This window comes from Paraperlucidibaca baekdonensis (assembly GCF_003387535.1).
GTDB classification, from domain to species: Bacteria; Pseudomonadota; Gammaproteobacteria; order Pseudomonadales; family Moraxellaceae; genus Perlucidibaca; species Perlucidibaca baekdonensis.
This window is the reverse complement of record NZ_QUNR01000002.1, coordinates 116,296-229,216: the sequence shown is the minus strand read 5'-3', so window position 1 is coordinate 229,216 and position 112,921 is coordinate 116,296. Positions and strand designations below refer to the sequence as shown.

The 112,921-nt window shown below is 55.1% G+C and carries 116 protein-coding genes, 2 tRNA genes and 1 other RNA gene (2 of these 119 running past the window's edge); 25 read left to right on the top strand and 94 right to left on the bottom strand.

The genetic code is table 11. The features are described 5' to 3' along the window. The 25 genes from DFR26_RS05075 to DFR26_RS04955 form a co-directional block, all read right to left on the bottom strand. On the bottom strand, nt 1–290 hold the beginning of the coding sequence (locus tag DFR26_RS05075; RefSeq protein ID WP_116207889.1) for an NYN domain-containing protein. The gene continues 397 nt to the left of window position 1, outside the view; 290 of the gene's 687 nt are visible here — the first part of the coding sequence; it begins with the start codon at nt 288–290; the stop codon falls past the left edge of the window. A 127-nt stretch (nt 291–417) separates the two neighbouring features. Beyond that, nucleotides 418–1,071 carry an acetyltransferase gene (locus DFR26_RS05070; protein WP_116207888.1) on the bottom strand — a complete coding sequence of 218 codons (654 nt, stop codon included), beginning with the start codon at nt 1,069–1,071 and terminating at the stop codon, nt 418–420. Next, complete coding sequence (locus DFR26_RS05065) at nt 1,071–1,673, bottom strand: sugar transferase (protein ID WP_116207887.1); 603 nt, start codon at nt 1,671–1,673, stop codon at nt 1,071–1,073. Before DFR26_RS05065 ends, DFR26_RS05070 begins: the two co-directional genes overlap by 1 nt. A 13-nt stretch (nt 1,674–1,686) precedes the next feature. After that, the gene (locus tag DFR26_RS05060) at nt 1,687–2,841 is read right to left on the bottom strand and encodes a glycosyltransferase (protein WP_220375704.1); all 1,155 of its coding nucleotides are present in this window, start codon (nt 2,839–2,841) and stop codon (nt 1,687–1,689) included. Continuing rightward, a complete protein-coding gene (wecB, locus tag DFR26_RS05055; protein WP_116207885.1) occupies nt 2,826–3,956 on the bottom strand; it encodes a non-hydrolyzing UDP-N-acetylglucosamine 2-epimerase in 1,131 nt (376 codons plus the stop codon). Before wecB ends, DFR26_RS05060 begins: the two co-directional genes overlap by 16 nt. A gap of 15 nt (nt 3,957–3,971) precedes the next feature. Then, nucleotides 3,972–5,090, bottom strand: a complete 1,119-nt coding sequence (gene wbjC / locus DFR26_RS05050; RefSeq protein ID WP_116207884.1) for a UDP-2-acetamido-2,6-beta-L-arabino-hexul-4-ose reductase — start codon at nt 5,088–5,090, stop codon at nt 3,972–3,974. 3 nt (nt 5,091–5,093) lie between these two features. Further along, nucleotides 5,094–6,128 carry a polysaccharide biosynthesis protein gene (locus tag DFR26_RS05045; protein ID WP_116207883.1) on the bottom strand — a complete coding sequence of 345 codons (1,035 nt, stop codon included), beginning with the start codon at nt 6,126–6,128 and terminating at the stop codon, nt 5,094–5,096. Nucleotides 6,129–6,130: 2 nt separating this feature from the next. Beyond that, nucleotides 6,131–7,366, bottom strand: coding sequence for a hypothetical protein (locus tag DFR26_RS05040; protein WP_116207882.1), 1,236 nt, complete (start codon nt 7,364–7,366; stop codon nt 6,131–6,133). 20 nt (nt 7,367–7,386) lie between these two features. Next, nucleotides 7,387–8,640 carry a glycosyltransferase family protein gene (locus DFR26_RS05035; protein WP_116207881.1) on the bottom strand — a complete coding sequence of 418 codons (1,254 nt, stop codon included), beginning with the start codon at nt 8,638–8,640 and terminating at the stop codon, nt 7,387–7,389. 23 nt (nt 8,641–8,663) lie between these two features. Next, the gene (locus tag DFR26_RS05030) at nt 8,664–9,560 is read right to left on the bottom strand and encodes a glycosyltransferase (protein WP_116207880.1); all 897 of its coding nucleotides are present in this window, start codon (nt 9,558–9,560) and stop codon (nt 8,664–8,666) included. A 15-nt stretch (nt 9,561–9,575) separates the two neighbouring features. Continuing rightward, nucleotides 9,576–10,457 (bottom strand): hypothetical protein, encoded by an 882-nt coding sequence (locus tag DFR26_RS05025; RefSeq protein WP_116207879.1) that lies wholly within the window; start codon nt 10,455–10,457, stop codon nt 9,576–9,578. An 18-nt stretch (nt 10,458–10,475) separates the two neighbouring features. Beyond that, nucleotides 10,476–11,735 carry an O-antigen translocase gene (locus DFR26_RS05020; RefSeq protein ID WP_116207878.1) on the bottom strand — a complete coding sequence of 420 codons (1,260 nt, stop codon included), beginning with the start codon at nt 11,733–11,735 and terminating at the stop codon, nt 10,476–10,478. 24 nt (nt 11,736–11,759) lie between these two features. Beyond that, a complete protein-coding gene (locus DFR26_RS05015; RefSeq protein WP_116207877.1) occupies nt 11,760–12,878 on the bottom strand; it encodes a DegT/DnrJ/EryC1/StrS family aminotransferase in 1,119 nt (372 codons plus the stop codon). After that, complete coding sequence (locus DFR26_RS05010; RefSeq protein WP_116207876.1) at nt 12,878–14,044, bottom strand: ankyrin repeat domain-containing protein; 1,167 nt, start codon at nt 14,042–14,044, stop codon at nt 12,878–12,880. The genes DFR26_RS05015 and DFR26_RS05010 overlap by 1 nt, the downstream gene beginning before the upstream one ends. After that, nucleotides 14,044–14,442, bottom strand: a complete 399-nt coding sequence (locus tag DFR26_RS05005) for a sugar 3,4-ketoisomerase (protein WP_116207875.1) — start codon at nt 14,440–14,442, stop codon at nt 14,044–14,046. The genes DFR26_RS05010 and DFR26_RS05005 overlap by 1 nt, the downstream gene beginning before the upstream one ends. After that, on the bottom strand, nt 14,439–15,323 hold the full coding sequence (gene rfbA, locus DFR26_RS05000; RefSeq protein ID WP_116207874.1) for a glucose-1-phosphate thymidylyltransferase RfbA: 885 nt from the start codon (nt 15,321–15,323) through the stop codon (nt 14,439–14,441). The genes DFR26_RS05005 and rfbA overlap by 4 nt, the downstream gene beginning before the upstream one ends. Then, entirely contained in the window at nt 15,320–16,432 is a 1,113-nt protein-coding gene (gene rfbB, locus DFR26_RS04995; RefSeq protein ID WP_116207873.1) for a dTDP-glucose 4,6-dehydratase, read from the bottom strand. Before rfbB ends, rfbA begins: the two co-directional genes overlap by 4 nt. 119 nt (nt 16,433–16,551) lie before the next feature. Further along, nucleotides 16,552–17,376, bottom strand: a complete 825-nt coding sequence (locus tag DFR26_RS04990) for a polysaccharide biosynthesis tyrosine autokinase (RefSeq protein ID WP_181898988.1) — start codon at nt 17,374–17,376, stop codon at nt 16,552–16,554. 217 nt (nt 17,377–17,593) lie between these two features. Continuing rightward, complete coding sequence (locus DFR26_RS04985) at nt 17,594–19,762, bottom strand: polysaccharide biosynthesis tyrosine autokinase (RefSeq protein WP_116207871.1); 2,169 nt, start codon at nt 19,760–19,762, stop codon at nt 17,594–17,596. Between the two features lie 52 nt (nt 19,763–19,814). Beyond that, complete coding sequence (locus tag DFR26_RS04980) at nt 19,815–20,243, bottom strand: low molecular weight protein-tyrosine-phosphatase (RefSeq protein ID WP_116207870.1); 429 nt, start codon at nt 20,241–20,243, stop codon at nt 19,815–19,817. Between the two features lie 3 nt (nt 20,244–20,246). Next, nucleotides 20,247–21,371: a polysaccharide biosynthesis/export family protein gene (locus DFR26_RS04975; protein WP_116207869.1), complete on the bottom strand. Its 1,125-nt coding sequence runs from the start codon at nt 21,369–21,371 to the stop codon at nt 20,247–20,249. A 154-nt stretch (nt 21,372–21,525) separates the two neighbouring features. Continuing rightward, a complete protein-coding gene (locus DFR26_RS04970; RefSeq protein ID WP_116207868.1) occupies nt 21,526–23,652 on the bottom strand; it encodes a YjbH domain-containing protein in 2,127 nt (708 codons plus the stop codon). Next, nucleotides 23,642–25,093: a YjbF family lipoprotein gene (locus tag DFR26_RS04965; protein WP_116207867.1), complete on the bottom strand. Its 1,452-nt coding sequence runs from the start codon at nt 25,091–25,093 to the stop codon at nt 23,642–23,644. Before DFR26_RS04965 ends, DFR26_RS04970 begins: the two co-directional genes overlap by 11 nt. A 78-nt stretch (nt 25,094–25,171) precedes the next feature. After that, entirely contained in the window at nt 25,172–25,414 is a 243-nt protein-coding gene (locus DFR26_RS04960) for a hypothetical protein (RefSeq protein WP_116207866.1), read from the bottom strand. A 165-nt stretch (nt 25,415–25,579) separates the two neighbouring features. Further along, the gene (locus tag DFR26_RS04955) at nt 25,580–26,179 is read right to left on the bottom strand and encodes a nucleoside deaminase (protein WP_245953009.1); all 600 of its coding nucleotides are present in this window, start codon (nt 26,177–26,179) and stop codon (nt 25,580–25,582) included. A 119-nt stretch (nt 26,180–26,298) separates the two neighbouring features. On the opposite strand from DFR26_RS04955, the gene DFR26_RS04950 reads away from it, so the two are divergent. Both DFR26_RS04950 and DFR26_RS04945 read left to right on the top strand, forming a co-directional pair. Further along, nucleotides 26,299–26,544 carry a type II toxin-antitoxin system Phd/YefM family antitoxin gene (locus DFR26_RS04950; protein WP_116207865.1) on the top strand — a complete coding sequence of 82 codons (246 nt, stop codon included), beginning with the start codon at nt 26,299–26,301 and terminating at the stop codon, nt 26,542–26,544. Nucleotides 26,545–26,547: 3 nt separating this feature from the next. Continuing rightward, nucleotides 26,548–26,934, top strand: a complete 387-nt coding sequence (locus tag DFR26_RS04945; RefSeq protein WP_116207864.1) for a type II toxin-antitoxin system VapC family toxin — start codon at nt 26,548–26,550, stop codon at nt 26,932–26,934. Between the two features lie 11 nt (nt 26,935–26,945). Here DFR26_RS04945 and DFR26_RS04940 read toward each other — a convergent pair whose 3' ends face one another. After that, nucleotides 26,946–27,368, bottom strand: coding sequence for a helix-turn-helix domain-containing protein (locus DFR26_RS04940; RefSeq protein WP_116207863.1), 423 nt, complete (start codon nt 27,366–27,368; stop codon nt 26,946–26,948). A gap of 575 nt (nt 27,369–27,943) precedes the next feature. Between DFR26_RS04940 and DFR26_RS04935 the strand changes: the two genes are divergently transcribed. Further along, a complete protein-coding gene (locus DFR26_RS04935; protein WP_116207862.1) occupies nt 27,944–28,201 on the top strand; it encodes a type II toxin-antitoxin system ParD family antitoxin in 258 nt (85 codons plus the stop codon). Between the two features lie 14 nt (nt 28,202–28,215). Then, nucleotides 28,216–28,362 (top strand): type II toxin-antitoxin system RelE/ParE family toxin, encoded by a 147-nt coding sequence (locus DFR26_RS11320; protein WP_116207861.1) that lies wholly within the window; start codon nt 28,216–28,218, stop codon nt 28,360–28,362. A gap of 14 nt (nt 28,363–28,376) precedes the next feature. Here DFR26_RS11320 and guaA read toward each other — a convergent pair whose 3' ends face one another. From guaA to guaB, 4 genes are read right to left on the bottom strand one after another with little or no spacing between them, the layout of a single operon-like run. Next, complete coding sequence (gene guaA / locus DFR26_RS04925; RefSeq protein WP_116207860.1) at nt 28,377–30,008, bottom strand: glutamine-hydrolyzing GMP synthase; 1,632 nt, start codon at nt 30,006–30,008, stop codon at nt 28,377–28,379. A 17-nt stretch (nt 30,009–30,025) separates the two neighbouring features. Then, nucleotides 30,026–30,484: a type II toxin-antitoxin system VapC family toxin gene (locus DFR26_RS04920; RefSeq protein WP_116207859.1), complete on the bottom strand. Its 459-nt coding sequence runs from the start codon at nt 30,482–30,484 to the stop codon at nt 30,026–30,028. Continuing rightward, entirely contained in the window at nt 30,481–30,726 is a 246-nt protein-coding gene (locus DFR26_RS04915; RefSeq protein WP_116207858.1) for a type II toxin-antitoxin system Phd/YefM family antitoxin, read from the bottom strand. The genes DFR26_RS04920 and DFR26_RS04915 overlap by 4 nt, the downstream gene beginning before the upstream one ends. A gap of 60 nt (nt 30,727–30,786) precedes the next feature. Next, nucleotides 30,787–32,253: an IMP dehydrogenase gene (gene guaB, locus DFR26_RS04910; RefSeq protein WP_116207857.1), complete on the bottom strand. Its 1,467-nt coding sequence runs from the start codon at nt 32,251–32,253 to the stop codon at nt 30,787–30,789. A gap of 158 nt (nt 32,254–32,411) precedes the next feature. On the opposite strand from guaB, the gene xseA reads away from it, so the two are divergent. Further along, entirely contained in the window at nt 32,412–33,776 is a 1,365-nt protein-coding gene (gene xseA, locus DFR26_RS04905) for an exodeoxyribonuclease VII large subunit (RefSeq protein ID WP_116207856.1), read from the top strand. Next, nucleotides 33,773–34,747, top strand: a complete 975-nt coding sequence (locus DFR26_RS04900; protein WP_116207855.1) for a M23 family metallopeptidase — start codon at nt 33,773–33,775, stop codon at nt 34,745–34,747. The genes xseA and DFR26_RS04900 overlap by 4 nt, the downstream gene beginning before the upstream one ends. A gap of 46 nt (nt 34,748–34,793) precedes the next feature. Here the strand turns inward: DFR26_RS04900 and der are convergent, their stop codons facing one another. The 18 genes from der to DFR26_RS04810 form a co-directional block, all read right to left on the bottom strand. Continuing rightward, the gene (gene der, locus DFR26_RS04895; RefSeq protein ID WP_116207854.1) at nt 34,794–36,197 is read right to left on the bottom strand and encodes a ribosome biogenesis GTPase Der; all 1,404 of its coding nucleotides are present in this window, start codon (nt 36,195–36,197) and stop codon (nt 34,794–34,796) included. A 33-nt stretch (nt 36,198–36,230) separates the two neighbouring features. Continuing rightward, the gene (gene bamB, locus DFR26_RS04890; protein ID WP_116207853.1) at nt 36,231–37,379 is read right to left on the bottom strand and encodes an outer membrane protein assembly factor BamB; all 1,149 of its coding nucleotides are present in this window, start codon (nt 37,377–37,379) and stop codon (nt 36,231–36,233) included. A 1-nt stretch (nt 37,380) separates the two neighbouring features. Then, nucleotides 37,381–38,064 (bottom strand): YfgM family protein, encoded by a 684-nt coding sequence (locus tag DFR26_RS04885; protein ID WP_116207852.1) that lies wholly within the window; start codon nt 38,062–38,064, stop codon nt 37,381–37,383. Nucleotides 38,065–38,078: 14 nt separating this feature from the next. Then, nucleotides 38,079–39,362, bottom strand: a complete 1,284-nt coding sequence (gene hisS / locus DFR26_RS04880; protein ID WP_116207851.1) for a histidine--tRNA ligase — start codon at nt 39,360–39,362, stop codon at nt 38,079–38,081. 57 nt (nt 39,363–39,419) lie between these two features. Beyond that, a complete protein-coding gene (gene ispG / locus DFR26_RS04875) occupies nt 39,420–40,538 on the bottom strand; it encodes a flavodoxin-dependent (E)-4-hydroxy-3-methylbut-2-enyl-diphosphate synthase (protein ID WP_116207850.1) in 1,119 nt (372 codons plus the stop codon). A gap of 28 nt (nt 40,539–40,566) precedes the next feature. Further along, complete coding sequence (locus tag DFR26_RS04870; RefSeq protein WP_116207849.1) at nt 40,567–41,673, bottom strand: helix-turn-helix domain-containing protein; 1,107 nt, start codon at nt 41,671–41,673, stop codon at nt 40,567–40,569. A 10-nt stretch (nt 41,674–41,683) separates the two neighbouring features. Beyond that, the gene (gene rlmN / locus DFR26_RS04865) at nt 41,684–42,862 is read right to left on the bottom strand and encodes a dual-specificity RNA methyltransferase RlmN (RefSeq protein WP_116207848.1); all 1,179 of its coding nucleotides are present in this window, start codon (nt 42,860–42,862) and stop codon (nt 41,684–41,686) included. A 170-nt stretch (nt 42,863–43,032) separates the two neighbouring features. Further along, entirely contained in the window at nt 43,033–43,464 is a 432-nt protein-coding gene (gene ndk / locus DFR26_RS04860) for a nucleoside-diphosphate kinase (protein ID WP_116207847.1), read from the bottom strand. 63 nt (nt 43,465–43,527) lie between these two features. Then, complete coding sequence (iscX, locus tag DFR26_RS04855; protein WP_116207846.1) at nt 43,528–43,719, bottom strand: Fe-S cluster assembly protein IscX; 192 nt, start codon at nt 43,717–43,719, stop codon at nt 43,528–43,530. Continuing rightward, complete coding sequence (gene fdx, locus DFR26_RS04850) at nt 43,719–44,057, bottom strand: ISC system 2Fe-2S type ferredoxin (protein ID WP_116207845.1); 339 nt, start codon at nt 44,055–44,057, stop codon at nt 43,719–43,721. Before fdx ends, iscX begins: the two co-directional genes overlap by 1 nt. Before the next feature lies 1 nt (nt 44,058). After that, nucleotides 44,059–45,936, bottom strand: coding sequence for a Fe-S protein assembly chaperone HscA (gene hscA / locus DFR26_RS04845; protein ID WP_116207844.1), 1,878 nt, complete (start codon nt 45,934–45,936; stop codon nt 44,059–44,061). 2 nt (nt 45,937–45,938) lie between these two features. Continuing rightward, nucleotides 45,939–46,463: a Fe-S protein assembly co-chaperone HscB gene (hscB, locus tag DFR26_RS04840; protein WP_220375703.1), complete on the bottom strand. Its 525-nt coding sequence runs from the start codon at nt 46,461–46,463 to the stop codon at nt 45,939–45,941. 30 nt (nt 46,464–46,493) lie between these two features. Continuing rightward, nucleotides 46,494–46,817 (bottom strand): iron-sulfur cluster assembly protein IscA, encoded by a 324-nt coding sequence (gene iscA, locus DFR26_RS04835; protein ID WP_116207842.1) that lies wholly within the window; start codon nt 46,815–46,817, stop codon nt 46,494–46,496. Between the two features lies 1 nt (nt 46,818). After that, entirely contained in the window at nt 46,819–47,202 is a 384-nt protein-coding gene (gene iscU, locus DFR26_RS04830) for a Fe-S cluster assembly scaffold IscU (protein ID WP_116207841.1), read from the bottom strand. Nucleotides 47,203–47,230: 28 nt separating this feature from the next. Then, nucleotides 47,231–48,448: an IscS subfamily cysteine desulfurase gene (locus tag DFR26_RS04825; protein WP_116207840.1), complete on the bottom strand. Its 1,218-nt coding sequence runs from the start codon at nt 48,446–48,448 to the stop codon at nt 47,231–47,233. Nucleotides 48,449–48,475: 27 nt separating this feature from the next. Continuing rightward, entirely contained in the window at nt 48,476–48,964 is a 489-nt protein-coding gene (gene iscR, locus DFR26_RS04820; RefSeq protein WP_116207839.1) for a Fe-S cluster assembly transcriptional regulator IscR, read from the bottom strand. A 142-nt stretch (nt 48,965–49,106) separates the two neighbouring features. Further along, nucleotides 49,107–49,910 (bottom strand): serine O-acetyltransferase, encoded by an 804-nt coding sequence (gene cysE, locus DFR26_RS04815; RefSeq protein ID WP_116208150.1) that lies wholly within the window; start codon nt 49,908–49,910, stop codon nt 49,107–49,109. 8 nt (nt 49,911–49,918) lie between these two features. Next, on the bottom strand, nt 49,919–50,755 hold the full coding sequence (locus tag DFR26_RS04810) for an RNA methyltransferase (RefSeq protein ID WP_116207838.1): 837 nt from the start codon (nt 50,753–50,755) through the stop codon (nt 49,919–49,921). 56 nt (nt 50,756–50,811) lie between these two features. Here DFR26_RS04810 and DFR26_RS04805 point away from each other — a divergent pair, with 56 nt between their 5' ends. Continuing rightward, a complete protein-coding gene (locus DFR26_RS04805; RefSeq protein WP_116207837.1) occupies nt 50,812–51,627 on the top strand; it encodes an inositol monophosphatase family protein in 816 nt (271 codons plus the stop codon). Nucleotides 51,628–51,676: 49 nt separating this feature from the next. Here DFR26_RS04805 and DFR26_RS04800 read toward each other — a convergent pair whose 3' ends face one another. The 8 genes from DFR26_RS04800 to queA form a co-directional block, all read right to left on the bottom strand. Then, the gene (locus DFR26_RS04800; protein WP_116207836.1) at nt 51,677–52,330 is read right to left on the bottom strand and encodes a hypothetical protein; all 654 of its coding nucleotides are present in this window, start codon (nt 52,328–52,330) and stop codon (nt 51,677–51,679) included. 155 nt (nt 52,331–52,485) lie between these two features. Then, nucleotides 52,486–52,776, bottom strand: a complete 291-nt coding sequence (locus DFR26_RS04795) for a hypothetical protein (RefSeq protein WP_220375702.1) — start codon at nt 52,774–52,776, stop codon at nt 52,486–52,488. Between the two features lie 48 nt (nt 52,777–52,824). Further along, the gene (locus tag DFR26_RS04790; protein ID WP_116207834.1) at nt 52,825–53,496 is read right to left on the bottom strand and encodes a glutathione S-transferase family protein; all 672 of its coding nucleotides are present in this window, start codon (nt 53,494–53,496) and stop codon (nt 52,825–52,827) included. Between the two features lie 19 nt (nt 53,497–53,515). Next, on the bottom strand, nt 53,516–54,433 hold the full coding sequence (gene secF, locus DFR26_RS04785) for a protein translocase subunit SecF (RefSeq protein WP_116207833.1): 918 nt from the start codon (nt 54,431–54,433) through the stop codon (nt 53,516–53,518). A gap of 9 nt (nt 54,434–54,442) precedes the next feature. Further along, nucleotides 54,443–56,299 (bottom strand): protein translocase subunit SecD, encoded by a 1,857-nt coding sequence (gene secD / locus DFR26_RS04780; protein ID WP_116207832.1) that lies wholly within the window; start codon nt 56,297–56,299, stop codon nt 54,443–54,445. Nucleotides 56,300–56,350: 51 nt separating this feature from the next. Then, nucleotides 56,351–56,686, bottom strand: coding sequence for a preprotein translocase subunit YajC (gene yajC / locus DFR26_RS04775; protein ID WP_116207831.1), 336 nt, complete (start codon nt 56,684–56,686; stop codon nt 56,351–56,353). Between the two features lie 5 nt (nt 56,687–56,691). Next, entirely contained in the window at nt 56,692–57,822 is a 1,131-nt protein-coding gene (gene tgt / locus DFR26_RS04770; protein ID WP_116207830.1) for a tRNA guanosine(34) transglycosylase Tgt, read from the bottom strand. Beyond that, a complete protein-coding gene (gene queA, locus DFR26_RS04765) occupies nt 57,819–59,015 on the bottom strand; it encodes a tRNA preQ1(34) S-adenosylmethionine ribosyltransferase-isomerase QueA (protein ID WP_116207829.1) in 1,197 nt (398 codons plus the stop codon). The genes tgt and queA overlap by 4 nt, the downstream gene beginning before the upstream one ends. A 99-nt stretch (nt 59,016–59,114) precedes the next feature. Between queA and DFR26_RS04760 the strand changes: the two genes are divergently transcribed. Together DFR26_RS04760 and DFR26_RS04755 are read left to right on the top strand one after the other, a co-directional pair. Next, nucleotides 59,115–59,201, top strand: a tRNA-Leu gene (locus DFR26_RS04760). A gap of 70 nt (nt 59,202–59,271) precedes the next feature. Beyond that, the gene (locus tag DFR26_RS04755) at nt 59,272–59,889 is read left to right on the top strand and encodes an RDD family protein (RefSeq protein ID WP_116207828.1); all 618 of its coding nucleotides are present in this window, start codon (nt 59,272–59,274) and stop codon (nt 59,887–59,889) included. Nucleotides 59,890–59,891: 2 nt separating this feature from the next. Here DFR26_RS04755 and DFR26_RS04750 read toward each other — a convergent pair whose 3' ends face one another. From DFR26_RS04750 to lptF, 4 genes are read right to left on the bottom strand one after another with little or no spacing between them, the layout of a single operon-like run. Then, on the bottom strand, nt 59,892–60,239 hold the full coding sequence (locus DFR26_RS04750) for a hypothetical protein (RefSeq protein WP_116207827.1): 348 nt from the start codon (nt 60,237–60,239) through the stop codon (nt 59,892–59,894). Next, on the bottom strand, nt 60,226–60,894 hold the full coding sequence (locus tag DFR26_RS04745) for a PP2C family protein-serine/threonine phosphatase (protein ID WP_116207826.1): 669 nt from the start codon (nt 60,892–60,894) through the stop codon (nt 60,226–60,228). Before DFR26_RS04745 ends, DFR26_RS04750 begins: the two co-directional genes overlap by 14 nt. Further along, entirely contained in the window at nt 60,894–61,958 is a 1,065-nt protein-coding gene (gene lptG, locus DFR26_RS04740; protein ID WP_116207825.1) for an LPS export ABC transporter permease LptG, read from the bottom strand. The genes DFR26_RS04745 and lptG overlap by 1 nt, the downstream gene beginning before the upstream one ends. After that, nucleotides 61,955–63,052, bottom strand: coding sequence for an LPS export ABC transporter permease LptF (gene lptF, locus DFR26_RS04735; RefSeq protein WP_181898987.1), 1,098 nt, complete (start codon nt 63,050–63,052; stop codon nt 61,955–61,957). The genes lptG and lptF overlap by 4 nt, the downstream gene beginning before the upstream one ends. A gap of 180 nt (nt 63,053–63,232) precedes the next feature. On the opposite strand from lptF, the gene DFR26_RS04730 reads away from it, so the two are divergent. The 3 genes from DFR26_RS04730 (at nt 63,233) to DFR26_RS04720 (ending at nt 68,101) form a co-directional block, all read left to right on the top strand. Next, nucleotides 63,233–64,714: a leucyl aminopeptidase gene (locus DFR26_RS04730; RefSeq protein WP_116207823.1), complete on the top strand. Its 1,482-nt coding sequence runs from the start codon at nt 63,233–63,235 to the stop codon at nt 64,712–64,714. Between the two features lie 3 nt (nt 64,715–64,717). Then, nucleotides 64,718–65,149 carry a DNA polymerase III subunit chi gene (locus DFR26_RS04725; protein ID WP_116207822.1) on the top strand — a complete coding sequence of 144 codons (432 nt, stop codon included), beginning with the start codon at nt 64,718–64,720 and terminating at the stop codon, nt 65,147–65,149. Nucleotides 65,150–65,233: 84 nt separating this feature from the next. Then, on the top strand, nt 65,234–68,101 hold the full coding sequence (locus DFR26_RS04720) for a valine--tRNA ligase (protein ID WP_116207821.1): 2,868 nt from the start codon (nt 65,234–65,236) through the stop codon (nt 68,099–68,101). Nucleotides 68,102–68,276: 175 nt separating this feature from the next. Here DFR26_RS04720 and DFR26_RS04715 read toward each other — a convergent pair. Then, nucleotides 68,277–68,352: transfer RNA gene (locus DFR26_RS04715), tRNA-Thr, on the bottom strand. A gap of 187 nt (nt 68,353–68,539) precedes the next feature. Here DFR26_RS04715 and DFR26_RS04710 point away from each other — a divergent pair. From DFR26_RS04710 to DFR26_RS04685, 6 genes are read left to right on the top strand one after another with little or no spacing between them, the layout of a single operon-like run. After that, the gene (locus tag DFR26_RS04710; protein ID WP_116207820.1) at nt 68,540–68,983 is read left to right on the top strand and encodes a pilin; all 444 of its coding nucleotides are present in this window, start codon (nt 68,540–68,542) and stop codon (nt 68,981–68,983) included. A gap of 6 nt (nt 68,984–68,989) precedes the next feature. Further along, complete coding sequence (locus tag DFR26_RS04705; RefSeq protein ID WP_116207819.1) at nt 68,990–70,126, top strand: GspE/PulE family protein; 1,137 nt, start codon at nt 68,990–68,992, stop codon at nt 70,124–70,126. Further along, complete coding sequence (locus tag DFR26_RS04700) at nt 70,120–71,205, top strand: type II secretion system F family protein (protein WP_116207818.1); 1,086 nt, start codon at nt 70,120–70,122, stop codon at nt 71,203–71,205. Before DFR26_RS04705 ends, DFR26_RS04700 begins: the two co-directional genes overlap by 7 nt. Next, the gene (locus DFR26_RS04695; protein WP_116207817.1) at nt 71,205–72,080 is read left to right on the top strand and encodes a prepilin peptidase; all 876 of its coding nucleotides are present in this window, start codon (nt 71,205–71,207) and stop codon (nt 72,078–72,080) included. Before DFR26_RS04700 ends, DFR26_RS04695 begins: the two co-directional genes overlap by 1 nt. Then, the gene (gene coaE, locus DFR26_RS04690; RefSeq protein ID WP_116207816.1) at nt 72,062–72,661 is read left to right on the top strand and encodes a dephospho-CoA kinase; all 600 of its coding nucleotides are present in this window, start codon (nt 72,062–72,064) and stop codon (nt 72,659–72,661) included. The genes DFR26_RS04695 and coaE overlap by 19 nt, the downstream gene beginning before the upstream one ends. Then, nucleotides 72,658–72,867: a DNA gyrase inhibitor YacG gene (locus DFR26_RS04685; protein WP_116207815.1), complete on the top strand. Its 210-nt coding sequence runs from the start codon at nt 72,658–72,660 to the stop codon at nt 72,865–72,867. The genes coaE and DFR26_RS04685 overlap by 4 nt, the downstream gene beginning before the upstream one ends. A gap of 9 nt (nt 72,868–72,876) precedes the next feature. Here the strand turns inward: DFR26_RS04685 and DFR26_RS04680 are convergent, their stop codons facing one another. From DFR26_RS04680 to DFR26_RS04665, 4 genes are all read right to left on the bottom strand, one after another. After that, entirely contained in the window at nt 72,877–73,824 is a 948-nt protein-coding gene (locus DFR26_RS04680) for a Nudix family hydrolase (RefSeq protein ID WP_116207814.1), read from the bottom strand. Further along, nucleotides 73,824–75,044 carry a bifunctional glutamate N-acetyltransferase/amino-acid acetyltransferase ArgJ gene (argJ, locus tag DFR26_RS04675; RefSeq protein ID WP_116207813.1) on the bottom strand — a complete coding sequence of 407 codons (1,221 nt, stop codon included), beginning with the start codon at nt 75,042–75,044 and terminating at the stop codon, nt 73,824–73,826. The genes DFR26_RS04680 and argJ overlap by 1 nt, the downstream gene beginning before the upstream one ends. Before the next feature lie 15 nt (nt 75,045–75,059). Beyond that, a complete protein-coding gene (gene secA / locus DFR26_RS04670) occupies nt 75,060–77,819 on the bottom strand; it encodes a preprotein translocase subunit SecA (RefSeq protein WP_116207812.1) in 2,760 nt (919 codons plus the stop codon). A gap of 152 nt (nt 77,820–77,971) precedes the next feature. Beyond that, a complete protein-coding gene (locus tag DFR26_RS04665) occupies nt 77,972–78,871 on the bottom strand; it encodes a M23 family metallopeptidase (RefSeq protein ID WP_116207811.1) in 900 nt (299 codons plus the stop codon). 53 nt (nt 78,872–78,924) lie between these two features. Between DFR26_RS04665 and DFR26_RS04660 the strand changes: the two genes are divergently transcribed. Next, on the top strand, nt 78,925–79,389 hold the full coding sequence (locus DFR26_RS04660; protein WP_181898986.1) for a DciA family protein: 465 nt from the start codon (nt 78,925–78,927) through the stop codon (nt 79,387–79,389). Nucleotides 79,390–79,394: 5 nt separating this feature from the next. Here DFR26_RS04660 and lpxC read toward each other — a convergent pair whose 3' ends face one another. The 18 genes from lpxC to rsmI all read right to left on the bottom strand — a co-directional run bounded on the left by lpxC (nt 79,395) and on the right by rsmI (nt 98,808). Beyond that, complete coding sequence (gene lpxC / locus DFR26_RS04655) at nt 79,395–80,309, bottom strand: UDP-3-O-acyl-N-acetylglucosamine deacetylase (protein WP_116207809.1); 915 nt, start codon at nt 80,307–80,309, stop codon at nt 79,395–79,397. Between the two features lie 54 nt (nt 80,310–80,363). After that, complete coding sequence (gene ftsZ / locus DFR26_RS04650) at nt 80,364–81,605, bottom strand: cell division protein FtsZ (protein WP_116207808.1); 1,242 nt, start codon at nt 81,603–81,605, stop codon at nt 80,364–80,366. Nucleotides 81,606–81,726: 121 nt separating this feature from the next. Then, on the bottom strand, nt 81,727–82,986 hold the full coding sequence (gene ftsA, locus DFR26_RS04645) for a cell division protein FtsA (RefSeq protein WP_116207807.1): 1,260 nt from the start codon (nt 82,984–82,986) through the stop codon (nt 81,727–81,729). A gap of 64 nt (nt 82,987–83,050) precedes the next feature. Beyond that, nucleotides 83,051–83,857: a cell division protein FtsQ/DivIB gene (locus DFR26_RS04640; RefSeq protein ID WP_116207806.1), complete on the bottom strand. Its 807-nt coding sequence runs from the start codon at nt 83,855–83,857 to the stop codon at nt 83,051–83,053. Further along, nucleotides 83,854–84,777: a D-alanine--D-alanine ligase gene (locus tag DFR26_RS04635; protein WP_116207805.1), complete on the bottom strand. Its 924-nt coding sequence runs from the start codon at nt 84,775–84,777 to the stop codon at nt 83,854–83,856. Before DFR26_RS04635 ends, DFR26_RS04640 begins: the two co-directional genes overlap by 4 nt. After that, nucleotides 84,774–86,207: a UDP-N-acetylmuramate--L-alanine ligase gene (gene murC, locus DFR26_RS04630; RefSeq protein ID WP_116207804.1), complete on the bottom strand. Its 1,434-nt coding sequence runs from the start codon at nt 86,205–86,207 to the stop codon at nt 84,774–84,776. The genes DFR26_RS04635 and murC overlap by 4 nt, the downstream gene beginning before the upstream one ends. Next, the gene (gene murG / locus DFR26_RS04625; RefSeq protein ID WP_116207803.1) at nt 86,204–87,283 is read right to left on the bottom strand and encodes an undecaprenyldiphospho-muramoylpentapeptide beta-N-acetylglucosaminyltransferase; all 1,080 of its coding nucleotides are present in this window, start codon (nt 87,281–87,283) and stop codon (nt 86,204–86,206) included. Before murG ends, murC begins: the two co-directional genes overlap by 4 nt. Beyond that, complete coding sequence (gene ftsW / locus DFR26_RS04620) at nt 87,270–88,466, bottom strand: putative lipid II flippase FtsW (RefSeq protein ID WP_220375701.1); 1,197 nt, start codon at nt 88,464–88,466, stop codon at nt 87,270–87,272. The genes murG and ftsW overlap by 14 nt, the downstream gene beginning before the upstream one ends. After that, on the bottom strand, nt 88,463–89,833 hold the full coding sequence (gene murD, locus DFR26_RS04615) for a UDP-N-acetylmuramoyl-L-alanine--D-glutamate ligase (RefSeq protein ID WP_116207802.1): 1,371 nt from the start codon (nt 89,831–89,833) through the stop codon (nt 88,463–88,465). The genes ftsW and murD overlap by 4 nt, the downstream gene beginning before the upstream one ends. A gap of 9 nt (nt 89,834–89,842) precedes the next feature. Next, nucleotides 89,843–90,925, bottom strand: coding sequence for a phospho-N-acetylmuramoyl-pentapeptide-transferase (mraY, locus tag DFR26_RS04610; protein WP_116207801.1), 1,083 nt, complete (start codon nt 90,923–90,925; stop codon nt 89,843–89,845). Next, nucleotides 90,925–92,277 (bottom strand): UDP-N-acetylmuramoyl-tripeptide--D-alanyl-D-alanine ligase, encoded by a 1,353-nt coding sequence (locus DFR26_RS04605; protein ID WP_116207800.1) that lies wholly within the window; start codon nt 92,275–92,277, stop codon nt 90,925–90,927. Before DFR26_RS04605 ends, mraY begins: the two co-directional genes overlap by 1 nt. Then, complete coding sequence (locus DFR26_RS04600; protein WP_116207799.1) at nt 92,274–93,749, bottom strand: UDP-N-acetylmuramoyl-L-alanyl-D-glutamate--2,6-diaminopimelate ligase; 1,476 nt, start codon at nt 93,747–93,749, stop codon at nt 92,274–92,276. The genes DFR26_RS04605 and DFR26_RS04600 overlap by 4 nt, the downstream gene beginning before the upstream one ends. A 1-nt stretch (nt 93,750) precedes the next feature. Beyond that, the gene (locus tag DFR26_RS04595; protein ID WP_116207798.1) at nt 93,751–95,487 is read right to left on the bottom strand and encodes a peptidoglycan D,D-transpeptidase FtsI family protein; all 1,737 of its coding nucleotides are present in this window, start codon (nt 95,485–95,487) and stop codon (nt 93,751–93,753) included. Next, entirely contained in the window at nt 95,484–95,795 is a 312-nt protein-coding gene (gene ftsL / locus DFR26_RS04590) for a cell division protein FtsL (protein WP_116207797.1), read from the bottom strand. Before ftsL ends, DFR26_RS04595 begins: the two co-directional genes overlap by 4 nt. Next, on the bottom strand, nt 95,792–96,760 hold the full coding sequence (gene rsmH / locus DFR26_RS04585; protein WP_116207796.1) for a 16S rRNA (cytosine(1402)-N(4))-methyltransferase RsmH: 969 nt from the start codon (nt 96,758–96,760) through the stop codon (nt 95,792–95,794). The genes ftsL and rsmH overlap by 4 nt, the downstream gene beginning before the upstream one ends. A gap of 2 nt (nt 96,761–96,762) precedes the next feature. Next, the gene (gene mraZ / locus DFR26_RS04580) at nt 96,763–97,218 is read right to left on the bottom strand and encodes a division/cell wall cluster transcriptional repressor MraZ (RefSeq protein ID WP_116207795.1); all 456 of its coding nucleotides are present in this window, start codon (nt 97,216–97,218) and stop codon (nt 96,763–96,765) included. 307 nt (nt 97,219–97,525) lie between these two features. Further along, nucleotides 97,526–97,875: RNase P RNA component class A (gene rnpB / locus DFR26_RS04575), an RNA gene on the bottom strand. Nucleotides 97,876–97,941: 66 nt separating this feature from the next. Further along, entirely contained in the window at nt 97,942–98,808 is an 867-nt protein-coding gene (rsmI, locus tag DFR26_RS04570; protein ID WP_116207794.1) for a 16S rRNA (cytidine(1402)-2'-O)-methyltransferase, read from the bottom strand. Between the two features lie 97 nt (nt 98,809–98,905). Between rsmI and DFR26_RS04565 the strand changes: the two genes are divergently transcribed. The 3 genes from DFR26_RS04565 to DFR26_RS04555 are packed head-to-tail and all read left to right on the top strand — an operon-like array spanning nt 98,906 to nt 100,501. Next, nucleotides 98,906–99,304, top strand: a complete 399-nt coding sequence (locus DFR26_RS04565; RefSeq protein WP_116207793.1) for a YraN family protein — start codon at nt 98,906–98,908, stop codon at nt 99,302–99,304. 14 nt (nt 99,305–99,318) lie between these two features. Beyond that, on the top strand, nt 99,319–99,915 hold the full coding sequence (locus DFR26_RS04560; protein ID WP_116207792.1) for a D-sedoheptulose-7-phosphate isomerase: 597 nt from the start codon (nt 99,319–99,321) through the stop codon (nt 99,913–99,915). Then, the gene (locus DFR26_RS04555) at nt 99,905–100,501 is read left to right on the top strand and encodes a BON domain-containing protein (protein ID WP_147300263.1); all 597 of its coding nucleotides are present in this window, start codon (nt 99,905–99,907) and stop codon (nt 100,499–100,501) included. Before DFR26_RS04560 ends, DFR26_RS04555 begins: the two co-directional genes overlap by 11 nt. Nucleotide 100,502: 1 nt before the next feature. Here DFR26_RS04555 and DFR26_RS04550 read toward each other — a convergent pair whose 3' ends face one another. The 10 genes from DFR26_RS04550 to DFR26_RS04505 all read right to left on the bottom strand — a co-directional run bounded on the left by DFR26_RS04550 (nt 100,503) and on the right by DFR26_RS04505 (nt 108,331). Next, nucleotides 100,503–100,922: a ClpXP protease specificity-enhancing factor gene (locus tag DFR26_RS04550; RefSeq protein WP_116207790.1), complete on the bottom strand. Its 420-nt coding sequence runs from the start codon at nt 100,920–100,922 to the stop codon at nt 100,503–100,505. 3 nt (nt 100,923–100,925) lie between these two features. Then, nucleotides 100,926–101,561, bottom strand: coding sequence for a glutathione S-transferase N-terminal domain-containing protein (locus DFR26_RS04545; RefSeq protein ID WP_116207789.1), 636 nt, complete (start codon nt 101,559–101,561; stop codon nt 100,926–100,928). A gap of 110 nt (nt 101,562–101,671) precedes the next feature. Then, nucleotides 101,672–102,340 (bottom strand): cytochrome c1, encoded by a 669-nt coding sequence (locus tag DFR26_RS04540; protein WP_116207788.1) that lies wholly within the window; start codon nt 102,338–102,340, stop codon nt 101,672–101,674. Then, the gene (locus DFR26_RS04535) at nt 102,340–103,548 is read right to left on the bottom strand and encodes a cytochrome b (RefSeq protein ID WP_116208148.1); all 1,209 of its coding nucleotides are present in this window, start codon (nt 103,546–103,548) and stop codon (nt 102,340–102,342) included. Before DFR26_RS04535 ends, DFR26_RS04540 begins: the two co-directional genes overlap by 1 nt. Nucleotides 103,549–103,571: 23 nt before the next feature. Then, nucleotides 103,572–104,162, bottom strand: coding sequence for a ubiquinol-cytochrome c reductase iron-sulfur subunit (gene petA, locus DFR26_RS04530; protein ID WP_116207787.1), 591 nt, complete (start codon nt 104,160–104,162; stop codon nt 103,572–103,574). A gap of 233 nt (nt 104,163–104,395) precedes the next feature. Further along, nucleotides 104,396–104,782 (bottom strand): 30S ribosomal protein S9, encoded by a 387-nt coding sequence (gene rpsI, locus DFR26_RS04525; protein WP_116207786.1) that lies wholly within the window; start codon nt 104,780–104,782, stop codon nt 104,396–104,398. A 10-nt stretch (nt 104,783–104,792) separates the two neighbouring features. After that, entirely contained in the window at nt 104,793–105,221 is a 429-nt protein-coding gene (gene rplM, locus DFR26_RS04520) for a 50S ribosomal protein L13 (protein WP_116207785.1), read from the bottom strand. A gap of 144 nt (nt 105,222–105,365) precedes the next feature. Next, entirely contained in the window at nt 105,366–106,505 is a 1,140-nt protein-coding gene (locus DFR26_RS04515) for an acyl-CoA dehydrogenase family protein (protein WP_116207784.1), read from the bottom strand. 31 nt (nt 106,506–106,536) lie between these two features. Continuing rightward, the gene (zapE, locus tag DFR26_RS04510; RefSeq protein ID WP_116207783.1) at nt 106,537–107,652 is read right to left on the bottom strand and encodes a cell division protein ZapE; all 1,116 of its coding nucleotides are present in this window, start codon (nt 107,650–107,652) and stop codon (nt 106,537–106,539) included. Continuing rightward, on the bottom strand, nt 107,645–108,331 hold the full coding sequence (locus DFR26_RS04505; protein WP_116207782.1) for an alpha/beta hydrolase: 687 nt from the start codon (nt 108,329–108,331) through the stop codon (nt 107,645–107,647). The genes zapE and DFR26_RS04505 overlap by 8 nt, the downstream gene beginning before the upstream one ends. A gap of 140 nt (nt 108,332–108,471) precedes the next feature. Between DFR26_RS04505 and DFR26_RS04500 the strand changes: the two genes are divergently transcribed. Both DFR26_RS04500 and acnB read left to right on the top strand, forming a co-directional pair. Then, nucleotides 108,472–108,924, top strand: a complete 453-nt coding sequence (locus tag DFR26_RS04500) for a Z-ring associated ZapG family protein (RefSeq protein ID WP_116207781.1) — start codon at nt 108,472–108,474, stop codon at nt 108,922–108,924. 154 nt (nt 108,925–109,078) lie between these two features. Next, nucleotides 109,079–111,688 carry a bifunctional aconitate hydratase 2/2-methylisocitrate dehydratase gene (acnB, locus tag DFR26_RS04495; RefSeq protein WP_116207780.1) on the top strand — a complete coding sequence of 870 codons (2,610 nt, stop codon included), beginning with the start codon at nt 109,079–109,081 and terminating at the stop codon, nt 111,686–111,688. 134 nt (nt 111,689–111,822) lie between these two features. Here the strand turns inward: acnB and DFR26_RS04490 are convergent, their stop codons facing one another. Next, nucleotides 111,823–112,611: a nitroreductase family protein gene (locus DFR26_RS04490; RefSeq protein ID WP_116207779.1), complete on the bottom strand. Its 789-nt coding sequence runs from the start codon at nt 112,609–112,611 to the stop codon at nt 111,823–111,825. Nucleotides 112,612–112,755: 144 nt separating this feature from the next. Between DFR26_RS04490 and DFR26_RS04485 the strand changes: the two genes are divergently transcribed. Next, nucleotides 112,756–112,921, top strand: partial view of a flavin-containing monooxygenase gene (locus tag DFR26_RS04485; protein WP_116207778.1) — the start only. 1,295 nt of this gene lie beyond the right edge of the window; only the first 166 of its 1,461 coding nucleotides appear in the window; its start codon is at nt 112,756–112,758; its stop codon lies off the right edge, out of view.

Below are 112,921 nucleotides of genomic sequence, written 5' to 3'. Positions count from 1 at the left end.
AGCAGCCGCTCATGAAGCTCACGCCTAAATCGCGCCTCCGGCGTCTTTGAGAAATCAACTGCTCTTTTGGATAGAGGATGATGCATACGTTTCTCAAGGGGAGGACAGTCATAAAAGAAAATACGGTAGAGCTCATGTCTTTTGGGTTTCTGCACTCTTTCAGTCAAATGCATAAGCGCCCAACGAAAAGCACAGTCCGCTGCGCGTTCAGCATTATGCTTATTGTGGGGCTCCAGCTGCTGGAATCTTTTCACAAAATATCCACCATCAATCAAGACTGCTGTGCGCATTGTTGTTCTTCCTTAAACAAAAACGCCTTTGATTCGGCAAACCACAGATTGGTGTGGTCGCGTACTAGCAAAGGCGGGATATCCAAAGTATAGGCAACAACAGCCTAATTGCAAGCTATCGAATAGCCTACTTCACCAACGGCCGAGCAGGATTACCGACTACCGTGACGCCCGCTGGAACACTTTTTGTCACCACAGCGCCCATGCCTACTACGGCACCGCGCCCAATGACCAATGGCTTAGCTGGTGTGCCCTGCTTTATAACGGCGCCAGTGCCTATATAGGCATGATCTTCGATGTGCACATTGCCATTGCACTTAACGCCGGGAGCAAAGGTAACGAAGTCGCCAATGATACAGTCGTGCTCAACATAACTGTAGAGATTGGCGTGAAAGCAGCGGCCAATACGAATATTGCTAGTGAGTGTGACAAACGGGCTGAGCAATGCGCCCTCACCTAGCGTGATATCGTCCATCTGCACCACATTGGCGGCTTGTACAGCAAGCAAGCTAACGCCTGCTTCTTGGCAGCGCTGCGCTAAGGCCTCGCGAATGCTGGAGTTAGCAATGGCCAGAGCGACACTACGCTCACTAGCAGGTCGTGCCAAAAACTCAGCCCAAGTAAGCACGGCATGACCATTGAGCTGCGAAGCAGGCGGGGCATCATCGATAAAGACTATTTGGTCGGCATTTGCCTTGCCATGTAACTGCGCTCGTAACAACGGCATGATGCCGCGGCCGCAGCCACTAGCGCCAAATACGCCATAGAGAGGAATGGGCATTATTTGTCCTGAGTCGTGCCTGGGAATTTACTCATAGTAGCCTCGCCTGCTGCGGAGATGCCTTCTCGAACAAAGACTTTTTTTACTGTGAGAAAAAGGATTTTGATGTCTAGCCATAGCGATTGGTTCTCGACATACCAAACATCGAGCGCGAATTTCTCTTCCCAGCTGATGGCATTGCGGCCATTGACTTGAGCCCAACCGGTAATGCCGGGGCGTACTTCATGGCGGCGTGCTTGTTCTGGCGTGTAGAGCGGCAAGTACTCCATGAGCAATGGCCGTGGGCCGACTAAGCTCATGTCGCCTTTGAGTACTGCCCATAGGCCGGGCAGTTCATCTAGGCTGGTGGAACGAAGGCGCTGGCCGAAAGGCGTTAGACGCTGATCGTCAGGTAATAAGTTGCCGCTGGCATCACAGGCCGAGGTCATGGAGCGAAACTTGAACATGCGGAAGGGTTTGCCGTGCAGGCCTGGGCGGGTTTGAGTGAAGAGGACGGGGCGACCAAGGCGTAGAGCTATTAAAATAGCTAGCACCAAGAGAACTGGTGACAACACCAAAAGCCCCAAGCCTGAACAAACTACATCTAAGACTCGCTTCAAAATTACTTCCTGTTTATTACGTGCTAATAGCTAATGACAGCTCATTAACAAAGTAGCTCATGTCTAAGCGACTTAAATCTGGGCACTCGTTACTCGGCACATCAAGCGACTGCTCAATGGCAAAAAACTCTGACACAAGCGCTGCAATACTTGGCTCGCAGGCGCGGCCAATACCCAAGCTAAGCACCCATTTAGCAACACTCGTGTGCTGCCCGCAAACGGCGAGCACTTTAGCACCTGCGGCAGCGTAAGTTGAGCTTTTACTAGGAAAGGCAAAACGCGTCACGTCATCATCAATGGATAAAATTGCCCACTGGTAAGCAGCAACACGCTCAGCAGCTTTAGCTGCAGATACATGCCCAAGATACGAAACACCCATCTCTTTCACTGCCAGTTCAGCTAGCTGAGCACTAAATACGCCACCGCCAACGAACTCAAAAGGTAAAAGCCCACCCTGCAATCTATAGGCACTAATGGCCTCTATGAGCAGAGGGATGCGCTGTAGGCGGCCAGCATTACCGCAATAAATGAATCCACGTGTGCGCTCTACACCAATAACTGGAGCAATAACAGCAGGATTATCTAGAAGCTGTATTGGTGCTTTTGATTGCGATCGATCACGGATGACGTTAGCCATATCTACACTAAGTGTGATCAGTCCTGCAGCTCGTCGCATACTCCACGAGTCAATGCCCTGAAGTAAACGCATGACAAACGGGTGTAGTGGAACAATGATATTCGCAGCTTCAGGATGAATATCTTGAAGGTGATAAATAACCTTCGCTCGCCCAAACAACGCGTACACCGAAACCACAAATGGCACGACCACGGGCGGGTCAGTAGAAACATAGATTTTTTTAGGGCGCTGCCAGCACAACATGGCAAAAACCCACATCATAAAGACCAAAGCATCTAGCGCTCGTAATACCAAATGAGTGCTAGAGTCTGAGCGAGCTTTGCAAGCACGAACCGCAATGCCTTGCCCTCGCCTTTGCTGCTTCAGCTCTGCTTTTAAATCAATTGGGCTTTGCGTAATTAAGCTGACTTGATGATTCTCCGCTAAGCGCTCAGCAACTTGAAGCAAGGCTTCACCAATGACTTGGCTGGCCGGCCAAAAGCTTCGATTAACGATTGCTATACGCGTTGCTGCTGGCATCAATACTTTTTCCACACCACACGATTTACATAGTCTGTATAGCTATGAATGATGCGCACTATTTTTTCACTAACATTCGGCATGCTGTAGTCAGCAACCAAACGCAATGAGCGCTCTTCGCCACGGGATTGATGCTCAAGCACTTGTAATGCCTGCAGTACACGCTCAGCGCCAAGGCCCGTCATCATCACTGCGGCCTCCTCCATACCTTCGGGGCGCTCATGCGCTTCACGCAGGTTAAGCGCAGGGAAATTTAAAATTGATGACTCTTCATTGATGGTGCCGCTATCTGAAAGCACCGCTTTAGCTGACAGCTGCAGCTTATTGTAGTCGGTAAACCCGAGCGGTTTAAGCAACTGAACTTGCGGGTGAAACACTACCTTAAGAGCATCAACACGCTTTTGAGTACGTGGGTGCGTTGAAACAATGACAGGGTAGTCATAGGTTTCAGCCACAGTATTGAGCGTTTCCACTAAACGTAGAAAGTTTTTGTCTGAATCCACGTTTTCTTCGCGATGTGCGCTAACGACGAAATACTTACCCACCTCCAAACCAAGGCGCACCAAAACATCTGACTGCTCTATCTTTGCAAGGTAGTGTTTCAGTACTTCATACATCGGGCTTCCGGTTTTGATCACTTGGTCTGGAGATAAGCCTTCACGCAATAGGTAATCTCGAGCAATGGTGCTGTAAGTCAGGTTGATATCAGCTGTGTGATCAACAATACGGCGGTTGATTTCCTCTGGCACACGCATATCAAAGCAACGATTACCTGCCTCCATGTGGAAGGTCGGAATCTTACGGCGCTTAGCAGGAATTACCGCCATACAACTATTGGTATCACCCAACACAAGCAACGCCTCAGGCTGAACTTCAGCCAGCACACGGTCTACCGCAATAATCACATTGCCGATGGTTTCAGCACCAGTGGCACCTGCGGCATTGAGAAAGTGGTCGGGTTTGCGAATGCCTAAGTCATCAAAAAAGATCTGATTGAGTTCGTAGTCGTAGTTTTGGCCAGTGTGAATAAGCACATGATCGCAATACTTATCTAGCGCAGCCATGACTCGTGCTAAACGAATAATCTCTGGACGAGTACCTACAACGGTTGCAACACGCATCTTTTTCATTAATCAAAATCTCAATCAGGGAGCTGTGCCGACTGGGCAGGCATAGGTATCTGGGTTTTCGCGGTCGAAAATTTCGTTGGCCCAGAGCATCACAATCATTTCGACATCTCCAACATTGGTGATGTCGTGAGTCCAACCGGTAACGGTTTCGACAATCTCAGGTTGTTCGCCACTTGTGCGCAGCTCATAAAACTCACCTGTCATCATGTGCCTGAAACGGAAACAGGCTTGGCCTTTAATGACCAAAAACTTTTCAGTTTTAGAATGGTGGTAATGGCCGCCACGAGTAATGCCAGGATGCGCAGTGAAGAATGAAAACTGCCCTGCATCTTTAGTTTTTAGCATTTCGGAAAACACGCCGCGCTCATCGCCGTATTTAGGCACTTGGTAGCTGAACTGCTCTGGCCGCAAGTAGCTAACATAGGTTGAGTACAGCGCACGAATCAAGCCATTGCCAACATTTTCAGTGACTAAGCTGTCGCGGCTGTCTTTAAAAGCTTGAAGCTGCTCAGCCAAGTCGCCAACGCTCATTTGATACTGCGGAGAAATTTCTACAAAGCCAGTTTGCGATAGTTGGCCATCCATCACTTGCAAGAAAGACTTTACAACGTCGTCGATGTACACCAAGTTGATTAGCGCACTTGGGTCATTAATCTGAATTGGCAGACCTTGTGAGATGTTATGGCAGAAGGTGGCAACAGCAGAGTTATAGTTGGGGCGCGCCCACTTACCAAAGACGTTGGCCAAACGGTAAATAAATACGGGTGCGCCAGTCTCTTTAGAGAAAGCTAATAAGGTATCCTCAGCAGCACGTTTGCTGGCACCGTAGGGGTTATCTGCTACTACTTGAATCGAGGAGCTGTAAACCACGGGAATGGCTTTATTTAGTTGTTTCAATGTGTCACACAAGGCTTTAGTTAAGTCCGCATTGCCCTGCATAAACTCAGCGGGATCTTGCGGACGGTTAACGCCAGCCAAATGAAACACAAGGTCAGCATCTGCGACCATCTGCAACAAATCAACCTGTGTATGCTCACGAGTAAAGCACAGCACTTCGACATCGCCACGCTCGGCTAAATGAAGCTGCAAGTTTTTACCCACAAAACCATTCGCACCAGTAATTAAAACCCGCATGCCTTACTCCTCAGCTGCAATATTTTCGCCACGCTGGATAGCAGGCATAAAGGTGAGTTTCATTAACAGCTTCTGCATGCCAGCAACATCTAGGCGTTCAGTATTATGCGAGTTGTAGTCTTCAACCTTGGACAAATCTTTTTGTCCTTCATCGACATATTTCGCATAATTCAGGTCACGCAAATCAGGCGGCACACGGTAATAATCACCCATATCTTGCGCACAGAGCATTTCTTCACGGCTCAATAAAGCTTCATAGAGTTTTTCACCATGACGCGTACCGATAATGTTAATCGGATGCTCGGGCTTACCAACAATCTCAGTTAACGCGCGGGCTAAGGTTTCAACCGTTGCGGCGGGTGCTTTTTGTACGAACATATCGCCGTTGTTGCCATGCTCAAAGGCATACAACACCAAATCAACCGCATCAGCCAAGGTCATCATAAAGCGTGTCATATTAGGATCAGTAATAGTCAGCGCCTGACCCGCACGGATTTGCTCAACAAACAACGGAATTACCGAGCCGCGTGAGGCCATCACGTTGCCGTAGCGCGTGCCGCAAATAACCGTTTTGGTTTCATCAACATTACGCGACTTGGCCACCATGACTTTTTCCATCATGGCTTTAGAAATACCCATCGCATTAATGGGGTAAACGGCCTTATCAGTACTCAAGCACACCACACGCTTGACTTCGTTCTGGATCGCCGCCTCAAGCACGTTTTCAGTGCCGAGCACGTTGGTTTTCACCGCTTCCATCGGGTGAAACTCGCAAGACGGCACTTGCTTTAATGCAGCGGCATGGAAGATGTAATCCACACCACGGGTAGCATTCAGTACGCTCATATAATCGCGTACATCACCGATATAGAACTTCAGCTTAGGACTAGAAAAGCGCTTGCGCATGTCATCTTGTTTTTTCTCGTCACGACTGAAAATACGGATTTCAGCGATGTCGGACTCGAGAAAGCGTTTGAGCACGGCGTTGCCGAAGGAGCCGGTGCCGCCGGTGATGAGTAGGGTTTTGTTTTTAAACATATTTAACCTCTTAAAATGATTTTTTTACTTTTCCTTGATAGATATCTAAAAACGAAAAGAGTTAAAAATAAAATCAACATCAACTGATTGGCTGATGAAACAAATAAAAAATTTCCGACTGGCAAAGCGTACAATTGGAGTATAATAAGATAAAAACCCAGGAAGTCAATAAAATTTAATCCAGCTGCAATTTTTAAATACTTCTGAAAAAAAGCTAAAAATATTATTAGAAGAGCAACTAAAGGAAGTCCTAAAAAATAAGTGAAAACCTCAAAGTCTGGTGCCCAAGTTGGGCCACATGAAAATTCTTCGCCACATAACCATTTTCCAGTATACTCATAAAAGACACCATTACCTGGAACAAAAACAGTCAAAAACAAGTTGTTATCTAAATAATAAATAAACCATCTTGCCATATAATCAGGTGCAAAATAAAAATATGCACTTAACTTATAAAAAGCCGATGATATCACTGGTAGCAATTGATGAAAAACTGATTCATAATCATAGCAATATGCATTATTACAACTTATACTATATTCAAAACTATAGCGAAACATTATTTGTATAACATAAATAAAAACAAGAAAAGAAGCTAGCGCAAAAACCTTAAAAAATGGAAATTTATAGTTACTATTAAATATACTCCTTATATAAAAAGAACAAACCAGCGCTACAAGAATCTCAAAAAACTCAAAATTAGTCCCTCTAAAAACAGCAAGAACAACTATAGAAAAAGCCGAAAACAACACCACTAAAAAATCATACCTCCCATCTTTTTTAACTACAAAAAAATACAACATAAAAATAAAAATAAATTTAACATAAAACACTGAAAAAATAGCTGGCAGCTTATTTATACTAAACGAGCCCAAGCTTTCACTATCAAAGTAAGCTTGATATATTGCATAGTTAGAATCCCCTAGAAAAAGGTTCTGAAAAGCGTTAGAGAAATTAAGACCAGTATAATACTTCCCTGCATATATCGATAAAACCAGCTGACTAGAAATTAAAAAAACCACAACAAACAAACTTCTTGGCTTGCTTATAAAAACATTATAGTTAATTAATTTACGTTTACATTGTAATGAACTGCCTATAAAATACCCCACCCATAACAGGAATACATATATAGAAGAAATTAATTTTATTATAAATCCGGAATCAACAGGCACAATAAATATGAAAACAATAAGAAAAAAATAAAACAAACCCACAGGACTTTTAAGACCATTCATATATATCTGCCCCGATGCAGTCAAGAAACAACATTTAATTTAAAATTATTTTTATTTTTTAACATTTTATTTTTCAAAACATCTAGATCTTGTTTTAAAAAAAAACCATCATCTAACAATTCTTTAACTTTAAAATCAATAGTATTAAAATCATTTATACAAACTGCATTCGACGCTAAAAACTTCATAGAAGCCAGGCTAGAAGGCCCTACAGCTAATATCTTACTACCGATACTAATATACTCAGCTATTTTAGTGGATATTGATAAGCGCGTAGACTCAATGCATTTCTTTTCAAAAGATTCTGCATGTACAAGTATATCTGCATTATTTAAGGCGTACTGCACACCACGCTCATCTAGTGAGCCACAAAATCTCGATACCCCTTGAATCTCAATCTCCCTTAAAATATCACTATCGACATTTTGATGAGAATATATTTCAAGAGTTACTTTTCTATTGTTTTCGTTATTAAAGCGTTTTAACGCTCTAGCCAGCACAGCTAAAGTACCCCACCTTTTAAAGTGTAATCCACCAGCGTAAACTAATAAAAAGTCTGAACGAGTTGTTTTTTTAAAATTATCAATTTTAAGATTCGCGCTCATGTTGAACGCTAAAATACTATCTTTGTTAAATAACTTTTTATATTCGATACGCATTTCTTCTGAAATAGTTACAAATACATTAGCCTCAACAACAGCCTTTTTCATTTTCGAATAAGTCAAACGCCTACGCAACAGCCAGAACAAATTCAATGTTTCTCTAGGCAAAATATAATCATCGGTTATGTAAACAACTTTTTTTATATTTGGAAAATAGCTACACACTGTCTGATAAATATCATATGCAAACAAAGAGTCCCCAGCACAAAAAAAGATAACGTCCGGGTTAAAGCCAGACACCCACTTAAACAAACTATCATGATCTACACTAGATATCTTCCAAACAATCTCTCTTAACAAGCGTGCCATATTAGAACTTTTAAAGCTTTCAGCTTTTATTTTAGAAGGCTCTTTTTTTAATATTCCACCAGAGTTCTTTATATAATCTAACTCATTACCAGCTTTAAATTTATATGAAAAAACAGATTTCAAAACATCTTCATCAGATATTCGATAAGATGTCGAAACGTAATTTCCATCTAGCTTTTCACTGCTAAAATACAACTGAGCCAGGCTGCTTTTAGGATGATCCTTAAAGAAAGAAAGTAAAGTTTTGCCGTTATTATTTTGAGATGATAATACGTTATTGCTGATAATTAATATTTTTTTCATAAAAGTTCAACTTATATTTTATCTTAAAAAATTCTCTTTAGAGAAGATAACTTTGAGCGACAATACAGATAAGGATAACTTAGTAGCTTGAATGAAAAAAAATAACTTTTACGATGACTCCTTTTAAGCCCTTTATTTAAAGTATTTATTAATGAAGGATCTGTTATTTTTGATGAATTAGAATCCTTAATCCAGTTATCCCAAAGAAGATGTTCTTTTCGCATGAAATCAACTCTTTTTTTCAAGCTTAGCCCTTGAGAGACATTGTTATCATGATGCCTATAACCCACAGTTACATCATTTAAATAACCAATACCTTTTTCAAGTATTGCTCTAAAAGCTAACACGCCATCTTCTTGAATAGTACCTGATACAAACCCACCATACTTATCATATAGATCACGATGAATTACCAAAGACGCACCTACCGTCCATACAGGCACACCACTCTTAAAATCTCGAATATTTCTAGAAAAAACCGGCTCTGAAAGAAATAATTTTCTTTTTTCATTAGACTCAGCATCTAAAACCATTAGATTACTAAAAACAGCGCTATATTTAAAATCATCTTTCTTAATAAACTCAAAGAATTTACTAACTCTATCAAAATATGAAATATCATCGCCCGCAGCTAGAACAAAATACTCACCTTTAGCAATGGAGAAAACCTCTTCCACATGTTTACCAAGACCCAAATTTTTATGTGACTGCCTGAGGATAATATTATGGATGCCATCATAATCATCCACAACTTTACTTGCTAACTCATATGTTTTATCAGTTGAAAAATCATCTGATATTATGATCTGCAGGTTAGGGTAGCTCTGATTAAGTACAGATAAAACAGCTTCTTCAATAAAGTTTTCTTGATTATATGAAAAAAAAACAATTGAAATTAAGGGAAAAACTTCAGTACACATTAAAACCTCAGTAATTTATACACTAAAAGAGCATTTATTTTTCTCAACACCCGCAGGCGGAGCCTTTACTTTAATATCCGATACCGTGCCACGGCCTACCGCATCTCTTCTAAAGTCGAAAATATTCATCTCGAAGGTGTTTATAGTCACTTGATTTTTACCGCTCGTGTGAGCGATTAAGCGCTCATGGCGCTCTTGATAAGGTGCCATCGCGTAAGAGCCACCGTACTCACCTGTATTAACTAACACTATGTGCTGATACATATGAAAATGCAGCGCATCCACCATTGAGTTAAACGTATTTACGTCTTTATTCAGTGCGGGGATGAGCAGGGCATTACTTTTGGCGGTGAGGTCAGCACTGAGCTTTATGTCGGTGGCGTCATAACAAATCGCACCTGTCAGCATGAACCCCTTGTGATCTGGGTATTTGGGGTGGCGCAACTCTAACATAAGTTGATAAGGCCGCCATGGCTGTACATTAAGTTTTCGTTCACTTGCCGTCAGATGTTGCTTGCCTTGAAAGCGACAGATTTCGTTTTGATTGCCATTGTGCTTTCTGGGCACAATCCAAATCGCATTGTTATTTGGTCCACTAATATTGGGCTGATCCATAAACCCAAGACCAGCAAAAATAATAGCGCGTGTTTTGCGTGAAAGCTGAACCAGTATATTTAAGTCATCTTCGTGTACAGCCAACTCTGGAAAAACAATTAAATCAATATCCTGTTCACGCTCACCATCTTTAGACTCTTCCGTGCTTTGTGTACTGATATGCTTGAGCACGAGTTCAGCAACGCGAGCTATATTCCGACGGTGCTTGGTACGGTATCGCAGATTATTTAAGTAAAGATCTGCAGCAAAATCAGCCTGTTTGGGGAGCTTAGACTGCACCATGGTAACGGTTAAAAGTCATTATGACTCCAAATTACGTAGCACTGTCTTTCCAATAAACACACCCATCACCACCCAATAAATCGCATAGTTTATTGCATGCGCAATGGTGACACCTTCTAAGCCGTACATACCTGTTAAAAAATAGGTCCAAGCATAAAATCCTGCTGCAAACACAATCTCACTGGCAATAAATAACTTCATCATGGCTTTACCTAGCATCAGGTAAGCAAGTATCCAACTGCCAATTTTTAACGTATCACCCACCATCTGCCATGCAAATAAATCACGCATCGGAATAAAGTCAGATGTAAACAAAACTCCAATAATAAAGTCACGTAGCAAGTAGATAACTAAACCACAGGCAGCAGCTACAGGGAGGATAATCTTGTAGCCTTGGAGGATTTCCGCCTTTATTTCTTTTGGATCTTTCAGTTCTGATAGCTTAGGCAGGTAGTACAGGCTTAGCGTTGTTGTTACGAGCATTAAATAGGCAGCACTTAAGCGCCACATGGCTTCCCAGTAACCCGCTGCATCCATCCCTAGAGTATCGGCAAGGTGCGTACGAATTAAGATATGACTTACCGGCACACAGGCGGCACTGGTGAGCGCCATGGCGGTGTATTTGCTTAGGTTTAAAACAACTTGCTTATCTAAGCGGCCAAACAAATAACTGAATTTAAACCAATCAGCTTTATAGCAAAGGTACAGCGTGATAACAAAAGCAAAGGATGGATGAATAGCCAGTGCAGTCAGCGCACCATGTAGACCAAACTGGACGGCTAAGACGCTGGTGACTGCTAATGCAAAAAGGCTGCCTGCAATGTTAGCAATAATATAACGGTGAATTTCTTTTTTACCGTTTAATATCGCCAGTAACAGCGTATTAAAAATAAAGAAAACCAGCGTGACTGAAAACCAGATAAAAACCGTGTTGTAACTTTCGTCCTGCAAAAACCATTGGGCGATTTGCTTGCTGAATACAGCTACACCTAATCCGGTAAAGACTGAGCCCAGCACAGCAATTGTGCCCGCAGTGCGCCACACTTGCCGTTGCTTTTCTTCAGCATCATGGTATTCAGCGGTGTATTTCACTACACCGGTATTAATCGCACCGCTGGCAAAGGTAGTGATCATTTGTGCAGCGTTTTGAAAGTTACCAATCGCCGCATAGCCTGCCGGGCCAACGTAGATAGCCAGTATCTTGTTGAGCCCAAGCATGGTGAGCATTTTTATCACTACCGCAATGCCGTTAAGCAGGCTGGTTTTTATCAGTGTCACAGGATTAATTCTTAATGAGTAATTTTAAATTTTGAATGTGTTTATGGCTGCAATCACTTGCGCAACTTGCTCATCGGTAACAGTCGGCCCCATTGGCAAGCTCATGACCTGCTGGTGAATAAGCTCCGACACTGGATAACTGTGCATATTCCACTCTTTATAAGCTTGCTGCTGGTGCGGTGGGATTGGGTAGTGGATTAAGGTTTGAATGCCGTGTTCTAGCAAGTGCTTTTGCAGGGCTTCGCGTTGCTCGCAGCGGATGACGAACACATGCCAGACGTGATTCTCACGAGTTAGGGGTGAAGAGTTAAGTGTGAGGGGCAAAGTGACGGCTGGGTTGTTGATGCCTTGTATGTATGCGTCCGCTACTTTTCTTCTGTGTGCTATTTCTGTATCGAGGTGTTTTAGCTTGACGCTGAGCATCGCTGCTTGTATTTCGTCAAGGCGGCTGTTGGTGCCTTGGAACAGGTTTTTATATTTTTCGTGTGAGCCGTAGTTGCGCAGTGCGCGTAAAGTTTCGGCGAGTTGGTCATCATTGGTCGTGACTGCACCGGCATCGCCTAGTGCACCAAGGTTTTTACCTGGGTAAAAGCTAAATCCGCTGGCATCGCCCCAGTTACCCGCTTTTTTGCCGTTTAGTTCTGCTCCATGGGCTTGGGCAGAATCTTCTAGCACAAGTAAGTTATGACGCTGGGCGATAGCCATAATGGTGGGCATATCGGCTAACTGGCCGTATAAATGCACAGGGAGAATGGCGCGTGTTTTAGCGGTAATCGCCGCTTCGGTTTGTTTCGGGCATAGATTGTAAGTGGCTACATCTGGCTCAACGAGCACCGGCACAAGGTCATTGGCGCTGATGGCTAAAATGCTGGCAATGTAGGTGTTGGACGGCACAATCACTTCGTCGCCGTCTTTGAGCTTGCCCAACTCTTTCCACGCGCGCAGGGTGAGAATCAGTGCATCAAGGCCATTGGCCACGCCAATCGCGTGCTTAGTGCCGCAGTAGCTGGCGAACGCCTGTTCAAATTGTGTGAGTTCATTACCAGCGATGTACCAGCCAGAGTCGATAACACGGGTACAGGCTTCTATAAGCTCATCACGGTATTGGGCGTTGATGGCTTTTAAATCTAGAAAAGGGATCATTATTTTACACTCAAGAATTTTTTTTCTTTTTCAGACAAATAATCTATTAGCTGCTTACCTGAAAAATCCTTATGCGACAAGTCAGCGCCATTTGAGACTAGAAATTCAAATAGTTCTTTATTACCGGATTGAATGCTGAAGTCTTTTGCATACATCAACACCGATGTGCCATTATTGTTGCAATCATTGATATTAGCTCCTCTATCCAAGAGAAACTTAACCACATCAATATTCCCGTGATAAGCAGCGATAATAATAGGTGACCAACCATTTTTGTTTCGGTCGTTAACACCACATAAACCTTTCAAAAGCCTACTAGCCTGATCAGCTGTACATGTGGAAAACTCGTTAATTCTATCTATACGATCGAAATAAAGTCTTATATCAAAATCAATTGTTGCCAAGTCATAAAAATCTGCTTGCTTATCTAATATCGTACCTGGCTTAACTGTACTGCGAGCATCGAGTATCTCAGCTTCGACAATAGTTTCACCTTTAATTAGCGGCAGTTGGTACTCTCTAAAACTAAAAGAATAGATTTGTTTGGCTATAAAAAAAGCGGTTTGATTTAAATCAACTTCTAGCTTACTAAAATCTAAGCTTTGCTTTGAGTAATATGTGGAATAATCTTTAGCTTGTGTTGTGACACTAAGATTACCTGTAATTATGTCATTGAGTCGCTCTTTAATCAGCTCAAAAGAGGTCGTCAAATATTTTTCATACAAGTCTCTTGCTCGATCATGTTTAGTTATGGAAAACTCACGTTGTTCTATAATTGGACCAGTATCTATTCCACTATCAATTTCATGCAAAGTTACACCAGAAGAAATCTCGCTGTTTAACAAAGGCCATATAGAGGTATACATGCCTTTATACTTTGGCAATAAAGAAAAATGAATGTTATATGCGCGAGCTTTTTTGAATTTTTCAGGGCGCACTATTTTATCAAATTCAAGACTAAGAAAAACAGATGCTTGCTCATATGCTTCTTCAAGAGATATTTCTCTTACCCCTTTGTCTAGTGCTGTTTTCTTTAATGATCTTTGCCAACCATGATGACCACCATCTGTTTGATTACACACAACCACGAAATTGTCATTGTAATTCTCAAGAAGGTAATCAAGTACGTTAACTGCAATATTGTTCTTACCAGCCAAAACAAGCATTATTTTACCAGCCTTATAAACTCTTCATAATCACGAATATAGTCAGCTTCATCATAATGTTCGCTGGCTAGCACTAGCAGTACACAGTCTTCGCTGAAGTCGTGCATTTCTCGCCAGATTAAATCACCGATCAATAAGCCTTTAGTAGGCGAGTCGAGCCAGGCTTCTTCACGATTTTTGCCATCGTCTAAAATCATTCGGCATTTGCCTGTTACGCAGACGGCCACTTGCTTTAGGTTGTGGTGGGCATGAAAACCGCGAGCTACGCCCTGCTGTGTGCCAAAAATGTAGTACACACGCTTGATTTCAAAGGGAACGGTTTTTTCGGCTTCTAAGGCGACCAACGAACCACGATCGTCGCCGAGAGGCGGGAAGTGAGCCCATTGGATTAAGCTCATAATTTACCTTCCATTAAAGCAAGCAAATACTGCCCATAACTATTTTTACTCAGCTGCTGACCTATACGCTGTAAGTCTTCTTTGCTGAGCCAGCCGTTGTTAAAGGCTATCTCTTCTAGGCAAGCAATTTTATAGCCTTGGCGTTTCTCAATGGTTTCGACAAACATACCGGCCTCAAGCAAACTTTCATGTGTGCCGGTATCCAGCCAAGCGAAGCCACGGCCAAGCAACTCAACATCCAAGTCGCCGCGCTCTAGATAGGCTTGGTTGATGCTGGTGATTTCTAACTCGCCACGCTCGGAGGGCTGCACTTGTTTGGCGATTTTCACCACATCGTTATCGTAAAAATACAGGCCGGTTACAGCATAGTGTGATTTTGGTTTCAGTGGCTTTTCTTCAAGGGAAATAGCGCGCTGGTTTTCATCAAACTCAACCACACCAAAGCGCTCTGGGTCTTTCACTTGATAACCAAACACCGTTGCGCCACTGGGCTTGGCTGCCGCTTTACGCAGCATGGGACCAAAGCCTTGGCCATAAAAAATATTATCGCCCAACACTAAGCACACGTTGCTGTCGCCAATAAAGTCTTCACCAATAATAAAAGCTTGGGCTAAACCATCGGGGCTGGGCTGTTCGGCGTAGGTCAGATTAATCCCAAACTCTCTGCCATCACCCAGCAGGCGTTGATAACCGCTGATATCTTCTGGTGTGCTGATGAGTAATATATCGCGAATGCCAGCCAGCATTAGCACTGACAGCGGATAGTAAATCATCGGCTTGTCGTAGATCGGCAGCAGTTGCTTGGAGACACCTTTAGTGATGGGGTACAGGCGCGTGCCTGAGCCGCCAGCGAGCACGATTCCTTTGGTGGTGTTACTCATGATGTAACTCCTAAGCGTTCGCGCTGATAGCTGCCGTCTTGGACGTTTTGGCACCATTGTTGGTTGTCTAAGTACCATTGCACGGTTTTACGTATGCCTGACTCAAAGGTCTCGATCGGTTGCCAGTTGAGTTCTTTGGCGACTTTACTGGCGTCGATGGCGTAACGGCGGTCGTGGCCGGGGCGGTCGGTGACGTAGGTGATTAGGGACTTGTATGTTTTTGCAGCAGCGCCATTATTCATGGGGCGTAGTTCGTCGAGGATCTCGCAGATGGTTTCGACGACTTCGATGTTTTGCTTTTCGTTGTGGCCGCCAATATTATAGGTTTCGCCGATTTTGCCTTCGGTGACAACTTTATATAAAGCGCGGGCGTGGTCTTCTACGTAGAGCCAGTCGCGGATTTGGTCGCCTTTGCCGTAAATCGGTAATGGTTTGCCTTCCAGCGCATTCAGAATAACTAATGGGATGAGTTTTTCTGGGAAGTGATAGGGGCCGTAGTTGTTTGAGCAGTTGGTGATTAAAACAGGGAAGCCATAAGTGCGTAGCCATGCTCTTGCTAAGTGATCAGAGCTGGCTTTGCTTGCGCTGTAGGGCGAACTTGGCGCGTAAGATGTTTGTTCGGTGAAGAGTGGCAAGCCGCTATCGCAGGCGTGGCCAGCTCCTACAAAATCCGTATCGTTTGGATGTGGCAGGTCGCCGTAGACTTCGTCGGTGCTAATGTGATGGAAGCGGAACGCTTGTTTACATTCGCTATCGAGAGCATTCCAATAGGCGCGGGCTGCTTCTAATAAGGTGTAGGTGCCAACGATATTGGTTTGAATAAACTCTGCAGGACCATCAATCGAGCGGTCTACATGCGACTCTGCCGCCAGGTGCATCACTGCGTCAGGTTGATGCTCAGCAAACACACGCTTGAGCGCATCTGCATTACAGATATCCACTTGCTCAAAAGCATAACGTTCATTACTGCTTACATCTAAAAGCGACTCAAGGTTACCGGCGTAAGTCAACTTATCTAAGTTAACAACGCTATCTTGAGTTTTATTAATAATATGTCGAATAACTGCAGAACCAATAAAGCCTGCACCGCCAGTGACTAAAATCTTCATTTAATAATTAACCTAAAAATAAAGGATTGCTTCTGCAATTTCCTCTTTAATTACAAACGTTGGCGCATACCCCAGCAATGTGCAGTAGTTAGTAATAACTGCCTGCGGGCTGGTCATGTTTATTTGCGCTGGTCATATTTATACGCATAACCATATTTATAGCCGTAACCATAACCACCAGCTGCCGCAGCCACCGCATTGAGCAATACACCTTTAACGCTCACACCAGCCTGCCCCAATCGCTTCAACGACAACTCAATCTCATGCATCTGCGTTTGATTAAAGCGTGCAACAAACAGCGTAGCGCCTGCATGCCGCCCAACAATGGCCGCGTCCGTTACCGCCATCACTGGCGGGCTATCGATGATGACACGGTCATATTTCGCTTCCATGTCTTTCAAAAACTGCTCAAAGCGTGGGTGCAGTAGTAGTTCCGTGGGGTTTGGCGGTAGCTCACCGGTAGATACGTAGTCGAAGTTCTCTAAGCCAGTCGCTCGAATTACCGTGCTGGCTTCTAAGCCTTGGGCAATTAGCTCAGACAACCCGTGTTTGCGCTCTGCACCAAAATACTCATTCAAATAGCCACGGCGCATGTCGGCATCAATCAGCAATACACGCTCACCCGTGCTCGCCAGTAGCGCTGCCATGTTTACACTCAAAAATGATTTACCCACTCCAGGGCCTGGGCCGGTGATCATCAGTAGATTATTGGGAGCATCCACCAAAGCAAAATGCAAACTGGTGCGTAAACTACGCAATGACTCAATGGCTAAGTCAGTTGGCTCGTAATGCGCCAACACTGCCAAGCTGCCGCCTTTCTTCTGCAGTTTCTTCACTAATTTGTCTTGTGCATCGCTCGCGGGAATAGTCGCCAGCACCACGATCAACGATTTCTTCGGCTCTATCGGCCGCAATGTAAGCTGCGCAAACACGAAAATGTTCACATTTCCCGCGATACTGGCTAGCCATTGGCTTGGGTGGCTTACATACGCTCGGTAGAGCGGGTTGTCTAAGTTAAGTAATACTTCTTGCAGAGCAACCAATAGGCTGTCGCTGGTAGCTTTGATCTACGCAACCGACCCCGTTTAACCACTGGGCTTATGGTACGCGTATTGCGCGTGGGAATGCTTTGTTCAGTTTTGCTAAAGAGATAGGCTCATCTCAGTCTTTTCGAGCCGCATATTTATACGCATACGCATAGCTATACCCCGCCCCAGCACCCACTTCCACGGCATTGAGCAGTACGCCATTTAGCTTCACGCCACCCTGGGTTAGGCGCTGGCAGGCGTGCTCCAGCTCACGTAGCGGTGTGACATCGAAGCGCGCAATCATCAGTGCGGCACCCACGTGCCGGCCGATGATGGCGGCATCGGTCACCGCCAGTACCGGCGGCGTGTCTATTAGCACGTGATCATACGCCGCACTGGCTTGACTCAGCAGCGCGCTAAAATGCGCGTGCATGAGCAGTTCAGCGGGGTTGGGCGGCAGCTCGCCGGTGGTCACCACCTGTAAACCCGGCACCAAAGTCGCTTGTGCCGCGTCGCTCAAGGCGCGGCCATCCGCCACCAACTCCGACAAACCGCCTTGGCGCGGCAGACCAAAGTATTGGTTCAAATACCCCCGGCGCAAATCCGCGTCTATCAGCAGTACCCGCTTACCACCACCGGTGAGCACAGCCGCCAAGTTGGCACTAATAAACGACTTACCCACCGCCGGAGCCGGCCCCGTGAGCATGATGATGTTGTTTTTAGCCCCCAGCAGCGCAAAGTGCAGCGAGGTACGCAGGCTGCGTAGGCTCTCTATGCTCAAGTCTTGGTCATCGTGTGCTGCCAACAGCGGCAGTTGTTTTTGTTTACCGCGCGGTGACTTGCGTGACAGCTGCAACTGCACCTCACTTTTCGGCACCGTCGCCAAGACCGACAACCCCAAGCCTCGCTCAATGTCTTCGGCCTTCTTCACACCTGTGCGCAGGGCTTGGCGCAGCAGCACACCCCCCACCCCCAACATGCCGCCCAGCAGCAACGCCAACACCACAATCAGTGGCTTTTTCGGCGCCACGGGCTTTATTGGCAGCAAAGCGGGGTCAACAATGCGCACATTGCCCACCGTGCCGCCACGCACCACTTTCAATTGCTGGGCGTTATTAAGCAGCGTGGTGTAGAGCTCTTGGTTCACTTGTAAGTCGCGTGTGAGGCGCAGCAGCTCTTGCTGTGTAGCGGGCATAGCGCTGATCTCACCGCCAAAGCGCGTGGTCTCGTTGGCAATGCTCGCCAGCTGGGCGTCTAAGGCCTGCACTGCGGGGTGGTTGGGGGTAAAGCGCGTAATGAGCTCTTTACGCTTTTGCTGCAAGGCTAAACGCTCACCTTCAGAGCGTATGCTTTGCTCCAGCAGTAACTCGCCCTCTTTACTAATGTCTAAACTGCCGGTGCGCTTGCGGTATTCGTTAAAGCGCACCTCACTGGCCTCCAGCGCCTTTTTCATCTCTGGCAGTTGGCTGTCGATGTACTCCAGTGTGGTGCCCGCCTCGGCCGACTTACGCTCTACGTTTTGCCGCACATAATTATTGGCAATGCTATTGACCACTTTCACCGCCAGCGCACGGTCGGGCCCTTTCAGGCTGACCGCTATAATGCCTGTCTGCTTACCGCGCTCACTGATGCTCAAGCCTTGCATGAGTGAATCCAGCGCACTGGCCGGGCTGGCCTTGCTCAGGCGAAACACGGTGCCTACAGGTGCCGCAGAGACCTCCTGCACAAACAACCCTACGTCACCGCCTAAGTAAGGTGCCGTAAACGCGCTATTAACTTGACCCTGGCCCAACACATCCCCTTCGGGGCCGACCAACTCATAGCTTGTAGCCGAAGTCATGACCAGCTCAAAGCGCTCGGCATAGGCCGGCTCAGGCACATCGAACCGTGTAACGGTGATGTCGGTAGTGGGGTCTGCCCATAATTTGCCTATGACCGGAAAGCGTTTGGGCTGTGCTGTGATGTCTAGGCGCAAATCGGCAATGGTTTGCCCCAACACCAAGCGCGACTTAATGAGCTCAATTTCAGTAGAGGCGCTGCTTTTCGCCTCAAATAGACCGTCTAACTCTTTCGTGATAGCGCCCAGACCGCCGCCCTTCGAATCCTCTACCTGCAATACGGTGTTGACTTCAAATACCGGTGTCGCAACAACGGTGTAGAACACCCCCAGACTCAGCGCAAACGCGGTAATGCCGGCAATAACCCAGCGCCCAGAGACTAAATGCCCCCACAGTTGGCGCAGATCGATTTCGTCGTCAAACGTGTCACGCTGGCTGGTTTTTTGCTCAACAACATCGGTCATAGCGAAATATCTCTATACATCATGAAAACACATAGGTGGGGCTAACCCAGGGCTAGCCTAACTTGGCGGCCCAGTCGCTGGTGCCTTGACGAATAAGCGTTAGGGCGTGCTCAAACGCGGCGGTTTCCAGCTGATACGGGTCTGGTACATCGGCACCGGACCAATGACAATAGCGAAACACGCGGCCACGTGCGCTGGGGTACTCACTTTCAAGCCCAGTTTTTTGCCGCTCGGTCATGACCAAGATGAGCTCATGGCTCGCGACTAAGTCGGCGTTGAGTTGTCGCGCCACGTGGTCACTGAGGTCTATGCCTTCGGCCAATAACAGCTGTTGCGCGCACGGGTCGGCCCCCTCGCCAACCAAAGCACCCAAGCCTGCCGAGCTGATGGTCTTGTCGGGCAGTGCATGTTTAAGCAGGCGCTCGGCCATGGGGCTGCGGCAAATATTGCCAATGCACACCACTAAAATGGACTCAAACATGGCTTAGTTGTTGTTGCCAATGTTTTGCGCGGTATTGATCAGGCCAGCGGATGGGAATAGCTGCGAGATAAACCGGTTCCAACGGGTAATGCCCGCACTGCCGACATACACCATATCACCGGCCTGCAAGGCAAATTGGTCAGCGAGCACCAAGGTTTCAGGTTCCCCGGCATCGAGTTTGAAGACATCCACGACGCGCCATTGGTCGTCGGTTTTGCGGTCACGCAGCACGTAAACGGATGAGCCTTTGGAGGTGGTTTGGCTGATGCCATTGGCCTCGAGCAAGGCGTCGGCCAAGCTGATGCTGGCGAGTTTAAAGCGCACCGCCAACGGGCGGTTTACCTCACCCATCACGTAGACTTTTTTGCGGTCGGCGTAGGGCAGTTGCAGTTGGTCACCGTTTTTCAGCATCACGTTAGCCAAGCTCAGGCCGGCGCGGCTGTAGGCATCTAAATTAAACACATATTCTTTGCCCCCACGAGTCAGGGTAAGACCCGAGAGGTCAGCATTGGCTAAGTCGATGCCGGCCTGACCAATGGCATCCGACAGCGACAGCTGCACTGTCGTGAGCGGAATGGCCGCGGCTTTTAAAAAGGCGCCACTTAAATACACGCGCTGACTGCCAAAACGGTAAATGCCGACATCGACTTGGGGGCTGGTAATGAACTTGACGAGCTTTGTGCTGAGGCTTTTGCGCAACTCATCGAGGGTCAAGCCCGCGGCTTGCACGGTGCCAGCGTAGGGGTAAAAAAAGCTGCCATCGGTTCGTACCACGCGGCCATTGGCCTCGGGTGAGTTTAAGGTGGTGCCCGAAGGTGAGGTCAGCTCGGGATGGTCCCACACCGTGACATTGAGCACATCGCCTGGGCCAATGCGATAGGCCTCGGGGGTGACCGCCTCCAGCTCAGCTAATTGCTCACGCAGGATGGCCCGGGTCGCCGCGTCGCGCTGCTGCGCAATCATGGTCGCGGTGATGGGCTGTACCACCACTTCAACGCCGGGCTCATCGCCACCGGCTTGCGTGTAGCTGCTGGGAATAAGGTTTTGCCCAGGAGCAAAGGCACAGGCATTGAGCACTAACGCGGCGGCTATGGCACTAACGAGCTTATACGATGAAACATAAGACATGAGGCTACTTCCTGAGTGAGTCATTGGGTCGGGCCTAGGGCAGTGGCCAGACACGCTACCGCCACAAGGTTCATACGCCAAATCTTGAGGCGTGCTTCCGTGACGCATATAAGTTTAATGTCAGACCACCGCTTCCTCGGTGGCGTGTTTGTCGTTAGGGAGCCGGTGTGCGCAATACGCTGCCGCCCCACAAGGTATTGCGGCGATACAACATTTGCCCACCATCGCGCAGGATGGGCACAAAACCCAAGCCAAACTGCGAACGCGTATTGCGTGCAAACAGCAAGTCGAGTGGGATTTGGATAAATAAGCCTTTGTTGAAGCTACCCTCGCCGAAGTCTTCGGTGGACACATTGGTTTTGGCTGCAAAGCCGCCAAACACCACGCCTGAGTCAAATTCACGCGCCACGGTGAGGGTGCCGCCGACATCGCCAGCCAAATATTGTCCCACCGCTAGACTGCTTTGAATATTGTAAAAATCAGGCCATTGGTTGTAGAGCGTGACATGGCCAGTGGTGACTTCGTAGGGTAAAAAGCCCAGTTCATCATTGGGGTCACGTTGGCGCACGCGGTTGACATCCACGGCCACACCCCAACGACTGCCTACCGGCCGGTACAGCGCCTCGGCCCCAACGCCGGCGTACATCAACTCCAAAATACCACCGTAGGCTTGCGCGCTGATGTCGCTATTGAGCCGCGCAAACTGGGTAAACTGCAGCCCCTCAATACGCACCGGCTGGTCGACATATTCGGCGATGCGTGTGCGAACTTCGGGCAAGCGCGTGGGCGTTCGGAGTTTAAGTAAGTCATTGTAGTTATTGAGCACTGGGATGCGCAGCGCCATTTGCGCCAAGCTCTGCTCGCGCTGCCAACTCGCCACCGCGCGCACACCCAGGTCGTAGACATAAAAAGCATCAACCCCACCAATGCCCTGTTGGAAATACGGCGACACTGCAAACGAGGTGGACTGCTTAGGTGCCTCATAAGCCACCGACTGCCCGTCAGCTGGCCGAGGTGCTGCAGCGGTTATCAAGTCAGCGAAACGTGGCTGATCATCGCTGGGGGTTAATGCGGCAACCACATCATCGCGAGATACCGCCACAGACACCTGCGGCAGGGTTTGATCAAACTCGGTCAACTGAAACTGCGTAATGTCATCGGGAGCCGTAGCAGCCAACACCCGCAGCGCACGCTCTCGCCCTTGGTTAAAATCGCGATAACGCGTGGGCACGGCCTCTACCGTGAGCGTGTCATCTTGCTGATAAATGCCCGATACCGCGTAGCCAGCTTCGCGCTGTAGCCGTTGGCTCACACCGGGCCAATCGTTTTGCTCAGCAGGCGCAACCTGCAGCGCCGTCGGCTTAGGCTCAGCTTTAACCTGACGCAACGTGGTGAAGTTTGTGTTCAGCACAATGCCAAACATGACGGTATCGCCACGTTCATAGCCCACACGAAAGTCAACGCCGGGCGTCACGCGGTAGGTAGCGCCCACATTGAGCGCGAGGTCTTGATTCACTTGCACGCCAGGCTCGCGGCTGTAGTCATTGCCATCGAGCTCAACAGCCAGCGATAAATCATCGAGAGGGGTATGCCACGCGACACCACCAAACAGCGCGGTTGGGCCTTTAAAGAAACGGCCCGCCTCAACATTACCGCCTCGACCAGAGGTGGCTTGTGGTCGCTCACAAAAACTGTCTTTGGCCGAGCAAAAGGGGTTTTTAAAGGTGTCGTCGTTGCCTAAATAGCCCCAGGCAAGGCCGAGAGAGACATCAAAGTCGCCCCACTGCTTATTGGCAACAAGAAACTCGCTGTCAAATAGGCCCGTACCGGCAATATCTTTAAGGCCCAGTGCCAATGCGGGCAAGCGCTCGGTTTCTTGCAGCAAGCGAAAGCTTAGGTCAAAGCCTTTATCGACGTTATCGGTACCGGTAAATGTCTGTACGCCCTCAATTCGGGTGTAGCGGTAGTTAAACTCCAGCCAGGGCAACACCTGCGCCGTAAAGGTATAGCGGCGGTAGGGGTCGACTTTGTTGAAGGCTAGCGCCATGGTGCCATCGGGCGCATGTCGTGCCGTGGGCGTTTGCAGCAGGCCCACACCCCCTAAGTCGCTGTAGAGTACCGGCGCCCGAGTCGCAAACAAAGGGACGGGATCAATCTCGCGCCCTGGGGTGAACTCAACGCCATCAAACGGGTCGGTCGGTTCAGTCTCAGCCCATACCACTGATGGCAATAACGCCAGGCCAAGCCAGCCCAGTACGAGCGCAGACGGCTTAGTCATCATGGCTAGACTCCAAGACACGGTGTGTGGCTAAGGTGAACAGGCGCGCATTGAGGTCAGCAAGTTCAACAGGCAATGCTTGAGCCTGCCATGGCACCACGAGTCGATCGCCCGCCTGTAGCAGAGCATCGAGCAATGGCGTGGTGGGCTCTCGTGTGTGCGGATTTAGGCGAAACCGTGTGGCCTCGCCAGTGGCTGAAATGCGCCATAACTCACCTTGGCTGGCACCGGGCCGACGCGCCGCCACCCGAGCAAAACGCTGTACCGGCGAGGCTGCCGCCAAATTAAAGGCTTTGACATGCGTCAGACCCATCACCGGGATACGGTTGCTATTTTCTGCCAGCACCAGCGTATAGGCGGGGCAACGTAGCGCGAGATTTAAAGCCGGCTCAAACAGGGTTCGCGCCGGTGCCGACAATACGCCAACCCGACGACCTAATGGCCATTGCGACACCTCTGCAGCTAAGGCCTGAGCGCTCGCTGCATGCGCTCTTGCGCCGAGCTGCTGCCAGTAGTCCACTAAACGATACACATCCGACACCCACTCACGCTGCAAGGTCTTGAGCTCAGCGACTGCTACGGTAGCTACACGCTGACCGGCGGGGTCTTGCGTGCAATACAGCGCACTGTTTCGCCAATCGATGCGCGTATCGGCGAGCAAAGGCTGAGTCACTGCTTGCACCGTGGGTTGGGTACGCACCGTAAATGTGTGCAGACCGGCTACAGTCAGCTGCAGAGGGCCTGGCTCCCATGCCGATGCCGTGATTGCGCTATGGCCTTGCGCTTGTTGCGCGCGTTGCACGGCACGCGAGGGGTGCTTGACGGTTTGCGTTTGCCAGACTGGCAGCAAAGGACCCAACTGCTGTCGTGAGGCAATGACCCGCTGCTCATCATTTAAAGTATAGGTATTGATGTACTGATGACCTGTGAGCGGCGAGGACACGCGCTCAGTCACCACTGTGGTTTGACCGGGCTGCGCGGCGCGCGCTGGCTGCAAACAGCCTTTCAGCAGGAAAAAGCCCGCGCGTTGAGCGCCCGTGGCGCGCCAGCTGCTGCGCCAGCACACCGCGCGAGCAGCACCAATGGCCGCCGCTGGGTTGGGAAGCGCAGCGCTGTCGAGAAATTCGGCATCGGTAGCAAAGCCACTAGAGGCGACTAGGCGGCCTAATTGAAAAGTGGCTAGGTAGCCTTCGGATGTCGCGTAGTGATCTTGCCCACCCGCCTGCTGCGACAGCACAATAAGTGCTTGCGGATTTTCACCAATACGAATGAGCTCTGCCGCATAGGGAAAGGCATCGACTTCTTTGGCCGACAATGCGACCCCGACGGGAGGGTTGAACGCCAAATTAAGCGTAGCGCCTAGCGGTGAATTCGGTGAAATTAATGTACTGCAACCACCCAACGCCAACGTACACGCTAGGAAGGCACTATGTAATCTACGCATAACTGCCTACCTTGGCAAAAATAACATCGACTTATACGTAAAAAACCCGGCGTACCGGGCTTTTTAAGACACCAAAACTCAGTTAACGGTGTTTGTGACCGTGTTGGTATTGGTGTTGGTGTTGACCGCCGTGTTGGAGTCATCATTGCTGTTTGCAACAGCAGCGGCAACGCCAGCAACGACTGCAGCTGTGCCAATAACGACACCTGCAGAGACCCCTGCGCCTGCAGCACCGGCACCGGCGCCTGCAGCGCCACCTTCAGCAGCGAAACCATGGCCGGCCATGGCGCCCATGACTAAAGCAATTGCTAATTTTTTCATGAGTAATCCTCTTTGATTGGGTTTTCAACGCAGCAACAGTAATTGAACAGATGACCCTCGTCAAGATTTGATCAGCCAGCCAATGCATGCATCAAGATTCATCCACGTGTTCATTGCTGCGCCACAACACCATCACTACCAAACGCGATGCGCAAGCTCAGCAGCTTAACGGTGGGATCGACGCCGCTGCTGAAAAAAAGCACTCAGCATGGCCGATGCCTCATCTTTTAACACTCCGCCCTGCCAGTCAAAGCGGTGGTTAAAATAGCCACTTTGCTCGGCATCCATGAGCGCTCGCGCGCTGTGCAGCGCCCCCGCCTTCGGCTCACTCGCCGCAAACACCACACGCTGCACACGCGCATGCACCAATGCGCCCACGCACATGGTGCACGGCTCCAGCGTGACATACAGCGTGGCGCCATCGAGCCTGTAGTTTCTGGTCACTTTTGCCGCTTCGCGAATAACGGCAATCTCTGCATGTGCGGTGGGGTCGTGATGCGTAATCGGGCCATTATGCCCTCGCGCCATGACTCGCGCTGCCCACTCCGCCTCACCACTGATTTGCGAGGCTTCGCTGATTGCTGTGGTCTCGGCGAGCTCTGCTTCACTGACCTGAGCCTCTGCCTTAGCAGTCGCAAAAACCAGCACCGCGCCCACCGGCACCTCGCCCAGCGCCGCCGCCTCTGCCGCCTGCGCTAACGCCATGCGCATGAAAAACTCGTCTTCACGCTGCAAATCTTGGCAATTGCTAATCGGTTGTGCCATATAAAGATAAGACTCTTTGTAAATTAACTCAGCGAATGCTCAGTAACGGAATCACGCTGTTGCCATATACTCCAGCCAGCACTAGACTAAGTCAAGTTAGTCTAGTCGAGGGCACCAAAATGGACGTTATCAATATGCATGAAGCTAAAACACATTTATCGCGTTTAGTAGAACGTGCAGCCAAAGGTGAGCCCTTTATTATTGCCAAAGCAGGCGTACCGCTAGTCAAGGTCAACGCTCTAACCGCGCCAGACCCAATTAAACAAAAGCGCTTGGGTTTCATGAGTGGGCAAGCAGTAATACCCGCAGACTTTGACTCAATGGCTCAGGCAAGTATTGAAGCTCTGTTTTTTGGAGAAAACTAAGCGATGAATCTACTCTTAGACACTCATATTCTACTTTGGGCCAGCACAGACCCTGCACGTCTCAGCAAAAGTGCAGCTCTATTGCTTGCTAACACCGAAAATACGCTCATATTTAGTGCCGCAAGCTTGTGGGAAATAGCCATTAAACTCCAACTTGGGCGCGATGACTTTCAAATAGACCCGCGCCTACTCCGCAGAGGGCTCTTAGATAATGGTTATCATGAACTCGCTATCACCAGCGCTCATTCACTTGCCGTGCTAGACCTTCCGCCCCTGCATCGCGACCCATTCGATCGCCTACTTATTGCACAGGCAAAATGTGAAGGCTTCACGCTGATGACAGCCGATGCATTAGTAGCTCAATACCCCATTACCATTACTCGCGCCTAACTCCACGCAATTTACCAATCCAACAACGGTCGCGATGACCGTGTATATGGCTTCACGATGGGCTTTGAGCGCCCAGAGCGCATCCACTCCTCCAGACATTTGCCGTAATCATCTTTATCCGGATCGGCAATACTGGCCATAATTTCTTGCTGCTTAAAATACGTCAACACCGCCCACAACACCGCCATCGATGTGCCCGCATGGCCATGCTCCAGCGCCGAAATCGTACTCCGATTAAACCCCGTCGCCATCGCAATCTCCCAAATCGCCAGATTTCGCCGAATGCGCGCAATCCGAAGCCGCCGCCCCAACGCCTCCATGGAGTAGTCATCCACCGCCGGATTTTGCACACTCAAATGGTTTGGAGTTGGCTTCCGCTGTGGCGTTTTCTTCAGCGCTAACTGCTGCGTTCGGGATAATGCTGACTTTTGCATGACTTGAGCCCTCGATGACGATGGTTTGTTTAGTCAAAGATAGACTCTCAATGCCACTTTTGCTGAACAGGGTGTGCGGAGTGCGGAGTGCGGGGTGCGGGGTGCGGGGTGCGGGGTGCGGGGTGCGGGGTGCGGGGTGCGGGGTGCCAGGATGATGGCTACCCGTCGCGGGGGATAGTGCTAAATGATGTCTTTTTCATATGGCTAGTTTGATTAAGCGCTCCTCCCGCTGAATGCCTAATAAAACTAGCCATTTGAAAAAAGGAGAAAAACGACATATCCCCCCGGAGTCATCACGAACCCCGACCCAAGTTAGGGTTTAGTTTTTGCCAGACAACGCTGGAATGCCCACATGAATCGCTCGCGAAAACTCAACCCCGGCTGCGTCGGTCGCTACAGCTGAAAGCGCCGCATTTACACGGCGGCTTACATAACCCATGCGCTCGAGCGTGGCGAAGTCGTATCGCAAATTGAGTCCGCCAAAAAAGAAAACTCGACTCACAAATACAAAGTTTGACAATCTTTGTATGCCAACCTAGCATTCTAAATGAAAGTATCTACCCTCGGAGGCCATTATGCATATCTCACTTACTCCTGAGCTGGAGTCTCGCATTAAAGCCAAAGTGGAAACCGGTTTTTACAATAATGCGAGCGAAGTCATTCGTGAGGCACTCCGCTTTATGGAGACCCATGAAGATTGGATTCATGAGATCAAATTGGCTCGATTACGTGAGCAACTAAACGTTGGAGTCGACCAACTAGATCGTGGGGAAGGTATCGCAATCGAATCCAAATCGGCGCTAGACGCCTTATTTGACGATATCAAGAGCTGACTCAGCAACCACTGATGGGCTCCGCGCGCCCCGAGCTCCTGCCTGATGTGAGAAGTCTCCCGATAGAAAGTCACATCCTGTTTTACCGAGTGACCGCCAATAGGGTTGAAATCATCCGTGTTTTACACCATCACCAGGACCCGCAACGCCATCTGAAATAGCTAGGCGACGCTCATCACTCCCACTCAATGGTCGCCGGCGGCTTGCTCGAGACATCGTAGGCCACGCGGGAAATGCCGCTGATCTCATTGATGATGCGGTTCGACACCTTCTCCAGCAGCTCATACGGCAGGTGCGCCCAGCGCGCGGTCATGAAGTCGATGGTCTCCACCGCGCGCAGCGACACGACCCACGAGTAGCGACGCGCATCGCCGACCACGCCAACCGACTTCACCGGCAAAAACACCACAAAGGCTTGCGAGGTTTTCGCGTACCAGCCCGAGCGGCGCAACTCTTCAATGAAAATCGCATCGGCCTCGCGCAGTAGGTCAGCGTATTCTTTCTTCACTTCGCCCAAGATGCGCACGCCCAAACCCGGACCGGGGAACGGATGGCGATAGACCATGTCTTCGGGCAGGCCCAGCGCCACGCCGAGTTTGCGCACTTCATCTTTAAATAATTCGCGCAGCGGCTCGACCAATTGCATGGCCATGTGCTCGGGCAAACCGCCCACATTGTGGTGCGATTTGATGACATGCGCCTTGCCGGTTTTGCTCGCCGCCGACTCAATCACATCGGGATAAATCGTGCCTTGCGCCAGCCATTTCACCGGATGATCGGGCGACGTGGCGAGCTTGGCGGCTTCGCGATCGAAAATATCAATGAAGGTTTTGCCGATGATTTTGCGCTTGGCTTCGGGATCAGCGACACCGGCTAAGCCCATGAGAAACTCGTCTTCGGCATCGGCACGGATGACTTTGATGCCCATGTTGTCGGCAAACATGGCCATGACCTGATCGCCTTCGTTTTTGCGCAGCAGTCCGTTGTCGACAAATACGCAGGTGAGCTGATCGCCGATGGCTTTGTGCAGTAGCGCCGCGACCACCGACGAGTCCACGCCGCCAGAGAGACCGAGCAAGACTTGATCAGTGCCGACCTGCGCTTGCACGCGGGAGATGGCGTCGTCGGCGATATTTTCCGGCGTCCACAACGCCTGTGTTTGGCAAATGTCGTGCACGAAGCGCTGCAATAGCGCGCCGCCGAGTACGGTATGCGTGACTTCGGGGTGAAATTGCACGCCATAGAAATCGCGGGCTTCATCGGCCATGGCGGCGATGGGGCAGCTCGGCGTGGCGGCGGTGATGCGAAAGCCCGGCGCCAGCTCGACGACTTTATCGCCGTGTGACATCCAAACATCGAGCACCGAGCGGCCGCTGGCATCGAGACGGTCGGCGAGCGTGCCAAACAGCGCATCGTGGCTGGTGCCGGCGCTGTTATTGGTGGCTTGCAGGTCGTCGGGCACCACCGTGACTTCGGCATAACCAAACTCATGCACCGGCGAGCTTTGCACCTGACCGCCGAGTTGCTGCGCCATAGTTTGCATGCCATAGCAAATGCCCAGCACCGGCACGCCGAGCGTAAACACCAACTCCGGCGCGCGTGGCGAGCCAGCGGCCGTGACCGTTTCCGGACCACCACTTAAGATGATGCCCTTCGGATTAAACGCGCGGATGTCATCGTCGCTAATATCAAACGCGCGCATCTCGCAATAGACGCCGAGCTCGCGCACACGGCGGGCAATGAGCTGGCTGTATTGCGAGCCGAAATCGAGGATCAACAGACGATGGGCGTGAATGTCTTGGGTCATGGCGAGTGGGCTCAAAATCAATAAATCGAATGGGGTTCGTGGATGGCGCTATCGCCAAAAATGCGACCGCCGGCAGCGCGGCACGCATCGGCTAAACGCCGATCGAAGGTGGCCAGTGTGGCTTGGTGGCGTAACACAAGCTCAAGATAGGTTGCTTCGTAGGCACTCAACGTATGCTGGCGAGCGAGCTGACGAATCGCTTCACGCCGCACCACAGGTGTTTCACTGTCGGTGGTGATCGGTAGCTCAGCCAGACGCGCTATAAAGCCATCCGCCGCACGCGCATCGAGCAGTCGCCGACGCTCAAACTGGCACAGCACATTAGCCACCTCCAAATGCCAGAGCTGAGGCACTAGCGTTTCGGTCAATGGTAATTGCTGTAAACACGCAACCGCACGTTGCTGCTCGGCAGGCTCTGTGCGCTCAAGCAACCACGCTAAGGTCATGGATGCATCGAGTATCAGCACCTCTGTCATTGGCGACCTTCAGCAATAGCCGCCATGACATCTGCGGGATTGATGCCTTGCACTTTGGGAAATGCAAGCATTGCCTCAATAGCACGCTGTTCGGCATCAGTATTTCGCGTGGCTTTGCACGGCACGAGCTCGGCTACCGGCTTGCCGCGCACTGTAATGGTGTAGGCCTGACCCTGCTTTACCTCGCGCAAAAGCTCAGATAACCGAGACTTCGCTTCAAATGCACCGATCTCAAGACTCATGCCTACCTCCACGCCAAACTAGTTTACTACCTAGTTCATTTAAGCGCGCCCAACGCGCTTTTACAAGCGATAGTTCGGCGCTTCTTTGGTGATGGTGACATCGTGCACATGCGACTCTTTCATGCCGGCCGCCGAGATTTTCACAAACTTCGGTTTGGTCCGCGCGGTGGCAATATCGGCCGAGCCGGTGTAGCCCATCGATGAGCGCAGACCGCCCATGAGCTGATGAATAATGCCGCTCATGGGGCCTTTATAGGCCACGCGCCCCTCAATGCCCTCAGGCACGAGCTTTTCAACGCCCGCCGAAGCATCTTGGAAATAGCGATCGGCTGAACCTGCGCCAGTTTGCGCCATGGCGCCGAGTGAGCCCATGCCGCGATAGGCTTTGTAGTAGCGGCCTTGGAAGAGCTCGACTTCACCCGGCGCCTCTTCGGTGCCGGCGAGCAATGAGCCGACCATGATGCTGCTGGCACCGGCGGCAATGGCCTTGGCGATGTCGCCGGAAAAGCGAATGCCGCCATCGGCGATTAAGGGAATTTCGTCGTTAAGCGCGCGCGCCACGGCGTCGATCGCCGAGATTTGCGGCATGCCAATACCGGCAACAATGCGCGTGGTGCATATTGAACCGGGGCCAATGCCCACTTTCACGGCATCGGCACCAGCTTCCAGCAAGGCTTTGGCGGCCTCACCGGTGGCAATATTGCCGCCAATGACTTGCATCTGCGGGTATTTTTGCTTGACCCAACGCACGCGCTCAATGACACCGGCGCTATGGCCGTGCGCAGTATCGACCACAAGCACATCGACGCCGGCCTCAACGAGCGCTTCAACGCGCGCTGGCGTATCGGCACCGGTGCCCACGGCGGCACCGACCAGCAAGCGACCTTGGCTGTCTTTGCTGGCGCTCGGGAAACGCTCAGATTTCTGAAAGTCATTAACGGTGATGAGGCCTTTGAGGCGGAAGTCGTCATCAATGACGATGACTTTTTCAATGCGGTGCTCATGCAGCAAGGCTTTGATGCGTTCTGGCGATTCACCTTCGCGTACGGTCACGAGTTTTTCTTGCGGCGTCATGATGGCGGAGACCGGCAAATCCATGCGTGTCTCAAAGCGCAAATCGCGGCTGGTGACGATGCCTACCACCTGATCGCCCTGCATGACTGGCACCCCGGAAATGCGGTTGGCCTTGGTGATTTCAATGAGCTCGCCCACCGTGGTTTTCGGGCTCACGGTAACGGGATCTTGCACCACGCCGGCTTCGAATTTTTTCACGCGGCGCACCTCAGCGGCTTGCGCGCCAATGTCCATGTTTTTGTGCAAGATGCCAATGCCGCCTTCTTGCGCCATGGCAATGGCCATGCGCGCCTCGGTGACGGTGTCCATGGCCGCCGACACCAGCGGCATGCTCAGCGAAATGCCGCGCGTCAGGCGCGTTTTCAGGCACACGTCTTTGGGCAATACAGTGGAGTAATCGGGCAGTAAAAGCACATCATCGAAGGTGAGAGCTTCTTGGACGATCTCGAGCATGGCGCTACTCCTTGGCGAACCTGAGAACACAGGCCAGCGGGTAAAGTTAGCCGCGCATTGTAGTCCTTTTTGCACGCTGAGTCAGCATCTATTGATGGCGAGTCCACACCCAGACCTAGCCCCACCCGCCCCACACAATTTATGGCAAACTCCCGACCATGAACACACCCACCGTCCTAACCATCAGCCAACTAAATGGCAGCGTGCGCGAACTTTTAGAGTTCAACTACGGCCGCGTTTGGCTGCGCGGCGAAATCTCTAATATGTCGGCGCCCAGCTCCGGGCATCTGTACTTCACCCTGAAAGATGAGCAAGCCCAAGTGCGCGCGGCGATGTTTCGCGGGGCGCGCGCGGCCGCCAAATTACACACGCCACCGAGCAATGGCCAGCAAGTCTTGGTGCGCGCGAAAGTCAGCTTATATGCGCCGCGTGGCGATTATCAGCTCATCGTTGAGCACCTCGAAGACGCAGGCCGAGGCGCTCTGCAGCAAGCCTTTGAAATGCTCAAGTCACGCTTGGCCGCTGAAGGCTTATTTTCAGCCGATCGCAAACGCGCCCTGCCGGCTCATCCGCGCGGTGTGGCGGTGCTAACCTCACCCAGCGGTGCGGCCGTGCGCGATATCGTGAACGTGCTCAAGCGCCGCGCGCCGGGCTTACCAGTGAGCATTTTGCCGGTGCCGGTGCAAGGTGCGGAAGCGCCAGCGGCGATCGTTGCGGCACTCAATCAGCTGCGTGAATGGCTAAGCGCGCCGCCCGCCGAGTTGCCAGCGATTGATGTGCTGATTGTCGCCCGTGGCGGTGGCTCACTCGAAGATCTATGGGCCTTTAACGATGAAGCCGTGGTGCGTGCCATTGCCGATATGCCGATTCCGGTAGTGAGCGGCGTGGGCCATGAAATCGACTTCACTATTGCTGATTTTGTCGTCGATGTGCGCGCGCCAACGCCATCCGCGGCAGCTGAGCTGGTCAGCCAAGACCGCCTGCAATTGAGCACTGATGTGACGCAATTGGCGCAGCGCCAAGCCACCGCCATGCAGCGTTTGCTCAGCCAACAGCGCCAGCGCGTACACAGTCTGCGCGCGCGATTGCGTAGCCCCGAACGTTTATTGCAAGAGCAACGCCAACGCCTCGATAACGCCGAGTTACGCCTCACGCGGGCGCTGCGCCAGCGCCTGCAGCAGCATCGCCAGCGCCTAGCTGGGCTGAGCGCACGCGTGCACGCGCAACATCCCGAGCGACGCATTGCCGTCTACCGACAGGCCTTGGCACCATGGCAGCAGCGTCTCACATTGGCCGCGCGCCGCCAGCTCGATCAGCGCCGCCAACGCCTGCAGCAGCTCAGCCAACGCGCGCACTCGGTCAGCCCGTTGGCAGTGCTCGGCCGCGGCTACGCGCTAGTCAGCGATGACCACGGCGAACTGCTGCGCTCGGTCAACGCCACCGCGGTCGGCAACGTCATTACCGCACGATTACACGACGGTGAAGTCAGCGCGCGCGTGCTGGCGGTGAAGGAAAAATCATGATGTTTTTAGCGAAAATGCAGCCCGCCAAATCTATCGAGGCCCTACCTGCGCGGCCGTGGTTGCGCTGGGTTTGTGGCGTGCTTATTGGCAGCAGTGTGCTGCTCGACTGCCTGCCCTCGGCGTGGGCAAATGACACAGCTGCCGACACCACAGTCATCGATGCGACCGCCACGCTGCCACGGCAAGCGGCTATTAATGGTGGCTTGGTGGTGCTGGACTTGAGCGCGCTGACCACGCCCGCTAGCGAAGGCCCGCTGTATTATCTAGGCAATCCAGTGTGGATCGGCCAGCTACAGGCCAATGGCCCGCGGGTTGCGGTGATTGGTGTGGGCCTCTCGGCTAGCGGCGAGCAAGCGCTCACTGGCACACCCGCTGGCGAGGCGCTGCTGAACTTCAACGTGGTGGCCGGCGAATACCCCGAGCAACGCCTGCGCATTAAGCAGAAAAAATACGTTAGCCCTGATCCTGATCAACTCGCGCGCTTTAGTCGCGAAGCCACGCAACAAAAAGCCGCGTATCGGGTCTTCACCACCCCAGCGCACAATGACCTGCACACCGCGCCGACCTGGCCGACGTTTCAATGGCCAATCACTGGCCGCCTCAGCAGCCCATTTGGCCTCAAACGCTTCTTTAATGATGAGCCGCGCAACCCGCACATGGGCATCGATATTGCCGCGCCCACAGGCGCCATTGCCCGCAGCCCCGCAGCCGGCAAAGTGGCGCTGGTGGGGGATTATTTCTTCAATGGTCGCACCGCGATTATCGATCATGGTCAAGGCGTGTTTTCCATGCTCTGCCATTTCAATAAAGTCTTGGTGCAAGCCGGCCAGCAGCTCAACGCTGGCGACCCGGTAGGCGAAGTCGGCGCCACGGGGCGCGCCACCGGCCCGCATCTGCACTGGACCGTGAGCCTCAATGATGAGCGCATCGACCCGCGCCTACTGCTCGCCGAGGATGCCCCACCACGGTAAGGCCATCCTCTGATCCACAAAAAAGGCCACATCGGTGGCCCTTTTGCTATTTGCGTTTTTTCGCGGCTTTTTTATGCGACTGCACAAAGCGCCGGCGGCGCTCAGCTTGACCATCGGTGAGTTTATTGACGCGATCTTTAAAGGGGTTATCGCTGGTTTTAAATTCCAACTGAATGGGCGTGCCCTGCAGCTTTAAGACCTTGCGGAAGGTATTTTCCAAATAGCGTTTATAGACTTTGGGCACCGACTCGGTCTGGTTGCCGTGAATGACAAACAGCGGCGGATTTTGCCCACCCATGTGGCATAGGCGAAGCTTGATGCGGCGGCCCGAAACCAATGGCGGCTGGTGCTGCTGCACGGCATCGGCGAGTAATTGCGTGAGGCGATTGGTCGGCACGCGGATCATCGCCGACTCATAGGCACGCTTGATGGACGGGTACAAATCGCCCACAGCTGTGCCGTATTTGGCCGAAATCAGGTGGATTTTCGCGTAGGGAATAAAGTCGAACTGATGCTGCATGTCATTTTTCAAGGTCAGGCGTTCGTAATCAGTCATGCCATCCCACTTGTTAATGGCAATCACCAGCGCACGCCCAGACTCCAACACAAAGCCCAGCAAGTTTAAGTCTTGGTCCACGATGCTCTCACGCGCATCCATCACCACCACCACCACATGCGCGTCTTTCACGGCTTGCAGGGTCTTGATCACCGAGAACTTTTCCACGGTCTCATTGACGCGGCCGCGACGTCGCACACCGGCGGTATCGATCAAGGTGTAGCGCTGACCGTGGCGCTCGTACGGGATGTAAATACTGTCGCGGGTGGTGCCCGGCATGTCGTAGACCACCACACGCTCTTCGCCGAGTAAGCGATTGACGAGGGTTGATTTGCCGACGTTTGGCCGCCCCACGATGGCGATTTTGATGCCTTTCTCAGGATCTTCTTCAACCGGCTCATCTTCGGGGAAGTCGCGCAAGATGCGCTCCATCATCAGCGTAATGCCACGGCCGTGACTAGCAGCAATGGCGTGAATCTCGCCCATGCCGAGCTGATGGAAATCGGCGGTGCCGACTTCTTCCTGAATGCCATCGATCTTGTTGACGACCATGTGAATGGGCTTGCCGCGCGCGCGTAGCTGATCGGCGATCTGCACATCAGAGGGCGTTAAACCAGCGCGGGCATCGACCAAAAACAAGACGATGTCGGCTTCCATGATGGCCTGCTGCGACTGCGAGGCCATGGGCGCGTCGATGCCTTGCTCGGACTCACCAATGCCGCCGGTGTCGATGACAATAAACGACTTATTTTCGATGCAGGCGTCGCCGTATTTGCGGTCGCGGGTGAGCCCGGGCAAGTCGGCAACGAGGGCGTCGCGGCTTTTGGTGAGCTGGTTAAACAGGGTCGATTTGCCGACATTCGGACGCCCGACCAGGGCAATAACAGGTTTCATAACAGAGTCTTCACAAGGTCGGGCGCGGCGCGCTTAAGGAGTGACATCCCAAGCGCGGAGTTTGCCTTTCGTGGTTAGGGTAAGCAGTTGCGGGGCATCAACGACCACACTCATCAGCGGGTCGCCGGAAGCACGTTCGCGGCCACGCGGTTTGCCATCCACCGGACTGAACAAATGCAAATAGCCATCGCTGTCGCCAACGACCACTAAACCACGCCAGGTTACCGGGGACAGGAGTTTACGCCCTTTTAAGCCATCTTGCCGCCAAATCAACTCGCCGGTGATGCGATTTATCGCGGCCATGGTGCCATCGTTGTCGACGGCATAGACGTGCGCACCATCGAGACCGACGCTTTGCGAGGTGGAGACATTGATCTGCCAGCGCCGACGCACGGCGATGGTGTCGGTGGCGGTGAGCTGCGACTGAAAGCCAGCGGTATAGAGCGTGCCGTTATTGTCGAGCACGAGGTCGCCATCGATATCCATGAGCCGCTCAATCTCACCGCGACCACGCGAATTGGTCACGCGGGTTTGCCAAATTGGCAGGCCGGTGGCTAAGTCGAGCTGATACAAATCGCCCTGACCGCTAACCGCATAAAGCTTGTCACCACTCACCACGGGCGCAGCATTACCGCGTAATGACAAGGGCGGCACAGGTGTGTCGAACTGCCAACGGCGCGCGCCATCGGCTACTTGGAAGACTTGAATACGGCCATCGAGTGTTTGCACGATGACATCTTTATCGGTCACCCGTGGTACCGACAACAGCGCCGCGCCGAGCTTCGCCGTCCACAATGTTTTGCCATCTTTGGCGTTGAGCAGCAGCAAGTCGGATTGATCGGTGCCAATAGCCAAGACGTTGTCGCCCAAGCCAATGCCGCCGGTGATGCCCACATCGAGCTCACGCGTCCAACGCACGGTGCCGGTAGCGCGACCAATGGCGCGAATCACGCCGTCGCGGCTGGCGGCATACACCGCGGGCGCTTTCACGGCAGGCTCGAGCTGCACGACTTCACCATCGTTGCCATCGCCCACGGTGACCGACCAGCGATCATCGAGACGAACGACATTGCTAGGCAACTCAGGCAATGCGGCTACGCCTTCACGCGAGGGATTGCTGCTACAGGCGGCTACCAGCAGGCAAGCGGCTGGCAGCGCTACAGTGAGAATTCGCCGCATCATGTTATTGCTCCAAGGCAAGGGGGGCGCGAGGCGCTGGCTCAAGGCCAACGTCGGCAAGCTTCAGCTCGAGCAATGGCCGCACTTCATTGCGCGCGGCAAGCGCGGCATCGGCTGCTTGATACGCCGCTTTTGCTTCAGCGGGCATCGCTTGCAGCATGAAAATATCGCCTTTAATTTCACTCACCAAGGGCGCTAATGACGCGTCACGCACCGCCGCTAGCGTGCTCAGCGCGGCATCGTAATCGGCATTGGCGGCTTGCACGCGAGCCAAGCGTGTTTGCGCGAGGGCCACTTCCACGTCATCGCTGCTATCGGCGACCACGCCTTGCAACAAGCTAATGGCTTTCGCTAAATCGTTGCTATTGACCGCGACTTTCGCGAGTAACATCGCCGCGTCTTGCGCATACGGTGTACCGCTGTAGTCAGCGATGAGCTGCTCGCCCAAGCGCGTTACTTCCGCCACGGTGTCTTTGTCGTTGGGGTCGGTGTTGAGGCGCTGCGCGGCAATTTGCATGGCTTGCTGCAGATTTTGCGCTTGCGTGGCGGCCTCGGCTTGTGAGGTTTGCCAGTAGCGCCAGCCAGCAAAGCTAAATAGCCCAACGGCCACCAAGAGCATCAGTGCGGTGCCATTTTTTTTCCACCACAGCTTCAGATTTTCAACGACTTCATCTTCTTCGTAGGCCACACCGTTTTCCTCGTTTATTGCGTGCTCATGGCGAGCGCGTCACGCACCACATCGGCCACTTGGGCTTGGGTACAGGTTACTTGTTCTCGTTGCTCGCGTAGCCATTTCACTGCCACCGTGTGCGCAGCGACTTCACTCTCGCCCAACACTAACGCCACCGTGGCGCCGGATTTATCGGCTTTGCGAAATTGTGATTTCACGCTACCACCGCCGCAGTTATACACGATTCGCGCGTTCGGCAGGGCATTGTGTAGCTGTTCGCACAACGCTAACGCCGCAGTGCTCGTGCCCTCGCCCAGACCCATCACAAACACATCCGCCTCGGCCTCTGCTGTGCTGGCTGCTACAGCGTCCATCAGCAACACCAAGCGCTCCAAGCCCATGGCGCAGCCAACTGCTGGTGTGGCTTGACCGCCGAGTTGCGCCACCAAGCCGTCATAGCGGCCACCGGCGCACACCGTGCCCTGCGCACCCAGCGCGGTGGTCACCCACTCAAACACGGTTTTGTTGTAATAGTCCAAGCCGCGCACCAGGTTAGGGTTAATGCGATAACGTACACCGCAGGCATCGAGATGCGCGCAGAGCTCGGCAAAATGCGCTTTTGAGCCGTCATCGAGGTAGTCGGCAAGCTGCGGGGCATCACGCAAAATGGCTTGTGTGTTTTGGTCTTTGCTATCGAGAATGCGTAGCGGATTGGTGGTCAGGCGCCGCTGGGAGTCGTCATCGAGCTGGGTGCGAAATTGCTCCAAATACGTCACCAAAGCCTGACGAAACGCCGCGCGCGCGTCGAGCTCGCCGAGGCTATTAAGCTCTAAGGTTACGGCGTCGCTGAGGCCGAGTTCGCGCCACAAACGTGCGGTCAAGATGATCAGCTCGGCGTCCATGTCGGCGCCGGCTTGGCCAAAGGTTTCAATACCAAACTGATGAAACTGGCGGTAGCGGCCTTTTTGCGGACGCTCGTAGCGAAACATTGGGCCGGTATACCAGAGTTTGGGGCTTTGATTGTGCGTGAGGCCGTGCTCGAGGCAGGCACGCACGCAACCAGCGGTGCCTTCGGGGCGCAGCGTGATGGACTCGCCGCTGCGGTCCTCGAAGCAATACATTTCTTTTTCGACGATGTCAGTGACTTCGCCAATAGCGCGCTTAAACAGCGCCGTGGGCTCGACCACGGGCAAGCGTATTTCGCGATAACCGTAGCGCTGCATCAGGCTTTTTAGCGCGGTTTCCAGCTGCTGCCAGCGCGGCGTGGCGTCTGGCAAAATATCATTCATGCCACGGATGGCAGATAAGCGACTCATCAGCAATTCTCAGTAGTGCGGCGTTTTTGGCCGCCGTCTTTATAGCGTGTGGACGGCTTAGTCAGCCGCCGCTTTAATAATGAGCTTGGCGTCTTGCTCGGTTTTTTCTAGCACGCGTGCGCGCACCATGGCCTCGATTTCATCGACCAAGTTATTGGTATCGATGAGATGGCTTTTATCGCCATTGCGATACACCAAACTTTTCGGAGCCGCGCCAACCACGCCAATGTCCGCCTCTTTGGCCTCGCCCGGGCCATTGACCTTACAGCCAATGACCGAGACATCCATGGGCACGCGCACATCTTCGAGGCGCGCTTCTAAGGCGTTCATCACGCGAATCACATCGAACTCTTGGCGCGAACAGCTTGGGCAGGCAATAAAGTTGATGCCATTGGAACGAATGCCCAGCGACTTCAAAATATCGAAACCGACTTTCACTTCATCTTCGGGCTCGGCGGCGAGCGAGACACGCAAGGTGTCACCAATGCCATCGAGTAAGAGTCCGCCCATGGCAATCGCCGACTTCACGGTGCCCGAACGAAACACGCCGGCCTCGGTCACGCCCAAATGCAGTGGGTTGTCGATTTGTGCCGATAGCAAGCGGTAGGCATCGAGCGTGAGAAACACGTTGGAGGCCTTCACGCTGACTTTAAATTCGTGGAAATTTAGACGGTCGAGAATGTCGATATGGCGCATGGCGGATTCCAGCAACGCCGCACCAGTGGGCTCGGTGTATTTTTTCTGGATGTCTTTTTCCAGCGAGCCGGCATTGACGCCAATGCGCATGGAAATGCCGTGATGGCGGGCGGCGGCCACGACTTCGCGGACTTTATCATCGGAGCCAATATTGCCGGGATTGATGCGCAGGCAGTCGGCACCGAAGTCGGCTACAGCCAGAGCGATTTTGTGGTCAAAATGGATGTCGGCGACCAACGGCACATCGACTTGTTGGCGAATCTGGCCGAAGGCTTTGGCGGCGTCCATGGTCGGCACAGAGACACGCACAATGTCGGCACCCGCCGCCACGCAGCGCTGAATTTGCGCGACGGTGGCGGCGACATCGCAGGTCTCGGTGTTGGTCATGGTTTGCACGGTGATCGGCGCATCGCCGCCCACAAAGACATTGCCGACGCGGATTTTGCGGGTCAAGCGACGCTTAATGGGTGACTCGTGCATGCTCATGACTCCTGAATAAACAGCGGCTTTAGCGACCGAGGCGGAAGCTGGCGATTTCGCCGCGCGTGTAGGGCTTGAGATTAACCGGCGTGCCATTGCGGCTCATTTGGGTGTCGCGCACGCTGCCGATGTTAATGGCAAACGGTGGCTGACCCGACACGGTGACCGCCTGACCGGCATTTTTTAGGCCATAGACTAGCTCTTGGCCGGTGGCATCACGGACGCTAATCCAGGACTTGCCGGTGAAGGTAAAGCTTAAGGTGTCGATGCTTGGCGGCGTGGGCTCAGCCGCTTCAGCTGGCTCTGGCGTCGATTGCACCACAGGCACATTGGCGGCGCTTGTGGCACTGGGTTCTGCTACAGGCGGCGTGATGGTCGCACCCTGGGCATTCGCCTCGCTGCCAACGGCAGTATTCGCTGCACTGCTATTGCCTTCGGCGCTGGCCTCAATGCTATTGATCGCAGCGCCTGACTCGGCATCGGTGGCATTGGGCAGTGGCTCAACGGATTCGGCAGGCAGCGAGTCAATAGGCGCCTCAGCAGTCGGCTCAATGCTCGACGCATCGAGGTTTAGCTCAGCCGCGCTGGTTGACTCTGACGGGGTCACCGGGTCGGCGGCGTCATTCCAAAAAAAGCTCGCCACCAATAAGACAATCAATAGTAGCGCCGAGCCCAACGACAACAGGCGCGTTAGCGATAAATGATACGCCGTGCGCGCAAACATACTGGCGCGACGATTGCCCCGGCGACTCGCCACGCGCTCCTGCTGCAGCGCATGCACTTGCGCGTCGATCAATGGCGCAGCGGCTAAATTGCGTGCCTGCCAAATGCCATCGAACTCGGCAACTAGGGTGTTTGCCGACAAGCCCACCAAGGGCGCGTAACGACGCAAATAGCCACGCACAAACGTGCTACCGGGCAATGCTTCGTAATCGTCGGCTTCAAGCGCGGTCAAATAGCGCGCGGTGAGCATAGTTTCTTTGGCAATTTGCGCCACCGTAAGGCCCTTGCTTTCACGCGCTTGCCGCAGTTGCGCGCCCGGCGTTGGTGTCACGGCTTGTGGTGCCGCCGGCGTTACCGCGTCGGTAGCATCCAGCGCTTGGTCGGCTTGTTTGGCATCATTTTCAGTGCTCACGGCATCATCCTCAATCTATCGCACGTATTGTTATTTTTTGGCTGTCGCGGGTGCTGGCTTGCCAACGCTCCGCACGCCGTGTGCGATCTTTTACTTGGCCCACTAACTGGCCACAGGCGGCATCAATATCATCACCGCGTGTGGCTCGAATAGTCGTGGTAAATCCGGCGCGAATCAATGTGTTTTGAAACGCCACAATACGATCGCGCGGCGTGCTGCCATAAGGCGCATGCGGAAACGGGTTAAACGGAATTAAGTTGATCTTGCTCGGCACATCTTTGAGCAAAACCGCCAGTTGCCGCGCATGCTCGGGCTGATCATTGACACCATCGAGCATGACGTACTCCATGGTGACCTTGCGCCGGCCTACTTCTTTGCCCTGATGGTGCAGCAGCCAGCGTTTGCAGGCAGCCATCAGCTCGACTAAGGGGTATTTTTTATTGATCGGCACGAGCTCATTGCGCAATGCATCGTTGGGCGCGTGCAGAGAAATAGCGAGCGCCACATCGAGCGTTTGCGTGAGCTTGTCGAGCATGGGCACCACGCCCGAAGTCGACAACGTGACGCGGCGCTTGGACAGGCCATAGGCGAAATCATCGAGCATGATGCTCATCGCGGGAATCACCGCGTCGAGATTGAGCAGCGGCTCGCCCATGCCCATCATCACTACGTTGGTGATGGCGCGGGTGCGGGTCAGTTCGCCCTCGGAATTGCGTCCGGAAAACTCGCCCTCGTCTAAATACGAGCGGTTGGCGATCCAGACTTGGCCAATGATTTCTGAGGCGCTCAAGTCGCGCATAAAACCTTGCTTGCCGGTCGAGCAAAAGCTGCAGTCGAGCGCACAGCCGACTTGCGAGGACACACACAGGGTTTTGCGTTCGCCATCGGGGATGAGCACCGCCTCGACCATGGCGTTGTCGCCGACTTTGATGATCCACTTGCGCGTGCCATCGGCAGAAAAATGCTTGTAGGTGACTTCCGGCGGGCGCACTTCGGCGAACTGTTCGAGCTTGGCGCGCAGACTTTTTGCGAGGTTGGTCATCTCAGCAAAGTCGCTAACGCCTTGCTGATGAATCCACTTCATGACTTGACCGGCACGAAACTTTTTCTCGCCAATGGTGGCGAAAAAGTCTTCCATTTCTTGGCGGCTCAAGCCCAGCAGGTTTTGCTTAGGCGGCGTATCGGTCATGTCATTTCTCGACGGGTTATTACACCAGTTATGTCGTAGCACAAAGCACAGGCTTTGCTTATGCGAAGGCCGCGGCACCGAAATGCTGCGGCCTGTCACGGCGACTTTAGCGGCAATCGCTTCGTCGCATCAAAGCGCATGGGCTGTATCAGACCATGAGCTTACACCGCTTAGCGCGTGCGTGCGAAAACTTCTAATTCACTGAAGAAATAGCCGATTTCACGGGCAGCCGAGGTGGTGGAGTCGGAACCGTGGGCGGCGTTTTCATCGATGCTCACCGCGAAGTCAGCGCGGATGGTGCCCGGTGCGGCATCTTTTGGATTGGTGGCGCCGAGGATATCGCGGTGTGCCAACACGGCGTTTTCGCCTTGCAACGCGCTCACCACCACCGGACCGGAGGTCATGAAGGCAACCAGGTCGTTGAAGAAGCCGCGCTCGCGGTGCTCAGCGTAAAAGCCTTCGGCTTCGGCTTGCGACAGGTGCTTCATTTTGGTAGCCACAATGGTCAAGCCAGCAGCTTCAAAGCGGCTGAAAATAGCGCCAATGGCATTTTTACCAACGGCATCGGGCTTAATGATAGACAGGGTACGTTCGATCGCCATGAGGCACTCCAAAAAATAGTTGCGCTGGCCCAATGCCAGTCAATGGGCGCAAATTATACGCACTTACACTTCGTCTATCCACGCCATTTGAATAGCTTCGAGGACTTTTTCGCCACAACGCGCCGGGTCATCGTTAAACTCGGACAGGTCCATGACCCATTGGCGTAGGTCGGTGAAGCGCACGGTGAGCGGATCTGTGTCGGGATGAGCATCACAAAGCGCAATGGCAATATCTAAGGTATCAGTCCATTTCATCAGTGTTGTTCCGATGCGTGATTGAGTGTGTAGCGCGGGATTTCCACCACTAAGTCGTCGTCGGCGACCACCGCCTGACACGACAAACGCGACTCCGCCTCTAAGCCCCAGGCTTTATCGAGCATATCCTCTTCGAGTTCATCGAGCTCGCCAAGCGAATCAAAACCTTCGCGCACCACCACATGGCAGGTCGTGCAAGCGCAGGATTTTTCGCAGGCATGCTCAATGCTAATGCCATGGCGCAAGGCTGCATCACAGACGGTCTCGCCGGTGTTGGCCTCGATCACTGCCCCGTCTGGGCAGACCTCGTGATGCGGCAGAATGATGATCTGCGGCATATTATTTCTCCTCGATTTGAGTCAGGGTTTTGCCGGTAAAGGCCGATTGGATGCCAGCGTCCATGCGCCGTGCAGCGAAATCTTCGCTGGCGGCATTGAGCGCCTCGGTGGCGGCGGTGATGGCATCGCTATCATCGCCTGCGGCCAGTGCTTTGAGGGCGGCGAGCTGGTCATTGAGTGTTTGGCGCTCGGTACTGCTGAGCAAATGGCCATCGCTGGCGAGAGCGGCGTCGGTGGCTAACCACAAGCGCTCGGCCTCGGCTTTCGCCTCGTGTAGGCTGCGCGCGCGCATGTCCTCAGTCGCGTGGGTTTGCGACTCTTTTAAAAGCCGCAAAATGTCGTCATCGGCCAAGCCCCAGGAAGGCTTCACGACGATATCGGCGCGCACGCCAGAGGTGGTTTCCATGGCGCTGACACTGAGCAGGCCATCGGCATCGACTTGAAAGGTCACGACAATACGCGCGGCACCGGCAACCATGGCCGGAATGCCGCGCAGCTCAAAACGCGCCAATGAGCGGCAATCGGCCACGAGCTCGCGCTCGCCTTGCAGCACATGCAGGCTCATTGCGGTTTGGCCATCTTTGAAGGTGGTGAACTCTTGCCCGCGAGTGACCGGAATCGGCGTATTGCGCGGCACGATTTTTTCCACCAGACCGCCATAGGTCTCAAGGCCCAGCGACAGCGGGATCACATCGAGCAAGAGCAAGTCGCTGTCGGGCTTATTGCCAACCAGCACATCAGCCTGCACGGCTGCCCCAATGGCCACAACCTGATCGGGATCAAGATGCGCCAGCGCCGGCTTACCAAAAAACTCGGCTACGCGCTCGCGCACCAAGGGCACACGCGTGGATCCGCCCACCAATACGGCCTCACTCAAGTCTGCCGGTTTCAACCCGGCATCACGCAGGGCGCGGCGGCAAGCTTTCAAAGTGCGATCGACCATTGGGGCAATGAGCGCCTCAAAGTCGGCGCGCGTGAGTGTGCCCTGCCAATCCGCCGGCGCACCACCGGTGCCTTTGGCGAGGTTTAAGCTCACCGAATCGCGCTCAGTCAGTGCTTCTTTGACCTTGCGCGCGGTGGTCAGTAGGCGGCGCTGGGCATCGGCATCGGGCTGGCTAATCTGTGCTTGCTGCATCAGCCATTGCGCGATGGCGTGGTCGAAATCATCACCGCCGAGCGCCGAATCACCGCCGGTGGCCAGCACCTCAAATACGCCTTTGTGTAAGCGTAAAATGGAAATATCGAAGGTGCCGCCGCCCAAATCATAAATGGCGTGCACACCCTCGGCTTCGCGATCAAGGCCATAGGCGACGGCAGCCGCCGTGGGCTCATTGAGCAGGCGTAAAACCTCTAGGCCAGCGAGGCGCGCAGCATCTTTGGTGGCTTGCCGCTGGGCTTCGTCAAAATACGCTGGCACGGTAATCACCGCGCCCGCCAGTTCACCGCCCATGACCGCCTCAGCGCGCACACGCAAGGCTTTCAAAATTTCGCTAGATGCCTCGACCGGACTGCGCTCGCCAGCAGCGGTTTGGAAATACGGCACGCCGTTATCGTGGGTGACGATATTGTAGAGCAGCTGGTCGCCGAGTTGATGCGCGGCGTTGGCACCGCGACCCATAAAGCGCTTCACCGATGACAAGGTGTTAATGGCATCATTGGCACCGCGCGCCAGTGCATTGGCTCCCACGCTGACCTCAGCGCCGTAATGCACCACCGAGGGCAGTAGCACCTGTCCGGTGGCATCGGGCAAAACGCGTGGCAAGCCGCTCTGCACAGTGGCGACTAAGGAGTGCGTGGTGCCTAAATCAATGCCTATCGCCAGGCGATGCTGATGCGGCGCCTGCGCCTGGCCGGGTTCGGCGATTTGCAACAAAGCCATGACTAGAGATCCTGTTCGTCTTCGAGGCGCTCAATATGGCGATCGATCTCGCTCAATAAACGCTGCATGAATTGCATTTTACGCACGGTATCTTGTGCTTCTGGCCAGTCGGGCTCGGCATAATCAATGGCAAATTCGCGCTGCAAACTCGCCTGCCATTGGCCCACTTCATCGCGCAGGCCATCAAGCCCCTCAATGCTCTCGGCATCGTCGAGCTGCTCACGCAGATCCATTTGCGCCATGAGAAAATCGGTATCGGATACCGTCGTGCTTTCGTTATCGATGCCGTGTCCAGCCAGTTCAAGCAGGTAGCGCGCGCGCCGCACCGGATCACGCAGCGTCTCATGCGCGGCATTAATGCGGGATGACAGCAGCTCGGCCTGCGCTTGCGCACTGGCATCGTGACTGAAACGATCGGGGTGATGCTGCTGTTGCAGCTGGCGCCACAACGGACCTAGCGCCTGCACATCGAGGCCATAGGCCACGGGCAAGCCAAACAAGGCAAAGTAGTTTTCACTGCTGTCCACACGCGACTCCATCAACGGGCTCAGCGCGGCTTAGACCGTAAACGACTCGCCGCAGCCACACTCGCCTTTTTGATTGGGATTGGTGAACTTAAAGCCCTCATTGAGGCCTTCTTTAACAAAGTCCATTTGCGTGCCGTCTAGGTAGGCCAAGCTTTTCGGGTCAACAATGACTTTGATGCCATGCGACTCAAAGACTTGGTCTTCCGGCGCAATGGTATCGACAAATTCGAGCACATAGGCCAAGCCTGAGCAGCCTGAGGTTTTAATGCCCACACGCACGCCCTCGCCCTTGCTGCGCCCGGCGAGGCACGCAGCAATATGGCGAGCGGCTGGCTCACTGAGACTAATCGCCATCTTAGGCGCCGTGCTTTTTGCGGTAGTCAGCCACGGCGGCTTTAATGGCATCTTCCGCCAACACCGAGCAGTGAATTTTCACTGGCGGCAGCGCCAACTCTTCGGCAATTTGCGTGTTTTTGATGCCGGCGGCTTCATCCAAGCTCTTGCCTTTCACCCATTCGGTGACCAGCGAGCTCGAGGCAATGGCCGAGCCACAGCCGTAGGTTTTGAACTTAGCATCTTCGATCACGCCAGCAGCGTTGACCTTGATTTGCAGCTGCATGACATCGCCGCAGGCCGGCGCGCCAACCATGCCGGTACCGACATCAGCATCGCCTTTTTCAAGCTTGCCCACGTTGCGCGGATTTTCGTAATGGTCGATGACTTTTTCGCTATAGGCCATGATAGTTCTCCTGGTCTGCTGGGCAGAGTTAGTGTGCTGCCCACTGCACGGTGGATAGGTCGATGCCGTCTTTATACATATCCCACAAGGGCGATAAATCGCGCAGGCGGTTGACCGCCGCACGGGACTGCTCAATGACAAAGTCGATGTCATCCTCAGTAGTAAAACGCCCCATGGTAAATCGAATCGAGCTGTGTGCGAGCTCATCGCTGAGGCCTAGCGCACGCAACACATAAGATGGCTCAAGGCTAGCCGATGTACAGGCCGAGCCAGACGATACCGCCATGTCTTTCAGCGCCATGATCAGCGACTCACCTTCAACAAAATTGAAGCTGACGTTTAAGTTGCCGGCAATGCGCTGTTCCAGCGAGCCATTGACAAAAACTTGCTCCAAGCCTTGCAGGCCGGCCCACAGGCGATCGCGCAAGCCACGCAGGCGGTCTTGCTCGGCGTTCATCTCTTCGTGTGCTAGGCGGAAGGCTTCACCCATGCCCACTAATTGATGCGTGGCCAGCGTGCCTGAGCGCATGCCGCGCTCATGACCGCCGCCATGAATTTGTGCTTCTAAACGCACGCGCGGCTTGCGGCGCACATACAGCGCACCAACGCCTTTCGGGCCATAGGTTTTGTGCGCACAAAAGCTCATTAAATCGACTTTCATGGCGTTCAGATCAATGTCGATCTTGCCGGTCGATTGCGCGGCATCAACATGCAATAAAATGCCGCGCGCTCGCGTGATTTCGCCAATGGCGGCGATATCGGTGATGGTGCCAATCTCGTTATTAACATGCATCAACGAAACCAGAATTGTGTCATCACGCAAGGCCGCTTCGACCATGGCTGGCTGGATTAAGCCGCTGCCCGCTTCGGGGTCTAAATAGGTGATCTCAAAGCCTTCGCGTTCGAGCTGACGGCAGGCATCAAGCACGGCTTTGTGCTCGATTTTCGAGGTCACAATGTGCTTGCCCTTTTTGCCGTAAAAACCTGCCACGCCTTTAATGGCCAGGTTATTAGACTCGGTAGCGCCGGAGGTCCAGACGATCTCGCGTGGATCGGCTTGCACCAAGGCCGCAACGTGGCCTCGCGCCGCTTCTACCGCTTCTTCGGCCTGCCAACCATACATATGCGAACGCGAGGCAGGATTACCGAAGTTACCCTCCAATCGTAAGCAGTCCATCATGGCCTCAGCAACGCGCGGATCGACCGGCGTGGTGGAGGAGTAATCGAGATAGATCGGACGCTTCATATAAACCTCTGTGTCGGTGGCAATGGCTTAAGCCGTTGCTAAATGCGTATCGGGCGCTAGGCCATCGTGGCGTAAACGCTGCTGCTCACTTTGGCGAATCGACACCGCTTGAACTTCACGGCGCGCTACCAAGGCTTGCAGACTGATGTTGTCGAGAAAATGATGAATCTGTTGGCTCAGGTCTGTCCACAATTCATGAGTAAGACAGGTGGCGCCCTGCTGACAATCGCCTTGACCACCGCAGCGTGTGGCGTCGACCGACTCATCCACGGCATCGATGATCTGCGCCACATAAATACCGTCGGCGGCACGCGCGAGTTGGTAACCACCCCCAGGGCCACGCACGCTGAGTACCAAAGCACTTTTGCGCAATTTGGCAAACAGCTGCTCCAAATACGACACTGAAATCGACTGACGATCAGAGATGTCGTTGAGGTTGACTGGGCCGTGTTGGGCATTGAGCGCCAAGTCCAGCATAGCGGTCACGGCATAGCGGCCTTTGGTGGTTAAGCGCATCGCAGTGGCTCCGACTAATTCCTAGTGTTTTACTAGGGTATTAATCCCGAGTGGTTTAGTCAACTATTTATCCGAGTAAAGCGGTCGGGATTGTAGGCAGTGCGCAGCCGAAATGCCAGTAGCCAACGGTATAATTTGCCGACTATCCACGCCCGCTTTCATCTTCCTGCACCGTTGCCAGCGTTTCCGCACGAATGGCACCGGCGCGTTTATTGCAGACTTCAATGCCGGCTTCACGCAAGTCGGCGCACATTCTATCCATGCGCGCTTCCGCCGCTTGCATGTGGTCGAGCAAATCGCGCATAGCGGCCAATACCGGGTCGGGCAAATCCGGCTGTGCGGCATAAGCCGGGAAGCCAATGCGCTCGGCAAAGTCGCGCCGCGCTTGCTCTTGCGCATCTTTGCAAGCCGCCGGCAAGATGATACGCGCCGCCGGACCGACCACGGTGGCCTCGGCTGGCACGGCTTTCACCACCACGGCATTGGAGCCCACCTTCGCGCCACGACCAATGGTGATCGGCCCCAGCACTTGCGCGCCGGCGCCAACCACGACGCCATCTTCTAAGGTGGGATGACGCTTGCCACCATCCCACGACGTGCCGCCGAGCGTAACGCCATGATACAGCGTGACGTCATCGCCAATTTCGGCGGTCTCGCCAATGACCACCCCCATGCCGTGATCAATAAAAAAGCGTCGACCAATTTTCGCGCCCGGATGAATCTCGATGCCTGTCCAAAACCGCGACAAGGTCGAGATAAAACGCGCCAAGCCTTTCCAGTTGGCGTGCCAAAGTCGATGCGCCCAACGATGCGCCAGCGCCGCATGCAGGCCGGGGTAATTTAGAAAGACTTCAAGCCGTGTGCGCGCCGCCGGGTCACGATCAAACACCGAGTCGATGTCTTCACGGATACGGCAAAATAGGCCTTCGCGGGTCTTTGTATTCATAGGCTCACTCATGGGCGCTCCTGCTCAGCGCGTGCTGCAATGGCGGGTGATGGCGCGGCCGCTCGACGCGGCGCATCGGCACTGAGCGCAATCACCCGCTTGAAAAATCCGCGCAATAAATTGTACTCCGGCCGGTCTAGGCGGGTGCGGCCAAACAAACGCCGCAGTCGCGTGAGAATTTGCCGTGGGTTCGCGGGATCCAAAAACTCGGCGGCGACCAAGGCTTGCTCCAAATGCGTATAAAATTGCGCCATGTCCTCGCCGGGAATCAGCTCTTCATCCCAAGGCACTAGCGTGATGGGCATACGCTCCGGCTCAGCGGCCGATGCCGCCGTGGTCACCGGCGCCTCACTTGCCAACAAATGCGCCATGCGCGTCTCGTAGCTCAGCACTTGCACAGCCGAGGCTACATTGAGCACACCATAGACTTCATTGGTGGGGATGAATACATGGCCATGGCAAAGCTGCAGCTCATCATTGGTTAAACCGCGATCTTCGCGACCAAAGACAAAGGCGAGCTTGGCCCCATTGGCGCCGTATTGCTGAGCCATTTGGCCGGCTTCACGGGCATCGATTTGCGCGATGTTAATGGTGCGATTGCGGGCGCTGGTGCCGAGCACGACTTCGCAATCGGCGATGGCGTCGGCCAGTGTCGCGACCACGCGCGCATTGGCGAGAATGTCGGAGGCGCCCGAGGCCAACGAGGTGGCATCGGCATGCGGGAAATGCTTCGGGCAGACCAGCACCAGATCGGTGAGGCCCATGGTTTTCATGGCACGCGCTGCCGAGCCGATATTCGCCGGCAAGGAAGTGTGCACAAGGATAATACGAGTAGAGATATTCATAAGGCGGCCTATGTTACACTAGCTGCATCCCACGTTCTTTATACAGAGTCCGCTACATGCAACCCATGCTGACGATGGCGCTTCGCGCCGCCAACTTGGCCGCCGATATTATCGCGAAAGCCGCCGACCGTTTAGATTTAGTTGATGTTGAAGCGAAAGGCTTGAACGACTACGTCACGCAAGTCGATACCGCCGCTGAGCGCGCCATCATCGATTTCGTGAAAAAGACGTATCCGGGCCACGGCATTCAAGCCGAAGAGTCAGGGCGCACGGCCGGCAAAGGTGAAGGCGCGGACTGGCTGTGGATTATCGATCCGCTCGATGGCACCACGAATTTCATCCACGGCTTTCCGCAATACGCGATCTCCATTGCCGTGCAATACAAAGGCGTCACCGAACACGCGGTGGTGCTCGACCCGCTCAAGCGCGAAGCCTTCTCCGCCAGTCGTGGCCGCGGCGCCACCATGAACGGCCGCCGCTTGCGCGTCTCCGACCGTCGCGGCTTAGAGGGTGCGTTGATTGGCACCGGCTTCCCTTTCCGCCCCGATCAAATGCACGCGATGGATGGCTACCTCAATATGTTCAAGGCCATCGCGAGCCAAACCGCCGGCCTGCGCCGTGCCGGTGCCGCATCGCTCGACCTCGCCTATGTCGCGGCCGGTCGCTTAGATGGCTTCTTTGAATTTGGCTTAGCGCCCTGGGATATCGCTGCTGGCGAGCTAATTATTCGTGAGGCCGGCGGCTTGGTATCTGACTTTGCTGGCGGCCACAGCTACTTGGCCAGCGGCAATATTGTTGCCGGCAATCCGAAGGTGTTTAAAGGCTTGCTCACCGCGTTGGCACCGCATGTGCCGGCCAGCTTAAAAGGCTAAAACAAACAGCCGCGCTAACACCGCGGCTTTTTTATGCCCAACGAATGCTTTAGAGCCCAGAAAAAGCCCGCGAAATACCCACCCGCAGATTGTTGGAGTCCACGCTAGTTTCCGTTCGGTTTGATGCATTCATTTGCATCCACGTGGCCTCAACAAACAGCTTGGTTTTATCGAGCTGTGTGCTCAAGCCCAGCAGCCCTTCCATGCCCGAGCGCGACTCCAGCTGCAACACGCCAGCACTAGCATACGCAGAGATGGCACTGCTCAAGCGCCAGCTGCTATCGATCCCAACGCCCATGCCAAACAGGCCTTCACTGCTGCGCTGACTCGGCGAATAGGTCTCGTAGCGCACCCATTCCGCCTTAGCGGCCACGCGGAAATCGGTGTTCACGGGTAAGTTCCAGGCCAAGCCAGTGCGGTCTTGGCGCATGCGAAAGGCATTGCCCGAGGTGCAATCGCCGAGCTGGCAAAAGCGTGTGTCCATGTCGCGCTCGCTAGAGACCAGCGCCATGCCGGCATCGGGGCTTTTCACACTGCCCTCAAGGCGGTCGTATTCACTCTGCAGCAGGCGCTCTTGCTTGGTCATCAAGCCGAGCTTGGCAGGCACTTCTTTAAAGAGATTTTTCAGGGTGAGAATTGGCTTTAATTCGCCCGCGTGTAATGGCGATGCCGCCACTGCCGTGGCCAAAAAAAGTCGCTTCATGACCTGTCTCATGATTGTCAGGCAGTCATGGTTGGCGATTATTTAATCAAATACAAGGCAAGCGGCGCCAAGTTTTGTATGTGTTTTGTCTAGATAAACCGTCGCTGCATAAAAAAAACCCAGCCGAAGCCGGGTTTTTGACACATTACAAGCGATTATTTGTCGCCGTTCATCATGTCGTTCATCGAGTCTTTGGCATCAGAAGCCGCATCACTCATGGCCTCACCCGCGTCTTCAGCAGCATCGCCCATAGCGTCGCCTGCATCAGCAGCGGCATCTTTCATGTCTTCCATGGCATCTTTCATGCCTTCGTTTTCACGCGTATCAGTGGCATCACCCACCGCTTCAGCTGCATTGTCCATGGCAGTTTCTGGTTTTTTTTCGCAACCGGTCAACAGAGCAGCGCCTAAAGCGAGCGATAGTGCAGCGGCAAATTTAACATTCATTCTTGATGCTCCTAAGATTTAATAGCACAAGCAGTCTACATGACTGAGCTAGCGCATCAACTCATAGGGGCCACCTTGCGCCAAGGCTTTCCGATAAGCGGGACGCGCGTGCATGCGCTCCAGCAACGCCGAGAGCTGCGGGTAGGATGCATCTAAGCCACCGCGTGCACTCGCCGCCTCTAGGGGAAAGCTCATTTGCACATCAGCGGCACTAAAGTCTTCACCACAGAGCCACGTGCGACCCACCATTTCAGCCTCCATAAAGGCCAAGTGCTGCTTGAGTTGCGGATCAATGAAGTTTTTCTGTGCGCCTTCGCTAATTTTTCGCGCAATGGGCCGCACCAGCCACGGCATTTTCGCCTGCGCCAAACGGCTAAACACCAGCTTTAAGAGCAGCGGCGGCATGGCTGAGCCTTCAGCGTAATGCAACCAATAGCGGTAGCGCAGACGCTCTGGCGTACCAACTGCTGGCTGCAAAGCGCCTTCACCGTAGGTTTCCACAAGATATTCCACGATGGCGCCCGACTCCGCCACCACCACATCACCATCGGTGATGATCGGTGATTTGCCGAGCGGATGAATCGCACGCAGCGCCGCCGGCGCGAGCATGGTCTGCGGATCGCGCGCGTAACGCACGACCTGGTATGGCAGACCCAGCTCTTCGAGCAACCACAGCACCCGCTGTGACCGCGAATGTTCCAAATGGTGAACAGTGATCATCGCGGGCTCCTGACTGCCACTACGGCAGATCGTCTTCGGCTTTTTTCACTTCAATAATAAAGTCTTCTTTCGATAGACCCATCGCTAAAGCATAGGCCGAAGCAATGTAAATCGATGAATACGTACCGGCAAACAAGCCAACCAGCAGCGCCACCGAAAACCAATGCAACGCCGAGCCACCGGCAATGAGCATGGCCAGCACCACCACAATCACCGTTGCCACCGTCATGATCGTGCGTCGTAAGGTCTCGGTCAGCGAGATATCAACGATCTCAGTTGGATCGGCTTTGCGCAGCTTGCGGAAGTTTTCGCGCACACGGTCAAACACCACAATGGTGTCATTCAGCGAGTAGCCGATGAGCGCCAACACCGCCGCCAGCACCGTGAGGTCAAAGGGCAACTGAAACAGTGAAAACACGCCCACCGTAAAAATCACGTCGTGAAACAGCGAGATAACCGCGCCCACGGCGAATTTAAAGCGGTAGCGAATGGCCACGTACAGCATCATCAGGCCGAGCGCTAAGGTGATGGCGATCACCGATTGCGTGTATTGCTCATCGCCAACTTGCGAGCCGACGCTGTCGATCTGCTGCACCACGGCCGTATTGCCTGGCGTAGATACCGCTTCAGCAATGCGTTGACCCACAATCGTGGCCTCGCCGGGCTGTGGTGGCAGACGCACCTGGATAGTGTTGGCACCACCGAGATACTGCACCACGGCGTCATTGATACCAGCTTTCTCAAGGGCTTCGCTCACTTCAGATTGATGTGCCGCCTGCTCGAAGCGCAGCTCAATGGCGGTACCGCCAGTAAAGTCGAGGCCTAGGTTGAGGCCTTGGGTAAACAACGACACCAGGCCGATGATCACTACCGCGCCAGACACATAAGCCATGGCGCGGCGAAAACGCATGAAACGGATAATATGAACGTCGCTCATGACTGCCTCTTAAATACTGATTTTGTTAATACGGCGACCACCATAGACAACTTGCACAATGGCACGTGTCACGGTGATGGCGGTAAACATGGAGGTGAGGATGCCAATGGCCAGCGTGATGGCGAAGCCTTTGATAGGCCCGGTGCCAATGGCAAACAAAATCACCGCGACAATCAGCGTGGTTAAGTTGGCATCAAGAATGGTGCCCCAGGCGCGATCATAGCCGGCGACAATGGAGGCCATGGGGCTCATGCCATTGCGTAACTCTTCGCGGATGCGCTCGCAGATCAGCACGTTGGCATCGACCGCCATGCCGATGGTGAGCACGATGCCGGCAATACCCGGCAATGACAAGGCGGCGCCGAGCGCACCCATCACCGCCATCAGCACAGCCAAGTTTAATAACACCGCAATGTTGGCGATCAAGCCAAAGCCTTTGTAGACCACGAGCATCACCAAGGCGACCAAGAGCAAACCGATTTGTACCGAGAGCAGGCCTTTGTCGATGTTTTCCTGGCCTAAGCTTGGGCCCACGGTACGCTCTTCGACAAAATACATGGGCGCGGCCAATGCACCGGCACGCAGCAGCAACGCTAGCTCTTGTGACTCCGCCGGGGAATCCAGGCCGGTGATGCGGAATTGCGAGCCGAGCATGGACTGCACGGTGGCGACGTTAATGACACGGCGCTCAATATAGGGGTCACGAATCTCTACCGACTTGCCATTGGCATCGGTTTCAAAGCGAATGCGCTGCTTGTTTTCGACAAACAGCACGGCCATTTGACGGCCCACGTTATCGCGCGTGGCATCGGCCATCAGGCGACCACCGCGGGTATCGAGGTTGATGTTGACCTGCGGGCGCGAGAATTCATCGAAGCTCGACTGTGCGTTGGTGACACGCTCGCCGGTCACGATCTTGCGTTTCTCGAGCAGTACATTGCCGCCTTGCGAACGCTCAAAGCGCTCGGTGCCAATGGGCGTACTAAAGCCGGAGTCGGCCTCTTGGCTGGTGAAGCGGAACTCCAAACTGGCGGTACGGCCCAAAATACGCTTGGCCTCAGCAGTATCTTGTAAACCCGGCAGCTCCACGACAATACGGCTGCTGCCTTGGCGCTGAATGACCGGCTCAGATACGCCCAGCTCATTGATACGATTGCGCAAAGTGGTTAAGTTTTGACCCACCGCGTAGTCGATAATTTCGTTGCGCTTTGCCGGCGTGTAATCCAAGCGCAGGCTCGGGCCCTCGGCACCACTGATGGCTTCGGCGGTGAGGTCGGCAAACTGAGCACGCAGCAGATCTAGGCCGGCTTGACGCGCGGCATCATCAGCAAAACGCACCTCTAGTTGGCCACCGGGCAACTCGGTGACGCCGCGATACGCCACGCGGGCTTCGCGAAACTGTTTGCGAATATCGCTGGCATAGCCTTCTTGACGCTGCTCTAGGGCTTTTTCAACGTCAACTTCAAGCTTGAAATGCACACCACCGCGCAAATCCAAACCGAGCTTCACAGGCTTGGCGGCAATGGCTGATAACCAGTCTGGCGTGGTCGGCGCTAAATTCAACGCCACCACATAATTCTCGCCCAAGGCACGGCGCAAGATCGCCTGTGCTTGGACTTGCTGTTCGGGGGTTTTTAGACGCAATAAAATACCTTTGGCTTGCACCTCATCGCCATGGTGCGGCATGTTTGCCTGATCTAAAGCAAACGCAGCGCGCTGCAATAGCTCCGCATCAATGGGCGTTGCCGCCTTGGCGCCAGACACCTGCAGTGCCGGCTCATCGGGGTAAAGATTGGGCAATGAATACAGCACAGAAATGGCAATAACAAAGACAATCAGGACATATTTCCAAGCGGGGAAACGCATGCGAACACCTGTGCAAATAAACACCCCCGAGCGGGTCGGGGGTGGTGAGGATTAAAGGCTTTTCAGCGTGCCTTTGGGCAAATTAGCAATGACCGAGGCTTTTTGAATTTTCACTTCGGTGGTGTCGTTGAGGGCAACCACGGCGAAGTCGCCTTCGAGTTTAGTGATGCGACCGAGTAGGCCACCGGCGAACACGACTTCATCGCCTTTGTTTAAACTTTCCACTAAGTTTTTGGCTTCTTTTTGACGTTTTGCTTGAGGGCGCCATAAGAGGAAATAAAAGATCAGCAAAAAGCCCAGCAACATGACGATTTGGCCAGTCGCTGAGGGAGCTCCAGCGGCAGCAGTACCGCCTTCAGCAAGCGCGTCAGAAATAAAGAAACTCATTGATATTACTCCGAAATATCCACAGTTAGCGGGGGTGTTGGTAGGTCACGACGGGCGTAGAAGTCATCGACGAAGGCCTGCAATCTACCTTGTTCAATGGCCTCACGCAAACCCGCCATGAGGCGTTGGTAATAGCGCAAATTATGAATGGTACCGAGTTGTGCGCCGAGCATCTCGCCGCACTTGTCGAGGTGATGCAAATAGGCACGCGAAAAGCCGGTACAGGCTTGGCAATCGCACTCGGCATCGAGCGGGCCGGTGTCGGTTTTGTACTGACTATTGCGAATACGCACGATGCCATTGCTAACAAAATAATGGCCATTGCGGGCGTTACGCGTGGGCATCACGCAGTCAAACATGTCGATGCCGCGGCGCACGCCCTCGACCAGATCTTCGGGCTTGCCAACGCCCATCACGTAGCGTGGCTTGTGCGCAGGCAGATGCTCTGGCAAAAAGTCGAGGATGCGAATCATGTCTTCTTTTGGCTCGCCCACCGACAAGCCACCAATGGCATAGCCATCGAAATCGATCTGCTCAAGACCGGCCAGCGACTTCAGGCGCAAGTCTTCATACATGCCGCCTTGGACAATGCCAAACAACGCATTGGGGTTGTCGCCGTGGGCATCTTTCGAGCGTTTGGCCCAGCGCAGCGACAGCTCAAGTGACTTATCGGCCTCTATATGCGTGGCCGGATACGGCGTGCACTCATCGAAGATCATCACCACGTCGGAGCCAAGATCACGCTGAATGCGCATGCTTTCTTCGGGGCTTAAAAAGACTTTGCTGCCATCGACCGGCGACTGAAAGCGTACGCCCTCCTCGGTGATTTTTCGGAGTTTGCCCAAGCTAAACACTTGGAAGCCGCCCGAATCGGTGAGGATGGGACCTTGCCATTGCGTGAAATCGTGCAAATCACCGTGAGCTTTAATGATCTCGGTGCCGGGGCGCAGCCACAGGTGAAAGGTATTGCCGAGGATGATCTCGGCGCCAATGGCATGGATGTCGCGCGGCAGCATGCCTTTGACCGTGCCATAGGTGCCGACTGGCATAAACGCCGGCGTCTCCACCGTGCCGCGGTCGAATGTGAGCGTGCCGCGACGAGCTTTGCCATCGGTGGCGTGTAGCGTGAATTTCATAGCGAGTCTCGATGTATCGCCGCGGCGTGCGGCGCTGAGGACGTAGCGGATGGCTCGGCTTGCCAATCGGGGCCAGTGACCCACATGGCATCGCCGTAGCTGAAAAAGCGGTAGTGTTGCGCGATGGCCTCAGCGTAAGCCGCCAGCACCGCCTCGCGGCCGGCCATGGCGGAGACCAGCATGAGCAAGGTGGATTCGGGTAGATGAAAGTTGGTGACCATGGCATCGACGATTTGCCACGCGTAGCCGGGCGTGATGAATAGCCGCGTGTCGCCAGCAAACTCGTGCAGCTGCGCAGCCACCGCGGCTTTGTCAGTCGCGGGGTGCACGCTTGCCGGCTGTGGCTGATTGTCGCTTTGCTGGCTCTGCCCGACTCGCCATTGCTCTGGATCAATACCACGACTAGCCCACGCCATCGACTCCAAAGCCCGCACGCTAGTCGTACCAACCGCAATGACGCGACCACCGCGCGCTCGCGTGGCCTGCACAGCAGCCACCACCTCGGCGCTCACGGTCAGCCATTCGGCGTGCATGATGTGATCTTCGAGCGCATCGGCGCGCACCGGCTGAAACGTGCCGGCGCCAACATGCAGCGTGACAAACGCCGTCTCAATGCCGCGCGCGTCTAGAGCCGCCATCACACCAGCATCGAAATGCAAACCTGCCGTGGGCGCCGCCACCGAGCCCTCGTCACGGGCGTAAACGGTCTGATAACGCTCGTCATCGCTGGCCTCGGCCTCGCGCTGAAAGTACGGCGGCAGAGGCATCTCGCCGATACGCGCCATGATGCCCGCCCACGGCTCATCGGCCTCCAGCACAAACAAGGCCTCGGCACGCGCCGCCATGCGCACCACCGTGCCATCACTCAACACTAACGTGCTGCCCGGCTTCGGCGACTTGCTAGCGCGCACATGCGTCAGCGCCGTAGTCGCTGTGGGCAGGCGCTCAATGAGTATCTCGACCTGACCGCCGCTGGCTTTTTGCGCAAACAAACGCGCCGGCATGACCCGCGACTGGTTAAACACCAACAAATCACCGGGCGCAATCAGACCGGGCAGTTCGCGGAATTGGCGATGCGTGACGCGGCCATCGCGGCTGTTTAAGCACAGCAGCCGCGAGGCACTGCGCTCGGGCAAGGGATAGCGGGCAATGAGCGCGTCGGGCAGGTCAAAATGAAAATCGCGGCGTTGCATGCGGAAAGCGTCGTAAAAAAGGTGGCGCAGTATAGCAGTCTTGGCTTGACGCTGCGTGATGCATCGCTATAATCGCGCCTCGCAACGCAGCAAGTTCAAGCCGAGGTGGCGGAACTGGTAGACGCAGCGGACTCAAAATCCGCCGGTGGAGACATCGTAAGGGTTCGATTCCCTTCCTCGGCACCACTTGACCTTGCTCCGCGATGCTTAGATTCTTGTCTGTTTAAGCCCTTAAGTGCCCACGACAGGATCATTCATGAGCCGTAAGTCCTCGACCTTTCAAAGCAAACAGCGCCAAAAAAAATCGCCCACCCCAGTGGCTAGTAATTCAAGCGAATTTCCACGCGCCGGCATTAGCGTGCGCTTGATGTGCCTGATCTACGATGGCCTGCTGGTGATCGCGCTGCTCGCCGTGCTCAATGTCATCTTAATTGCCCTATTCACCAGCGGCAGCGCCGCCACTGCGCAGGAAGTCGAACTGCTCTCAGCCGATATTCGCTACGGCCTGCAATTTCCCGCCAGCGTGCTCATTACCTTCGGCTTTTATGGCTACTGCTGGACCCGCAGCGGGCAAACCTTGGGCATGCAAACCTGGCGCCTCGAACTGACTCGCCGCGATGGCCATCGTCCGCGTTGGTCCGATGCGCTCAAACGTTTCCTTGCCGCCTGCCTACTGCCCGCGCTCTGCGGCATGTTGGCGTGGGTGCTGCAAGACGCCAACAGCAAAGCCTTCGGCTTTAGCGTGCTGCTTGGTTTTGCCGTGAATTATATTTGGGGCTGGCTGCCATTGACCGGCTTAAGCCACGGCCGCTGCCTACACGATGTGATGAGTGATACCGAAGTGCTGCGTCTACCCGCCAAAAAGTCGCGCTAGCGCTACAGCGACGCCACATACACACACGTCGCCACGGTCAGGCCCAGCAGCGCCCATACCATGCCGCGCTCACGCAGCCGCGGCCACAGCTGTTGGTGCAGATACGCTGCCACTTGGCTGAACACCGAGCGCGCGCTTGACGTATCCGCCAATGGCGCATCGGCTGGCGCATCGATAGCGGTGGAGTCATCGCCAAGCTGCTCGGGCACATCATGCCAATTCGCCTCCACGGCATCGAGCAGTTGCTGGCGTTCGCGCCACGCATCTTGAGCGCTGAGCTCACCGGCCAGTTGCAAGCGCACCAATTCGCGTAAAGCAAAATTAATGGCATCTAAATCAATCGCGGCCATCGCTAACCTCCAGCAACACAAGACTGGCGTTATCGCGGCCACCGGCGACCAGCGCCTCAGCCACCAGCTCGCGCAAGGCCACATTCGGCTCACGGCCTAACCAATGGCGCAAACGCTGATCGCCGACCTGTGCGTGCAAGCCATCGCTGCAGAGCAAATAACGATCGCCGGCGCGCGCGCGCAACACTAAGACATCGGGCAATAATTCTGCGCTGCCCAGCAGCCGCGTTAAATCGCCCTGATCATCAAGATGATCGGTGCTGAGCTGCGTCAACTCACCCGCGCGCAGACGGTACAAGCGCACATCGCCAACCCAAACAAACAGCGACCAAGCCGGCGTGGCGCGCAATACGCCGAGCGTGGCACCGACCAAGCGCGCGGGCTGCTGTGCTTGAGCAAACCCCTGAATTTGCTCGTGTACGGCGAGCAAGACATCGTCGAGTTGATCGCAGGCATCGGACAATCCGCTGGCAAGTTGCAAATTCACCAGGGCATGCGCCAATGCCGCACTGGCCACCGTGCCGGCAACTTGACCGCCCAAGCCGTCAATCACCGCCCACAGCTGTGCGTCATCGCGCAACACCAGTGCATCTTCGTTTTGAGCACGGCGGCTGCCAATATCGCTCACCGCCCATTGTTGCCAACGCAATGCCATTAGCGCGCTCGATACAAGGCGAAACTGCCTAATGCCATGGTCAGTACAATGGGAATGATCACCGCCACTAACGGCGGCGAATGGTAAATCAGGCTGGCAAAACCGGCGGCCTCTTGCACATAGCGAAAGCCCAAGCCCACCAAAACACCGGTAATGATGCGAAAGCCCAAGGTCACCGAGCGCAATGGCCCAAAAATAAATGAACAGGCCACCAGCATCATCGATAACACCGCCAGCGGGCTCAGTAACTTCTTCCAAAATTGCAGGTCGTAGCTGCCGGCATCGAGCGTTTGACGCTTCAAGTACTGCGCAAAGGCATGCAGATCGAGCAAGCCTAATTGCTCCGGTGGCGCCGCGGCCACGCGTAAAAACTCAGGGGTTAGATTAATTGACCAGTTCATGCGCTCGAGACTTTTCACCTCAGCACTGGCATCGGGCAAATACGTGGTGGCGCGCACATCGTGAAGCTGCCACGCCTTGCCATCATAGTCGCCGCGCGCGGCAAACACCGCCTGTGTTAGCCGGCCCGCCTCATTGTAGCCGTAGCGGCTCACGCCCAGCAGCTCGCCCTCTGGCGTGACCACGCGAATATTAATCAGCTCATCGCCCTCGCGCTGCCAATACCCGGTGATGCGCCCAGGCTGATAATCCTGACCCAAGGCCCGCGCTTTCAGCGCATCGCCACGTTGCTCGGTAATCGGCACCACGTATTCGCCCAAGGCCATGCCCAGCGCGATCACTAGCAAGGCGCCGCGCACCACCCACCACACAATACGCGCCAAGCTAACACCGGCGGCGCGCATAATAGTCAGCTCAGAATTCGATGCCAGTGTGCCCAAGCCCACCAGCGCACCAATCAGCGCTGACATCGGCAAAATTTCGTAGCTGTGGCTGGGTAGCACATAGAGCGTGTACTGGAATGCTTGCCAGGCGCCGTAACCGCCACGCACGTTATCGAGCTCACCAATAAATGAGAACACCAGGTCTAGCCCTAAAAGCATGACCTGAACCATGAGCATGGCGAGTAGTACCGTGAGACTCACGTGGCGCGCTAAACGCTTCATGTGCCCAATGCCTGGTGCGGCACGCGGCGAGGTCGGCCGATGCGAAACAGCAGCAGCGCCAGCATCAAATACAGCCCATGCACCACCGCGTAGACCGCACTGCCAACATGGCCCTTCTCAACGGCATTGCGCGTGGCGATCAACAACACCACATAGCTCAAATACAGCACCACCGCCGGCAATAGCTTCAAATAACGGCCTTGGCGCGGATTCACCTTGGCCAACGGCAATGCCAGCAATGACACGATGGGCACAAGCACCACCAGCGACCAGCGCCAGCCAATTTCAGCGGCAGCAATCGGGTTATTGTGACGTTGCGGCCACAAGGAAAGCGTGGCGGTAGCGCGCGGGCTATCGACTTTTTCGCCAGAGACATCGGCCTGCCGGTAGCGCAGGCGGTAGCGCTGAAAATCCATGCGCTGATAGGCGCCATCGCCGGGCCGAACATCCCAGCGCGAGCCATTACTGAGCTCAATGGCCTGACCTTGCAGCGTGGTGTCGTATACGCGCTGGCCAGCCTCGGCCTGAATGATGATTTGCCGCTCCACGCCCTGCGCATCTTTTTTTGATTCGAGCATGATGACATCTTGCAGCTGCGCGCGATCATTGCTGATATCGGCGTAGAGCATGCGCCCACCGACTTGCTGGAAGCGTCCGGGCTGAATGAGGTCGAACGTACTGCGCTGCGCCTGCTCGGCATAGAGCTGCGCTGAGGCGGCATAGCCCATGGCGGTCAGCCACAATGACATGATGGCGGTGGCGACCGTGATCAACAATACCGACGGCGACAACCAGCGCAGCACGCGCCGCTGGCCAACGCCGGAAGCGGCCAACACCGACATTTCATTGTCGAGATACATGCGGCCTAACGCCAACAACAGCCCCATAAACAGGCCCAATGGCAAGATCAGCTCCAGAAAGCTGGGCATGCGATACCACACCGCTGCCGCCAGCAAATCCACCGAAATACGGCCCGAGGCAGCGCGTTCAAAAAACTGAATGATGCGCCCGCTCATCAAGATCACCGTGAGCAGACCTGCCACCGCCACCGTGGTACCGAGCACTTGCGAATTGAGGTATCGCCGGATGATCACAGCTGCATCCTTTAAATAATGAGGGTCGGCGACGGCCCGTGCATGAGATGGCACTGGCAAAAGGTCGGCTGACCAGTAAACTAGCCGCAGATTATCAGACATCTACTCGGCTGTGTCTGCCCTCTGTGCAACTTCCACAGGGCATCCATCGGCCCACTTTTTATTACAGATGAGGTTTTTATGGATTTCGCCGTTGCCGTTATTGCTCATGAGAGCCTCGCCACCAGCGCCCACGGCGCGCTGATTGTAGCCGCCCAAGGCGCACAACTCAGTCCGGCCGCCAGCGCGCTCAATGACGCCAGCCATGGCGCCTTGCAAGCCGCACTCGATGTCAGCGGCTTTGAAGGCAAACTCGGGCAAACCCAAGCGCTCTATGGCCTCAGCGGCATTAAAGCTGGTCTGGTTTTGGTGGTCGGCGCGGGCGAATCGGTATCACTTCAGGCTTGGCAGAAACTGGTCATTGCCGCCGTGAAAGCGCTGCCGAGCAAGACCGCAAAAGCCCTCTCCTATTTAGGCGAATTGCCGGTGACAGGCCGCGATGCGGCCGAGCGCATCAGCGATCAAGCGCGCTTTGCGTTGGCGGCGAGTTATCGATTCGATGCCTATAAGTCGAAAAAAGCGCCAGCCTCGGCGCTGAAACTGACGCTCGCCATTGCCGATAAAGCCGAGCTCAAAGCCGCCAAAGACGCGCTGGTGTGGGGTCAATGCATTGGCACCGGACAAAACTTTGCTCGCGACTTGGGCAACCAGCCGCCAAACATCGCCTACCCCGGCTATTTGGCCGAAATGGGCATGGCGTTGGCCGAAGACGGTGTCATGAGTGTGGACGTAAAAGGCGATGCCGAGCTGCGCGAGATGGGCATGCACTGCTTATTGTCGGTCTCCGAAGGCTCGGTGCACGAAGCGCAACTGGTAACCATGACCTACTCTGGCGGCAAAGCCAAAGACGCACCGGTGGTACTGGTCGGCAAAGGCATCACCTTCGACACCGGCGGCATCAGCCTGAAACCCGGTGGCGGCATGGATGAGATGAAATACGATATGTGCGGCGCCGCCTCGGTCTTGGGCGTGATGGCCGCAATCAAGCTCGCCAAGCTCAAGCTCAATGTCATCGGCGTGATAGCTTGTGCGGAGAATATGCCCTCCGGCAGCGCCACGCGCCCCGGCGATATTGTCACCACACTCTCGGGCCAGACCGTGGAAATTCTCAACACCGACGCCGAAGGCCGCTTGGTGCTCTGCGATGCGCTGACCTATGTCGAACGCTTCAAGCCTGCCGCCGTCGTCGACATCGCCACACTTACCGGCGCTTGCGTGGTGGCCTTAGGCAAAGTCGCCACCGGCTTGTTCTCACCCAAAGATGAACTCGCCGATGAGCTGCTCGCTGCTGGCCAACGCGTGGATGACCGCGCGTGGCGCATGCCGGTCTGGGATGACTACCAAGAATTGCTCGACTCGCCATTTGCCGACATCGCAAATATTGGTGGCCCTACTGCTGGCTCGATTACTGCCGCCTGCTATTTGGCGCGCTTCACCAAGGCCTATGACTGGGCGCACTTAGACATCGCAGGCACCGCATGGCTCAGTGGTGCCGCGAAAGGCTCGACTGGCCGTCCCGTGCCGCTACTGCTCGAGTTTTTACGCGCACGAGCTGCAGGCTAATCGGTGGAAATCACCTTCTATGTGCTACCGCCCGATGCACCCTTGAGTGCTCGGGCGACCACTGTCTGTCGCTTGGCAGAAAAAGCCTTAAAGCAAAAGCGCCAAGTGCTGATTGTTGCTGACTCGAAGGCTGAGGCGGAAGCGCTTGATGAGGCCTTGTGGACATTCAAAGCCGAGTCATTTATTCCGCACCATTTAGTCGGTGATGGTCCAACACCGCCTCCACCGGTGCGGGTAACTTGGCAAGCGCCGCCAGCTGAGTGTCGCGATATTTTGGTCAACCTTGGTGCAGACTTAGCGCAAGGCTTTGAGCGCTTTAATCGCGTCATTGAGATAGTCGCTGGCACCAACAGCGAGCGCGAACAGGCTCGCGAGCATTGGAAAGCCTATAAGCGCCAAGGCTATGGCGTCGATGCCCATGAATTGCCGGCGTAATAGCAGCCAGCGCTCACGACTGCCGCTATAATCACTCCCATTCGGCCACCTGCTGGCCATCCGTTTTGCCGTTGCGAGAAACTTATGGAACCCACGTTTAACCCTGCCGACATCGAAGCCACTTGGAGCGACCGCTGGGAGGCCGCGGGTTGCTATAAACCATCGGGCACGGGCACGCCCTACAGCATCATGATTCCGCCGCCGAATGTCACCGGCTCGCTACACATGGGCCACGGATTTAACAACGCCATCATGGATGCGCTCGTGCGTTTTCATCGCATGCGCGGTCACAACACGCTATGGCAGCCGGGCACCGATCACGCCGGTATCGCCACGCAAATGGTGGTCGAGCGTCAGCTCGCCGCGCAGGGCATTAATCGTCATGAATTAGGCCGCGAGAAATTCCTCGAGAAAGTCTGGCAATGGAAAGAGCAATCGGGCGGCACCATTACCCGCCAAATTCGCCGCCTCGGTTCATCGGTGGACTGGTCACGCGAGCGCTTCACCATGGATGCCGGCCTGTCGAAAGCCGTGCAAGAGGCCTTTGTGCGCCTGCACGAAGACGGCTTGATTTATCGTGGCAAACGCCTGGTGAACTGGGATCCGAAGCTGCACACGGCTATCTCCGACCTGGAAGTGTTGTCGGAAGAGAAAAAGGGCTCGATGTGGCACTTTCGCTATCCGCTGGCCGGCTCAGCAACTGGCGTGCACGGCGTGGAAGGCAGCGACTTTTTGGTGGTCGCTACCACGCGCCCGGAAACCATGCTCGGCGACTCCGCCGTAGCTGTGCACCCGGATGACGCGCGCTATACGCACTTAGTAGGTGCGCAGGTGCGCCTGCCCATCACCGGCCGCTTAATTCCCATCGTGGCCGATACCTATGTCGATAAAGACTTCGGCACCGGTTGCGTGAAAATCACGCCGGCACACGACTTCAACGACTACGAAGTTGGCAAACGCCACGACCTGCCGTTGATCAATGTGCTCAACCGCGATGCGGCGATCTTGGCTAATTTTGAGATCATGGCCAATGGCACCTTTGCTGCGCTCGAGCCTGAGATCTGCCCTGCTGCCTATGCCGGCCTTGACCGCTTTGCCGCGCGCAAAGCCGTGGTCGCGCAAGCTGAAGCCGAAGGCTGGCTAGGCGAGATCAAGCCACACGATTTGAAAGTCCCCACCGGCGACCGCTCAAACGTGGTGGTTGAGCCGTGGCTCACCGATCAGTGGTATGTGAAGGCCGCTGTGCTCGCCAAACCCGCCTTGCAAGCGGTTGAAGACGGCCGCATCAAATTCGTGCCCGAGCAATACCAAAACATGTATTACGCGTGGATGCGCGACATCCAAGACTGGTGTATTTCGCGACAACTCTGGTGGGGTCACCGCATTCCGGCGTGGTATGACGCCAACGGCCGTGTCTATGTGGGTCGCGACGAGGCCGAAGTGCGCGCCAAGCACAGCCTCGCTGCCGATATGTCGCTGCGCCAAGATGACGACGTGCTCGACACCTGGTTTAGCTCGGCGTTGTGGACATTCTCTACGCTGGGTTGGCCCGACAAAACGCCTGATCTGAGCACGTTTCATCCGACCAATACCTTGGTCACCGGCTTCGACATCATCTTTTTCTGGGTCGCGCGCATGATCATGATGACCATGCATTTTATGAAAAATGACGATGGCACGCCGCAAGTGCCGTTTAAAACGGTCTATGTGCACGGCTTAGTGCGCGATGGCGACGGCCAAAAAATGTCGAAGTCGAAAGGCAATGTGCTCGACCCGCTCGACATCATCGACGGCATCACGCTCGATGAGCTAGTGGAGAAACGCACCACCGGCCTGATGCAACCGAAAATGGCCGAGAAAATCGAAAAGGCCACGCGCAAAGAGTTCCCCGAGGGCATTCGTGCCTTCGGTACCGACGCGCTGCGCTTCACCAACTGCGCGCTGGCCTCGACCGGCCGCGACATCAAATTCGACATGAACCGCGTTGAGGGCTATCGCAATTTCTGCAATAAGCTCTGGAATGCCTCGCGCTACGTGCTCTCGCACACCGAAGGCCAAGATGCCGGCCAAGATGAATCATTGCCATTGAGCTACTCGTTGGCCGACCGTTGGATCATCTCGCGCTTGCAAGAAACCGAAGCTGCGGTCATTGCCTCGATGGCCGACTACCGCTTCGACCACGTGGCGCAAACTATTTATGACTTTGTCTGGAATGAATACTGCGACTGGTATTTGGAACTCACCAAGCCGGTCTTGATGGCCGACACCACATCGAGCCCGGAGGCCCAACGCGCCACACGCCGCACCTTGGTGCGTGTGCTCGAGGCCATCTTGCGCATCACCCACCCGCTCATGCCGTTTATCACTGAAGAAATATGGCAGCGCGTGAAGCCGCTCGCCAATGTTGAAGGCGAATTTTTGATGTTGGCGCGCTACCCCGAGCCGGATTTATTGCGCATCGATGCAGAGGCCGTGGCCGAGATCGCCTGGGTGCAACAACTGGTGGCGGGCCTGCGCAATATTCGCGGCGAACTCGGTATATCGCCGGGCAAACCATTGCCGCTGCTGGTCGCCAACGCCAGTGCCAGCGACCTCGCGCGCTTGCAACGCCAAGAGGCGCTGCTGCGTTTTATAGGCCGCTTGGAAAGCATCACGCCTGTCGCTGCTGAGGCCGACATGCCACCTGTGTCCACCGCCCTAGTGGGAGCAATGACATTAGGCGTGCCATTGGCAGGTTTGATCGATGTTGGCGCTGAGTTGGCTCGCCTAGATAAAGAAATCGCCCGTCTCAGCCAAGAGGTGGCGCGAGTGGAAGGCAAGCTATCGAATGAGTCATTTATTGCCCGCGCGCCCGCTGACGTGGTGGCGAAAGAGCGCGAGAAAATTGCCGATAGCCTGCGAGCGCAAGCGGCGGTAAAAGGCCAGCGGGAAAGGATTGCTTCGCTAGCATAACCGCTAGGCGGTGCGGCGGGGCAAGGTAGGCCGGCGCGAATAGGCGAACGCCGTAGCGCAGTCCTACCTTGCCCCGCCACACCGCCGTCAATACTGCACAGTTGCGCTGCGCTCAAGCTCTGTGACATTTCTAAAGACGAAAAAAAAGCCTGCTTCAAGCAGGCTTTTGAACTTCTGGTGCCGGAGATAGGAGTCGAACCTACGACCTTCGCATTACGAATGCGCTGCTCTACCAACTGAGCTACACCGGCATGGGGGAGTGCGATTCTAGCGAGGCCATTGCTGGCTGACAAGCGCGTCTCACTCAAGCTAATCCGGTGCGCCACATAAGACCAGCGAATTTTTTTCATGCGCGCCCTAGCGCATAGCCTTTGCCGTGCCTACGCTTTTTAGCACAGGACACGCCCATCCCGGGCGCATGGCAAGGAGGCCTCCCTTATGCGTCATTTCGCACGTGGTTTTAGCTTGATCGAGTTGATGATTGTGGTCGCCATTGTCGCTGTGTTGTCAGCTGTGGCCGTGCCGCAATATCAGGACTATTTAACGCGCGCACGTTGGTCGGTAAACCTCACGCAAATTGAGCCTTTTAAACTCGCGGTAGCTGAGTGCTTGCAGCTTGAAGGCGGATTGGCTGGCGCCTGCGATAGCGCCGAGAAAATTGGCCTAACCGCGCTGCCGTCGCCGCAACACAGCACAGGTGAGCTGACCCTGGCTAGCAGCGGCGATGACACGATAATTGCCACCATGACCGGCAACGCCAAAGCCGGCGATTGTGTGGTGACGCTGACCGGCACTCTCACCGATGATGTGCTGACGTGGGGGCTTGCCAATACCGATAACGGCGTTGATCCAGCCTGCACCCGCCAGCGCACGGGCGTGTAATAGCTCATGAATCAGCGTCCCGCCATTGCACTACCTCGCCAAGATGACGACATCGTGCCGTGGCTGAGTACGTTGCTACGCCAAGCGGTTAGCCTCGGCGCCTCAGATTTTCATATCGATGCGCTGGCCGATGGTGCGCAATTACGTTTGCGCATTCATGGCCTACTGCACGATTGGCAACATATACCGGCGCAATGGCAAGGTCGCTTGGTGTCACGCATCAAGGTCTTGGCCAATCTCGATCTTGCCGAGCGACGCTTGCCGCAAGATGGCCGCATGAGCCTGCCCGAGGTCGGGAGTTTGCGGGTTGCGAGCCTACCCACATTGCATGGCGAGAAACTCTGTTTACGTTTGGCGGAAGCAGGTGCACTGCGCCGCCTAGATGAGCTGCAGCTGCCCGCTGATATTGCCGCCCCGCTAAACCATGCACTGCAATGCCCTGATGGCTTGATTTTGATCACCGGCCCTACTGGCTCAGGTAAAACCACCACGCTCTATGCCTGCCTGCAAGCGCTGAACTCACGCGATCGGCATATAGCCACCGTCGAAGATCCTATTGAGCATATTGTCGACGGCATTAATCAGACCGCTATTACGCCGCGTATTGGCCTGGGGTTTGCGGAGGTTTTACGCGCCCTATTACGACATGATCCCGACGTCATTATGATTGGTGAAATACGCGATAAAGCGACCGCCGATATGGCAATACAAGCAGCTGAAACTGGGCATTTAGTGCTGTCTACATTGCATACGGGTAGCGCTTTAGAGAGCCTGATTCGCTTACGGCACTTGGGTGTGCCGGAGTATTTAATTAGTAGCAGCTTGCGACTGGTTATTTCGCAGCGGCTACTACGTCAGCGCTGTCGTGACTGCGCCGTCCATCAACGCATGGGCTGCAGTCAATGCATTGATGGCTACCAAGGCCGCTTGGGGCTCTACGAAGCACTCACCATGACACCAGCACTGCTACAGGTGTGGAGCCAAGGTGCTGATGCCGCAGCGCTCGCTCAGTTTCTCGCGGCGCAACACTGGCGCTCATTACGAGAACATGCCGACGCGCGCGTTGCAGCGGGTCTCACCGAAGCTGCGGAAGTGGAGCGCGTATTGGGCGCGGAGCCCGCACGCGCCATAGCGTCATGCTAGGTCTACGCGCCTGTTGGCATTGGCTGGCGTACCAACACCGGCGAGCACAAGCGCCAAGTGCGGTATTACGCCGACAATGGTTGGCGCAATTAGCCATCCTGCTGCGCTCCGGTATTGCTCTTCATCCCGCACTCGGGCTCTTGCAGTTTCAGCAGCCTAGCGCCCAACAACGCTGGTGGCAGCCCGTACTCGATGGCATTGAGCACGGTCAAAGCTTGTCGCATAGCCTCGCGCAGCAGCAGGTCTTTAATGCGTCCGATACCGCACTCCTAGGCATGGCAGAGCAAACCGGCCGCCTCAATGAGCAACTCAGTCGACTAGTCACCGCGCAAGCCCGACGTCAGCAGCTATATCAGCAGGTGCAACGCGCGATTCGTTACCCCTTAGTTGTCTTATCTGGGGCTTTGTTGGTCAGTGCTTATTTACTCACACAAGTTGTTCCAAGCTTTGCTGAGCTCTACGCCAGCTTCGATGCGCAACTGCCTTGGCTAACCCAACGCGTGATGGCGCTAAGCGACTGGGTTGGGCAATACGGCCTCTTCTTGTTTGCTGCCATAGGCATCGCTAGCGTGAGTGTTATTTGGCTATGGCGGCACTGCGCTGGCGTGCGTACTGCGCTCGCGAGTGTGCTGTGGCACCTGCCATTGGCCGGACCGCTCGCCCGCGCACAGGCACTCGGTCAATGGCATCGTGGTCTATGCGAAACGTTGGCTGCGGGGCTGTCATTTGTGGCCGCGCTCGACTGTACCGCCAGCTTAATTGGCCAGTCTCCGTTGGCGCGCGCACAAGCGCCACTGCGCGATGCTGTATGCCACGGCCAACGGTTATCGGAGGCACTGAAGCAGCAGCCTCACTACCCGGCGCTGAGTTGGCAAATGATCGCCATTGGAGAGGAATCAGGTATGCTCGCCACCATGCTAGAGACATTAGCCGAACAGTTTGAGGCCGAACTCGCGCGCCGCTGCGAGCAGTCTGTCAAGCTTGTCGAGCCGTTGCTGATGGCATTCTTGGGTGTCATTGTTGGCACGTTAGTGCTGTCGCTGTACTTACCGTTATTTCAATTGGGTCAGGTGATTTAATGCTTTTGTTGGTGGTCATGTTGGGGCTCATTATTGGCAGCTTTTGCAATGTCGTGATTCATCGCACGCCGAAGCAAATGGACGCCGAATATCGTGCCGATGTGCTCGCGTATTTGGCAGCGCATGACATGGCCAATCCATTCAACGATGACGCAGAACACGCGCGCTATGACCTAAGCCATCCGCGCTCACAATGCCCTCATTGCCATACGCCATTGCGCTGGCGTGACCTGTGGCCCGTGTTGAGTTGGTTATTCTTAAAAGGCCGCTGTCACCAATGCCATACCGCCATCAGTGTGCGCTATCCGCTCATCGAGCTCGCTGTCGCCGGTATCGCACTCATCTCAGTGTTGAGCTCAGGGTGGCAACTCAGCGCCTTGGCAGCCGCCTGCTTTAGTACCGTCCTGCTGGTTGCTGCTGTCATCGACTTCAATAGCCAATGGCTGCCGGATCGCCTCACGTTATTGCTGCTCTGGCTAGGTCTGCTCGCCACGGCGTTGGGCATCAACCCGCTCATGATTTCCTTGACGCAATCGGTGCTCGCCAGTGCGCTTGGCTTCAGCCTGTTTTGGGCGCTAGCGGCAGGCTTTAAATACGTCACCGGCCGCGATGGCCTCGGCGGTGGCGACACCAAGCTACTGGCCGCACTCGGTGCCTGGCTTGGCCCATGGGTACTGCCAAACCTGTTATTAATTGCCTCATTAGTGGGTCTGGGGTTTGCGCTGTGGTCGCGCTGGCGGCGCGGGGCGCATGAGGCCTTTGCCTTCGGCCCAGCATTAGCGATTGCCGGTGGCTTGTTGTTTTGGCAGCCCCTAGTCGCTACCCTTGGCGACCCTTCAATACACATGCAGACACTATGGCCGCTTGGATTTTAGGCGTCAGTGGCGGTATCGGCTCGGGAAAAACCGCCGCCACCGACTATTTTCAAACACTGGGCATTACCGTTGTTGATGCCGATATTGTCGCGCGCGAAGTCGTAGCCGTGGGTGAGCCGGCCTTAGACGAGATTGCTGCGCACTTTGGCAGCCACGTCATTAACCCCGATGGCACGCTTCATCGCGCCGCCTTACGCGACATTGTCTTTGCCGATACCGCCCAACGCCAAGCGCTAGAGGCCATTACGCACCCGGCCATTCGCCAGCGCTTACAAGCGCAATGTCTGGCGGCGACCTCCGCCTATGCGATCTTGGCGTCACCACTGCTTTGGGAGTCCGGGCAAGCAGCATTGGCTCAGCGCACATTATTGGTGGATGTATCAGAGGCCACACAGCTGCAGCGTGCAAGTCAGCGCGATGGCGTTACCGAGGCGAATATCCGCGCCATTATGGCGGCACAATGGACTCGCCAACAGCGCCACGACCAGGCCAATGACATCATTATTAACGAAGGCAGCTTAGCCGAGCTACACCAGCAAATTGATGCCCTGCACGCCGAATACCTGACGTGGCGACCATGACTGATTTATCGAAACTACCCAATGACGATGGCATCCCCGTGCTGAACTGCCCAAGCTGCAAACGCTTGGTGCGCTGGGAACCGGCAGCTACGCATCGGCCCTTTTGCAGTGAGCGCTGCCGCTTGCTCGACTTGGGCGCATGGGCTAGCGAACGCTACGCTATTCCTGCACAAACACCGCCAGATGACTTCGACGAAAACCACTAAGCGCAGCGTTTAAAACCCGCGAATGCCGGCGACACCAACACCGCCATGCGCGCGCGCCTGATGCACGGCGGCTGGCGTCAAACCGCCCAAGCCATACACCGGCAAAGACGTACACTGCACTAACGCCGCCCACGCCACCCAGCCCAGGCCATTCGCCTCAGGATGAGACTGCGTTGCTTGCACCGGCGATAGCCAGGCCCAATCGGCCATGACCTGCTCGGCGCAGCGTAGCTCATCGGCACTGTGTGCGGCTACTGCCAAGGCGTATGTCGCGGGCAGCACATCGCGCTTTTTTAGGCCCTGCGCTTGCCATGTCGCGGCCTGCTGACTACTGGCATGAAAACCGGCTGCGGCAACCTGCTCGCAAACGCGCACATCGCCATGAAGCAAGAGTGGCACGCCAGCGCGCTGACAAAGCGCGGCCACTGATTGCGCCAACGCGATGTATTCAGCCAATGGCCAGCGCGGTAATCGCAGCACTAGGCCCACCTCAGTGGCTGCTTGGCAGCGCGTGGCGGCCCAGTCCAGCACGGCTGCTGCACTAGCCTCAGGCGAGATCGCCCAGCAGGGTGGCCATCGGAGTGCGGCAATCAATGGCGCATTGGCAGCCGGCGTCGCCAGACTGGCCATCGCCTCAGGGCGCAACCACTGCAACGCTTGGCCTTCACGACCGATGACGCGCGCACAGGCATCAGGCGACAGCAACACGGTATAAGCTTGCAAGGTGATCGAACGATCGGGGTAATCGAAATGGCGCGTTAATAGCGCTTCCATGTGATCACAGGTCACGCCCAGCTCTTCGTCAAGCTCGCGCGCCAGCGCATCGGCATCGCTCTCGCCCACTTCTACCTTGCCGCCGGGAAACTCCCAGGTGCCGGCCAGATGCGCATTGGCAGCGCGCTGCGCCAGCAAATACTCGCCCTGAGCATTGCGGCACAGCGCCACCACCACCCGCATTAGGAGCGATAATCCGCGTTAATTTTCACGTAGTCGTATGACAAATCGCAGGTCCACACCGTGTCGACACAGTCGCCACGCGCGAGGTCAATACGAATGGTAATTTCCGGCTGCGCCATCACGCGCGCACCTTGTGCCTCCGTGTACGACGCCGCGGCGCCACCGTGCTCACAAAGCAATACGTCATCGAGCCAAACACGCAGCTTCGAGACATCCAACGCGGGCACGCCGGCACGACCAATAGCCGCCAAAATTCTCCCCCAATTCGGGTCGGAGGCGAAAAACGCGGTTTTAATCAGCGGCGAATGCGCCACGGCATAAGCCACATCGCAACACTCGTCGGTGTTGCCACCGCCCTCTACGCGTACCGTGATGAACTTCGTCGCGCCCTCGCCATCACGCACAATGAGCTGTGCCAAGCGCAAAAACACGCGCTGCAGCACCGGCAATAACGCAGCAAACAAGGGATCATCACGCGATGTCAGCATGGCATTGCCGGCCTGCCCCGTGGCCATCAACACGCACGCGTCGTTGGTGGAGGTGTCGCCATCGATGGTGATTCGATTAAATGACGTGTCGGCAAGCTCACGCAGCAAGGACTGCAGCAGCGCCGGCGCAATCGCCATATCGGTGGCCACATACCCCAGCATGGTGGCCATATTCGGGCGGATCATGCCCGCGCCTTTCGAGATGCCCGTGACGGTATACGTCACCCCGGCCACGGAAAATTGCTCGCTAGCGCCTTTTGGCAGCGTGTCAGTGGTCATGATGCCGGTAGCGGCCTGCGCCCATTGGTCTGCTGCCAATGAGGCTAGCGCCTGCGGCATACCCGCTTGCACACGCGCAACCGGTAATAGCTCGCCAATCACGCCCGTCGAAAATGGCAGCACCTGTTGCGGCGAGACTCCAGTCAACGAGGCCAGATGCTCACAGCTGAGCTCAGCCGCCTGCATGCCCGGCGCACCAGTACCGGCATTGGCATTGCCGGTATTGATGACGAGATAGCGCGGTGACATGGCCGCTAGATGACGCTTGGCCACATGCACGGGCGCAGCACAGAAGGCATTGGTGGTGAATACGCCGGCCACTTGTGTGCCCTCGGCAAGCTCAAAAACCACCACATCGCGGCGATTTTTGTAGCGCACACCCGCTTGCGCAAAGCCAATATGTACACCCGCTACCGGATGCATGACCGGCATCGACACATCACCTACCGCCATGATGACTCCTCGCGCTTACGCTAATTGCCCGTGACACTGCTTGTATTTGCGACCAGAGCCACAGGGGCAGGGATCGTTGCGACCGACCTTGCCGCCATCACGCACAAATGGCTGTGCGGCGGGCTGCTGAGCGCCCGCAATGGCTTGCTCTGCTTGCGCGGGGGTGACGCTATTATCGGGCTCGGCTGGCGTATCGGCGCGCGCATCGGCGTGCTGATACTGCATCGCCATGGACTGTGCTTCTGCGGCGCGTTGCGCCTCCATGGCCGCCACCTCCTCTGCGGTTGGCACATGCAAACGCGACAAGGTTTGCACCAGCTCCAACTTCACCGCATCGACCAGTTGCTCAAACAGCTCGAAGGCCTCGCGCTTGTACTCTTGTTCAGGATTGCGTTGGGCGTAGCCGCGCAAATGAATGCCTTTACGCAAATAATCCATCGCCGCGAGATGATCTTTCCAATGCCGGTCAATGACTTGCAGCATCAATTGCTTTTCAAGCTGGCTCGCCACCGTGGCACCCATGCGCTCGCGCTTGGCCTGCCAGGCGCTCATCACTTCCGTATGGATCCGCTCACGCAAGCCGTCTTCATGGAGCTTGTTGTCATCATCTAACCACTGCTGCACTGGCATGGCGTGATTGAAGTCGGCTTGCAGTGCTTGCTCAAGACCGGCAATATCCCATTGCTCATCTAAACTTTGCGGCGGAATGTACTGGCTAATCACCTGCGCCACGACATCGCTAAAAATCAGGCTGACGTTTTCGCTAATGTCAGTGGAGTTGAGGATGTCATCACGCTGACGATAAATCGCTTGGCGCTGCTCATTGGCCACGTCATCGTATTTCAGCAAGTTTTTACGAATATCGAAGTTGCGCGATTCGACTTTGCGTTGCGCGCCCTCAATCGATTTCGATACCCACGGATGTTCAATCGCCTCGCCGGGCTTCATGCCCAAGGACTTCATCATGCCCTTCACGCGATCGCTGGCAAAAATGCGCATTAAGTCGTCTTCAAGCGACAGATAAAAACGCGTTACGCCGGGGTCACCTTGGCGACCGGCACGACCGCGGAGCTGGTTATCAATCCGCCGCGACTCATGGCGCTCAGAGCCAACAATGTGCAGGCCGCCTGCCGCCATCACTTTCGCGTGATCGGCTTCCCATGCTGCAATCAAAGCCTCACGCTGCGCCGGCGTAATATCTTCGCCGAGCTTATCGGCCTCGGCTTTCCAGCTGCCGCCTAGCAAAATATCCGTGCCACGACCGGCCATATTGGTGGCGATGGTGACGGTACCCGAACGCCCAGCCTGCGCAATAATGTCGGCCTCGCGCTCGTGGAATTTGGCATTCAGCACTTGGTGCGAAATATTTTCTTTATTGAGCAAATGCGACAACAACTCACTGGCCTCAATGGTCGCTGTACCCACCAAAATCGGTGCACCTTTCTCACGATAGGCTTTGATATCGGCGACGATCGCTTGGTACTTTTCCTCGGGGCTTAAATACACCAAGTCTTCCAAATCTTGCCGCACCATGGGTCGATGCGTGGGAATCACCACCACATCTAAACCATAAATTTGCTTGAACTCAGCGGCCTCAGTATCAGCGGTGCCGGTCATGCCCGAGAGTTTGCGATACAGGCGGAATAGGTTTTGGAATGTCGTCGACGCCATGGTCTGATTTTCAGACTGAATGGTGACGCCTTCTTTCGCTTCAACGGCTTGGTGCAGGCCGTCAGACCAGCGCCGACCCGGCATGGTGCGGCCGGTATGCTCGTCGACAATGACCACCTCGTCGTTGTTGACCAAATAATGCACATCGCGTTGAAACAAGACATGGCCGCGTAGAGCCGCGTGCACGTGGTGCAATAAGCTCAAATGCGCGGGCGAATAGAGACTGTCGCCCTCAGCCAATAAGCCCATTTCAACCATGCGGTCTTCAACAAACTCGTGGCCGGCTTCGGTGAGCTCAACCTGGCGCGACTTTTCATCAAACCAATAATGCCCCCCGTCGGCCACCGCCTCTTCGGCTTGGCGTGTTAGCGAGGGAATTAAGGTATTAATTTGCGTGTAGAGTTTTGATGAGTCTTCGCTAGCACCTGAAATAATCAGCGGCGTGCGCGCCTCATCAATCAAAATCGAATCAACCTCATCGATCAAGGCGTAGGCGTGACCGCGCTGAAAGCGATCCTCCAAACGAAACGCCATATTGTCGCGTAGATAATCAAAGCCGAATTCGTTGTTAGTGCCGTAGGTAATGTCTGCGGCATACGCGGCACGCTTTTCATCGGGCGGCTGCTGTGAGCGCACCACGCCAATCGTAAGACCTAAAAACTCAAACAAGGGGCGATTCCATTCGGCGTCGCGACTGGCCAAATAATCGTTGACGGTGACCACGTGCACGCCGGCACCCGACAAGCCATTCAGATAGGCCGGCAAGGTCGCGGTTAAGGTCTTGCCCTCACCCGTGCGCATCTCGGCAATGCGGCCTTCATGCAGCGTAATGCCACCGATCATCTGCACGTCGTAATGACGCATACCCAAGACCCGCTGAGCAGCGGTTCGGCACACCGCGAAGGCTTCGGGCAGCAGCGCATCGAGCGTTTCGCCTTGGGCAAAGCGCTGTTTGAAACTGGCAGTTTTGGCTTGAAGCTCGGCGTCGCTCAGGGCGTCGCTTTCGGTTTCCAAGGCATTGATGCGCGCAACGATCTGGCGCATGCGTTTAAGTTCGCGTTCGTTTTTGGTTCCGAACAGGCCGTGGACAAGACGTGAAAACATGGTCACCACTCAGGGAATGTGCAAATCAGCGCGTCATTCTACCGACTTTATAGCGTCACGAAAGGGTTTCGCTAAAGTTGCCGGTTTTGACGCGATGAGCAGAGACAAAAAAACCAGCCGAAGCTGGTTTTTTCAGAAGCCCGGCGCTGGCTCTAGCGCTGGGCAATACGAATAAAGCTCGCCGGATTGACGCGCTTGCCATGACGCAACACTTCGTAATGCAAGTGCGTGCCGGTAGAGCGGCCAGTCGAGCCCATGTAAGCAATGAGCTGGTCTTTGTTGACGAGATCGCCGACTTTCACCACCACGGCTTTGGCATGCGCATAGCGCGTGACCATGCCGTCACCGTGATCGACTTCGACTAGGTTGCCATAGCCCGACATGCGCCCGGCCCAGACCACCACGCCATCGGCAACCGAATAAATATCGGTGCCCTCACGGCCCGCAAAATCGATGCCGCCATGAAACTTGGACTTACCCGTGAATGGGTCGTGGCGATAACCAAAGCGCGAGGTAATGTAGCCCTCGTGAATCGGCATATTGTCGAGACTCACGGTTTGCTCACGCAGTTCTTGCAAGATGCGATCAAGCGCTAAGAGCTGCGTTTCACGCGACTGAATGTCCTGCCACATGGACGACATATCGCGCTCAATCGTATCGCGATCCGGCATCAGGCCCATGTCCATATCGCCGTCGTTATCTTCTAGTGGCCCGCCCATAGGTGGCCGTGCGCTAAAATCAAACTCATCGCCTTTAAGCTGTGCACTTTCGGCCAAATGCGCACCGAGCGCATCGATACGCATCATGCGCGCTTGGATATCGGCCATGCGATCAACCATCGCGCGCAACGCTTGCTGACGCGCTTTGTCACTAGCGGTCATGGGCGGCGTCACCATTTCCGGCAACACGTATTCGGAGACAGCCCAATAGCCTGTGGCGCCCAAGCTCACCGACAAGAAAACCAAGCCGACAACACCAGACACTAACCAGCGAAAGTTAAGCTGTAACGTCAGCGGGCGACCATGTTTACGGCTCAAAAAAATAATGTTCATACTCGTTATCTCAGTTCACTGCCCGTATCATGCTTACGCTACGGGAGGCCATCATGCGCACCAACAAATTGCTATCACTCAGTGACGTATTACAGCAGCCAGCTATTGCCCGCTGGCAACGTCGCTTTGCTATTAGCGCAGCGCATGAATCAATTTGGCGCAGTGTATTGGATGAAAACCTTCGGTCTTTATGCCGACTTTATTCTTATCATCAGGGCGTACTCACGGTGGCGGTTTTTCATGCCACCGCAGCAAGCCAGCTGCGCTACTTAAATCACATTCTTATTCAACAACTGAAAATGCATGACGCATTTTCCGCCCTTACCGCCCTACGAACGACACTCAAACCGGTGCCGCAAAGTAGTCAGGCTGTGGCATTTAATACGCGTAAAACCAGACGCCAAGCGCCATTGAAACTGAGCCGCAACAGCGCGGAACACTTAAAAGCTGTGGCAGATGGCGTTACAGATGCGGAACTTAGCAAGAAATTGAGGCACTTAGCAAGACATTCCGACTAGTGCCATCAGTGCACAGCGTCGGCCTTCACATAGGATATGGGGGTTAGGCTTTCGTCATCGAAGGTAACAAACTCCCACGCATCAGGCTGCTCAGCCATGGCGCGAAGCAATTTATTATTCATGGCGTGCCCGGCTTTATAGCCTTCATAAGCACCTAAAATACTCACGCCAAACAAATACAAGTCGCCAATGGCATCGAGCATTTTGTGGCGCACAAACTCGTCTTCAAAGCGCAGACCGTCTTCATTCATCACGCCGGTGTCGTCGACCACAATGGCGTTATCCATGCTGCCGCCTTTGGCGAGATTGTTGGCGTGCAGGTATTCAATATCGCGCAGAAAACCGAAGGTGCGCGCGCGACTGACTTCATTGACATAAGCCGTGGTGGAGAAGTCGACACTCGCCCATTTATGCTCATCGTGAAAGGCGGGATGATCAAAGTCGATGGTGAACGACACCTTGAAGCCGTTATACGGATCAAAGGCGGCAATCTTATCGCCATCGCGCACTTCTACGCGGCGTTTGATGCGGGCATAGCGTTTTGGTGCTTCCTGCTCGGCAATACCCGCGGCCTGAATCAAAAACACAAAGGGCCCAGCGCTGCCATCCATGATGGGAATTTCCGGGGCGCTGACATCGATCAAGACATTGTCGATACCGAGGCCGGCCAAAGCCGACATCAAATGCTCAACGGTACCAACGCGGACGTTGTCATTGACCACCAAGTTGGACGACATGGTGGTCTCGCGCACTAAGTCAGCCCGCGCCGGGATAAGCACCGGCGGGTTCAGGTCTGTGCGGCGAAACACAATGCCTGAATCGACTGGCGCCGGATGCAAGGCGAGATAGACTTTCTCGCCGCTGTGCAAGCCCACACCACTGGCGCGAATGACTTGTTTAACGGTGCGTTGCTTGAGCATGATTGTTACAAGATATTTCGGGGGCATTTATAGTAGCAGAGCCCCTGAAATGCCTCAATCTGCTTGGCGACGTAAAAAAGCTGGAATGTTCAGCAGATTCAAATCCGACCGACGCGACGGACCATTCACTACTTTTTCATTGCGCGCAAATGAAGGCGAATCGTAGCGCGCATAGGGATCTTCCGCTGGCGCAGGCACGGCATTGACAGCTTGCGCAGCCGCAGCCACTGGCTTCTCAACCTCATGATTAGATGCGGGGGCCGATGGTACCAAGCTCATGGCCGCGGACTTGCTACCTGCCATGGGGCGCGAGGCAACGGTGGCGCTGGCCTTTGGCAAGCCAGTGGCCACCACGGTCACACGAATTTCATCACCCAGCGTTTCATCCAAAATGGTGCCGATCACGACTGTAGCGGTTTCCGAGGCAAACTCGGAAACAATGTCACCGACATCAGAGAACTCATCGAGACCTAAGCTTTCATTGGCGGCAATGGACACCAACACGCCGCGCGCGCCTTTCAGCTGCACGTCGTCGAGCAAGGGGCTGTGAATCGCCATTTCGGTGGCAATGCGCGCACGTTCTTCGCCTTTCGCCGAACCAGAACCCATCATCGCCAAGCCTTGCTCCGACATGACCGTGCGTACGTCAGCAAAATCGACGTTGATGTGGCCGGGATGCAAAATCATGTCGGCAATGCCCTGCACCGCGCCTTGTAGCACGTTGTTTGCTGCGCGGAATGCCTCCACCAGTGAGACTTTGCCAAGCACTTGCAGGAGCTTGCCATTGGGAATGGTGATCAAGGAGTCGACATGATTTGCCAAGGAGTCAATACCTTGGTTAGCAATGTCCATGCGCTTTTTGCCTTCAAACGGGAATGGTTTAGTCACCACACCGACGGTCAAGATGCCCATTTCGCGCGCCACTTCAGCGACCACAGGCGCACCACCGGTGCCAGTACCACCGCCCATGCCGGCGGTAATAAAGACCATGTCGGCGCCTTGCAACGTTTCGCGAATACGGTCGCGGTCTTCGACAGCGGCCTGACGACCCACTTCTGGGTTAGCGCCGGCGCCGAGGCCACGCGTGACAGCATCGCCCATGTGCACCAAGGTGCGCGCGGTCATTTTCGTTAAGGCTTGCTTGTCGGTGTTGGCACAAATGAAGTCCACACCTTGCACTTGGTTGGCCACCATATGCTCAACGGCATTGCCGCCGCCGCCACCAATACCGATGACTTTAATAACTGCTGAACCAAGCTCGCCGCCGTTGTCTGCTAGGGTAAATACGTTTTCCATGATGTTCTCCAGCCCCTAAGGGGCTTTCGCCGATTTTAAGTACTACGTGATTGGGCATCCTGCCGCACAGGTCACCGTCCCGTGACCAAACTGGGTGCTTAGCTAGGGCTAAGCGAATGCGTTAAAAATTCGTTGCAAACCAACTTTTGACCTTACCCACCATGTCGCCAAAGCCTTGTGTGGCGGCAGGTCGTTGGCGTGACTTAGTCACACCACTGGCCAAAACTCGCTGCTTGCCATACATCAGCAAGCCAATGCCGGTGGCGTAAATGGGGTTTTGTAAATACTCTTCCATGCCGCCGAGCTTCAGTGACTGCGGCATGCCAATACGTACAGGTAAGTGGAAGATGGATTCGGCGAGCTGCACCGAGCCTTCAATACGCGCGGAACCGCCGGTCATCACCACGCCCGCGGCTAAATGATCGGCGTAACCGCTGCGATCTAGCTCGGCTTGCACGAGGCTAAACAATTCCTCATAGCGCGGCTCAACGACAGCCGCCAAGGTCTGACGCGCCATGGTGCGTGCCGGGCGATCACCCATGCCCGGCACACTGATGGTTTGCTCCGGATCCACAAGCTGCGGCACCACGCAGGCGTAGCGCGTTTTAATGTCGTCTGCTGCTGGCGTCGGTGTACGCAGCGCCATGGCGATGTCATTGGTGACTTGATCGCCAGCAATCGGAATCACGGCGGTGTGGCGAATGGCGCCGTTGACGAACACGGCAATATCGGTCGTGCCACCACCAATATCGATCAAACACACACCGAGCTCTTTTTCGTCCTCGGTGAGCACGGCATAGCTAGAGGCAAGCTGCTCTAGGATCAAATCATCGATGTCTAAATCGCAACCATGCACGCATTTTTCGAGATTTTGCGCGGCATTTGCCGAACAGGTGACCATGTGAATGTGGCCCTCAAGGCGCACACCAGCCATGCCTAATGGGTTGCGTACGTCGCCTTGGTTATCGACCAAAAACTCCTGCGGCAAGACATGCAAAATCCGTTGATCGACCGGATTCGAGCCAGATTTTGCGGCATCGACTACGCGCTCGATGTCATTTTGTGAGACCTCACCATCGCGCGTTGCCACCACGGCGCTGGCGTTGCGGCCACCAATATGGCTGCCCGCGATGCCAATATAGGCCGAGTGAATACTGCAATCGGCCATGAGTTCGGCTTCACCGACTGCCGCTTTGATGGCGCCCATGGTCTCGTCAATATTGACCACCACGCCTTTGCGCATGCCGCGCGAGGGCCGCGAGCCGACACCAATAATCTCCAGTGACTGCTCAGCGACATTGACTTGACCGACCATACACACCACTTTCGAGGTGCCAACGTCGATCGCTACAATCATCGGTGCTTGTGCGTTGTGTGCCATGTTATCCATCCTGGCCACCGACGGTGACCGAAAACTGCCGTGATAAATATTGCTCATTTTTGTTTTACCCCGCCTGCCGCCAACCAATCGCCACGCCGTTGCGATAACGCAAATCGACGCGCGCAATGCTCATCATCTCGCCCGCCAGCTGGCGCTCATAAAGCACCGTAAAGCGTGCCAGTTTAGCCAAGCTATCTTGGCTATCCACCAAAACCGTCACGCCATCATTGAGGGTCAACTCCCAACTCATGCGCTCGGTCAATGTCAGGCTATTAATCCGCAGGCCAACGCGTGCTAACACCGCCGCCATGGCCTGATAACGCTGCAGCACAAAGTGTGACTGCGCGCGCGGACCGGACAGCAATGGCAAGGCATCAACGCCAGTAGCGCTGCGTGGCCGAAACACCGCGCCATGCTCGCTAACCAAACCATTGCCCTGCCAGCGCGCGAGCGCCTGCTTTTCGCGGATGCGGACATTGACGGCATCTGGCCATTGCCGCGTCACGCTGACTTGCGCGACCCACGGATAACGCTTGGCCGTGCGCTGTAACGCCGCCAAATCGACCGTGAAAAATGTGCCACGCACTTGCCGCTCAAGCGCCGCCTGCAGGCTTTTGCGCTCGACTTGATGCAGCTCGCCGGTGATGTTGACGACCCGAATCGGCGTTTGCTGCTGCCATTCGCGCCACACCATGGCAGAACCGACGATCGAGCCAGCAACCAACAGCACGGAGGCAGCCACCGCGAGACGACGGCGCCAACTTGGCGACAGCGTCACGCTCGGCCAGCGCGGCTGACTAAACCATGAGGCGCGCGCAGCCTTCGGCTTAGGCCGTGGCACGGCGCCAATGGGACGGCGGGTAGCGCTCATGCTGCCGCTCCGCGCGCAGCCTGCGCCAAAATGCGTAGCACTAATTGCGTGAAGTCGATGCCACTAGCGGCAGCCGCCATCGGCACCAATGAGTGATCGGTCATGCCCGGCACGGTATTGATTTCCAGCAGCCAGAAGCGGCCATCGGCATCGCGCATGGCATCGATACGGCCCCAGCCGCGTGCGCCCAACACCTCAAACGCTTCCAATGCCAAGCGCTGCAGCGCGGCTTCATCGTCGGCGAGTAGCCCACAGGGAATGTTGTACTGCGTGTCATTGCGCGAATACTTTGCTTCAAAGTCGTAGAAATCGGTGGCCGGCACCATGCGAATCACTGGCAAGGCCTGCTCGCCCAAAATCGCCACGGTGTATTCGCTGCCTTGAATAAACTGCTCGGCAATGACTTCGCTGTCGTGCTGCGCCGCCACTTCATACGCCTTGGCCAAGTCCTCGGCGCTATAGACTTTCGCCATGCCGATGCTCGAGCCTTCGCGCGAGGGCTTGACCATTAAAGGCAAACCAAGATCGGTGACCACGCCGGCGAAGTCCATGCCAGCGTGCAAGCGACGATAGGTTGGCGTGGGAAGGCCGCAGCCCATCCACAGTTGTTTGGTACGGGCTTTATCCATGCCAATGGCGGAGGCCATGACGCCACTGCCGGTGTAAGGCACTTGAAACTGCTCCAGCACACCCTGGATGACCCCGTCTTCGCCACCGCGACCGTGCAAGACAATAAACGCGCGGTCATAGCCCTGTATTTCAACGATATCGCGCTCAGCCGGATCGAAGCGATGCGCATCAACGCCTGCTTCTTGCAGGGCTTTAAGTACTGCCGCGCCACTCACTAAAGAAATGGGACGCTCGGCAGCATGGCCACCGTAAAGTACCGCCACGCGGCCAAAATCGACAGACGTGCTCATGACTTGACCTCCGTTAAATACAGCTGCTGCGCAGCCAGCTCTAGGGCGATTGCACCAACCGTGCCGGCGCCTTGGGTGAGCAGCACATCGCCAGCTTTTAGTAGTCCCGGTAATAGCGCCGCGAGCTCGTCTTGGCTTTCAATAAAGATCGGGTCGATGACTCCGCGGTTGCGAATGCTGCGCGCCAATGAGCGGCTATCGGCTCCGGCAATGGGCTTTTCGCCAGCGCTATAGACATCGAGCAAGAGCAGCGCATCGACGCTGGAGAGCACCGGCAAGAAATCTTCAAAGCAATCGCGTGTGCGCGTGTAGCGATGCGGCTGAAACAGCATGACCAAACGACGATCGGGGTAGGCCTGACGTGCGGCGGCAATGGTGGCGGAAACTTCACGCGGATGATGGCCATAGTCATCCACCAGCTGCACGCCCTGCACCTCGATGAGGCGTTGGAAGCGCCGACCGACGCCCTCAAAGTCGGCTAAGGCCTTGACGATAGCGGCATCACTCGCACCTTCATCGGTACTCACGGCAATGGCGGCGAGGCTGTTTAAGACATTGTGCAGGCCCGGCAAATTCAGCGTGATCACCAATGGCTCATGGCCTTCGCGCAGCGCCGTATAACGGGTCTGCAAGCCATCTTGCACGATGTCCACCGCGCGCACATCGTTAGCTTCGTTGAAGCCGTAAGTCACCGTAGGACGGCCGATTTTCGGCATTAACTCGGTGATGATCGGGTCGTCGCCACAGACCACCGCCAGACCATAAAACGGCAGGTTGTGCAGAAACTCAATAAACGTGCGCTTCAGCACCTCAAAGTCGCCGCCATAGGTTTCCATGTGATCGGCATCGATATTGGTGACCACCGAGACCATGGGCTGCAAATGCAAAAATGAGGCATCGCTCTCATCGGCCTCAGCAACAAAATAGCGGCTGCTGCCGAGTTTGGCATTCACGCCGGCGCTATTGAGCAAGCCGCCAATAACATAGGTCGGATCAAAGCCGGCCTCGCCCAAAATCGAGGCAATAAGGCTGGTCGTGGTGGTCTTGCCATGCGTGCCGGCAATGGCAATACCGTGCCGATAGCGCATCAGCTCGGCGAGCATTTCAGCACGGCGCACAATCGGCAAACGCCGGCTCAGAGCCGCATTCACCTCTGGGTTGCTGGCATCAATGGCGGTCGACACCACCAACACATCGGCTGTATCAATATGCGCGGCATCGTGACCAATAAAAATCTGCGCGCCTAAGTCTTGTAAGCGCTGCGTGGTTTTGCCGGCTTTCATATCCGAACCCGAGACCACATAGCCTTGGTTTAGCAATACCTCGGCAATACCACACATGCCGGCGCCGCCGATGCCGACAAAATGGATGCGGCGAATACGGCGCATTTCCGGAATTTCAATCAAACGGCTGCGTGCGCTGGCGTTCATACCTCACCTCGTAAAATCGTTTGCACCACGCGCGTGGTGGCCTGCGTTTCGGCCAGCGCACGGGCTTTCTCAGCCATGCCCTGTAAATGCTCACGCACCAATAAGCCCTGCAAGGTGCTGGCAAATGCCGAAGCCGTTAAGTCTTTTTGCTGAAACAGCAGCGCCGCACCGGCATCACTCAAAAATCGGGCATTGGCGGTTTGGTGATCATCGACTGCGTGCGGAAATGGGATGAGCACGGAGGCCACGCCGGCGGCCGCCAACTCGGACACCGTGAGCGCGCCGCTGCGGCAAATCACCAGATCAGCCCACGCGTATTGCGCCGCCATATCATCGATAAATGGCAATACCTCGGCAGTGACATTGAGCTCGGCGTAAGTCGCCATCGCGGCATCGGCATGCTTGCGGCCAGCCTGATGACGAATCACGGGGCGTAGCGTCTCAGGCAGCTCGGCAAACGCCGCCGGCACCAATTTATTGAGTGCCACCGCCCCTAAGCTGCCGCCCAATACCAAGACATGAATAGCGCCTTGGCGCGCACCATAACGCACGGCAGGCGCGGCGATGGCGGCAATCTCATCGCGCACAGGATTGCCCACAGTACGCACGCTAGGCGAGGCCGCAAATGCGCTAGGGAACGCTTGCAAAATGCCTGTCGCAAAGCGCGCTAGCGTTTTGTTGGTGAACCCGGCAATGGCATTTTGCTCATGGATATACAGTGGCAAGCCCAGCAAACGTGCGGCCACGCCACCGGGACCAGTGACATAGCCACCCAGACCAATGACCGCATCGGCCTGCACGCGGCGGCACACGGCCATGGCCTGCCAAACGGCACGCAGCAGCTTAAAGGGCGCTTGCAACAAGGGCAGCAGACCATTGCCACGTAGGCCGCCAACATTTAAATAAGTCATATCGATGCCAGCCTTTGGCACCACATCGGCTTCGATACCACGCGCGGTACCCAGCCAGTGGATCGCCACGCCTTGCGCCTGCAACGCACGCGCCACCGCCAGCGCCGGAAACACATGACCGCCGGTGCCGCCGGCCATCACCACCACCGATTTAACGATAGTCATGCGTGCCTCCTTGACGGCTCACCGCGCGCTCATTGGGCTCGCTGGCCTCGGCGTCGATTCGCAACAGTACAGCCAACACGACAAACATCATCACCAAGCTGGAACCACCGTAGCTGACTAAAGGCAGCGTTAAGCCCTTGGTGGGAAACAAGCCGGTATTGACGCCTAAGTTCACCGCGGCTTGGATGCCAATGGTCACGGATAAGCCATAGGCCACGTAGCCGGAAAACACTTGGCCAGCACATTCGGCACGCTGGCCAATACGCAAGCCAGTCATCACCAAGGTGATCATGGCGACCAGCAAAATCATCACGCCCATGAGGCCAAACTCTTCGGCATAGACAGCAAACACGAAGTCGGTATGTGCTTCGGGCAGATAAAATAATTTCTGCACGCTCTGCCCCAGGCCCACGCCAAACCAGTCGCCACGACCAAACGCAATAAGGCTTTGCACGAGCTGATAGCCACTGTTGTATTGGTCGGCCCAAGGGTCGGTGAAGGCCATTAGGCGCTTCATGCGGTATGGCTCGGCGATCATGATCAACACGCCGACCAGCAGCAAACCGCAGGAGATCATCAGATAGAGCATCAAAGGCGCGCCGGCTAAAAACAGCATGACCATCAGCGCCATGACGATCACCATGCTGGCGCCAAAGTCGGGCTCAGCGAGCAGCAAACCCACGGTCAAGCTGACAAAGGCCATGGGCTTTACAAAGCCCATCCAGCGCGAACGCACTTCGTCTTGGCGGCGCCATAAATATGCAGCCATGGCCAGCACACCGGCAAATTTCACGAGCTCCGAGGGCTGAATGGTTAAGCCCGCAATACCGATCCAGCGCATGCTGCCGTTGACGCGACGGCCAATGCCCGGCACCAAGACCAAAATGATCAGCACAAGCGCGGCTAAAAACAGCCAATAACTGTAGCGATTCCACGTCGCCATGGGCACTTGCGACACCACGGCGGCGGCAACCAAACCGATGGCTAAATAGATTAGGTGGCGCGTGAAAAAGTAAAATGGGTTGCCGTAGTTGGCATCGGCGACGCCCATGGAGGCCGAACCGACCATGATCAGGCCGATGCAAAATAAGAAACCTGCCGACAACAGCACGTATTGGCGATCGCTGAGCTGACTGAGATTCAGCCGCAGGTTGTGATACGGCGCGAGCACACGGGCCATCATGACGAATGCTCCGCTAAAAAATGCTGCACACCGGCGGCGAACTGATCGCCACGATCTTCGTAATGCTTAAACATGTCGAAACTGGCACACGCCGGCGACAGCAAAATGGCATCGTGCGGCTGAGCAGCAGCGCGCGCCTGCGCAATCGCTTCGCCCAAACTCGCGCAACGCTGGCGTGGTAGATCAGCGCGGATGGCCGCATCAATCACCGGCGCATCCTGACCGATCAACACCAGCGCGCGACCAAAGCGCTGCATGGCATCGTTTAATGGCGCGAAATCCTGCCCCTTACCGACGCCGCCAGCGATCAGCACCAGACGCCCGCCCGCCGGCGCGATGGCCGCACCGAGGCCATGAATCGCGGCCAAGGTGGCGCCAACATTGGTGCCTTTGGAGTCGTTATACCAAGCGATGTCATCCGCTAACGCCACGCGTTGGCAGCGATGCTTGAGGCCAGCGAAATCCCGCAGCGTGGCGAGCATAGCCTCACGCGATAAACCCACGGCCTCGCCGAGCGCTAAGCAGGCCAAGGCATTGGCGATATTGTGCTGACCAAAAATCTGCAGCTCAGCGACTGGCATTAGGTACTCGCGGCCGCGCGCTAACCACGGCTGGCCATCTTTAAGCAGCACGCCATAATCATTTAGGTCGGGCGCATTTAAACCAAAGCTCGCGTGCGGAAGTTCATCGGCAATTAAAGGCCGTGTGAGTGTGTCGTCGCGGTTAAACACATAACGCTGGCAGTTGCGGAAAATCCGATGTTTAGCCTGATGATATTGCAGCATGCCGCTATAGCGATCCATGTGGTCTTCGCTGATGTTGAGCACCACCGCCACCGCCGCTGTCAACGAGTGCGTAGTCTCTAACTGAAACGACGACAGCTCCATGACATAGAGGTCTTTCTGGCCTTCAGCGAGCATATCCAACACCGGCGTACCAATATTGCCGCAGACGCCCACGCGCAAACCATCACGCTCTGCCATCAAACCCATCAGCGTGGTCACCGTGCTTTTCGCATTGGAGCCGGTAATGGCAATAATCGGCGTGCTGACCGCGCGGCAAAACAGCTCCACATCGCCAATGACCGAGATACCGGCGGCGCTGGCGGCGGCGATGTCGGGCGCTGAAATGGCCATGCCCGGACTGGCAATAATCTCGCTGGCCGATAGCAAAAGCGCGCCATCAAGACCGCCCAAGACCACATCAACCTCGGGAAATTCACTCTGTAATTCAGCCAAACCCGGCGGATGCTCGCGCGTATCATTGACCGCGACGCTATAGCCTAAACCTCGCAAATAACGCACGCACGAGAGCCCGGTCTTGCCCAGACCGATCACCACTCGTAATCCCCCGCGTGCGATTAGCATGCTCAGCTCCTAGCGCAATTTCAGGGTCGCCAGACCCACCAACACCAACATGAATGAGATGATCCAGAAGCGCGCCACAACGCGCGTTTCAGGCCAGCCTTTGAGCTCAAAATGGTGATGAATCGGTGCCATGCGGAAGATGCGTTTACCGGTGAGCTTGAAGCTCGCCACTTGCATCATCACCGACACGGTTTCCATGACGAAAACCCCGCACATGACAAATAAAACGATTTCTTGGCGAACAATCACGGCGATGGTGCCGAGCACCGCCCCTAAAGACAGCGCGCCGACATCGCCCATGAACACCTGCGCGGGGTAGGCGTTGAACCAAAGAAAACCCAAGCCGGCACCAATGATGGCGCCACAAATAATGATGAGCTCGCCAGAGCCGGCAACAAACGGGATTTGCAAATAGGTCGCGAACTTAATATTGCCGGTAAGGTAGGCAAAAATCGCCAATGCACCGGCCACCATGACGGTGGGCATAATCGCCAAGCCATCGAGGCCATCGGTGAGGTTCACAGCATTGCTAGCACCGACAATCACGAAATAGCTGAGCACGATGTAGGCCAGCCCGAGCGGAATAATAATGTCTTTGAAAAACGGCACGATGAGACTGGTTTCAATCGGCGTTTTCGCGGTGATGTACAAAAATACCGCCGCGCCAATACCCGCCACCGATTGCCAGAAATACTTCCAGCGACTGGGCAGCCCGCGCGGGTTTTTCTCGACCACCTTGCGGTAATCATCGACCCAACCGACCATGCCAAACACGGCCATGACCGCCAGCACCACCCAGACATAGATATTGTCGAGGCGAGACCACGCCAGTGTGCTGACCAAAATGGTGGTCAAAATCAGCGCACCGCCCATGGTCGGCGTACCCGTTTTCGCCAAATGCGTTTGTGGGCCATCCGTGCGAATCGCTTGGCCAAATTTCATCGCCTTCAAGCGCTCAATCATCCATGGCCCCCACCACAGCGACAACGCAAAGGCCGTGACAATACTGAGCATGAAGCGAAAGGTCAGGTAATTAAACACCGCAAAACCTTTCACGTGCTGGCTGAGCCAATCGGCTATAAGTAATAGCATCAGTGCACTCCCGCCGACTCAGTCACGGCCTGCACCACACGCTCCATACGAGCACTGCGCGAGCCCTTCACTAAGGCACTGACCACGCCCTGCAATTCATGCTCTAAGGCTTGCACGAGGGCATTGTGATCGGGAAATAACTGCGCCTGATTGCCAAAGCCCTCGGCATAAAAGGCTTGATGCTGACCCGTGCTCATTAACGCGTCTATTTTTTTCATTTTCGCGTACGCTCCCACGTCTCGATGACCCGATGCCGTGGCATCGCCCAATTCACCCATATCACCCACCACCAACACGCGCCGACCCGGCAGCGTGCATAGCAAATCAATCGCGGCTTTCATGCTGTCGGGATTGGCGTTGTAGGTGTCATCAATGAGATACGACTCACCCACGCGATGCAGCACACTGCGGCCCATAAATGGCCGTGTATTGGTCAGGCCGGAGACAATGGCTTGCAGCGACACGCCACAGGCATGCGCCAAGCCCGCAGCCGCCAGCGCGTTGGCAACCTGATGACGCCCCAAAACTTGCAGCTGCACGCGCGCTGATTGCTCGCCAATATGCAACGTGAAAGCAAATTGCGGTGTGTCACCTTGGCTAATCTCACTGGCGTAAATATCGGCACCCGCACTGAGCGAAAATGTCACCACGCGACGCGAGCCCATGGTGCTTAGCCAGAAGTCGGCAAACTCATCGTCGCGATTAACCACCGCCACACCGTCGTTGCCGAGCGCGGCGTAAATCTCGCCTTTCGCCCGCGCGATGCCTGCGCGGCTACCAAAACCTTCCAGATGCGCCGTGCCCACATTGGTAATAACCGCCGCCCGCGGCTTCACCATGGCCGCGGTATAAGCTATCTCGCCGACATGGTTAGCGCCGAGCTCAAAAACACCGTATTGATGCTCAGCGCGCAGACGCAACAGCGTCAGTGGCACACCAATATCGTTATTAAAATTGCCCTGCGTGGCCCAGGTATTGCCAAGGCCTTCAAAAATACGCGCGGTCATCTCCTTCACTGAGGTTTTGCCCGCTGAGCCGGTCATCGCCACTTTGGTCAACCGCGTAAAGCGCGCACACCACGCCGCTGCTAGTTGCCCCAACGCCGCGTGGCAATCAGCCACAACAATTTGCGCAATGCCCGCCGAGGGGTCTAGGCGCTCAGTAATAGCCGCCAAGGCGCCGCGTGCGGCAGCCTCTTGCAGCAAGGCATTGGCGTTTGTGCGCGTACCACTCAGCGCAATAAACACATCATCGGCCACGAGTGTGCGGGTATCAGTAGAGAAACTACCGACATCGGCATCTAGCCCTACTAACTCGCCATTCACGACGTGTGTTATTTCTGAGAGCTTCATGCTCGCGTCCTCACTAGCAATGCCATGTGCACATGCTCGCTATCACTGAATGGCGTACGCACGCCGTGCACTTCCTGATAGGTTTCGTGGCCTTTGCCGGCGATCAAAATCACATCATCGTGACCGGCTTGTGCTACCACCTGCGCAATCGCTTCGCCGCGATCGAGCAGGCATTGCGCCGTAAAATCGGCCGGCAGGCCGGCACAAATACCGTCAATAATGGCTTGCGGATCTTCATTGCGCGGATTATCGGTAGTAATCACCACGTGGTCGGCCAAGGCAGCAGCGGCGCGGCCCATGTCGGCGCGCTTACCCGTGTCGCGGCCGCCACCGCAGCCAAAAACCACCCAGAGTTTGCCCTCGGTATGTTCGCGCGCCGCTTTGAGCGCCTGCTCAAGCGCATCCGGCGTGTGCGCGTAATCCACCACCACCAAGGGCGTATTGGCCTCACGCAAGCACTGCATGCGCCCTGGCACCGGAGAGACTTTTGCCAACACGCGAATGATCTCGTTTAATGGGTGGCCAATACTGAGCAAGCCACCGACCACAGCGAGTAAATTGCTGGCATTAAAACGACCAATCAATGGACTGCGTAATGTCGCCCTGCCGTGTGGCGTGCGCAGCACGATGCACAGACCATCAAGCGTGGCCTGCACCGACTCGGCCACCAGCTCGACGTCGGCGCTCGGATCTAGGCTGTAGCGCAGGCACTGCACCTGGCCAGCGAGCTCGGCCTGCATATCTGCGCCGTAGGCATCGTCCGCGTTGATCACCGCGGCCTGCAGCGATGGCCAACGAAATAGCGCGGCTTTGCTGGCCGCATAGGCCGCCATGTTGCCGTGATAATCCAAATGGTCGCGCGTTAAATTGGTAAACAACGCGGTATGAATGCGTGTGCCGGCCAAACGCCCTTGGCTCAAGCCGTGCGAGCTGGCTTCGAGCGCCACCACTTGCGCTCCCTGCTGATGAAACGATGCCAGCAGCCGCTGCAGTTGCAGGGGGTCGGGGGTAGTAAATGTGGCCGGTGCGAGCTCACCAGGAAAGCCATTGCCCAGCGTGCCCATCACCGCAGCACGCTGACCGAGCTGGCCGCAGGCGCCCGCCAGCAGATTAGCAATGCTGGTTTTGCCATTGGTGCCGGTGGTGGCGAGCACCGTTAATGCCTGCGAGGGCTGACCATACCAACGCGCCGCCAGATCGCCAAGCAGCTCACCGAGCTCAGGCACAGCAATCACCGGCACATGATTAATCACGGTATTTAACGTGAAATGACTATCGGCTGGTGTCAGTACAGCGGCGGCACCGGCAGCAATGGCAGCTGGAATATCGTCGCGTGCGTTGTAATGCGTGCCGGCCATCGCAATAAAGCACGCACCCGCCACCACCTCAAGCGAATCGGCCACCAACGCCTTGAGCTCAATGTTCTGCCACTGATCGGGGCAGCTTGGTAAGAGTTCGCCAAGATGCATCATGTCAGCCTCCCCGCCCAGAGCGGCGGGCCTGATCGGCCAAGCGCTCAGCGCTGCGATCGGGCTCCACATTCATCAGTCGCAAGGTGTCGGCCATGGTTCGCGAAAACACGGGCGCAGCGGCCAAACCGCCGTAGTAGCCGCCTTTGCGAGGCGTATCAATAATCACCGCAGTGACAATTTTCGGATGGCTCGCCGGCGCCATGCCGACGAACAACGACATGTATTGATCGCGCGCGTAACCGCCCTGCGAGGCTTTATGCGCGGTGCCAGTTTTGCCGGCCACGCGATAGCCTGGCACGGCGGCGCGTAGGGCGGTGCCCTCTTGCGTGACGACCGTTTCCATCATGGGAATTAAGCTGTTAGCAATGGCCTCTGGAATCACCCGACGCCCAGCCACAGGACCATCAACCTTGGTAAAGCTCACCGGCCGCTGCAGGCCGCCACTGGCGATCGTGGCGTAAGCTTGCGCCAGCTGTAAGGCGGTGACCGTGACGCCATAACCATATGACATGGTCGCCAGCTCTACCGGATTCCAACGGTTTGATGGCTGCATCAAGCCCGCACTCTCACCGGGAAAGCCGCTGCCGGTACTCTGCCCGAAACCTAGATGCTGGTGCAGCAGCGGCAAGGTGCTGCGTGGCAGCGCCATGGCAATTTGCGAGGTCGCCACGTTGCTCGATTTGGTGAGCACCGTTTGCATATCAATCACGCCAAAATCTTCGTGATCACGCACGGTTTTATTGAGCACTTTGTAGGTGCCCGGTGAGGTATCAAAGCGGCTATTGATGGTGAATTTGCCACTCTCCAGCGCTGCCACCAAAGTAAATGGCTTGAGCGTAGAGCCCGGCTCAAACATATCCGTGACAGCACGGTTACGCACCGCGTCCATGTCGAGCTGGCTGCGATTATTGGGGTTGTACGACGGCACACTGGCCATCGCTAAGACCTCGCCAGTCTCAACATCGAGCGACACCAAGACGCCAGCCTTGGCGTTATGCTCGGCAACGCCACGCGCGAGCTCGCGATAGGCCGAATACTGCACCCGCGAATCAAAGCTTAGCGTGATATCACGGCCAGGGCGCGCGGGCTTCAGCAGCGCCACATCTTGCACGCGATGGCCCTTCAAATCTTTCATCACGCGCTTGCTACCCTCAACCCCAGCGAGCTGACTATCAAAGGCCAGCTCCAAGCCTTCGCGGCCATGGTCATCAAGGCCGGTGAAGCCGAGCATATGCGCAGTGGCCTCGGCTTCGGGATAAAAGCGTTTGTACTCTGTCATCGCGTAAACACCCGGAAAGTCGAGTGCCAACACCTCATCCGCTGCGTTTGGCGAGAGGTGCCTATCGAGATAAATAAAGCGTTTGTCGCGATGGCGCTTGATCTTCGCCCGCAACGCCGAGGGCGACTGTTTCAAGGCGCGTGCCAATGCTGAAATATCCAAATCGGCAGCAAGAGCTTGGCGCGGATTCAGCCACAGTGTGGCGACCGGCGTGCTCACTGCCAACGGCGCTTGATTACGATCGCGAATGACACCGCGCATTGCCATGATCGGCTCAGTGCGCATCATCCGTGCATCACCTTGAGCGCGTAAGAAGTCACTATCGATCACGGTTAGGTAGCCCGCGCGCAATGCAATACCGCCAAATAAAACGGCTAAACCCAGCAGCACCATGCGGTGGCGGCCTAGGTATTTGAGGTCCGTGGTGACTTGACGAGGGGGGGCTTTGCGCTGATTCATGGCCGCACCATCATCACGTCATGGGGCGCGGGCGAGCGCATGCCGAGCTCATCCACCGCGACCTTGCCAATGCGGCCATAGGCACCCCAGGCCTGCTGCTCAAGCAGCAACTGGCCCCACTCAACTTCCAAGTGATCGCGCTCGCTTTGTAGCGACTGCAAATCAGCCAAATACAGCCGCGATTTATGCACGCTAAACGCTACCGCCACCGAGGTCGCCACCAATACCGCCACCACGGCGGCATTTTGCCAAACAATGGGCTGCAGCAAGCTCAGGCGCAAGCCACTCAAGCGTGCAGCCCAACTCATTTTGACGCTCCCGCAGCCAATGCCTTGCCACGCGCATCTAAGCGCTGCGCCACACGCAAATGCGCACTGCGCGCACGCGGGTTCGCCTCAATCTCCGCATCACTCGGCTCAATCGCCTTACCCACCTTTTTCAGCTGTGGGTTCATCTGCGCGATGGTCACTGGCAGGCCAGGCGGAAAGTCATCGCCCTTGGCCTCACGGGCAATGAACTGCTTCACCAAGCGGTCTTCCAGCGAATGAAAGCTGATCACCGCCAAACGCCCGCCAGCAGCTAAGGCTTGCAGGCTTTGCGCGAGTAAATCCTCGAGATCGCCGAGCTCGCGATTAACGGCAATGCGAATGGCCTGAAAACAGCGCGTGGCCGGATGCTTATGGCGCTCCCACGACGGGTGCGCTTTGGCAATGACATCGGCCAAGACTTTGGTGCGCAAAATCGGTGCGCTTGCCTGCTCGGCTAGCACAGCACGGGCGATGCGCCGGGCATGACGCTCCTCGCCATAGGTTTTAAACACCTCAATGAGCTCGGCCTCGCTGACCTGCGCTAACCATTGCGCGGCACTTAAGCCTCGCGTGGTGTCCATGCGCATATCGAGCGGGCCATCGTGCATAAAACTAAAGCCGCGCTCAGCATCATCGAGCTGTGGCGACGACACGCCGAGATCAGCCAGCAGGCCATCGACCTGACCGAGCAAGCCACGCGCTTGCAAGGCCGGCACTAGGCTGGCAAAGGAATCATGGATAATTTCGAAGCGCGCATCCTCGCGCATCAAGGCCTCGCCGGTGGCAATCGCCTGCGGGTCTTTATCGAAACCAATAACCCGCGCATTCGGCCCAAGCTGCGCGAGCAAATGCCGCGCATGGCCGCCCCGACCAAAGGTGGCATCAACATAAATGCCGTCAGGATTTGCCAATACCGCCGCGACGGTCTCGTTGAGTAAGACGGTGAGGTGCACGAAGGCGGTCATGATTAGAGCGCCAGTGAGTCAATGGCTTGCGCCAGCTCGGCGGCCGAGAAGTCGGCGCTTTGTAGCTGAGCTTGGAGCGCATCCCAGGTGGGTTTGTGCCAGATCTCGCACTTTTTGCCTTGGCCGGCGAGCACCACGGCCTTCTCGAAGCAGCCAAACTGGCGCAACTCTGGGCTCACCAAAAAGCGGCCTGCACTGTCGAGACTGATTTCGGTGGCATAGCCCATGAGGCGACGCTTGAGCATGGCCAAGGCTTGATTTGAGCTCGGCAAGGCATTGAAGCGCTGCTCAATCAGCTCCCATTCGGGCAAGGGGTATAGCACCAGGCAGGCCTCACGAATATCGACCGTCAGCACGAACTTGCCCTGACACTCAGCCAGCACGCGCTCGTGGTAACGCGTCGGCAAGCCGATGCGCCCTTTGGCGTCCATGGTGAGTTCGTCGTAGCCGCGAAACATTCGATTAGCCTTCCTGAGTGGGCGATAAAACCAATAAAAACCACTAATCCACACTTTTCCCCACTCTGCAGGCAAATATAGGGATGCGACTGGCGAGCGTCAAGAACTCTCTCAGTCGGTTATATGGTTTATTTAGGTATTAAATTACAATGACTTACACAAATAACGCAGAAGCATTACGCGCATTGTATAGATGCCAATCAATGACTTAGAAGGCAACTCTAAAGCCAATGCGAGAGCATGGAAAACATTAGAATTTATAGCTATATACAAAATGCCTGATCAAACCTTAGACATTATGCAAAAAAGGGGGAGTTGGCCGATAAGCCGGGTTCTGTCGTGGACGATCATTCCTCTAGGCGCATCGTCGCCGATGCGCTCAAGCAACCTACCCGTGTCCCGCGCGGGCCGCGCGTCTGGACACCTATTTGGTCTTGCTTCGAGTGGGGTTTGCCGTACCGGTCTGTTACCAGACTCGTGGTGCGCTCTTACCGCACCGTTTCACCCTTACCTGATCCCTTACGGGCCATCGGCGGTCTGCTCTCTGTTGCACTTTCCGTCGGCTCGCGCCGCCCAGGCGTTACCTGGCACTCTGCCCTATGAAGCCCGGACTTTCCTCCCCCCTGCATGCAGGGCAGCGATCGTCTGGCCAACTCCGGCGCGCAGCATACGGCGGCGGCGGCACGAACTCAAGGCACTTATCGCGGCATGTCTACGGCAATATCAAGGCGCGGCTTCGCGCAACTGCTGCGCTAAACCGTAAAGCGCATTTTTCCGCAAGCCCAAGGCCTCAGCAGCAATGCTCGCGGCCTGCTTTACCGGCAGCTCACGCACCAAAATTGTCAACAAAGCTTCCGCGCTAATGCGGTGCTCATCGGCGACAGCGAGAGCTGGCGCACCAGCCACCACAATGACCATCTCACCGCGCTGCTGATTGCTGTCTGCCTCAACCCAAGCTAGCAACTCGGCCAATGGGGCTCGCTTCATCGTCTCAAAGGTTTTCGTCAGTTCGCGCGCTAGGGTCGCTAACCGCGCCGCGCCAAACACCTGCCCCATCGCCGTCAACGTATCGATAATGCGGTGCGGCGCCTCATAAAAAATCAGGCTATGCGGCGTTTGCGCCAAGGCATTCAAACGCGCCTCGCGCGGCCCAGCTTTGGCCGACAAAAAACCTTCAAAATGAAAGCGATCCGACGCCAAGCCCGCCGCACTCAACGCGGCAATGGCGGCACAGGCCCCCGGCACCGGCGATACGCGAATGCCCGCCTCATGCGCTGCCGCCACCAAACGATAACCCGGGTCGCTGATCAATGGCGTGCCAGCATCTGAGATCAGCGCTAGCGACTCGCCCGCCTGCAACCGCTCAATGAGCACCGGCACGCGATCAGCCTCGTTGTGTTCGTGGACGGCCATCGTGGGCGTGCTGATACCTAACTCGCGCAAAAGCCGACCGGCATCACGGGTATCCTCGGCAGCAATCAATGACACCGCTTGCAGCGTCGCTTTCGCGCGCGCACTCAGGTCTTCGTCATCTCCAATGGCGGTTGCCACCACATACAACACGCCAAAATGGCTCTGCGCCTCGTTCATCACACCTTACGCCCATAAAAACTCGATCGCATAGCTTACGTGTCAGCACGCCGGCACGCCATGGTCTTCACTTCAGCTATTACCCAGAGAAATAGCCATGGCCAATACCCCACAGCCACTGCGCGCCGGCTCGCCCACGCAGCATCAAGGTCGCTATGCCGAGCGCGATGCTTGCGCTCTGCTTATAGCAGCAGGCCACACCGTGATTACGCAGAACTACTGTTGTCGCGCTGGAGAGATCGATATTATTAGCCTGAACTTTCATGGCAAATTGGTGTTTACCGAGGTGCGCTGGCGACAAAGCCAGCAATTTGGCGGCGCGGTGGCTACCATCACGGCACAAAAACAACGCAAACTCATTAAAACAGCGGGCTTTTTTTTGCGCCGGCATCCGCACTACGCTACCTTTTGCACACGCTTTGATGTCATCGCCTATAGCGGCTCGCCACCACACTGGCAGCGCGACTGGCTTCGAGGCGCCTTTAGTGCGTTTTAACCGATGGATATGTCATGCAAGCACGCATCGCGCAGCTCGGCCACGAGGCCATGAGCACACTAGCCAAGCTTATTGAAGAAGCCGGCCCCGCCATTGAGCAAGCCGCCATGGTCATGGTCGATGGCCTGGTCAATGACCGCAAAATCATCAGCTGTGGCAATGGTGCCTCGGGTGCCAACGCGCAGGCGTTTGTCAGCAAGCTCCTCAATCGCTTCGATCCTGAGCGCCCCGCCCTGCCAGCACTGGTGCTCGCGCCCGACAGCATCACGCTGAGCGCGCTCGCTCAGGACAACCGCTTAACCGAGTCGTTTTCACGACCATTGCTAGCGTTAGCCCAAGCCGGCGATGTCTTGGTGGTGCTATCTGCCAGCGCCAACGCGCCCAACATTCTCGCCGCCATTCATGCCGCGCAGGAGCGCCAGTGCCCTGTCATTGCACTGACCGGCGGCAATGGCGGTGAAGTCGCCCGACTCTTGGGCGATCGCGATGTCTTGATTCAAATCCCAGACCACCGCGGTTACCGCGTACATGAGGCACAGCTCTTTACTTTGCACTGCTGCTGCGCCTTAATCGAAAGCGCCTTATTTGGAGATCCTGATCTTGCCTACTAAACCGATGAAACTTGCTCTTACTGCCGCCGTCATCAGCGCATCGCTGCTCTCAGGCTGCACCACGCTTGCGAAAATGGGCGTTGCGCCCAGCGTATCCGATCCAGGCTCACGCACCACCGCCTTAAGCCTGACCGATATCAGCCTATCGCAAGCCATCATGCGCGATATCTATCGCGACGTACCTGAGGCCAATGAAGGTCGCATAGAAGTCGAATCATTTTATGAGGTGGTGTTGCTAGTCGGTGAAGTGCCCAGCCTTGAGGTGAAAAACCGACTGACCAATATTGCGCGTGGCTATGGCGACGTACGTGCAGTGCACAATGAGCTGGTGGTTGGCTTAAATCGCGGCCTCATGGGACGCGCCGCTGACTCATTACTGGAAAGTAAGGCCAGCTTCACATTGTCTACTGCTGATAATGTGCCGAGCTCGCAAACCAATGTCTTGGTCAATGACGGCACGGTGTACTTGATGGGTGCCCTGACACAGCGCCAAGCCGATCGCGCAATTTTGCGCCTGCAAGCACTCGATGGCGTTAAGCGCATTGTGAAAGTGCTTGATATCGTGAAAGAGCAGCCCGCGCCTTAAGCTACTTCACCACACGCAATGCAGGCCGCGCTTTAGCGGTCTGGTTGCGTTCCGAGGCGACATCGCCAGCCGGCTTGTCGTTGGGCGGTGGTTCTGGACTGTATTCGCTAGACTCAAAAAACAAACCGTCGCCATTTTCTTTCGCGTAAATGCCCAACACAGCGCCCATTGGCACCACGATGGCCATGGGGCGGCCAGCAAAGCGCGCAGAAAACATCACGGCCTCATTGCCCAGCACCAAGTCACGCACCGCCGATGGCACAATATTTAGTACCAAGCGGCCATCCTCTACTAAGTCTTGCGGTAGCTCCGTACCCGGCCATTGCGCATCCACCAAGAGATAAGGCGTGAGGCTGGCGTCGACCAACCATTCATAGATCGCCCGCACAAAGTAAGGACGTGCTCCTTTCAGCGTACTCATTGTTTAGCCGCGACGCATATCGCGCTCAACATCGGTCAGGCTTGCCAGGAAGCCGTCGCGGTGAAAAAGCTGACCCATGTAGCGCACCATGCCTTTGCATGAGCGCTCAGGAATATCGATGCCGAGGATTGGCAAGCGCCACAAAATAGGGGCCAACATGCAGTCGAGCAGCGAAAACTCTTCGCTCATAAAAAATGGCATTTCGTTAAATACTGGCGCCACCGTAATCAGGCTGTCGCGCAGATTTTTTTGCGCTTTTTGCAGCGCCGCGTCTTTTAGCTTACCGGATAAAATCGCGTCGACTTGTGAACACCAGTCGTGCTCAATGCGGTAGGCCAATAAGCGCGCTTGCGCACGGGCGACCGGGTAAATAGGCAGTAAGGGAGGGTGCGGAAAACGCTCGTCAAGGTATTCCATCATCACCTTGGTTTCGTACAACGAGAGGTCGCGATCCACAAGCACAGGCAATTCGTTATACGGGTTTAAGTCTGCTAAGTCCGCCGGACGATTGCCCGCATGCACATGTACTACATCGACCGAAACACCTTTTTCGGCCAGCACAAAGCGCACGCGGTGGCTGTAATGGTCCGCAGCTTCCGAATAAAACGTCATTGACGCGCGTCGAGTCACCGTCGCCATTGTAATCCCCTTAACTAGCGCCCATTGATGAACGCAAAAAACAAAAGGGCGGCACTATGAAGCGCGCGCCCTTTTGTTCATGACCGATGCCGACGGATGCCGACTCGGAATTATTTAATGTCTTTCCAGAACTCTTTGTTCAAGAAATACACTGGGATGAAGAGCACTGCCAAAAACAACAGAACCCAAAAACCCATGGTTTCACGCGTTGTCCGCGAAGGTTCAGACATATAGGTCATGAAATTAACCAAGTCACCAACCGCCTCAGCATAACCCTCAGGACCAAGCTGACGCTCTAACGGCTGCAGCACATGCGGCATACCCACATCTTTAAAGACGCGATTGTTCACACCCCAAGGGCGCTTATCATCGGGGTAAAAATGCAGCAAGTACGAATAAACCCAATCTGGCGAGCGAAAACGAGTTTCCAGCGACAAATCAGGTGGCGCATTACCAAACCATTTGGCTTGATCTTTAGGGTTCACATGCGAATTGATTGGGTCGCCGATTTTATCGGAAGTAAACATCATGTACTGCTCAACCAGCTTCGGATCGATTTCCAGATCCTGCGCCATGCGCTCATAGCGCATATATTTGGCGCTATGACAGCCTGAGCAGTAGCTCAAAAACAATTGCGCGCCATGTTGCAGTGAGGCTTTATCGTGCAGATTAATCGGAGCAGTATCACACTGCTTCAGCTCTCCACAAGCACCGCCGCCGGCAGCATAGGCCCACAGAGGTGCAAGCGACAGGACAGCGGCTATGATCAACTTTTTCATCAGTGCGCTCCCCCAGTGACACGATCAGGCACGGGCTTTACTTTCTCCATAGACGTATAAAACGGCATGAGCAAGAAGAATAAGAAGTAAATGATCGTCAACACCTGAGCCAAGAAGGTTTTGATGGGGTCGGAGGGCACAGCACCCAAGTAGCCCAAGCCTAAAAAGCTAATTACAAAAAGTGTTAACCAAATTTTGCTTTGCGTACCTTTATAGCGCATCGACTTCACTGGACTCTTATCCAGCCATGGCAGGACAAAGAGGATGGCAATCGCCGCACCCATTGCAATCACACCGCCAAGCTTAGACGGCACAGCGCGCAAGATCGCGTAATACGGCGTGTAATACCATACCGGCGCAATGTGCTCGGGCGTCTTCAAGGGGTTAGCCGGCTCGAAGTTGGGGCGCTCCAAGAAGTAGCCACCGCCATCTGGGAAGAAGAACAGCACCGCCGAGAAGGCAGCTAAGAACACCACGATGCCAACGAGGTCATGCACCGTGTAGTAGGGATGGAAAGCGATACCATCAAGTGGCACGCCGTCTTCGCCTTTAACTTTCTTAATGTCCACGCCATCTGGGTTGTTTGAGCCCACGTGATGCAGGGCGACCAAGTGCATGAACACCAGGGCTACGAGCACCAACGGAATAGCGACGACATGCAGCGCGAAGAAGCGGTTCAGCGTGATACCCGAGATCAGGTAGTCACCGCGCACCCAGGTGACCAGCTGCTCGCCCACAACGGGCACAGCACCCGCCAAGTTCAGAATAACCTGCGCGCCCCAGTAGGACATATTGCCCCATGGCAGTAGGTAGCCAAAAAAGCCCTCGGCCATGAGCGCAAGATAAATGGTCATACCAAACAGCCACACCAATTCGCGCGGCTTTTTATAAGAGCCATAAAGCAGACCGCGGAACATGTGCAAATACACCACAACAAAAAACGCCGAGGCGCCGGTGGAGTGCATATAACGCAGCAACCAGCCGTACTCGACATCACGCATGATGTACTCGACCGAATCAAACGCACCCTCGGCTGAGGGGTTGTACGACATCGTCAACCAAATGCCGGTGACGAGCTGGTTGACCAGCACGATCATGGACAGCACGCCGAAGAAGTACCAGAAGTTGAAGTTCTTCGGGGCATAGTACTTCGACATATGATATTCGTAGGTCTCTGTCGCAGGGAAGCGCGCATCGACCCAGCCCATCAGGCTTTTACCTAGATTTGCCATCAGACGGTATCCTCGCCAATCACAATCACAGAATCTGATTCATAGCGGTACGGCGGCACCACTAAGTTAGTTGGGGCTGGCACACCATTGTAGACACGGCCGGCTAAATCGAAGCGCGACCCGTGGCAAGGGCAAAAAAACCCGCCAACCCAGTCTGAGCCTAAATCAGCCGCAGCGATTTCGGGACGGAACAAAGGAGAACAGCCCAAGTGTGTGCAAATGCCAGTCAATACTAAGTACTCAGGTTTAATTGAGCGTGTGGCATTTTGCGCATAGGTTGGCTGCTGAGACTCGACCTCCGACGCAGGATCGGCAAGTTTGCCATCATGCGTGGTTAACGTTTTCAGCATCTCTGGGGTGCGGCGCACTACCCACACAGGCTTACCACGCCATTCGAAGACAGCGCGCTGGCCTGGCTCAATAGCACTGATATCAGCGAACACTGGTGCACCGGCAGCTTTTGCTTTGGCGCTTGGATTCCAGGATTTTACAAAGGGAACTGCTACCCCTGCGACGCCCACAGCACCAACAGCAGCTGTGGCACCAATCAACAGGCGGCGGCGATCAACATTTACGCCGTCAGTACTCATTAGACGCACTCTCCGAATCAGCTTAAGGCCGCCATCATGGGCGCGCGCTTGCGCCAGGCGGAGCTTGTAAAAAGCACACACATGGTAATGAAATAGTGCAGAACTGACAAGGCAAACAACGCCTGTTCAAGCCATAGATTACGCTTAAAACTGACCGATGGCAGAAACGCAAAAAGCCCGCTGGAGTCCAGACGGGCTTTTTGTAAACATCGGCAAGTATTTGCCGATAGCGCTTAGCGCTTGGAGTATTGCGGACGCTTACGCGCTTTACGCAGACCCAGCTTCTTACGCTCAACTTCGCGCGCATCACGCGTAACGAAGCCTGCTTTACGCAGTGGCGATTTCAATTCTTCGTTGTATTCAACCAAGGCACGCGTAATACCGTGACGGATGGCGCCAGCTTGACCACCAATACCACCGCCAGCAACAGTGACTTTGATATCGAACTGAGTCAGCAGCTCAACCAGCTCTAATGGTTGGCGAACCACCATACGTGCAGTTTCGCGACCAAAATAAGTATCCAATGGGCGGTTGTTAACGACGATGTCGCCTTTGCCCGGAGTGATAAACACGCGTGCGGTCGCAGTTTTGCGACGGCCAGTACCGTAGTTCATTGTCATAATTAGGCGCTCAGATGTTCAGTTCTTGTGGCTGTTGGGCGCTATGTGGATGCTCAGCACCACTATAGACCTTCAACTTAGCCAGCATGTCACGACCCAATGGGCCTTTTGGCAACATACCTTTAACAGCGATCTCTAAAGGAGCTTCTGGGCGATGCGCCAAGAGCTTCTCAAAATTCACGCCTTTGATACCACCGGGGAAGCCCGTGTGATGCCAGTACATTTTGTCTTTGGCCTTGTTGCCGGTCACTGCCACTTTGTCGGCATTAACCACAACAATGTAATCGCCGGTGTCGACGTGCGGAGTATACTCCGGCTTATGCTTGCCGCGCAGACGCACAGCGATTGCGGAAGCCAGACGACCTAGCGTCTTACCGTTTGCGTCAACCACAAACCAGTCACGCTTTACGGTCTCCGGCTTGGCACTAATAGTCTTCATGTCAACATGCCTTCAAAAATCAGGTTGTGCGGCAACTCAACAAATGTAGCCACCGCAATGAGGTCGCGAATGTTACTCAAGGACGAGCACATTGGCAATGACTGGTTGAAGATTTTTTCTCCAGCCCAGCCATTGCCTCGCGAATTAGATCAATGTGCGAGCAATAATACCTTTCATGATCTCGTTTGTACCGCCGTAGATGCGCTGCACACGCGCATCGGCCCACATACGCGCCACGGGATATTCCCACATATAGCCGTAGCCGCCAAAAAGCTGCACACACTCATCAAGTACTTGAAATTGCAGGTCGGTGACCCAGTACTTGGCCGCTGCCGCGGTGGGGATGTCGAGCTTTTTCTGCATATGCAGATCGATGCAGCGATCAACGTAAGCGCGCGCGACCTCAATTTGCGTGTGTAACTCGGCCAGCTTGTACTGAGTATTTTGGAAGTCGCCAATACGCTTACCAAAAGCCTTACGCTCGCGCACATAGTCTAACGTGAGCGCCAGCGCGCCCTCCATATTGGCCACGGCATTGACGGCAATACCCAGGCGCTCCTGCGGCAGCTCCTCCATCAAATAGACAAAGCCCATGCCCTCTTCGCCAATGAGGTTGTCTTTTGGCACCTTCACATCGTTGAAAAAGAGCTCGGAGGTATCTTGCGCCTTCATGCCAACTTTGTGCAGGTTGCGACCACGCTCGAAGCCGGGCATGCCACGCTCAACCAAAAACAGCGAAATGCCTTTGGCGCCTTTGCTAGGATCGGTTTTCGCCACCACGATGATGACATCGCCCATTTGGCCGTTGGTAATAAAGGTCTTCGAGCCATTGAGCAAATAGTGGTCACCCTGATCGATGGCCGTGGTTTTCACCGCCTGCAAATCCGAACCACCGCCAGGCTCTGTCATGGCAATCGCACCAATCCATTCGCCGGACAGCATTTTAGGTAACACGCGCTGCTTCATGGCGTCATTGCCATAATGCTCAATGTAGGGTGCCACGATGTCGGTGTGTAGACCCCAGCCGATGCCGCTCAAGCCTTGGCGCGCCACTTCTTCCATAACAATAATCGAATACAAATAATCCGCGCCCGGACCGCCAAACTCATCACCGAGCGTTGGGCATAAAAAGCCTTGCTCACCGGCTTTGAGCCAGAGCTCGCGCGAGACTTGGCCGTCTTCTTCCCATTGTGCATGGTGCGGCGCGGCTTCATTGGTCAAAAATTTCGCCAAGCTATCGCGGAAAGCTTCGTGGTCTGAGGTAAATAACGTACGGGGAATCATCATTGCTCCTAGCGTAAAAGGCGCCGCACCATTAGGGCTTGTGCGGACGCGACAAATAATCGGTTGACTGCATTTCCTGTAAACGGCTTTGCGTGCGTTCAAACTCAAAGCTTAAACGACCGCCCGCATAGAGTTGCAAAATAGGCTGTTGGGCTGACACAACCAATTTCACGCCACGATCGTAAAACTCGTCAATTAAATTAATGAAGCGCCGCGCGGCGTCATCATTGTCGACGTTCATCATGGGCACATTGGCGAGCAGCACCGAATGGTACTCACGCGCTAACTCGATGTAGTCGTGAGCGCTACGCGGCTGCTCGCAAAGTGCCGCAAAATCTAACCACAACACATCTTCACTGCGACCATAAACTTCGACCGACCGGCTGTTGATGTCAAGCGGCGACTCCTGAACAAGCTGGCCCGCCGTTAAGTCGGCAAAACGCGCCGCCAGTGTTGCCGCCGACTGATCATTAAGTGGCGAATAATACAGTGCCGCCTGACTGAGCACGCGCAAGCGGTAATCGATGCCGGCATCGACGTTTAAAACCCGGCAATGCTGCTGCACCAGCGCAATGGCCGGCAGAAATCGTTGACGCTGCAAGCCGTTTTCATAGAGTCGCTCAGGCACAATATTGGATGTCGCCACCAACGTAACGCCGCGCGCAAATAGCCGTTCAAAGAGGCCACCGAGAATCATCGCATCGGCAATATCGGTGACAAAAAACTCATCAAAACAGATCACTACAGCTTCATCGTGCAGCGTATTGGCGACATGCGTGAGCGGATCCTTGGTGCCTTCAAGCGTTTTCAGCTGACGATGCACGCGCTGCATAAAGCGGTGAAAATGCACACGCAACTTGCGGCGAAATGGCACGGACTCGTAGAACATATCCATCAGCCATGTTTTGCCACGCCCCACGCCACCCCACAAATACAGGCCCTGTGCCGGCAGCTTCTGACGACGAATTTCGCGTAATCGTGCGGGGCCGCGTACGCGCTTGGCTCGCTGAAAACGCGCCTGCAGCTCATCAAAAACCTGCTGCAACCCTTGCACTGCCTCGAGCTGCGCCTCATCGGCGGTAAAGCCTTGCTCACCTAGCGCTTGATGGTATCGCGCCAATGGCCCACTCAATGCCGCATCAACCATGCGTTCGATCTCCAGATATCAAACCCGCGCGCACCCAGTCGCGCAGCTCGGTGAGGCGGCCATGAAAAAAATGACTGGCACCCGCCAGCACCTCGATCGTTAAGTCTGCACGTTGGGTGCTCAGCCAATCCGCAATGGCTTGCGGATCAACTACCTCATCGGCATCACCATAAATCACACGCGCGCCGGCCGGTAGCTGAAAGCCGGTCATGGGAAAGCGTGTGACTGGCGGCGCAATTAACATCAATGATTGGCCGCGCATGGCGGCTTGCGTGGCTTTCGACCAGGCAGTGGCCGCCACAAACGCGCCAAATGAAAAACCGATCATCACCAACGACTCAACCGCCAAGGTCGCCTGCGCCCATGACTGCACCGCGAGCACGTCATGCTGCTCGCCGGCGCCATGATCAAACGCCCCCACACTTTTGCCTACCCCACGAAAGTTGAACCTGAGCGTGGCAATACCGGCATCACGACAGGCGCGATGCACAGTGAAAATGACTTTATTTTCCATGCTGCCACCAAACAGCGGGTGCGGATGACACAGCAACGCCAAGGCTTTACGGTCAGCCTGTGGCGGAATCGACAGGATGGCTTCGAGCGGCCCGAGCGGCCCCTGAACTGTGACTGCGTGATCACCCACTGGGTAAGAAAACGGGGAAGATTGCTGACTGGCCATGCTGAAGTCCTTTGCGTAGATCTTTCGCTACTAGCGGCGAGAATGGTATAGATACACACAAGATTCGCCAATGCAGTTATTCGCCTGAATATCACACGCATTGGCGCTAGTTCGGCAGGTAGCCGATTGGGAGAGGTCAGATGACGGCGTTGTGGAGTGCATTGTTTTTTTTCATCGGGGTAGCAGCCGGCGCCTATTACATGAAGCGTAAAACGTCTGACCATCGCAGCCATGAGCTCGAGGCATTGCTCACTGACTTGCAAAATCGTCACGAAAATTATCAGCAAGATGTACGCAGTCACTTTGATCATTCCGCACAACTCGCTAACGAGATGACGCAACGCTACCGCGACCTGCATGAGCACCTGCGGGCCGGCGCGCAAGTATTGTGCGATGACCCCAAGCGCTCGCGCGATGACAACCCCGCACATCAATTTGTCGGGCTTGCAGGCCCTGCGCCAGAGCCGCAAGCGCCTAACCCATACGGCAATATTGAGTCCGGCGACTTCTCGTATTATGAGCCGCCACGCGACTACGCCACCAAAGATCCGCAAGATAAAGGCATGCTCGACGAGCGTTACGGTTTCAAGTGAGCCTCAGACGATTGGACGAGCAACGACCTTACTTTTCATGCGTCTATAGACTATAATTTGCTGCCATATTCACGCTAAACCCTTGCGATAACAGGCATTAACCCGCCGAAATTGCGAGGGTTTGGCTTTTGCCCCACCTGTAGAGGACTCCACTGTGCTCGAAGCCTATCGCGAACATGTTGCCGAACGCGCCGCCCTCGGCGTACCCCCAAAGCCCCTAGACGAAACGCAAGTTGCCGCCTTAGTCGAACTCTTAAAAAATCCACCCAAAGGTGAAGAAGACTTCCTCGTCGACCTGCTTGAAAACCGCATTCCGCCCGGTGTTGACCAAGCCGCCTACGTAAAAGCTGGCTTCTTAGCCGCCATCACCACAGGCGAAGCTGAGTGCGCATTGATTAATAAACAACGCGCTGTTTACTTGCTCGGCACCATGCTCGGTGGCTACAACGTTGCCCCATTGGTGGCCCTGCTCGACGACGCCAGCCTCGCTGCCGACGCGGCTGTGGCATTGAAAAAGACCCTGCTGGTTTTTGACGCCTTCCACGATGTCGAAGAAAAAGCCAAAGCCGGCAACGATCACGCCAAAGGCATTTTGCGCTCATGGGCCGATGGCGAGTGGTTCACCAATCGCCCAGACGTTGCTAAAAAAATCACCGTGACCGTGTTCAAAGTCACCGGCGAAACCAATACCGATGACCTGTCGCCTGCGCAAGATGCGTGGAGCCGCCCAGACATCCCGCTGCACGCCAACGCCATGCTGAAAAACGCGCGCGAAGGCATCACGCCTGATCAGCCCGGCGAAGTCGGCCCGATCAAACAGATCGAAGCGCTAAAAGCCAAAGGCCACACTATTGCTTATGTAGGTGATGTCGTGGGTACTGGCTCCAGCCGTAAGTCCGCCACCAACTCCGTGCTCTGGCTCACCGGCGATGACCTACCGCACATCCCCAACAAGCGCGATGGTGGCGTCTGCATCGGTAACAAAATCGCTCCCATCTTCTTCAACACCATGGAAGATGCTGGCGCGCTGCCGTTTGAGTGCAATGTCGACGAGTTCAACACCGGCGATGTCATCGACATTTATCCCTTCGATGGCAAAATCTGCGCCCATGGCAGCGATGACGCCATCGTCAACTTTGAGCTTAAGTCGCCCGTGCTACTAGACGAAGTGCGCGCGGGTGGCCGTATCAATTTGATCATTGGCCGCGGCCTGACCAACAAAGCGCGCGAAGCGCTGGGCGAAACGGCATCGGACCTGTTCCGCCAACCACACATGCCCACGGACACCAAAAAAGGCTTCACGCTGGCGCAAAAGATGGTCGGTCGCGCTTGCAACCTGCCCGATGGCTTAGGCGTGCGTCCTGGCACTTACTGCGAGCCGAAAATGACCACCGTGGGTTCGCAAGACACCACCGGCCCAATGACCCGCGACGAGCTCAAAGACTTGGCTTGCCTGGGCTTCTCAGCCGATTTGGTGATGCAGTCGTTCTGCCACACCGCCGCTTACCCCAAGCCCGTGGACGTCGGCACGCACCACACGCTGCCTGATTTCATCATGAACCGTGGCGGCGTCTCACTGCGTCCCGGCGACGGCATCATCCACTCCTGGCTCAACCGCATGTTGCTGCCCGACACCGTCGGTACCGGCGGCGACTCACACACACGTTTCCCGCTCGGCATTTCTTTCCCAGCCGGTTCAGGCTTGGTGGCCTTCGCCGCGGCGACTGGCGTCATGCCATTAGACATGCCGGAGTCGGTGCTGGTGCGCTTCAAGGGCAAAATGCAGCCCGGCATCACGTTGCGCGACTTGGTCCATGCGATCCCCTACTACGGCATCCAAAAAGGCCTGCTCACCGTTGAGAAAAAAGGCAAAATCAATGCCTTCAACGGCCGCATTCTGGAAATTGAAGGCCTCGAGCATTTAACCGCCGAACAAGCCTTCGAACTCTCCGATGCCTCCGCTGAGCGCTCAGCCGCGGGCTGCACCATCACGCTGTCGGAAGCTAGCGTGAAAGAGTACCTGACCTCCAACATCACGATGTTGAAATGGATGATTTCCAATGGCTACGGCGACGCACGCACCATCGCCCGCCGTATTGGCAATATGGAAAAATGGTTAGAAAACCCCAGCCTGATGCGTGCCGACAAAGACGCTGAGTACGCTGAGATCATCGAAATCGATCTGGCCGATGTCAAAGAGCCCGTGCTCTGCTGCCCGAACGACCCCGATGATGCCAAGCTACTCTCCGATGTAGCTGGCGCGAAAATCGATGAGGTGTTCATTGGCTCATGCATGACCAACATTGGCCATTTCCGTGCCGCTGGTAAGCTGCTCGATAAGGTCCCTGGCGGCTCATTGACCACGAAACTGTGGATCGCGCCACCAACCAAAATGGATGAGCATCAGCTCATGGAAGAAGGCTATTACAATATCTATGGCCGTGCCGGTGCGCGTACTGAGATGCCAGGCTGCTCGCTGTGCATGGGCAACCAAGCCCGTGTCGCGCCAAACAGCACCTGCGTGTCGACCTCGACCCGTAACTTCCCGAACCGTTTAGGCCAAGGCGCCGATGTCTATTTGGCCTCGGCTGAGTTAGCTTCAGTTGCGGCGGTGATTGGCAAGCTGCCCACCGTGGCGGAGTACATGGAATACGCCAAGCAAATCGAATCGATGTCTGGTGAAATTTACCAATACCTGAACTTCGACAAGATGGAAGAGTACACCACACAAGCCGGTAAAATTGACATCGCGCAGCTGACCTAAGTCACTGAGCTGATGGCACAAAAAAGCCCGGCCATGCCGGGCTTTTTTGTGGGCGCTGATATCTCGTTACGCCCCACTCCTTCTGCATATGGTGAGACGCAGGAGCTCACCAAACGCCATCGAGCCTCGTGCACTCAAACTTCATGCACAAAGAGCTCACGCTCAAAGCGAACTTGCGGCCAAAACACACCGTCATCGGCGCGCTCACCCGCACCCACCACCATAATCGGCATCGAGGCATCGCCTAAATTCAGCAGCTTACGCACACGCACCTCGTCGAAGCCTTCCATCATGCAGGTATCAAAACCATGGGCGCGGAAAGCCAGTACTAAATTCTCGCAAGCCAGCGCCGTGCTTTTGGCAGCCCACAGCTCAACTTCAGACTTGGTGTAAGGCCCGCGGGGCACGGCAGCGACCATTCCGCCCAATGAAAACGCCGCTTTTTTCACCAACGCGAAGCTGTTGAGCGGGCCCGGCGCATAGTTATACGGGATGAGCTGGTAATAGCGCTGCACCAGTTTCGGCACATCAGGCATGGGCCATTCACGCAACATTTTGCGCGAAAATTCATCAATACGATCGGTGCGCGCCACGCAAACGATCAGCTCCGCAGCGGTTTTTGCCGCCAACTGGCTCATGCAAGCCTTCACCAACTTGGCTTTTTTGCCGGCCGAGCGCACCACGAAAAACTCCCAAGGCTGTAGCCCTGATGAGCATGGCGCCAGCAGTGCCATATCTAAACAGTCATCAAGCACGGCTTGCGGGATAGCTTTGTCGGTGAATTTACGCACCGAACGACGGCTGATGACGACTTGGTGAAACGACTCCAGATCAATGCCAGTCGGTGCGGGCTCGTGGTAACGGGCCTTGCCATCGATAGTAACGACAGTCGGCTTAGTCTTTTTTGTAGACTTGGCGGGCATAACGAATTCTCACAAGATTAGGTGCGGCAACGCTAGCCAAGGCATTAACAACTGTCAAACAGACAAGGACAAATGCCGTGACATACTAGGTACAGACGACTAATCTTACATTTGTCGGATCAAATTAGCTGAGGCACACGCATCATGAGCACTCCCCACCACGACGTCATTGTTATTGGCAGCGGCTTTTCGGGCCTAGGCATGGGCATTTTTCTGAAAAAAGCCGGCCGCGATGATTTTCTTATTTTGGAAAAATCCACCGATTTTGGCGGCACCTGGCTCGACAACGACTACCCTGGCGCAGCCTGCG

What these genes read in the sequence shown, in the direction of transcription:
- DFR26_RS05070 (WP_116207888.1), bottom strand. Translation starts at nt 1,071, where the DNA reads ATGCCCATTCCTCTCTATGGCGTATTTGGCGCTAGTGGCTGCGGCCGC.
- wecB (WP_116207885.1), bottom strand. Translation starts at nt 3,956, where the DNA reads ATGAAAAAGATGCGTGTTGCAACCGTTGTAGGTACTCGTCCAGAGATT.
- wbjC (WP_116207884.1), bottom strand. Translation starts at nt 5,090, where the DNA reads ATGCGGGTTTTAATTACTGGTGCGAATGGTTTTGTGGGTAAAAACTTG.
- DFR26_RS05045 (WP_116207883.1), bottom strand. Translation starts at nt 6,128, where the DNA reads ATGTTTAAAAACAAAACCCTACTCATCACCGGCGGCACCGGCTCCTTC.
- DFR26_RS05040 (WP_116207882.1), bottom strand. Translation starts at nt 7,366, where the DNA reads ATGAATGGTCTTAAAAGTCCTGTGGGTTTGTTTTATTTTTTTCTTATT.
- DFR26_RS05035 (WP_116207881.1), bottom strand. Translation starts at nt 8,640, where the DNA reads ATGAAAAAAATATTAATTATCAGCAATAACGTATTATCATCTCAAAAT.
- DFR26_RS05030 (WP_116207880.1), bottom strand. Translation starts at nt 9,560, where the DNA reads ATGTGTACTGAAGTTTTTCCCTTAATTTCAATTGTTTTTTTTTCATAT.
- DFR26_RS05025 (WP_116207879.1), bottom strand. Translation starts at nt 10,457, where the DNA reads ATGGTGCAGTCTAAGCTCCCCAAACAGGCTGATTTTGCTGCAGATCTT.
- DFR26_RS05015 (WP_116207877.1), bottom strand. Translation starts at nt 12,878, where the DNA reads ATGATCCCTTTTCTAGATTTAAAAGCCATCAACGCCCAATACCGTGAT.
- DFR26_RS05010 (WP_116207876.1), bottom strand. Translation starts at nt 14,044, where the DNA reads ATGCTTGTTTTGGCTGGTAAGAACAATATTGCAGTTAACGTACTTGAT.
- DFR26_RS05005 (WP_116207875.1), bottom strand. Translation starts at nt 14,442, where the DNA reads ATGAGCTTAATCCAATGGGCTCACTTCCCGCCTCTCGGCGACGATCGT.
- rfbA (WP_116207874.1), bottom strand. Translation starts at nt 15,323, where the DNA reads ATGAGTAACACCACCAAAGGAATCGTGCTCGCTGGCGGCTCAGGCACG.
- rfbB (WP_116207873.1), bottom strand. Translation starts at nt 16,432, where the DNA reads ATGAAGATTTTAGTCACTGGCGGTGCAGGCTTTATTGGTTCTGCAGTT.
- DFR26_RS04985 (WP_116207871.1), bottom strand. Translation starts at nt 19,762, where the DNA reads ATGACCGATGTTGTTGAGCAAAAAACCAGCCAGCGTGACACGTTTGAC.
- DFR26_RS04980 (WP_116207870.1), bottom strand. Translation starts at nt 20,243, where the DNA reads ATGTTTGAGTCCATTTTAGTGGTGTGCATTGGCAATATTTGCCGCAGC.
- DFR26_RS04975 (WP_116207869.1), bottom strand. Translation starts at nt 21,371, where the DNA reads ATGTCTTATGTTTCATCGTATAAGCTCGTTAGTGCCATAGCCGCCGCG.
- DFR26_RS04970 (WP_116207868.1), bottom strand. Translation starts at nt 23,652, where the DNA reads ATGATGACTAAGCCGTCTGCGCTCGTACTGGGCTGGCTTGGCCTGGCG.
- DFR26_RS04965 (WP_116207867.1), bottom strand. Translation starts at nt 25,093, where the DNA reads ATGCGTAGATTACATAGTGCCTTCCTAGCGTGTACGTTGGCGTTGGGT.
- DFR26_RS04960 (WP_116207866.1), bottom strand. Translation starts at nt 25,414, where the DNA reads ATGAAAAAATTAGCAATTGCTTTAGTCATGGGCGCCATGGCCGGCCAT.
- DFR26_RS04955 (WP_245953009.1), bottom strand. Translation starts at nt 26,179, where the DNA reads ATGGCACAACCGATTAGCAATTGCCAAGATTTGCAGCGTGAAGACGAG.
- DFR26_RS04950 (WP_116207865.1), top strand. Translation starts at nt 26,299, where the DNA reads ATGGACGTTATCAATATGCATGAAGCTAAAACACATTTATCGCGTTTA.
- DFR26_RS04945 (WP_116207864.1), top strand. Translation starts at nt 26,548, where the DNA reads ATGAATCTACTCTTAGACACTCATATTCTACTTTGGGCCAGCACAGAC.
- DFR26_RS04940 (WP_116207863.1), bottom strand. Translation starts at nt 27,368, where the DNA reads ATGCAAAAGTCAGCATTATCCCGAACGCAGCAGTTAGCGCTGAAGAAA.
- DFR26_RS04935 (WP_116207862.1), top strand. Translation starts at nt 27,944, where the DNA reads ATGCATATCTCACTTACTCCTGAGCTGGAGTCTCGCATTAAAGCCAAA.
- DFR26_RS11320 (WP_116207861.1), top strand. Translation starts at nt 28,216, where the DNA reads ATGGGCTCCGCGCGCCCCGAGCTCCTGCCTGATGTGAGAAGTCTCCCG.
- guaA (WP_116207860.1), bottom strand. Translation starts at nt 30,008, where the DNA reads ATGACCCAAGACATTCACGCCCATCGTCTGTTGATCCTCGATTTCGGC.
- DFR26_RS04920 (WP_116207859.1), bottom strand. Translation starts at nt 30,484, where the DNA reads ATGACAGAGGTGCTGATACTCGATGCATCCATGACCTTAGCGTGGTTG.
- DFR26_RS04915 (WP_116207858.1), bottom strand. Translation starts at nt 30,726, where the DNA reads ATGAGTCTTGAGATCGGTGCATTTGAAGCGAAGTCTCGGTTATCTGAG.
- guaB (WP_116207857.1), bottom strand. Translation starts at nt 32,253, where the DNA reads ATGCTCGAGATCGTCCAAGAAGCTCTCACCTTCGATGATGTGCTTTTA.
- xseA (WP_116207856.1), top strand. Translation starts at nt 32,412, where the DNA reads ATGAACACACCCACCGTCCTAACCATCAGCCAACTAAATGGCAGCGTG.
- DFR26_RS04900 (WP_116207855.1), top strand. Translation starts at nt 33,773, where the DNA reads ATGATGTTTTTAGCGAAAATGCAGCCCGCCAAATCTATCGAGGCCCTA.
- der (WP_116207854.1), bottom strand. Translation starts at nt 36,197, where the DNA reads ATGAAACCTGTTATTGCCCTGGTCGGGCGTCCGAATGTCGGCAAATCG.
- bamB (WP_116207853.1), bottom strand. Translation starts at nt 37,379, where the DNA reads ATGATGCGGCGAATTCTCACTGTAGCGCTGCCAGCCGCTTGCCTGCTG.
- hisS (WP_116207851.1), bottom strand. Translation starts at nt 39,362, where the DNA reads ATGAGTCGCTTATCTGCCATCCGTGGCATGAATGATATTTTGCCAGAC.
- ispG (WP_116207850.1), bottom strand. Translation starts at nt 40,538, where the DNA reads ATGCACGAGTCACCCATTAAGCGTCGCTTGACCCGCAAAATCCGCGTC.
- rlmN (WP_116207848.1), bottom strand. Translation starts at nt 42,862, where the DNA reads ATGACCGATACGCCGCCTAAGCAAAACCTGCTGGGCTTGAGCCGCCAA.
- ndk (WP_116207847.1), bottom strand. Translation starts at nt 43,464, where the DNA reads ATGGCGATCGAACGTACCCTGTCTATCATTAAGCCCGATGCCGTTGGT.
- iscX (WP_116207846.1), bottom strand. Translation starts at nt 43,719, where the DNA reads ATGAAATGGACTGATACCTTAGATATTGCCATTGCGCTTTGTGATGCT.
- fdx (WP_116207845.1), bottom strand. Translation starts at nt 44,057, where the DNA reads ATGCCGCAGATCATCATTCTGCCGCATCACGAGGTCTGCCCAGACGGG.
- hscA (WP_116207844.1), bottom strand. Translation starts at nt 45,936, where the DNA reads ATGGCTTTGTTGCAAATCGCCGAACCCGGCCAGGCGCAGGCGCCGCAT.
- iscA (WP_116207842.1), bottom strand. Translation starts at nt 46,817, where the DNA reads ATGGCGATTAGTCTCAGTGAGCCAGCCGCTCGCCATATTGCTGCGTGC.
- iscU (WP_116207841.1), bottom strand. Translation starts at nt 47,202, where the DNA reads ATGGCCTATAGCGAAAAAGTCATCGACCATTACGAAAATCCGCGCAAC.
- DFR26_RS04825 (WP_116207840.1), bottom strand. Translation starts at nt 48,448, where the DNA reads ATGAAGCGTCCGATCTATCTCGATTACTCCTCCACCACGCCGGTCGAT.
- iscR (WP_116207839.1), bottom strand. Translation starts at nt 48,964, where the DNA reads ATGCGCTTAACCACCAAAGGCCGCTATGCCGTGACCGCTATGCTGGAC.
- cysE (WP_116208150.1), bottom strand. Translation starts at nt 49,910, where the DNA reads ATGAATACAAAGACCCGCGAAGGCCTATTTTGCCGTATCCGTGAAGAC.
- DFR26_RS04810 (WP_116207838.1), bottom strand. Translation starts at nt 50,755, where the DNA reads ATGAATATCTCTACTCGTATTATCCTTGTGCACACTTCCTTGCCGGCG.
- DFR26_RS04805 (WP_116207837.1), top strand. Translation starts at nt 50,812, where the DNA reads ATGCAACCCATGCTGACGATGGCGCTTCGCGCCGCCAACTTGGCCGCC.
- DFR26_RS04800 (WP_116207836.1), bottom strand. Translation starts at nt 52,330, where the DNA reads ATGAAGCGACTTTTTTTGGCCACGGCAGTGGCGGCATCGCCATTACAC.
- DFR26_RS04795 (WP_220375702.1), bottom strand. Translation starts at nt 52,776, where the DNA reads ATGAATGTTAAATTTGCCGCTGCACTATCGCTCGCTTTAGGCGCTGCT.
- DFR26_RS04790 (WP_116207834.1), bottom strand. Translation starts at nt 53,496, where the DNA reads ATGATCACTGTTCACCATTTGGAACATTCGCGGTCACAGCGGGTGCTG.
- secF (WP_116207833.1), bottom strand. Translation starts at nt 54,433, where the DNA reads ATGAGCGACGTTCATATTATCCGTTTCATGCGTTTTCGCCGCGCCATG.
- secD (WP_116207832.1), bottom strand. Translation starts at nt 56,299, where the DNA reads ATGCGTTTCCCCGCTTGGAAATATGTCCTGATTGTCTTTGTTATTGCC.
- yajC (WP_116207831.1), bottom strand. Translation starts at nt 56,686, where the DNA reads ATGAGTTTCTTTATTTCTGACGCGCTTGCTGAAGGCGGTACTGCTGCC.
- tgt (WP_116207830.1), bottom strand. Translation starts at nt 57,822, where the DNA reads ATGAAATTCACGCTACACGCCACCGATGGCAAAGCTCGTCGCGGCACG.
- queA (WP_116207829.1), bottom strand. Translation starts at nt 59,015, where the DNA reads ATGCAACGCCGCGATTTTCATTTTGACCTGCCCGACGCGCTCATTGCC.
- DFR26_RS04755 (WP_116207828.1), top strand. Translation starts at nt 59,272, where the DNA reads ATGAGCCGTAAGTCCTCGACCTTTCAAAGCAAACAGCGCCAAAAAAAA.
- DFR26_RS04750 (WP_116207827.1), bottom strand. Translation starts at nt 60,239, where the DNA reads ATGGCCGCGATTGATTTAGATGCCATTAATTTTGCTTTACGCGAATTG.
- DFR26_RS04745 (WP_116207826.1), bottom strand. Translation starts at nt 60,894, where the DNA reads ATGGCATTGCGTTGGCAACAATGGGCGGTGAGCGATATTGGCAGCCGC.
- lptG (WP_116207825.1), bottom strand. Translation starts at nt 61,958, where the DNA reads ATGAAGCGTTTAGCGCGCCACGTGAGTCTCACGGTACTACTCGCCATG.
- DFR26_RS04730 (WP_116207823.1), top strand. Translation starts at nt 63,233, where the DNA reads ATGGATTTCGCCGTTGCCGTTATTGCTCATGAGAGCCTCGCCACCAGC.
- DFR26_RS04720 (WP_116207821.1), top strand. Translation starts at nt 65,234, where the DNA reads ATGGAACCCACGTTTAACCCTGCCGACATCGAAGCCACTTGGAGCGAC.
- DFR26_RS04710 (WP_116207820.1), top strand. Translation starts at nt 68,540, where the DNA reads ATGCGTCATTTCGCACGTGGTTTTAGCTTGATCGAGTTGATGATTGTG.
- DFR26_RS04705 (WP_116207819.1), top strand. Translation starts at nt 68,990, where the DNA reads ATGAATCAGCGTCCCGCCATTGCACTACCTCGCCAAGATGACGACATC.
- DFR26_RS04700 (WP_116207818.1), top strand. Translation starts at nt 70,120, where the DNA reads ATGCTAGGTCTACGCGCCTGTTGGCATTGGCTGGCGTACCAACACCGG.
- DFR26_RS04695 (WP_116207817.1), top strand. Translation starts at nt 71,205, where the DNA reads ATGCTTTTGTTGGTGGTCATGTTGGGGCTCATTATTGGCAGCTTTTGC.
- coaE (WP_116207816.1), top strand. Translation starts at nt 72,062, where the DNA reads ATGGCCGCTTGGATTTTAGGCGTCAGTGGCGGTATCGGCTCGGGAAAA.
- DFR26_RS04685 (WP_116207815.1), top strand. Translation starts at nt 72,658, where the DNA reads ATGACTGATTTATCGAAACTACCCAATGACGATGGCATCCCCGTGCTG.
- DFR26_RS04680 (WP_116207814.1), bottom strand. Translation starts at nt 73,824, where the DNA reads ATGCGGGTGGTGGTGGCGCTGTGCCGCAATGCTCAGGGCGAGTATTTG.
- argJ (WP_116207813.1), bottom strand. Translation starts at nt 75,044, where the DNA reads ATGGCGGTAGGTGATGTGTCGATGCCGGTCATGCATCCGGTAGCGGGT.
- secA (WP_116207812.1), bottom strand. Translation starts at nt 77,819, where the DNA reads ATGTTTTCACGTCTTGTCCACGGCCTGTTCGGAACCAAAAACGAACGC.
- DFR26_RS04665 (WP_116207811.1), bottom strand. Translation starts at nt 78,871, where the DNA reads ATGAACATTATTTTTTTGAGCCGTAAACATGGTCGCCCGCTGACGTTA.
- DFR26_RS04660 (WP_181898986.1), top strand. Translation starts at nt 78,925, where the DNA reads ATGCGCACCAACAAATTGCTATCACTCAGTGACGTATTACAGCAGCCA.
- lpxC (WP_116207809.1), bottom strand. Translation starts at nt 80,309, where the DNA reads ATGCTCAAGCAACGCACCGTTAAACAAGTCATTCGCGCCAGTGGTGTG.
- ftsZ (WP_116207808.1), bottom strand. Translation starts at nt 81,605, where the DNA reads ATGGAAAACGTATTTACCCTAGCAGACAACGGCGGCGAGCTTGGTTCA.
- ftsA (WP_116207807.1), bottom strand. Translation starts at nt 82,986, where the DNA reads ATGGCACACAACGCACAAGCACCGATGATTGTAGCGATCGACGTTGGC.
- DFR26_RS04640 (WP_116207806.1), bottom strand. Translation starts at nt 83,857, where the DNA reads ATGAGCGCTACCCGCCGTCCCATTGGCGCCGTGCCACGGCCTAAGCCG.
- DFR26_RS04635 (WP_116207805.1), bottom strand. Translation starts at nt 84,777, where the DNA reads ATGAGCACGTCTGTCGATTTTGGCCGCGTGGCGGTACTTTACGGTGGC.
- murC (WP_116207804.1), bottom strand. Translation starts at nt 86,207, where the DNA reads ATGAACGCCAGCGCACGCAGCCGTTTGATTGAAATTCCGGAAATGCGC.
- murG (WP_116207803.1), bottom strand. Translation starts at nt 87,283, where the DNA reads ATGACTATCGTTAAATCGGTGGTGGTGATGGCCGGCGGCACCGGCGGT.
- ftsW (WP_220375701.1), bottom strand. Translation starts at nt 88,466, where the DNA reads ATGATGGCCCGTGTGCTCGCGCCGTATCACAACCTGCGGCTGAATCTC.
- murD (WP_116207802.1), bottom strand. Translation starts at nt 89,833, where the DNA reads ATGCTAATCGCACGCGGGGGATTACGAGTGGTGATCGGTCTGGGCAAG.
- mraY (WP_116207801.1), bottom strand. Translation starts at nt 90,925, where the DNA reads ATGCTATTACTTATAGCCGATTGGCTCAGCCAGCACGTGAAAGGTTTT.
- DFR26_RS04605 (WP_116207800.1), bottom strand. Translation starts at nt 92,277, where the DNA reads ATGAAGCTCTCAGAAATAACACACGTCGTGAATGGCGAGTTAGTAGGG.
- DFR26_RS04600 (WP_116207799.1), bottom strand. Translation starts at nt 93,749, where the DNA reads ATGATGCATCTTGGCGAACTCTTACCAAGCTGCCCCGATCAGTGGCAG.
- DFR26_RS04595 (WP_116207798.1), bottom strand. Translation starts at nt 95,487, where the DNA reads ATGAATCAGCGCAAAGCCCCCCCTCGTCAAGTCACCACGGACCTCAAA.
- ftsL (WP_116207797.1), bottom strand. Translation starts at nt 95,795, where the DNA reads ATGAGTTGGGCTGCACGCTTGAGTGGCTTGCGCCTGAGCTTGCTGCAG.
- rsmH (WP_116207796.1), bottom strand. Translation starts at nt 96,760, where the DNA reads ATGACCGCCTTCGTGCACCTCACCGTCTTACTCAACGAGACCGTCGCG.
- mraZ (WP_116207795.1), bottom strand. Translation starts at nt 97,218, where the DNA reads ATGTTTCGCGGCTACGACGAACTCACCATGGACGCCAAAGGGCGCATC.
- rsmI (WP_116207794.1), bottom strand. Translation starts at nt 98,808, where the DNA reads ATGAACGAGGCGCAGAGCCATTTTGGCGTGTTGTATGTGGTGGCAACC.
- DFR26_RS04565 (WP_116207793.1), top strand. Translation starts at nt 98,906, where the DNA reads ATGGCCAATACCCCACAGCCACTGCGCGCCGGCTCGCCCACGCAGCAT.
- DFR26_RS04560 (WP_116207792.1), top strand. Translation starts at nt 99,319, where the DNA reads ATGCAAGCACGCATCGCGCAGCTCGGCCACGAGGCCATGAGCACACTA.
- DFR26_RS04550 (WP_116207790.1), bottom strand. Translation starts at nt 100,922, where the DNA reads ATGAGTACGCTGAAAGGAGCACGTCCTTACTTTGTGCGGGCGATCTAT.
- DFR26_RS04545 (WP_116207789.1), bottom strand. Translation starts at nt 101,561, where the DNA reads ATGGCGACGGTGACTCGACGCGCGTCAATGACGTTTTATTCGGAAGCT.
- DFR26_RS04540 (WP_116207788.1), bottom strand. Translation starts at nt 102,340, where the DNA reads ATGAAAAAGTTGATCATAGCCGCTGTCCTGTCGCTTGCACCTCTGTGG.
- DFR26_RS04535 (WP_116208148.1), bottom strand. Translation starts at nt 103,548, where the DNA reads ATGGGCTGGGTCGATGCGCGCTTCCCTGCGACAGAGACCTACGAATAT.
- petA (WP_116207787.1), bottom strand. Translation starts at nt 104,162, where the DNA reads ATGAGTACTGACGGCGTAAATGTTGATCGCCGCCGCCTGTTGATTGGT.
- rpsI (WP_116207786.1), bottom strand. Translation starts at nt 104,782, where the DNA reads ATGACAATGAACTACGGTACTGGCCGTCGCAAAACTGCGACCGCACGC.
- rplM (WP_116207785.1), bottom strand. Translation starts at nt 105,221, where the DNA reads ATGAAGACTATTAGTGCCAAGCCGGAGACCGTAAAGCGTGACTGGTTT.
- DFR26_RS04515 (WP_116207784.1), bottom strand. Translation starts at nt 106,505, where the DNA reads ATGATTCCCCGTACGTTATTTACCTCAGACCACGAAGCTTTCCGCGAT.
- zapE (WP_116207783.1), bottom strand. Translation starts at nt 107,652, where the DNA reads ATGGTTGATGCGGCATTGAGTGGGCCATTGGCGCGATACCATCAAGCG.
- DFR26_RS04505 (WP_116207782.1), bottom strand. Translation starts at nt 108,331, where the DNA reads ATGGCCAGTCAGCAATCTTCCCCGTTTTCTTACCCAGTGGGTGATCAC.
- DFR26_RS04500 (WP_116207781.1), top strand. Translation starts at nt 108,472, where the DNA reads ATGACGGCGTTGTGGAGTGCATTGTTTTTTTTCATCGGGGTAGCAGCC.
- DFR26_RS04490 (WP_116207779.1), bottom strand. Translation starts at nt 112,611, where the DNA reads ATGCCCGCCAAGTCTACAAAAAAGACTAAGCCGACTGTCGTTACTATC.